Annotated in this window: 108 protein-coding genes and 1 tRNA gene (1 of these 109 cut by a window edge); 61 read left to right on the forward strand and 48 right to left on the reverse strand. The window is 57.3% G+C overall.

From position 1 onward, the window contains the following. Positions 1-720: 720 nt before the first annotated feature. Positions 721-1,467 (reverse strand): dienelactone hydrolase family protein, encoded by a 747-nt coding sequence (locus tag RUM8411_RS15895; protein ID WP_085823708.1) that lies wholly within the window; start codon positions 1,465-1,467, stop codon positions 721-723. 465 nt (positions 1,468-1,932) lie between these two features. On the opposite strand from RUM8411_RS15895, the gene RUM8411_RS15900 reads away from it, so the two are divergent. Continuing rightward, complete coding sequence (locus RUM8411_RS15900; RefSeq protein WP_159453911.1) at positions 1,933-2,409, forward strand: hypothetical protein; 477 nt, start codon at positions 1,933-1,935, stop codon at positions 2,407-2,409. 266 nt (positions 2,410-2,675) lie between these two features. Here RUM8411_RS15900 and RUM8411_RS15905 read toward each other — a convergent pair whose 3' ends face one another. Beyond that, the gene (locus RUM8411_RS15905) at positions 2,676-2,990 is read right to left on the reverse strand and encodes a hypothetical protein (protein ID WP_234995267.1); all 315 of its coding nucleotides are present in this window, start codon (positions 2,988-2,990) and stop codon (positions 2,676-2,678) included. Positions 2,991-3,132: 142 nt separating this feature from the next. Here RUM8411_RS15905 and RUM8411_RS15910 point away from each other — a divergent pair, with 142 nt between their 5' ends. The 3 genes from RUM8411_RS15910 (at position 3,133) to RUM8411_RS15915 (ending at position 5,334) form a co-directional block, all read left to right on the forward strand. Further along, the gene (locus tag RUM8411_RS15910) at positions 3,133-4,197 is read left to right on the forward strand and encodes a hypothetical protein (RefSeq protein WP_085823710.1); all 1,065 of its coding nucleotides are present in this window, start codon (positions 3,133-3,135) and stop codon (positions 4,195-4,197) included. 479 nt (positions 4,198-4,676) lie between these two features. Further along, positions 4,677-4,802 carry a hypothetical protein gene (locus RUM8411_RS23165; protein ID WP_268808361.1) on the forward strand — a complete coding sequence of 42 codons (126 nt, stop codon included), beginning with the start codon at positions 4,677-4,679 and terminating at the stop codon, positions 4,800-4,802. A gap of 124 nt (positions 4,803-4,926) precedes the next feature. Beyond that, entirely contained in the window at positions 4,927-5,334 is a 408-nt protein-coding gene (locus tag RUM8411_RS15915) for a hypothetical protein (protein ID WP_085823711.1), read from the forward strand. A 280-nt stretch (positions 5,335-5,614) separates the two neighbouring features. Here the strand turns inward: RUM8411_RS15915 and RUM8411_RS15920 are convergent, their stop codons facing one another. Genes RUM8411_RS15920 through RUM8411_RS15940 form a run of 5 tightly spaced genes read right to left on the reverse strand, consistent with a single transcriptional unit; the run spans position 5,615 to position 10,911 of the window. Further along, positions 5,615-7,579 (reverse strand): hypothetical protein, encoded by a 1,965-nt coding sequence (locus RUM8411_RS15920; protein WP_085823712.1) that lies wholly within the window; start codon positions 7,577-7,579, stop codon positions 5,615-5,617. After that, positions 7,576-9,402 (reverse strand): D-alanyl-D-alanine carboxypeptidase family protein, encoded by a 1,827-nt coding sequence (locus RUM8411_RS15925; RefSeq protein WP_085823713.1) that lies wholly within the window; start codon positions 9,400-9,402, stop codon positions 7,576-7,578. The genes RUM8411_RS15920 and RUM8411_RS15925 overlap by 4 nt, the downstream gene beginning before the upstream one ends. Continuing rightward, positions 9,399-9,632 (reverse strand): HGGxSTG domain-containing protein, encoded by a 234-nt coding sequence (locus RUM8411_RS15930; RefSeq protein WP_085823714.1) that lies wholly within the window; start codon positions 9,630-9,632, stop codon positions 9,399-9,401. Before RUM8411_RS15930 ends, RUM8411_RS15925 begins: the two co-directional genes overlap by 4 nt. Further along, complete coding sequence (locus RUM8411_RS15935; protein WP_085823715.1) at positions 9,620-10,432, reverse strand: hypothetical protein; 813 nt, start codon at positions 10,430-10,432, stop codon at positions 9,620-9,622. Before RUM8411_RS15935 ends, RUM8411_RS15930 begins: the two co-directional genes overlap by 13 nt. A 53-nt stretch (positions 10,433-10,485) precedes the next feature. Continuing rightward, positions 10,486-10,911, reverse strand: coding sequence for a hypothetical protein (locus tag RUM8411_RS15940; RefSeq protein WP_085823716.1), 426 nt, complete (start codon positions 10,909-10,911; stop codon positions 10,486-10,488). A gap of 302 nt (positions 10,912-11,213) precedes the next feature. Here RUM8411_RS15940 and RUM8411_RS15950 point away from each other — a divergent pair, with 302 nt between their 5' ends. Then, on the forward strand, positions 11,214-12,245 hold the full coding sequence (locus RUM8411_RS15950) for an adenylate/guanylate cyclase domain-containing protein (RefSeq protein ID WP_085823718.1): 1,032 nt from the start codon (positions 11,214-11,216) through the stop codon (positions 12,243-12,245). Between the two features lie 97 nt (positions 12,246-12,342). Here the strand turns inward: RUM8411_RS15950 and RUM8411_RS15955 are convergent, their stop codons facing one another. Next, positions 12,343-13,134, reverse strand: a complete 792-nt coding sequence (locus tag RUM8411_RS15955; protein WP_085823719.1) for a heparin lyase I family protein — start codon at positions 13,132-13,134, stop codon at positions 12,343-12,345. Between the two features lie 257 nt (positions 13,135-13,391). Between RUM8411_RS15955 and RUM8411_RS15960 the strand changes: the two genes are divergently transcribed. Continuing rightward, a complete protein-coding gene (locus RUM8411_RS15960) occupies positions 13,392-14,468 on the forward strand; it encodes a PLP-dependent cysteine synthase family protein (RefSeq protein ID WP_085823720.1) in 1,077 nt (358 codons plus the stop codon). 8 nt (positions 14,469-14,476) lie between these two features. Here RUM8411_RS15960 and RUM8411_RS15965 read toward each other — a convergent pair whose 3' ends face one another. Continuing rightward, on the reverse strand, positions 14,477-14,728 hold the full coding sequence (locus tag RUM8411_RS15965) for an SOS response-associated peptidase family protein (protein WP_085823721.1): 252 nt from the start codon (positions 14,726-14,728) through the stop codon (positions 14,477-14,479). Positions 14,729-14,737: 9 nt separating this feature from the next. Here RUM8411_RS15965 and RUM8411_RS15970 point away from each other — a divergent pair, with 9 nt between their 5' ends. The 11 genes from RUM8411_RS15970 to RUM8411_RS16030 all read left to right on the forward strand — a co-directional run bounded on the left by RUM8411_RS15970 (position 14,738) and on the right by RUM8411_RS16030 (position 25,683). Continuing rightward, entirely contained in the window at positions 14,738-15,208 is a 471-nt protein-coding gene (locus RUM8411_RS15970; RefSeq protein ID WP_085823722.1) for a DUF6714 family protein, read from the forward strand. A gap of 1,605 nt (positions 15,209-16,813) precedes the next feature. Continuing rightward, positions 16,814-17,158 (forward strand): hypothetical protein, encoded by a 345-nt coding sequence (locus tag RUM8411_RS15980; protein WP_085823724.1) that lies wholly within the window; start codon positions 16,814-16,816, stop codon positions 17,156-17,158. 552 nt (positions 17,159-17,710) lie between these two features. Continuing rightward, entirely contained in the window at positions 17,711-18,880 is a 1,170-nt protein-coding gene (pobA, locus tag RUM8411_RS15990) for a 4-hydroxybenzoate 3-monooxygenase (protein WP_085823726.1), read from the forward strand. A gap of 23 nt (positions 18,881-18,903) precedes the next feature. After that, positions 18,904-19,287 carry a 4-carboxymuconolactone decarboxylase gene (gene pcaC / locus RUM8411_RS15995; protein ID WP_085823868.1) on the forward strand — a complete coding sequence of 128 codons (384 nt, stop codon included), beginning with the start codon at positions 18,904-18,906 and terminating at the stop codon, positions 19,285-19,287. After that, positions 19,284-20,009 (forward strand): protocatechuate 3,4-dioxygenase subunit beta, encoded by a 726-nt coding sequence (gene pcaH, locus RUM8411_RS16000; protein WP_085823727.1) that lies wholly within the window; start codon positions 19,284-19,286, stop codon positions 20,007-20,009. Before pcaC ends, pcaH begins: the two co-directional genes overlap by 4 nt. A gap of 2 nt (positions 20,010-20,011) precedes the next feature. After that, a complete protein-coding gene (gene pcaG / locus RUM8411_RS16005; protein WP_085823728.1) occupies positions 20,012-20,611 on the forward strand; it encodes a protocatechuate 3,4-dioxygenase subunit alpha in 600 nt (199 codons plus the stop codon). Continuing rightward, positions 20,604-21,455 (forward strand): 3-oxoadipate:acetyl-CoA acetyltransferase, encoded by an 852-nt coding sequence (locus tag RUM8411_RS16010; RefSeq protein WP_085823729.1) that lies wholly within the window; start codon positions 20,604-20,606, stop codon positions 21,453-21,455. The genes pcaG and RUM8411_RS16010 overlap by 8 nt, the downstream gene beginning before the upstream one ends. A gap of 115 nt (positions 21,456-21,570) precedes the next feature. Then, positions 21,571-22,632: a 3-carboxy-cis,cis-muconate cycloisomerase gene (locus tag RUM8411_RS16015; RefSeq protein WP_085823869.1), complete on the forward strand. Its 1,062-nt coding sequence runs from the start codon at positions 21,571-21,573 to the stop codon at positions 22,630-22,632. 74 nt (positions 22,633-22,706) lie between these two features. Continuing rightward, the gene (locus RUM8411_RS16020; RefSeq protein WP_085823730.1) at positions 22,707-23,741 is read left to right on the forward strand and encodes a TRAP transporter substrate-binding protein; all 1,035 of its coding nucleotides are present in this window, start codon (positions 22,707-22,709) and stop codon (positions 23,739-23,741) included. Between the two features lie 60 nt (positions 23,742-23,801). After that, positions 23,802-24,299: a TRAP transporter small permease gene (locus RUM8411_RS16025; RefSeq protein ID WP_085823731.1), complete on the forward strand. Its 498-nt coding sequence runs from the start codon at positions 23,802-23,804 to the stop codon at positions 24,297-24,299. Next, positions 24,292-25,683: a TRAP transporter large permease gene (locus tag RUM8411_RS16030; protein WP_085823732.1), complete on the forward strand. Its 1,392-nt coding sequence runs from the start codon at positions 24,292-24,294 to the stop codon at positions 25,681-25,683. The genes RUM8411_RS16025 and RUM8411_RS16030 overlap by 8 nt, the downstream gene beginning before the upstream one ends. A 61-nt stretch (positions 25,684-25,744) precedes the next feature. Here the strand turns inward: RUM8411_RS16030 and RUM8411_RS16035 are convergent, their stop codons facing one another. After that, positions 25,745-26,269 carry a ZrgA family zinc uptake protein gene (locus RUM8411_RS16035; protein WP_085823733.1) on the reverse strand — a complete coding sequence of 175 codons (525 nt, stop codon included), beginning with the start codon at positions 26,267-26,269 and terminating at the stop codon, positions 25,745-25,747. A 245-nt stretch (positions 26,270-26,514) separates the two neighbouring features. Between RUM8411_RS16035 and RUM8411_RS16040 the strand changes: the two genes are divergently transcribed. From RUM8411_RS16040 to speB, 10 genes are all read left to right on the forward strand, one after another. Beyond that, positions 26,515-27,786 carry an imelysin family protein gene (locus RUM8411_RS16040; RefSeq protein WP_085823734.1) on the forward strand — a complete coding sequence of 424 codons (1,272 nt, stop codon included), beginning with the start codon at positions 26,515-26,517 and terminating at the stop codon, positions 27,784-27,786. 132 nt (positions 27,787-27,918) lie between these two features. Continuing rightward, the gene (locus RUM8411_RS16045; RefSeq protein ID WP_085823735.1) at positions 27,919-28,212 is read left to right on the forward strand and encodes a (2Fe-2S)-binding protein; all 294 of its coding nucleotides are present in this window, start codon (positions 27,919-27,921) and stop codon (positions 28,210-28,212) included. Next, positions 28,160-28,645, forward strand: a complete 486-nt coding sequence (gene bfr, locus RUM8411_RS16050) for a bacterioferritin (protein ID WP_085823736.1) — start codon at positions 28,160-28,162, stop codon at positions 28,643-28,645. Before RUM8411_RS16045 ends, bfr begins: the two co-directional genes overlap by 53 nt. Further along, the gene (locus RUM8411_RS16055; protein WP_200818594.1) at positions 28,617-30,152 is read left to right on the forward strand and encodes a di-heme oxidoreductase family protein; all 1,536 of its coding nucleotides are present in this window, start codon (positions 28,617-28,619) and stop codon (positions 30,150-30,152) included. Before bfr ends, RUM8411_RS16055 begins: the two co-directional genes overlap by 29 nt. Positions 30,153-30,155: 3 nt before the next feature. After that, positions 30,156-31,166: an imelysin family protein gene (locus RUM8411_RS16060; RefSeq protein ID WP_085823738.1), complete on the forward strand. Its 1,011-nt coding sequence runs from the start codon at positions 30,156-30,158 to the stop codon at positions 31,164-31,166. Between the two features lie 3 nt (positions 31,167-31,169). After that, positions 31,170-32,255, forward strand: a complete 1,086-nt coding sequence (locus tag RUM8411_RS16065) for a DUF1513 domain-containing protein (RefSeq protein ID WP_085823739.1) — start codon at positions 31,170-31,172, stop codon at positions 32,253-32,255. A gap of 101 nt (positions 32,256-32,356) precedes the next feature. Beyond that, positions 32,357-34,246 carry a biosynthetic arginine decarboxylase gene (gene speA, locus RUM8411_RS16070; RefSeq protein ID WP_085823740.1) on the forward strand — a complete coding sequence of 630 codons (1,890 nt, stop codon included), beginning with the start codon at positions 32,357-32,359 and terminating at the stop codon, positions 34,244-34,246. Between the two features lie 22 nt (positions 34,247-34,268). After that, complete coding sequence (locus RUM8411_RS16075; RefSeq protein WP_085823741.1) at positions 34,269-35,492, forward strand: saccharopine dehydrogenase family protein; 1,224 nt, start codon at positions 34,269-34,271, stop codon at positions 35,490-35,492. A 106-nt stretch (positions 35,493-35,598) separates the two neighbouring features. After that, complete coding sequence (gene nspC, locus RUM8411_RS16080; RefSeq protein WP_085823870.1) at positions 35,599-36,768, forward strand: carboxynorspermidine decarboxylase; 1,170 nt, start codon at positions 35,599-35,601, stop codon at positions 36,766-36,768. After that, the gene (speB, locus tag RUM8411_RS16085; protein WP_085823742.1) at positions 36,765-37,607 is read left to right on the forward strand and encodes an agmatinase; all 843 of its coding nucleotides are present in this window, start codon (positions 36,765-36,767) and stop codon (positions 37,605-37,607) included. The genes nspC and speB overlap by 4 nt, the downstream gene beginning before the upstream one ends. On the opposite strand, the gene RUM8411_RS16090 is transcribed toward speB, so the two are convergent. Then, positions 37,604-38,194 carry an HD domain-containing protein gene (locus RUM8411_RS16090; protein WP_085823871.1) on the reverse strand — a complete coding sequence of 197 codons (591 nt, stop codon included), beginning with the start codon at positions 38,192-38,194 and terminating at the stop codon, positions 37,604-37,606. The genes speB and RUM8411_RS16090 overlap by 4 nt on opposite strands. 101 nt (positions 38,195-38,295) lie before the next feature. Here RUM8411_RS16090 and RUM8411_RS16095 point away from each other — a divergent pair, with 101 nt between their 5' ends. Then, positions 38,296-39,129, forward strand: a complete 834-nt coding sequence (locus RUM8411_RS16095; RefSeq protein WP_085823743.1) for a LysR family transcriptional regulator — start codon at positions 38,296-38,298, stop codon at positions 39,127-39,129. Here the strand turns inward: RUM8411_RS16095 and lptF are convergent. Continuing rightward, entirely contained in the window at positions 39,120-40,259 is a 1,140-nt protein-coding gene (gene lptF / locus RUM8411_RS16100) for an LPS export ABC transporter permease LptF (RefSeq protein WP_085823744.1), read from the reverse strand. The two genes, RUM8411_RS16095 and lptF, sit on opposite strands and share 10 nt — an antisense overlap. A 129-nt stretch (positions 40,260-40,388) precedes the next feature. Next, a tRNA-Trp gene (locus RUM8411_RS16105) sits at positions 40,389-40,464 on the reverse strand. A 143-nt stretch (positions 40,465-40,607) separates the two neighbouring features. Between RUM8411_RS16105 and RUM8411_RS16110 the strand changes: the two genes are divergently transcribed. After that, positions 40,608-41,312: a lysophospholipid acyltransferase family protein gene (locus RUM8411_RS16110; RefSeq protein WP_085823745.1), complete on the forward strand. Its 705-nt coding sequence runs from the start codon at positions 40,608-40,610 to the stop codon at positions 41,310-41,312. Here RUM8411_RS16110 and RUM8411_RS16115 read toward each other — a convergent pair. From RUM8411_RS16115 to RUM8411_RS16135, 5 genes are all read right to left on the reverse strand, one after another. Then, complete coding sequence (locus tag RUM8411_RS16115) at positions 41,309-41,554, reverse strand: MoaD/ThiS family protein (protein WP_085823746.1); 246 nt, start codon at positions 41,552-41,554, stop codon at positions 41,309-41,311. The two genes, RUM8411_RS16110 and RUM8411_RS16115, sit on opposite strands and share 4 nt — an antisense overlap. Further along, positions 41,547-43,802: a xanthine dehydrogenase family protein molybdopterin-binding subunit gene (locus RUM8411_RS16120; RefSeq protein WP_085823747.1), complete on the reverse strand. Its 2,256-nt coding sequence runs from the start codon at positions 43,800-43,802 to the stop codon at positions 41,547-41,549. Before RUM8411_RS16120 ends, RUM8411_RS16115 begins: the two co-directional genes overlap by 8 nt. Next, the gene (locus RUM8411_RS16125) at positions 43,802-44,281 is read right to left on the reverse strand and encodes a (2Fe-2S)-binding protein (RefSeq protein ID WP_085823748.1); all 480 of its coding nucleotides are present in this window, start codon (positions 44,279-44,281) and stop codon (positions 43,802-43,804) included. The genes RUM8411_RS16120 and RUM8411_RS16125 overlap by 1 nt, the downstream gene beginning before the upstream one ends. Continuing rightward, complete coding sequence (locus RUM8411_RS16130; protein ID WP_085823872.1) at positions 44,278-45,144, reverse strand: FAD binding domain-containing protein; 867 nt, start codon at positions 45,142-45,144, stop codon at positions 44,278-44,280. Before RUM8411_RS16130 ends, RUM8411_RS16125 begins: the two co-directional genes overlap by 4 nt. Positions 45,145-45,273: 129 nt before the next feature. Continuing rightward, positions 45,274-48,486, reverse strand: coding sequence for a reductive dehalogenase (locus tag RUM8411_RS16135; RefSeq protein WP_085823749.1), 3,213 nt, complete (start codon positions 48,484-48,486; stop codon positions 45,274-45,276). A 75-nt stretch (positions 48,487-48,561) separates the two neighbouring features. Here RUM8411_RS16135 and RUM8411_RS16140 point away from each other — a divergent pair, with 75 nt between their 5' ends. Continuing rightward, positions 48,562-49,464 carry a LysR family transcriptional regulator gene (locus RUM8411_RS16140; RefSeq protein WP_085823750.1) on the forward strand — a complete coding sequence of 301 codons (903 nt, stop codon included), beginning with the start codon at positions 48,562-48,564 and terminating at the stop codon, positions 49,462-49,464. Here the strand turns inward: RUM8411_RS16140 and RUM8411_RS16145 are convergent. Further along, positions 49,455-50,306 (reverse strand): LysR substrate-binding domain-containing protein, encoded by an 852-nt coding sequence (locus tag RUM8411_RS16145; protein ID WP_085823873.1) that lies wholly within the window; start codon positions 50,304-50,306, stop codon positions 49,455-49,457. The two genes, RUM8411_RS16140 and RUM8411_RS16145, sit on opposite strands and share 10 nt — an antisense overlap. A 104-nt stretch (positions 50,307-50,410) precedes the next feature. On the opposite strand from RUM8411_RS16145, the gene RUM8411_RS16150 reads away from it, so the two are divergent. Further along, a complete protein-coding gene (locus tag RUM8411_RS16150; RefSeq protein WP_085823751.1) occupies positions 50,411-51,112 on the forward strand; it encodes an SDR family oxidoreductase in 702 nt (233 codons plus the stop codon). A 2-nt stretch (positions 51,113-51,114) separates the two neighbouring features. Here RUM8411_RS16150 and RUM8411_RS16155 read toward each other — a convergent pair whose 3' ends face one another. From RUM8411_RS16155 to RUM8411_RS16165, 3 genes are read right to left on the reverse strand one after another with little or no spacing between them, the layout of a single operon-like run. Further along, positions 51,115-52,386 (reverse strand): NAD(P)/FAD-dependent oxidoreductase, encoded by a 1,272-nt coding sequence (locus RUM8411_RS16155; protein ID WP_085823752.1) that lies wholly within the window; start codon positions 52,384-52,386, stop codon positions 51,115-51,117. A gap of 39 nt (positions 52,387-52,425) precedes the next feature. Beyond that, positions 52,426-53,460 (reverse strand): ACP S-malonyltransferase, encoded by a 1,035-nt coding sequence (locus RUM8411_RS16160; RefSeq protein ID WP_085823753.1) that lies wholly within the window; start codon positions 53,458-53,460, stop codon positions 52,426-52,428. Beyond that, positions 53,457-55,649: a dehydrogenase E1 component subunit alpha/beta gene (locus RUM8411_RS16165; protein WP_085823754.1), complete on the reverse strand. Its 2,193-nt coding sequence runs from the start codon at positions 55,647-55,649 to the stop codon at positions 53,457-53,459. The genes RUM8411_RS16160 and RUM8411_RS16165 overlap by 4 nt, the downstream gene beginning before the upstream one ends. A gap of 161 nt (positions 55,650-55,810) precedes the next feature. On the opposite strand from RUM8411_RS16165, the gene RUM8411_RS16170 reads away from it, so the two are divergent. Continuing rightward, positions 55,811-56,716, forward strand: coding sequence for a LysR substrate-binding domain-containing protein (locus RUM8411_RS16170; protein ID WP_085823755.1), 906 nt, complete (start codon positions 55,811-55,813; stop codon positions 56,714-56,716). A 181-nt stretch (positions 56,717-56,897) separates the two neighbouring features. On the opposite strand, the gene RUM8411_RS16175 is transcribed toward RUM8411_RS16170, so the two are convergent. Together RUM8411_RS16175 and RUM8411_RS16180 are read right to left on the reverse strand one after the other, a co-directional pair. Continuing rightward, complete coding sequence (locus tag RUM8411_RS16175; RefSeq protein ID WP_085823756.1) at positions 56,898-58,055, reverse strand: acyl-CoA dehydrogenase family protein; 1,158 nt, start codon at positions 58,053-58,055, stop codon at positions 56,898-56,900. A 106-nt stretch (positions 58,056-58,161) separates the two neighbouring features. Beyond that, positions 58,162-58,725, reverse strand: a complete 564-nt coding sequence (locus RUM8411_RS16180; protein ID WP_085823757.1) for a TetR/AcrR family transcriptional regulator — start codon at positions 58,723-58,725, stop codon at positions 58,162-58,164. Between the two features lie 301 nt (positions 58,726-59,026). Here RUM8411_RS16180 and RUM8411_RS16185 point away from each other — a divergent pair, with 301 nt between their 5' ends. The 7 genes from RUM8411_RS16185 to RUM8411_RS16210 all read left to right on the forward strand — a co-directional run bounded on the left by RUM8411_RS16185 (position 59,027) and on the right by RUM8411_RS16210 (position 67,218). Next, a complete protein-coding gene (locus RUM8411_RS16185) occupies positions 59,027-59,491 on the forward strand; it encodes a nuclear transport factor 2 family protein (RefSeq protein WP_085823758.1) in 465 nt (154 codons plus the stop codon). A 12-nt stretch (positions 59,492-59,503) separates the two neighbouring features. Next, positions 59,504-60,076 carry a pyridoxamine 5'-phosphate oxidase family protein gene (locus RUM8411_RS16190; RefSeq protein ID WP_085823759.1) on the forward strand — a complete coding sequence of 191 codons (573 nt, stop codon included), beginning with the start codon at positions 59,504-59,506 and terminating at the stop codon, positions 60,074-60,076. 79 nt (positions 60,077-60,155) lie between these two features. Continuing rightward, complete coding sequence (locus RUM8411_RS22745) at positions 60,156-60,326, forward strand: hypothetical protein (protein ID WP_159453912.1); 171 nt, start codon at positions 60,156-60,158, stop codon at positions 60,324-60,326. Between the two features lie 98 nt (positions 60,327-60,424). Beyond that, positions 60,425-62,689, forward strand: coding sequence for a heavy metal translocating P-type ATPase (locus RUM8411_RS16195; protein ID WP_085823760.1), 2,265 nt, complete (start codon positions 60,425-60,427; stop codon positions 62,687-62,689). Continuing rightward, on the forward strand, positions 62,686-63,075 hold the full coding sequence (cueR, locus tag RUM8411_RS16200; protein WP_085823761.1) for a Cu(I)-responsive transcriptional regulator: 390 nt from the start codon (positions 62,686-62,688) through the stop codon (positions 63,073-63,075). Before RUM8411_RS16195 ends, cueR begins: the two co-directional genes overlap by 4 nt. A 97-nt stretch (positions 63,076-63,172) precedes the next feature. After that, positions 63,173-64,045 (forward strand): NAD(P)-dependent oxidoreductase, encoded by an 873-nt coding sequence (locus RUM8411_RS16205; RefSeq protein WP_085823762.1) that lies wholly within the window; start codon positions 63,173-63,175, stop codon positions 64,043-64,045. Positions 64,046-64,152: 107 nt separating this feature from the next. Further along, a complete protein-coding gene (locus RUM8411_RS16210; protein ID WP_085823763.1) occupies positions 64,153-67,218 on the forward strand; it encodes an aminotransferase class III-fold pyridoxal phosphate-dependent enzyme in 3,066 nt (1,021 codons plus the stop codon). 51 nt (positions 67,219-67,269) lie between these two features. Here the strand turns inward: RUM8411_RS16210 and RUM8411_RS16215 are convergent, their stop codons facing one another. Both RUM8411_RS16215 and hemP read right to left on the reverse strand, forming a co-directional pair. Further along, positions 67,270-67,746: a hypothetical protein gene (locus RUM8411_RS16215; RefSeq protein WP_085823764.1), complete on the reverse strand. Its 477-nt coding sequence runs from the start codon at positions 67,744-67,746 to the stop codon at positions 67,270-67,272. Beyond that, complete coding sequence (hemP, locus tag RUM8411_RS16220) at positions 67,743-67,910, reverse strand: hemin uptake protein HemP (protein ID WP_085823765.1); 168 nt, start codon at positions 67,908-67,910, stop codon at positions 67,743-67,745. The genes RUM8411_RS16215 and hemP overlap by 4 nt, the downstream gene beginning before the upstream one ends. 226 nt (positions 67,911-68,136) lie before the next feature. Between hemP and gph the strand changes: the two genes are divergently transcribed. After that, a complete protein-coding gene (gene gph / locus RUM8411_RS16225) occupies positions 68,137-68,811 on the forward strand; it encodes a phosphoglycolate phosphatase (protein WP_085823766.1) in 675 nt (224 codons plus the stop codon). 359 nt (positions 68,812-69,170) lie between these two features. Here gph and urtE read toward each other — a convergent pair whose 3' ends face one another. The 5 genes from urtE to urtA form a co-directional block, all read right to left on the reverse strand. Beyond that, on the reverse strand, positions 69,171-69,866 hold the full coding sequence (gene urtE, locus RUM8411_RS16230) for an urea ABC transporter ATP-binding subunit UrtE (RefSeq protein ID WP_085823767.1): 696 nt from the start codon (positions 69,864-69,866) through the stop codon (positions 69,171-69,173). A gap of 3 nt (positions 69,867-69,869) precedes the next feature. Further along, entirely contained in the window at positions 69,870-70,610 is a 741-nt protein-coding gene (gene urtD, locus RUM8411_RS16235; protein WP_085823768.1) for an urea ABC transporter ATP-binding protein UrtD, read from the reverse strand. Continuing rightward, complete coding sequence (gene urtC / locus RUM8411_RS16240) at positions 70,607-71,836, reverse strand: urea ABC transporter permease subunit UrtC (protein WP_085823769.1); 1,230 nt, start codon at positions 71,834-71,836, stop codon at positions 70,607-70,609. The genes urtD and urtC overlap by 4 nt, the downstream gene beginning before the upstream one ends. Positions 71,837-71,839: 3 nt before the next feature. Next, positions 71,840-73,792 carry an urea ABC transporter permease subunit UrtB gene (gene urtB, locus RUM8411_RS16245; RefSeq protein ID WP_085823874.1) on the reverse strand — a complete coding sequence of 651 codons (1,953 nt, stop codon included), beginning with the start codon at positions 73,790-73,792 and terminating at the stop codon, positions 71,840-71,842. A 64-nt stretch (positions 73,793-73,856) separates the two neighbouring features. After that, on the reverse strand, positions 73,857-75,137 hold the full coding sequence (gene urtA, locus RUM8411_RS16250) for an urea ABC transporter substrate-binding protein (protein ID WP_085823770.1): 1,281 nt from the start codon (positions 75,135-75,137) through the stop codon (positions 73,857-73,859). Between the two features lie 355 nt (positions 75,138-75,492). On the opposite strand from urtA, the gene RUM8411_RS16255 reads away from it, so the two are divergent. The 9 genes from RUM8411_RS16255 (at position 75,493) to ureG (ending at position 80,962) form a co-directional block, all read left to right on the forward strand. Continuing rightward, positions 75,493-76,353, forward strand: a complete 861-nt coding sequence (locus tag RUM8411_RS16255) for an urease accessory protein UreD (RefSeq protein WP_085823771.1) — start codon at positions 75,493-75,495, stop codon at positions 76,351-76,353. 1 nt (position 76,354) lies between these two features. After that, positions 76,355-76,657, forward strand: coding sequence for an urease subunit gamma (locus RUM8411_RS16260; protein WP_085823772.1), 303 nt, complete (start codon positions 76,355-76,357; stop codon positions 76,655-76,657). A gap of 18 nt (positions 76,658-76,675) precedes the next feature. Beyond that, complete coding sequence (locus RUM8411_RS22750) at positions 76,676-76,837, forward strand: hypothetical protein (RefSeq protein ID WP_159453913.1); 162 nt, start codon at positions 76,676-76,678, stop codon at positions 76,835-76,837. Then, entirely contained in the window at positions 76,834-77,139 is a 306-nt protein-coding gene (locus RUM8411_RS16265) for an urease subunit beta (RefSeq protein ID WP_085823773.1), read from the forward strand. Before RUM8411_RS22750 ends, RUM8411_RS16265 begins: the two co-directional genes overlap by 4 nt. Then, the gene (gene ureC / locus RUM8411_RS16270) at positions 77,139-78,848 is read left to right on the forward strand and encodes an urease subunit alpha (RefSeq protein ID WP_085823774.1); all 1,710 of its coding nucleotides are present in this window, start codon (positions 77,139-77,141) and stop codon (positions 78,846-78,848) included. Before RUM8411_RS16265 ends, ureC begins: the two co-directional genes overlap by 1 nt. A 130-nt stretch (positions 78,849-78,978) precedes the next feature. Further along, positions 78,979-79,203: a hypothetical protein gene (locus RUM8411_RS16275; RefSeq protein WP_085823775.1), complete on the forward strand. Its 225-nt coding sequence runs from the start codon at positions 78,979-78,981 to the stop codon at positions 79,201-79,203. A 28-nt stretch (positions 79,204-79,231) separates the two neighbouring features. Then, positions 79,232-79,684, forward strand: coding sequence for an urease accessory protein UreE (locus RUM8411_RS16280; protein ID WP_085823776.1), 453 nt, complete (start codon positions 79,232-79,234; stop codon positions 79,682-79,684). Beyond that, a complete protein-coding gene (locus tag RUM8411_RS16285; protein ID WP_085823777.1) occupies positions 79,674-80,321 on the forward strand; it encodes an urease accessory protein UreF in 648 nt (215 codons plus the stop codon). The genes RUM8411_RS16280 and RUM8411_RS16285 overlap by 11 nt, the downstream gene beginning before the upstream one ends. Next, positions 80,318-80,962 carry an urease accessory protein UreG gene (gene ureG, locus RUM8411_RS16290; protein ID WP_085823778.1) on the forward strand — a complete coding sequence of 215 codons (645 nt, stop codon included), beginning with the start codon at positions 80,318-80,320 and terminating at the stop codon, positions 80,960-80,962. Before RUM8411_RS16285 ends, ureG begins: the two co-directional genes overlap by 4 nt. Positions 80,963-80,978: 16 nt before the next feature. On the opposite strand, the gene RUM8411_RS16295 is transcribed toward ureG, so the two are convergent. The 4 genes from RUM8411_RS16295 to RUM8411_RS16310 all read right to left on the reverse strand — a co-directional run bounded on the left by RUM8411_RS16295 (position 80,979) and on the right by RUM8411_RS16310 (position 84,038). Then, positions 80,979-82,472: a TIGR01777 family oxidoreductase gene (locus RUM8411_RS16295; RefSeq protein ID WP_085823779.1), complete on the reverse strand. Its 1,494-nt coding sequence runs from the start codon at positions 82,470-82,472 to the stop codon at positions 80,979-80,981. Between the two features lie 8 nt (positions 82,473-82,480). Then, positions 82,481-83,122 carry a DUF4166 domain-containing protein gene (locus RUM8411_RS16300; protein WP_085823780.1) on the reverse strand — a complete coding sequence of 214 codons (642 nt, stop codon included), beginning with the start codon at positions 83,120-83,122 and terminating at the stop codon, positions 82,481-82,483. A gap of 64 nt (positions 83,123-83,186) precedes the next feature. Beyond that, positions 83,187-83,738 carry a GbsR/MarR family transcriptional regulator gene (locus RUM8411_RS16305; RefSeq protein WP_085823781.1) on the reverse strand — a complete coding sequence of 184 codons (552 nt, stop codon included), beginning with the start codon at positions 83,736-83,738 and terminating at the stop codon, positions 83,187-83,189. Positions 83,739-83,831: 93 nt separating this feature from the next. Then, positions 83,832-84,038 (reverse strand): hypothetical protein, encoded by a 207-nt coding sequence (locus RUM8411_RS16310; RefSeq protein ID WP_159453914.1) that lies wholly within the window; start codon positions 84,036-84,038, stop codon positions 83,832-83,834. 332 nt (positions 84,039-84,370) lie between these two features. Between RUM8411_RS16310 and RUM8411_RS16315 the strand changes: the two genes are divergently transcribed. Then, complete coding sequence (locus tag RUM8411_RS16315; RefSeq protein ID WP_085823783.1) at positions 84,371-85,135, forward strand: DUF3299 domain-containing protein; 765 nt, start codon at positions 84,371-84,373, stop codon at positions 85,133-85,135. A gap of 14 nt (positions 85,136-85,149) precedes the next feature. Here the strand turns inward: RUM8411_RS16315 and RUM8411_RS16320 are convergent, their stop codons facing one another. Beyond that, a complete protein-coding gene (locus RUM8411_RS16320) occupies positions 85,150-86,568 on the reverse strand; it encodes an RtcB family protein (RefSeq protein WP_085823784.1) in 1,419 nt (472 codons plus the stop codon). A 630-nt stretch (positions 86,569-87,198) separates the two neighbouring features. Then, positions 87,199-88,755 carry a vWA domain-containing protein gene (locus tag RUM8411_RS16325; RefSeq protein ID WP_085823785.1) on the reverse strand — a complete coding sequence of 519 codons (1,557 nt, stop codon included), beginning with the start codon at positions 88,753-88,755 and terminating at the stop codon, positions 87,199-87,201. A 172-nt stretch (positions 88,756-88,927) separates the two neighbouring features. On the opposite strand from RUM8411_RS16325, the gene rtcR reads away from it, so the two are divergent. Then, entirely contained in the window at positions 88,928-90,505 is a 1,578-nt protein-coding gene (gene rtcR / locus RUM8411_RS16330) for an RNA repair transcriptional activator RtcR (RefSeq protein ID WP_085823786.1), read from the forward strand. Positions 90,506-90,785: 280 nt separating this feature from the next. Here the strand turns inward: rtcR and RUM8411_RS16335 are convergent, their stop codons facing one another. Further along, the gene (locus RUM8411_RS16335; protein ID WP_085823787.1) at positions 90,786-92,015 is read right to left on the reverse strand and encodes a M24 family metallopeptidase; all 1,230 of its coding nucleotides are present in this window, start codon (positions 92,013-92,015) and stop codon (positions 90,786-90,788) included. Between the two features lie 380 nt (positions 92,016-92,395). On the opposite strand from RUM8411_RS16335, the gene speD reads away from it, so the two are divergent. From speD to RUM8411_RS16360, 4 genes are all read left to right on the forward strand, one after another. Continuing rightward, a complete protein-coding gene (gene speD, locus RUM8411_RS16345; protein ID WP_085823789.1) occupies positions 92,396-92,785 on the forward strand; it encodes an adenosylmethionine decarboxylase in 390 nt (129 codons plus the stop codon). Positions 92,786-92,792: 7 nt separating this feature from the next. Then, positions 92,793-94,085, forward strand: coding sequence for a rhomboid family intramembrane serine protease (locus tag RUM8411_RS16350; protein ID WP_085823790.1), 1,293 nt, complete (start codon positions 92,793-92,795; stop codon positions 94,083-94,085). A 28-nt stretch (positions 94,086-94,113) separates the two neighbouring features. Then, on the forward strand, positions 94,114-94,701 hold the full coding sequence (locus RUM8411_RS16355; RefSeq protein WP_085823791.1) for a hypothetical protein: 588 nt from the start codon (positions 94,114-94,116) through the stop codon (positions 94,699-94,701). A gap of 75 nt (positions 94,702-94,776) precedes the next feature. Then, the gene (locus RUM8411_RS16360) at positions 94,777-96,327 is read left to right on the forward strand and encodes a polyamine aminopropyltransferase (protein ID WP_085823792.1); all 1,551 of its coding nucleotides are present in this window, start codon (positions 94,777-94,779) and stop codon (positions 96,325-96,327) included. 50 nt (positions 96,328-96,377) lie between these two features. On the opposite strand, the gene RUM8411_RS16365 is transcribed toward RUM8411_RS16360, so the two are convergent. Genes RUM8411_RS16365 through RUM8411_RS16395 form a run of 7 tightly spaced genes read right to left on the reverse strand, consistent with a single transcriptional unit; the run spans position 96,378 to position 105,681 of the window. Then, positions 96,378-97,799: an AMP-binding protein gene (locus RUM8411_RS16365; RefSeq protein WP_085823793.1), complete on the reverse strand. Its 1,422-nt coding sequence runs from the start codon at positions 97,797-97,799 to the stop codon at positions 96,378-96,380. Next, entirely contained in the window at positions 97,792-98,637 is an 846-nt protein-coding gene (locus RUM8411_RS16370; RefSeq protein WP_085823794.1) for a hypothetical protein, read from the reverse strand. Before RUM8411_RS16370 ends, RUM8411_RS16365 begins: the two co-directional genes overlap by 8 nt. Beyond that, on the reverse strand, positions 98,634-99,965 hold the full coding sequence (locus RUM8411_RS16375) for a hypothetical protein (RefSeq protein ID WP_085823795.1): 1,332 nt from the start codon (positions 99,963-99,965) through the stop codon (positions 98,634-98,636). Before RUM8411_RS16375 ends, RUM8411_RS16370 begins: the two co-directional genes overlap by 4 nt. Beyond that, positions 99,962-101,062 carry a BtaA family protein gene (locus RUM8411_RS16380; RefSeq protein ID WP_085823796.1) on the reverse strand — a complete coding sequence of 367 codons (1,101 nt, stop codon included), beginning with the start codon at positions 101,060-101,062 and terminating at the stop codon, positions 99,962-99,964. Before RUM8411_RS16380 ends, RUM8411_RS16375 begins: the two co-directional genes overlap by 4 nt. Further along, positions 101,052-103,511, reverse strand: coding sequence for a PEP/pyruvate-binding domain-containing protein (locus tag RUM8411_RS16385; protein WP_085823797.1), 2,460 nt, complete (start codon positions 103,509-103,511; stop codon positions 101,052-101,054). Before RUM8411_RS16385 ends, RUM8411_RS16380 begins: the two co-directional genes overlap by 11 nt. Next, positions 103,508-104,419: a UbiA family prenyltransferase gene (locus RUM8411_RS16390; protein WP_085823798.1), complete on the reverse strand. Its 912-nt coding sequence runs from the start codon at positions 104,417-104,419 to the stop codon at positions 103,508-103,510. The genes RUM8411_RS16385 and RUM8411_RS16390 overlap by 4 nt, the downstream gene beginning before the upstream one ends. Next, positions 104,416-105,681: a hydroxymethylglutaryl-CoA reductase gene (locus RUM8411_RS16395; RefSeq protein ID WP_085823875.1), complete on the reverse strand. Its 1,266-nt coding sequence runs from the start codon at positions 105,679-105,681 to the stop codon at positions 104,416-104,418. Before RUM8411_RS16395 ends, RUM8411_RS16390 begins: the two co-directional genes overlap by 4 nt. 578 nt (positions 105,682-106,259) lie before the next feature. Between RUM8411_RS16395 and RUM8411_RS16400 the strand changes: the two genes are divergently transcribed. Continuing rightward, entirely contained in the window at positions 106,260-106,628 is a 369-nt protein-coding gene (locus RUM8411_RS16400) for a MarR family winged helix-turn-helix transcriptional regulator (RefSeq protein WP_159453916.1), read from the forward strand. A 146-nt stretch (positions 106,629-106,774) separates the two neighbouring features. Then, positions 106,775-107,392, forward strand: coding sequence for a class I SAM-dependent methyltransferase (locus RUM8411_RS16405; protein ID WP_085823800.1), 618 nt, complete (start codon positions 106,775-106,777; stop codon positions 107,390-107,392). 523 nt (positions 107,393-107,915) lie between these two features. On the opposite strand, the gene RUM8411_RS16410 is transcribed toward RUM8411_RS16405, so the two are convergent. Then, on the reverse strand, positions 107,916-108,980 hold the full coding sequence (locus RUM8411_RS16410) for a bifunctional GNAT family N-acetyltransferase/class I SAM-dependent methyltransferase (protein ID WP_085823801.1): 1,065 nt from the start codon (positions 108,978-108,980) through the stop codon (positions 107,916-107,918). A gap of 100 nt (positions 108,981-109,080) precedes the next feature. Here RUM8411_RS16410 and RUM8411_RS16415 point away from each other — a divergent pair, with 100 nt between their 5' ends. The 4 genes from RUM8411_RS16415 (at position 109,081) to RUM8411_RS16430 (ending at position 112,581) form a co-directional block, all read left to right on the forward strand. Further along, the gene (locus RUM8411_RS16415; protein ID WP_085823802.1) at positions 109,081-109,512 is read left to right on the forward strand and encodes a MarR family winged helix-turn-helix transcriptional regulator; all 432 of its coding nucleotides are present in this window, start codon (positions 109,081-109,083) and stop codon (positions 109,510-109,512) included. Positions 109,513-109,570: 58 nt separating this feature from the next. After that, positions 109,571-109,969: a hypothetical protein gene (locus RUM8411_RS16420; protein WP_085823803.1), complete on the forward strand. Its 399-nt coding sequence runs from the start codon at positions 109,571-109,573 to the stop codon at positions 109,967-109,969. Between the two features lie 437 nt (positions 109,970-110,406). Further along, positions 110,407-110,745, forward strand: a complete 339-nt coding sequence (locus tag RUM8411_RS16425; RefSeq protein WP_234995269.1) for a carboxymuconolactone decarboxylase family protein — start codon at positions 110,407-110,409, stop codon at positions 110,743-110,745. Positions 110,746-110,961: 216 nt separating this feature from the next. After that, positions 110,962-112,581: a sigma-54-dependent Fis family transcriptional regulator gene (locus RUM8411_RS16430; protein ID WP_159453918.1), complete on the forward strand. Its 1,620-nt coding sequence runs from the start codon at positions 110,962-110,964 to the stop codon at positions 112,579-112,581. Between the two features lie 66 nt (positions 112,582-112,647). Here the strand turns inward: RUM8411_RS16430 and RUM8411_RS16435 are convergent, their stop codons facing one another. Further along, a complete protein-coding gene (locus RUM8411_RS16435) occupies positions 112,648-114,225 on the reverse strand; it encodes a GMC family oxidoreductase (RefSeq protein WP_085823805.1) in 1,578 nt (525 codons plus the stop codon). Between the two features lie 12 nt (positions 114,226-114,237). Next, positions 114,238-114,244, reverse strand: the 3' end of a protein-coding gene (locus tag RUM8411_RS16440; protein WP_085823806.1) for a hypothetical protein. 587 nt of this gene lie beyond the right edge of the window; only the last 7 of its 594 coding nucleotides appear in the window; its start codon lies beyond the right edge, outside the window; its stop codon occupies positions 114,238-114,240.

The following is a 114,244-nucleotide window of genomic DNA, read 5'->3' on the forward strand; positions in this document are numbered from 1 at the left end:
CATCCTTGGGGAAATGACAGCCCTTTAACGAGATCATGCTCAAATAACCTGTTCGGAATTTTTCGACCTGTACAAACCTCAGATCACGCAGGCTCGTCAACTAGACCCCAGAGTTTGCGACACATCCAGTTGGCGCTTCTTTTTTTTCGAGCGTCTGGTTTTCATAGTCCTCCCTGTTCACTAGGGCGCGTCAGAAATAGGCGCGCCCTTTTAGTTGCCTCCTGATGGCGTTTCTGGCTTCCTGTGTGACACCCTTGGCGCGGGAAATGGCCTGCTGTACCCTACGTTTAGGGATAGCAATTGCGTCGCTAGTTGCCCCGACAAACCCCTTATTGCCCCGGCCCTCTAAACTACGCGAACTTTGCGCAGTTTCTCGCGCCTTCCACAATTCTTTACGCATGGCGAGGTGCTCGGCCATCTGTGTCGGGGTTAACTCCGACCGCATCAGCGCACTTGAATTAACTGTTAGAGCCTACCAATTTAAAAGCATGGTATATCTTGTTGCTATTTCCATCATCTGCGGGCTCATCTGTAGGTACGTCGCTCAGCGCCGATCCATGCGTGTCGGACTCCATACGGTTTTAGGAGTTGTGTTTGGTCCCGTTGGGCTTGTTGTTACCTTGTTGTGCGCCACGCAGTCGCCTACGCGGGTTTGATCCAAGGGCCATTTTCAGGTGGGCCAAGTTGACCCACCAGTAACCCTTTGAACCCTAATAGTTTTCAGAAATCCAAATTCTCATCTAAGAAATTAAGCACGTCCCGCTGAGCCCGTTCGAATTCCAGCAGTCCGTGTTTGCCAGCTAAATCACCATCGCTGTACACAATGGATCTACTGCCATTTTGGGAATTCAAAAACTTTGAGCAGTCCCCTTCAGTCCACTTGTTTTGATACCAAGGGTCTTGCGCGCCGACGAGGGTTAGAACAGGTTCACTTTGTGGTGCATTAACCCCTCGGGCTTCCGAAAATGGTGTATGACACGTCCAGCCTTCCGCGACCCTGGCCTTCACTCGCTGCTGTTCGTTTTGGGCCTCAAAGCTAACGGTTGCCACGGCACCTTCGCTAAATCCCATCAGGACAATGTTGTTTCCATCGACAATGGGGAGCTTACGTGCCATTTCAATTGCGTATCCTGCATCATTTCGACGTAGCACCAAAGTGCCACGGAACAGGTCGCCCTCGCGTGTTTCCACATTGCAGGACCGGGGGTACGTTTCTCGCGCTAGACTGGCTGGTGCAATTACAAGGTAACCGTTTTCGGAGAGAAACTTAATTCGTCTATGAGTACCCGGCCAAATGCCGCTACAACCGTGCAAGTAGACAATTGTTGGTAGCTTTCGTTCGACGCCGGATTTCTGCTCCCGCAGGTCATCGGTTGTCACCTGTTTGGATTGGCCGTTTTCGACAGGAACTCGAACGATGGCGGCTCGCCATGTTCGTTCCAATTCGTCCGGATCATCCCAATCCATCCAAGAGAGATCCGCAGGGGCTGAGAATACTTTCGTACTGTTGTGTAGGCCTTGATCCTGCGAAAAGACAGGTGATGACGGCAGCAATGCCACAAGAAACGCAACCAGACTTCCAATGATTTTGATCCTGTTGCAGTGAACTGACGGCAATTGCGCATCCTCCTTTGGAGACTTGCAGGCGATTATATCAGGTCAGGGGCAATGCTCCCAGATTTCCCTTCCCATCTGAGTCATCAGGTCCGGAGTCCGTTGTGCAGAATTGCATATCGGCCCCGACCCCCTGCTACATCAGCTACTTTTGCTACATGGGTTATGCGCTGTGGTGGTGCAAACCATGCATATCAGCACAGATTGAGCGCTATCTATTGTTGACCTTCGGATGTCTGCTGTGAGCCCAAATTGACCAAATCGTGTGACTGCACCATCATGCCGCTCATAGCTGCAGAAATAAGGAGTCGCCGGAATTTGTTGAATTCAAACTCTATCAAGAAATGGCTCACGCAAGCATTCGAGGTTATCTATTATTTATCCGGTGAAGGCAGCTGGAAACTCCTTGCTCATGAAAAGCTAATATTGATGGCGGCAATTGAGAACCTTGTTCCGGATGAACGAGAATTGTTGCGTCAGCAGCTTCACCAGGACTTTTTTGTCGAGAGAACTAACAATAGGATCAGCGTTTTGCGGTTCTACGAAGCACATGAAGACCTGCGGGTTCAAGGAATCGATTTCGAAGACAGATGGATTCGGGTTCATATGCTGGTCAACGGTAAGAAACAGATTTGCAACGTCAACGTCTATCGCGGGCTAGTGTTCAGCGTGGAAACACGTTCACCAAGAAAGACCTACAAAGGCACAGAGATCCGTGTCGTCAAAGTTGTCGATGGCAATGGAGCAGACTCGTTTACAAGAGCGATTGACCGGCAAGAACACGGAACTGGCTGAACCTATTGTTGCATATACCTTTGGTAACAAAGTCCGCACTGCCAACCTCTGGTTCGCCGGGAGGTCTTTGATGGCTGACAGAAGTTGTCAGATGACCGCTTTGAGCCCTCACCGGCCTTTAGTCGTGCATCGGGATTTTGCACGTGCGGCAAGCCGCGAACCGTGAGAACCGGACATTCAGCGCCGGTAAACAACTAGCGGCGGTCCAGACAAAGCGGGTCTTCATTCGCCTAGGGGTCTAGAAGTGCGTATACGACTAATTCAGTTCAGGTCTGCGGTGCTTCATGCCATTCTCTGACCTTTCGGGTGATTTCGGACAATGCAAGCCCACGTCGCAGCCCTGAATCAAGAACCCCAATCTCTTCCGCGAACTTGACGTCTGATTGTCCGTCCAAGATAAATTCGTACCTTCCACCAGGGTTGTCTTCCTCAAGGTCATAATCGACGACGCGCCACTTCCCCAGGAATTCTCCGTCACGTGAAATGACGTCGCCACCGGCAAGCTCATGCGTGTATCCACTCGCAACCCACTCGTCGTAACCCACAAAATTTATTGGATATCTCAGGTCCATGACAGCCATGTAGGAAGTGGCATGGTCTACTACAAGGCCGATGCGAGCAGCCCAAAGCCGACCTTCGTTTTAAGCAGGGGCGACAGCCTCGAAGAAAAAATGTTGTCTTGGCGTCATTGATTTTGAGGTGGGGGTCTGTGACGGTTCTACAATGGAAAATCCCAAAGAAACTGCTGAAAAACTCTTCCGAAAAGCAGATAGTATTGTCGGACCTGAACATGCAAAGAAAAAGCTAAATATTCTTTCTGCGGCTTTGTTATATGATCCAAACCATAGCGCAGCCTTGGAGGCTACTGCATGGGGGTTTCATGAGGTTGGTCTTCCAGAGGCCTCGCTAGGTTACTTAAACCTTGCTTTGGTTCATGGCCCTCACAGCAACATGGCTTGGACGCTCGCTGAAACTATTGTTCGTCAAATTCATGAACGTCTTCCTACCCCACAAGCAAAAAACAACTTAGTCCTGCGAATGAGAGAGTTCTTGGAGCAAGACTATGTTGGTGAACGCTTAAAACACTACCCGCTCTCTGGTGATGCGGTTCTGATAAGGAAAGTAAATAAAGAATGCTATGCGAAAAACATGATTGAACGGGGTCAGCTCATGTTTGCACAAACTGAATTCCATCGGCAAAGTGAAGGCAAAGATGGTCATGATCCAAACGAGAATAAGCCCAAAACGGTTGACTTGTTGCCAAACGGGCCGCTTCACATCGGTAGTGATGACGCACCATTTCACAAAAAACTTGGATATGGAGCCAGCATTTCTGGTGATGGTGATGTAACAATCGCCTCGTCAACACTCCAAATAGGAGGTCAGTACTCAATCAGCTGCTTTTCTGCGCTTTGCAAAGAGAACCGAGACTCGTTTTTTGAAAAATATGAATGGAGTAAGTTCGGTCAGTACGCTGTTGTGATCCGTCGGCCGCATGAATTTATCGAACAAGTCAGAAAGGCAATGATCCAACAACAAAAACCATATCTTTCGTCAGGTTTAGTCACATACTTGCCGAAAGCGGCTTTAGCTGCCTTTTTTCCGGCAATCTATCAACCATTCTTAAAGAGCGTCGAGCGATTTGAGAGCGAATTTGAGTATCGTTTTGCACTAAACAATCGCGAGATTGGGCTTGTTGAAGTGGGGAGCATTAGTGAGATAGCTGAAATCGTTCCTACGGAAAATTTGAAAGTCCGGTTGTCGGAGCTCTTCCCAGCAGAGGATTAGGCCACAAGGAAATGTACAAAGTTTGCCCAGCGAGACTTTGCAAAGTCCGCTTTCTGCGCATCGCGGTCATTGGCCAGATTGGACGCCGCACGACGGCGAAAGGCAACAAAGTCCCGCTTACCGGAAATTGCCTGCCTTGAAGTAGAGGTTATCACCACATTCAGCCAACCGGCGTAAAATTGCGCCGGTCGCCGTCCAGTTGAGGATCACCTACCAGAATCGCAAAAACTCAGGTATGGAGTCTCACATTGATTTCTGCATTGAGGCTTTGCCATGACCACTGTTTGCACCCCGACCGAATACCGTGCTGCACTCCGGGAAATTGAATATCTGTGGGGATCTGAACCGGATTCAGATGAGGGTAAACGGCTGGAAGAATACCTGTCAGCGGTCGATCAATACGAGCAAGTTTCCAACGCGGCACCTGACAGCAGGCCATCGCCTAAGTCAGTTACCCAGTCTGTTCAAGGAGAACGGATATGAACCGAAACTATATCGTTATCGCTGCGGTGCTGGTTGTTCTGGCATTTGGCCTCACTATGATGAGGTCAGTTGAAGAGGACGCCGTAAGTGAAGAGGAAGCGCCAGCCGCAACTACGGAATAGCAGTGGTGAAACGTCCGATGGTTTCGTACGGCAAGTAATCACCCTTAGGGTAGCCCCAGGGCTGCTGCTAAAGAAGAGACAGCTATTAAAATCAAGACTGATACAAAACCAGAGGCCCGTTCGAATGAAGCATAGAGTATTGGCGGCAATCAGCCTTGGTGTTTTCACGTTGGCAGGCTCTGCATGGGCGGATGAAGACGATTGGTCGGGGTTGTACAAGGGACTCGACATATTAGACGGTTCAATCGACTATTTATCAATTTCTCGCACTGATGCTGAGACTTATGAACTACGAATAATCCCGTCTGTAATTTCGTTGTGCCAAACCGGGCGCGGCTGGATTGTCGCAGATGGAGTTTTGAACGACGAAGGCAATATGCTTCGCCAAAACGGTCGGGTTTTCTGTGAAGGCGAGCAACCAAATGATGTGCCGGACAGGGTCCTCAGCCGGGAGAAGGAAACCGGGATAATTAGATATGGGGCTACTGATGACAAACGACCATTGGTCTATCATAAAGTATCCTCGGATTGAGCGCCTATTTCTCCGAATGACAAGTGCGTGCTGCCTTTCACGGTCTTTACAGTTGGCCTGTCGGTGTCCATCTTATCTGTATGACCGTCGCCGACCTTTCCATTCTCCAACTCTATTGCGTGATTGCTGCGTCTGGGTCGCTGTTTGCCTTCATAGGATTTTCGCTTTGGAGTGTGGCAACTGATCCTGAGCATCACTTCTCTTGGCTAGGGTACGCGTTCCTAGGATTTGTTGCCCTTGGAGGCGTGGTAGGCCCCGCCGGATACGGGGCCTGGATACTTTATTCGGCGTTTAACTGAGGCCCTACGCCGTTCAGCATCAACGCCCGTGCAATCATTTCTCTGGCCTTGCTTGGGGCTTTGGTCGCGGCCTGTTGCAGATAAGTAGACAACCCAGCATCGGTCAGCATCTTGGCAATCTCCGGGGCAACCCGCGCCTCTCGGCCTGCCGTCATATGCCTTAGAGCCGCTGCACCACCGCGCCTCGCCAGAAGCGCAGCAGCCACACCACCGCCCGCACCTGCCATATCTCCGGTTGCTGCGAGACCTGCGCCACCACCTACACCACCAATCAAGCCCTGTTCTATAAGTTGTCGGGTTGTCGAGGAATTGCCGGTCAACGCTCTGTGCGTTTCGCCAAAGGTGCGTTCGTTCGCAATCTGACTGCGCACGGTGTTTGCACCCTCTGAACCCAGAGCGGCGCTCATAGCGTCCTGCTGACGGCGTGGACCGAATAGGCCGTCCACAGCGCCGGGTGTATCCCTGCGGTTCTGTAGCGCGTCTATCTTGCCGCTGGCATAACCTTGTGCAACTTCGTCGGGGTGCGCCACCGCAGCTTTCTCTGCGCGGCGGGCGTAGTCTGCTGAGACACGAGGCCTCGCGCCCTCTGCGCCAAGGTTTACGGCATTCACTCGGTTATGAGCGCTTGCGGCCAGCTCTCTTGCCCCGCCATATTCCGGCATCAGGTTATCGATACGTTGGCGGACCTGCTTAGATAACATACCCGCGATTGCCTGCTCATTGTTCGGACCCTGGCCCAAAGCAGGCCGCGCCATGTCGTCTAGGGCCTTCTTGGCTTCATCAAGAATTGCTAACGCAGATGGTTCATCTGAATCACCCTCTGCAATCATCCGGTCACGGGCCAAACGTTGGCCCTGCTGTAAAGCCTTCTGCCCCATTCCTGTTTGAAACAGGTCATCGAATGCCGACATATCGATATCATGGCCCAAAGAGCGCGCCTCATCATAGGCAGCGTTGATGCTTGGGCGGGTGCGCTTGCGAATGGCGCTCACCAAATCGTCAACCGATTGTGGTGTGTCCTGCCGTGAAGCTTTCAGCAAGCTATCGGTCAATCTATCGCTCTGACCCGCCATACGGGCCTGTGAGGCGCTTTCCAGCATTTCGCGGGCCTCTGGGCTGGCATTGGACGCAGCGCGCCCCAGAGCCCGCCCACGTTCGCCCATGGCGTCGATCAACATGCCGTCCGGGCCGAGGTCATCCAGCTTAGCCGCTGTGTCTGGTGACAAGGCCTGTACAATCCGCGCCTGCGCCTGAGAGGCGGGCTGCCCAACTCGACGCTTAATGTAGTTCGTGATTGCAGGTGCGCCAGTCAGGATGCCAGAGGCGAGGCCACCGACCGCAGCGCCCGTGCCCATACCTTGCGCGGTTCCAATCGCACGGTCTTCAATCCCACCATCAGTATGACCAAGTCCAGCGAGCCCTCCGTAGCCAGCTCCATCAATAGTCGATCCACGTACCGCCTTACCCGGTGTCTTTGCCTTCGCGGCCAGACTGAGCCCCGCTTTGCTGATCCCGGCAACACCAGTCGCAAGACCTGCCACGTCGCCGACAGTTGACGCCGTTGGGTTTTGAACCCGTGCCGATTTGGAACGTGCCTGTTCTTCGGCAAGATTTTCGCTGAAACTGTCTGTCTCGTGCGGGAATAAGCCTGGGGGCATTCCGTAGGCCACCGGACCCAAGGTTTCGGACAGTGCGCGGGCCTCGTCCCCGAACCCGAACAAGCTTGTATCTACAGCACTCCGAACACCGGCCCCGATGCTCTCGAAATCCCGGATATTGGCGCGGGGCACAAGCCCGCTCTGACGCAGGCCAGTCATTGCCCGTTCGAAGAAAGACGGGTCATAGGGGGCGACTGTTGAGCCGTCACCTTGTGGGCCGCCCTTTGCCGCTGCCTGTCGCGCTTTCAGTTGGCGCAGTCTGAGGTCTGAAATCGGATCGTTACTCAATATCCCAACTCCTGAAAGCGACGCGACAAGGCCTCTTGCTGGGCAGGCGTCAGGGTGTCTAGGTCAAGGTTGATGAGGTCGTTAAGACCCATCGTGGAATAGTCAGTGGCACCACCTTGGGAATCGGATGCACCGGGCGTCAGGCCACCAACCTCAATTTGGCGGTACATCTCTCGCGCTTCTTCTTCCGGAATGCCCTCGTGAATGATGCGGGTGTAGAGTTGTTCCAGTCGGTCAAGATTATAAAGGATATCCTCTTCACTCTGGGCCTGTTCCAAGCTACCGAATACCGACTGTAGCAAACGATTTTCGAACTCGGACACCTGACCCAGCGCCCCACCAGTGGGGGAGGCATCACGCATGCTTTGAAGTTTATCAAAGCCGATGTTGGCCTTGATGGTTGTCAGCCTGTTTTTTAATGCGCCTGCGCGGGTGCTATCGATGGTAGATGCAATACTGCCCGTCAGCCCCGTTGCTGGGGAAAAGGTTGATTGCCCTGCAATCAGTTCCTTGGCTATACCGATTTCATCCATGACGATGTTGGCCGATGTGGTCTTTGCTTCCGCCGCTTTGGCGTCCGCCGCACTGGTGTCCTCAGGCCCACCCGGAACCGGCTCATATGACAATAATCTGCCCTGTTCGTCCCTGATTGCACGGAAGCCCTTTGGGATTGCGGCTTCGGTCGAAACACTGACATTCGTCCCGCCGCCGCCAATTTGAGAAACCTTGCCATTCGGTCCAATCTGATAGTTGCCTGCCGGATCTAAGCCCATCTGGGTTTCCTGCTCATCGGTCAGAACTGAGAACCCCGGCTGAGGGTTGCGCATATTTGCGACCTCTAGCTGCGCCTTCTCTAACGCCAGTTGACGCATGGGGTCGTTTTGCTGCTGTGCCTGTTGAAGCATTCCCATCAGCATGGAACGCTGCCCTTGATCCAGCCAAGGATTTGCCAGAGCCTCATAAACGGCGCTGTAGTCGGGGCTTTGGGGCGCGGCTGAGTGACCTGAGTTTTTGTTTCCCCGTGCACCTGCCAATTCCACCTGCCACGGCTCCCAACCCATCGGGACAGCAAGCCCGTACTTGGCTGCATTCGCCTTGATCCACTGGGCCTCTCGGCTGTTTGCATCACGAAGCAACCCACCGTCCGCACCGGCGAAGTCAATTGCCGTGCCTGAATTGTGTTGCGACTTACCCGGAGGTGCGACCCATTTGCGCGCTGCCTCTGGTGATCCGTATTTCTTTAGAGCGGCATCCCAAAGCTGGGCCTGTAATTCCGGTGACCGATACGCAGAGGTGACTTTCAAAGCACCGGGTCCAAGCTCTTTATCTGCGGCTTGCAGGAAGGGGATCATAGCCGTTTGCATTTCAGGCTTGAGGCCGGTGAAGCTATCGGCACGAGCCGCCGCCCCGCCAACGGCGTAGGGGGTAAAATCAAATCCTTTCACCACCATGTCGGGCCGATCCAACGCAATCATAGCCTCATCACCGATTTCTTGCTCCGGTGTGGTGGGCTTCATGCCAAGGATGCTCATCGGCCCGGCGGATGACGCGTAGGGCTTGGGTTTTCCCCCAGCCATGGCCGCTCGAATGGCCTCAACAGCTTTGTCGCTGCTGCCTTGCGCACTGGCGCGGCCTGTTGCTTCTGCCTTGTCGGCACGGTCCATCATACGACGTGCGGCCCAGGCATTCCCTAAATGCGTGAGGCCTTCTCCAAAGTTGCGGGGTGCCCGCATTTGTGTCGCGAACTGAGCGGCTAAATCGCGCTTTCGCTGTGCGCCGTCAGGCGTAAGTGTAGGGGTCTGCCCCCAGAAAAAAGAACTCATATCCTTGCCCCGTTATTGTCCTGACCCATGGATCGCGCCATCGCCAGTGCCTGTTTGATTTCCACCCAGCGGGCCTTTGCGCCTTCTGATTGTCTCTTGCGGCCCTCGGCAGTTTTCGCGCCTGTGGAGGCTCCGCCGTGCTTGTAACAACGCAACTTGCCCACCATGGGCTTTGCCGTGCACGGGGTGCCGTCTGGCGTTTTGGCTCCGCAATACATCAGGGTTTCCATGGCTTTGCCATTATCCCTGCGCCCGCCAGTCCGAACAATCCGCCAACCGTCGAGGCAGCGTTCTGTTGCTCTTGCTGCCAGATTCCGAGCCGCTGGTTGTAATTGGAGTTAATGTTCCCGGCCACGTCAGTTGTTGGGATCTGCGCCGAGTTCGCGTTTACAAAGTTCGGGTGTGATACCTGAGACCCGCTCAGCAACGCCGTAATCTCGTTAATCGGCTGGTTGCGCTCTGCCATTGCCATGTTCATGCCGGTGTTGTGGGAATCCAGCATAAAGCGGCTGCGGTCATGCATCTGACTTTCGCGCAGGTTGGCAATCTCGCGGTCATAGGCTTCCGAACCTGAGACAATGCCCCGGTTTGCAAGTTGTGACGTCAGCCCATCAAGGGCTTGGGAATTGCCGTCGTTGTTCAGGGTGTCATACAGGCCACCGGCCCATTCTTCATGCTCGCCAACTCCGTATTGGAATGGTTCGGCCATGTAGTCGTTCAGGAACCCGGATTGATTGTTTGCCAGCTTCGCAAGGTTAAATTGCGCCGCATCGCCCTGGTTCTTGATTTTCTGCTGACCCTCAGAAAGCGTCTGCGTAGCCGTGTAGGTCGGGACATCATAAGTCTTGCCCGTAAAAGGGTCGCGGAAGGTGTGACTGCCGGTTTGGTCATAGGTCAGAGTGCCGTCAGGAGTGACCTGATTGACGTTGCCAATCGCGTTGTTTGCAATGGCCGTCGCAACACTGGTCCCCGTCTGCGCGGCAGATGTTTCCTTTGGATCTGGTGGCTCTGGTGCGTCTGGCTTTCCCATGCCTTAAATCCTCCGTCTTTGTACATTGTCGCCCAGTACGGGCTTGCTTTGGTTCAGTGACATTGCCGCCACCCCCAGACGATTACCGGGACAACTGTGAGTGGGAGATACCCAATTTTGTGAAACCCGAGTGATTGCATCAGGTCGGCATGGGCCTGTTGAGGGATGGTGTGTGTTGTCACATACGCAGGCTTTTGCGCGCCCCAGAAACCATTCAGGATTGCGCCCATATCTTTCGCAAGGATATCCCAATCCAACTCGGTGATGTGCATGTCCAGGTGCCAGACGTTTTGCGGCGCACTCGCAGTAAACTGACCTACGGTGTCGCCTACGCGCCAGAATTGCACGTGCCCGCTGTGGATCAGGGGCGCGTCTTCTCCGGCCAATCCTTCAAACTCGTCTTGCCCCATTTCTTCGGTGGGCAAAATGCGTTCCGCCTTTACCTTTAAGCCTTGCCCTTTGTCTTCTGTCGCCTGCATTTTTTACCCTTACCTGCTCAAACTGACGGTATCATAATACCCCAAGTGCGGCAAGGATTTGTGAGAACAAAAGTGAACACGTGTTGCGTTGGGGGGACATGCTGTTGGCGTACTGGGACGAGCTTGTTAGACAGAAGAAGAAGCTGAGCAAAAACCCAGAGTTTGGACGCTGGGTTCACAATAGCGACTATGCGCAAGTCCTGTGCAATCGGGTTGCTCGCCAGAGTTCAGCGGACTACTCAAAAGACAAATCGAACCAAGCAATCTATCACTCGGTTTTTTAGTCAGGAGTTGTACCACTTATGAGTAGGTGGAAAATCGGAAAGGCTCAATCCTCGCTCATCTCCGTGAAAATCGCACTTCTTTCTACTTTTATTGGGGCAATCGTTGGGGCAGCGAGGTCTTCTGGTGATGCTTTCGTTGCGGATTCAGTGTTCGGTGCACTCATTGGACTGGTTGTCTCAACCTGCTGCTTGGTGGCTGAATTTCAGTTGTTTTCGAATCCGAGACGCCGTTTTGCACGTCGCCTAAAGCCTTATTACCTGATGGCTTTGCGCGGCGCAGCTTATAGTTTCTTTATCGTTTTCGGACTGGCTCTTCCTGGCTGGCTTTCGGACGCACCTCCGCTGTGGCAGGACCCTGCATTCTTCGAGGTATTCGTAATATCCGCACTTATTGCCTACTCGTTTTCGATAGGCGTTGAAATCACCAGACTGCTTGGTCCCGAGGCAACCGTAGCCCTGGTTTCGGGGAGGTACAGTCAGGCGCGATTGGAAAACCGGGTCATTCTAATAGCTGATGTTATCGGGTCCACGGCTTTGGCAGAAAAAATCGGACAATTGCGGTTTCATGACTTTTTGCGCGACGTAGCGCTAGACCTAGCAGGCCCGGTCGAAGCGTTACGTGGCAGTATCCACAGATATATCGGCGATGCTGTCATCGTTACGTGGCCGCTTACCTCAGGTATCGCAAACGACGCCTGCTTGGTCTGCGCGCAAGAAATGCATCGTGCTTTGAACAAACGCGCCCAGTTTTATTATTATACCTACGGTACCGAAGCTCGAATCCGGATCGGCATTCATTGCGGAGAAGTTGCTGCTGGGGAGATAGGTGATTGGAAGAAAGAGATTGCACTCTTGGGTGACCCGATGAACACGGCTGCGCGGATTGAGGGAGCGGCCAAGTCTTTCGACTCGGGAATTGTGATTTCAAACAGTGTGGCACCACTGCTTAGTCCCGCCGCTAGAGCGGGACTGTCGCGGCTTCCAGACTTTTCCGCTTCTGGCAAACGGGAGAGCTTGGTGTTGTGGTCTGCGCCCACAAACAGCATCTAAGTCAGCAACGTGGACAAAGCCGACATTCATACTGCATTCGATCAGTTGCTTGCAAAAAAGTTGCATGCGACTGAAGAACATTAGTGAGCGGTGCGAATTACTTTTCAACTAAACCAGCAAAATAAGCCACGACTGGCGGTGCCTTCGAGTTCAGTTTTATTCGATACATGCCCAACTTTATCTTGCCCGGCTTCGGCTCAGACAAAGTCGCTCCTTTCCAATCGTAGACAAGTTTTCCGTCAACCCTAACTTGGAAAATTCCGTCAGGCTTTAATGACCATTTTGCGTCGACCTCAATTCTGTGCCAACGCCCTCGAAGATGTGAGTTTGGAACTATGGTTTTAACCAAGCTTTCATAGTTCCAGTCTGCGCTCTCAACCCTTTTGCGAACCATCAAGCCCCCATTTTTGACGTAGAACTGAAAGGGGTGATACTTACCACCCATCATGGAGAATTGAGTCACAACAATTTGTTCGGACCCCGCCGTCGAAAACGACTTTGGGAAGTACATGGACCAAGCATACTTCTTTGTCTGACCAGCTTTGAAAGCGTTTTCCTTAGTTAGTTCGACTCGTTGGTTTCTTTGTTTGCAGTCGTCCCAGTCTTTTACCTGACCGCAGTCGCCGTACCGTAATTCCATACGAACTGCCTTGTTATACCCACCCCCGGGAGGGTCTTTAACAATTTGCATCCCGTAGGTTTTTTCGTTCGTCCATTTTTCTCGTTCCAGTCCTCGAAAACCGCTGACAATAACATCTCTGGGCGACTGTTTTCCTTTGACGGATTTGACGACTGTTTCTGAAGCAACCGGCAGTGCAAGCAAGGACACAATGGCAATCGTGGTTGACGCGGCTATCAACCTAGGCAACACCGACATTTTCGCAACCATTTTCCAACTCTCAATAGCTCTGACTTTAGCCTACGGCCAATACAATTTTGAATTGGGTCGTTCTGAAATGCAAACACAGAAATATTGGGCACCAGAGCAAACTGGCGTTTCTTGAGTGCATTACTGACAGCAAGGGTCGTTTTGGGCTCGAACCGGTCATAGCCTTTTGAGTGCGACAGCGCTGCTTTACGCAATGCAATGTTGTGCAAATGCACGGAATGGGTGACGGTAAAGGAAAGTCATCAAGGGGCGAAAAAATGGGAATTCGAACAACAGAAGGTCAAGGGAAATTATACTCTTCTATCCTTGATACAATTGGGAATACGCCAACTGTGCGTGTTAACAACATCGCGCCAGACCATGTCGATGTTTATGTGAAATTCGAAGCTTTCAACCCTGGTGGGTCGGTAAAAGACCGCTTGGCTGTCAACATTATTGAATCTGCTGAACGCGATGGAAGGCTAAAACCCGGGCAAACGGTCGTAGAGGCAACATCCGGAAACACCGGAATTGGTCTCGCAATGGTTTGTGCGGCCAAGGGATATCCACTGGTTGTGACCATGGCGGACAGTTTTTCCGTTGAGCGGCGTCGGTTGATGCGTTTCTTGGGTGCAAAGGTCGTTCTTACACCACGTGCCCTAAAAGGCTTTGGAATGTATGTTAAAGCCAAGGAGCTAGCCGCGACAAACGGTTGGTTCCTTGCAAGTCAGTTTGAAACGCCAGACAACGCGGACATCCATCAGAACACCACTGCGAACGAGATACTTGCAGACTTTGAGGGCGAACGGCTGGATTACTTGGTGACTGGCTATGGTACTGGCGGCACCGTTTCCGGGATCGGTCGCGTTTTAAGAACAAGCAGGCCGGAAACTAAAATCATCCTCACGGAACCCGCCAATTCGGCCATTGTAGCGTCAGGTTACGTCAATACGAGAAACGAGGAAAACCAACCAACAGAAAGCCATCCATCGTTCGAACCTCACCCGATCCAAGGCTGGACACCGGATTTTATCCCATACGTGCTTCAAGAGGCTCTGGACGGCTCCTACTATGACGAGCTCTTACCGGTCGCCGGACCCGATGGTATTTCATGGTCTAGGCGATTGGCAGCAGAGGAAGGTATCTTCACTGGCATTTCAGGAGGATCAACTTTTGCGATTGCAATGCAAATTGCTGAAACCGCGCCAGAGGGATCGGCAATTCTTGTTATGTTGCCGGATACCGGAGAACGGTATCTTTCCACTCCCCTGTTTGAAGGTATCGCGGAAGATATGACGGATGAGGAAGCAACAATTTCGCTGTCGACGCCGAGTGCTCAGATGGGTAGCGAATAGGCTACCGGCTACCCAACAGCGTCGGACTTCTCGCCCTCACCGGATAGCACGATTTGCATTTTGTCGGCGTCGAAAGGCTGCAGTAGTTCAAACGCTTCCTCAGCGCTGCCGTTCATCCACTGCTCATAGTCTTCCGGCTCCAGGATCACGGGCATTCTCTGCGGATGTATCGGTTTCACGATTTCATTGGCTGAGGTGGTGATGACAGTATAGGTCTCAGTCTCTTCCGGCCCTTTGTGCGAGTTGTTTGGTGCGGGCACAGACTAACGATGGGAACAAAAACCCTAATCACGCAGATCAAGTCTGCATTTCAAGGCCTCGATCCGCCTGCGGATGATGAACTTCTACATCCCGATTGCATGGATGATGTGGATATTCTTGAGTTCTACGGAGGCGTCAGATGGCAAGACTTAACCGACCAGATTATTGAAAGTGGATATGCTGCCCCCAACGCTTTTAGCGCGAAGGCATTCCAATACTATTTGCCCGCTTATTTGATATGGACTCTGCGCAATCCGGACAGCCCTTTGTATGTTGGTGAGAGCGTTCTTCTAGCGCTCAACCCCGGAACATCAAAGGAAATGCTCCGCCACTTCAGGAAGTCCAAGTTCAGCCTACTAACGTTTGGACAACAGGAAACCGTTCAGAAGTTCTTGTACCATCTTGCCGACAATCCAAATCACAGTGAGCTGGCGGAAGCAGCACTGTTGACTTACTGGATGGATTTTCCTCAAGACTGAAGGTTAGGATTTCTGGAGTTCACCTAGCTAGTGCACCGACCTTGTCGTCTAGGCCAAGATTGTGCCAACCAACAATCCAATGACGACCCACGTTGAAACTGCGGAAAGAGACAGCACGTAGTTTGACATCTGAACTTCCAATCTCACTACTTGGGAGGTTGTCGACTTTTCATCGCTAATAACGACTGATGGCCAATATGCAAGAAGGCCAATGAACCCGTCAGAAACGCATTGTTAATGTCTCGTTAACAATCACCTCGCCAACATCCCCAGAAATAGCGAGTAGCCTAAAGAGAAAGGATGCGTCGAACTGAAGATCCTGCCCGACCCAAATACCAATACGTGCACCATCAGGAGTATATTGGTTGAAGGAAGGGTGGTTGAGGGGCTGGACGAGGGGGTAAGCGCCAGCCCCTCACTCAAGGGGGTATACGGAGTGGTAGTCTTTATCCGTTAACCAATACGTACCTGTAGACTCATCTGACCGATATTGGGGAAACCCCGTAGCCCGCTTTTTTCTGCCTTAAGCTTTTTCTTTCCTCGGACAGGACTGACTGCCGCCTTTGGCATTTCTGGGCATGTGAGAGCAAAGCTCGTCCAGCCAACCGGCATCTGCTGCAACATTGTACGCTGTTTTGTCGCCTCGTGCGAAATCGGACCTCGTATTATAACCGAGAGCAACTGAATGGCAGCGCTCTTTGTTCCAGTATCCTTTGGGCCTTTTTTGTCTGGGCATAGGCAATCCTCCTGCACGACACGTAATGGGGCAGTGTGGCTGCGAATTGTGAATTTTGGCCAAATATTTTGTTATTTTGTAAATCAATGTCTGCTTTGTCAAAATCGATGAAATTGCACTGAAAGCCGCTCCTTCAATTCGTCAATCAAGCGCTCAAGCTGACAAGCCGCGCGTACATGGTCATTGATGGCTTTTCTCGTCAGTTGTGCCTCACGACTTCGCATTCCTAGCTTCCAAGAAGGATTGGCTGTGCCTGGGCCGTGGCAGCCACGTGCACCATGCATACCGTCTAACAGGCTAGCACTTAATGATGGTAGCTTCACAAGGCTGCAGGGTGGCGTCGTTCGAAAAAGTTGCCGTGATTGTTTTGTCGTTCGCGCAGGACGATGTGATGGCGAAGCACTGTTGTGCGTTTTGTGCGTGTGTAGCCACGAAGTACCGGCCACTGACTACCGCTAGGCACCTCGTCAAGAAACCACACTGAGCCGATTGGTTATCATTTGGTGTGTTGGTTTTTGGATTTCCGTCCGCAAAGACCAAGGAAGCGGACAGCAAGAAAATACTTGCGCCGATGAGTTTCATCTTAAAGTTCCTCAAAAAATATCAGAATCGAAATAATGGGAAACTGTAGCACGAAAACCCCAAAAACACGAATTGGTGACAGGTAGGTGGCCCTTGAAAAGTGGGGTCTTGTTACCTTTCGGGCAGGGTGCGCCATTCTGGCAGGACATTTGCTTAATAAATGAGGAGAAACGCACCGTGGGGATCCCCTTTAGTGTGGTTCAAGTTCTTCCCTCTACAGCCTTAATCTTGACCAAGTTCTATTTGATTGAAGTTTTTGCCTGAATTTCGAAATCGAAGGATTCAAAATGAAGTGGTTTCTGATGTCCGTTGCAGCATTTACACTGATTGCTTGCGCCCCTCCACCTGCATCGTCTCCGGCAGAGAGAGCTGCAAGAAGCGCGGCAGCGTTCGAAGTCACCGCGACGAGGTGCGCGCAACACGCGGGTGGCTACGGCGATGCCATTGCGATGCAAAAAGAAGCTCAATCAAGATATGCGACTGCTAGGAAACTGGGCGCAACAGAGCAGCAGATAGCAGAACAAAAGAAAATCGTTCTCAATGCGGTAACTAGTGCAGAATTTTTGGCCGGATCGAATGACGCATGCAAGTCGTTGGTGTCTCACGCAGCAAAGGCTGCGTCACAAACATAATTGGGACACCGCGCGGGGTGCCGTTTTGAACGCCCCGCGCATCCGTGAGAAGAACCCCTTCCTAAGAATCGAACTCCTCCAACAGGTGGGGATCAGCTTCTGAAATCATGAGTTTCAAAGCTGCCAAACATTGCTCAAGCGTTTCCGCCGTCAACATTCGATAGACTTGCTCGGAGTCTCCTTTGACGTACTGAATTGTCTCAAGGTGAACGCGCGTTCGGAACTCTTCCGCCGTTTCCGTGCTCAATCTAGCTGTTTTAGCCAACCCAATCTCAGGGAACTCTGCCGAAATGGGATCCCCTGAGGCGTCAGTCTCGAATGAGGGCGACCAAGTGCCCCCAACGCCAACAGCCGCCTTTTCCAGCTTTCCTAGGGGTGATCACATGTGGCACCACAACTGCAGTGTGACGCACTGATCTTCATAGGCTCAACTCCAAACCGCGTGGTATCATGCTTTACCTGCCATATCTGGCAACTATTTCGAAAAAATCATCATTTTACATGACGGATTAACCAATGCGATCATGCCTCCTGTCGGATGGGGAGGATCAGATGCGCACACAGGTCGTAGTGATCGGCGGCGGGCCGTCAGGATTGCTGTTGTCGCAGCTGCTGCATGTCCACGGAATCGACAGCATCGTCCTGGAACGGAAGACCAAAGACTATGTTCTGGGGCGCATTCGTGCAGGTGTTCTGGAACAGGGGTTTGTCAACCTGATGGAAAAAGCAGGCGTTGCTGATCGCCTGCACGCCGAAGGGTTTGAACATGACGGGACCCTGATTGCCTTTGACGATGATTGCTTTCGGATCGATTTCAACGCTCAGACTGGTACACCAGTAGTCATTTACGGTCAGACAGAAGTGACCCGCGATCTGTACGAGGCGCGGGAGGCCGCAGGCGGCACGCTGATTTTCAACACCGAAGATGTCACAATTCATGATGCGGATACCGACCACCCCTTTGTCACCTACAGCGTGGACGGGCGGGAACAGCGCATTGATGCTGATTTTGTTGCTGGCTGCGACGGGTTTCACGGGGTCAGTCGACAGGCCATCCCGCTCAGCGTTCGGCGTGAGTACGAGAAAGTGTATCCGTTTGGCTGGCTTGGGATTCTGTCCGAAACCCCGCCGGTGCATGACGAACTGATCTATTCCTCATCCCGTCGCGGCTTTGCCTTGTGTTCCATGCGCAATGAGAACCTCAGCCGCTATTACATTCAGTGTTCCCTGTCGGACAGCCCCGATGACTGGACCGACAGCGCGTTTTGGGCCGAGCTTAAACGCCGCATCCCAAAGACTTTCGCCGACCACCTTGTGACCGGGCCCTCGATCGAAAAATCGATTGCTCCGCTCAGGTCTTTTGTGACCGAGCCGATGCAATGGGGACGGTTGTTTCTATGCGGCGACGCAGCCCATATCGTGCCGCCCACTGGTGCAAAGGGACTGAACACGGCGTCCTCGGATGTGTATTACCTGCACAATGCGCTGCGCGATTACTACGATCACGGATCGCGCGATGGCATTGACGCCTATTCCCAAAATGCGCTGGCCCGGATCTGGAAAGCCGAGCGGTTCAGTTGGTGGTTTTCATCCCTGATGCATCGCTTTCCGGATCAGTCGGAATTTGACCTCAAGATACAGCGCGCAGAGATTGATTTTCTACGCACCAACACGGCCGCGCAAAAGGCGATGGCTGAAAACTATGTCGGATTGCCGTATTGATGGGCGCACAAAAGGAGATTTCGATGATGGATCGTCATGCCACAGGAATGTCTGTTCGGCGCCGGGTTCTGGGGGACGCGCATGTTAATCGCGCCGAAGCTGGGAAATCCGCGTTTGATGCCCCGTTTCAGAACATGATTACAGAAACAGCCTGGGGCACGGTGTGGGCCGACGACACGATCTCGCCCCGTGAAAGGTCCATGATCACTTTGGCCTTGCTGGCGGCTACCCGGAACTTTGACGAGATTCCAATGCATGTCAGGGCTTGCGCCAACACGGGAACATCCCAAGAGGATGTGATGCAAGCGTTCATGCACGCGGCCGTTTATGCGGGTGTGCCCTGCGCGAACCAGGCAGTGAAGCTGGCCAAACAAACATTTTCCGAAATGGAAAGCGAGGCCGAATGACCCAGTTCCCGGATCTGTACCAGAGGGATCGCGAGTGGCATCCGCCAGCCTATGCACAAAACTACAAGACCAGCGTGACCCGTTCCCCGCGTAAAGCCCTGCTGTCGCTCGAAACCACCCCAAGCGAGGCGGCAGGACCGACGTTCGGGCATAATGACATAGATCCATTGGATAAGGATCTGTTGCGGAACTACGCAAAGACCGGTGATCCGATTGGCGAGCGCATAATCCTGCATGGCCGGGTTTTGGATGAAAACACGCGGCCCGTTCCGAACACTCTGGTGGAAATCTGGCAAGCCAATGCTGGTGGACGTTACCGGCACAAGAAAGACACCTATCTGGCAGCTATAGACCCAAATTTTGGCGGCTGCGGGCGCACGCTTACGGATGAAAACGGCTGTTATTCGTTCAGAACAGTCAAGCCGGGGGCCTATCCTTGGCGCAATTGGGTGAACAGCTGGCGTCCGGCGCATATTCACGTCTCGGTCTTTGGCACCAGCTTTGCGCAAAGGCTGATCACGCAGCTTTATTTCGAAGGCGATCCGTTGATCGCCAAATGCCCCATCGTGAACACCATCCCGGATCAGCGCGCGATCAATCAACTGGTGGCGGCGCTGGATCTGAATGCAACCGTGCCGCTGGACAGTCTGGCGTACAAGTTCGACATTGTGCTGCGCGGGTATCGCTCGACCTACTTCGAAAACCGACCCGAGGGGAACTGATCATGGCTCAGAAGCTCGATTATCTGAAAGAGACCCCTTCGCAAACATCCGGGCCGTACGTCCATATCGGTTTGGCCCCCGGGGATGCAGGGTTTGACATCTACCGCCAGGAATTGGGTCGGGATATCGCGGGCGCGCAGGCCAAAGGCGACCGGATCAGCGTGCGGGGCAAGGTGTTGGATGGCACAGGCACGCCAGTCAAAGACGTGTTGATTGAGGCCTGGCAGGCTGATGCGGCGGGCACCTATCCCGGTTGCGGCGAAGTCGCACCCGACTTTCGCGGTTGGGGGCGCGTCATTCCGGATTTCGAGACCGGAGAATGGTCCTTCGACACGGTAAAACCCGGGCCGGTCGCCGGGCGGTCGGGCATCATGATGGCGCCTCACATCACCCTCTGGCTGGTTGCGCGTGGGATCAATGTCGGGCTGACTACCCGGCTTTACTTTGCCGATGAACAGGCCACCAACCTAAACGATCCGGTGCTGAACCTGATTGAGCAGGACAGCCGGCGAAAAACCCTTATCGCCCAGAAGAATGGTGACAGTTACAGATTCGACATTCACCTTCAGGGCGATAACGAGACAGTGTTCTTCGATGTCTGACACAGTCGTAAAAACCCCCTGCATCATCTGCGTGGCCATCACCGGGTCCGTGCCCACCAAGGCGGATAATCCTGCCGTTCCGGTCAGTCTGTCCGAGCAGGTCGAAAGCACGCATGAGGCCTTTGAGGCCGGTGCCACAATCGCGCACTGCCATGTGCGGGACGACGCAGGCAATCCAACCTCTGACCCGACTCGTTTCGCTAACCTCAAACAGGGGATTGAGACGCATTGTCCGGGCATGATCGTACAGTTGTCGACCGGCGGACGGTCGGGTGCGGGGCACGCACGCGGCGGCATGCTGCCGTTGGCCCCGGACATGGCGTCTCTCTCTGTTGGGTCAAACAACTTCCCGACCCGTGTTTACGAAAACCCGCCCGACCTGATCGACTGGCTGGCCAGCGAAATGGCCAAGCACGATGTTAAACCCGAGATCGAGGCTTTTGATCTGTCCCATATCTTCCGCGCCGCGGTGATGTACCAAAACGGGCAAATCAAGGATGTGCCTTACGTTCAGTTCGTGATGGGGGTGAAAAACGCTATGCCGGTGGATCGTGAGGTGTTCGATTTCTACGTGCACACGGTCCGCAGGCTGTTGGGGGATGCCCCCTGGTGCGCCGCCGGAATAGGCGCGAACCAGATCGTTGTGAACGAATGGTCCATTGCCGCAGGAGGGCATGTACGCACTGGTCTGGAAGATAACGTGCGCCTGAACCGCGATACCCTGGCCCCGTCGAATGCGGCTTTGGTCGCACGAGCCGTCGAGCTTTGCGACGCTTATAAGCGCCCCATCGCTACTACGGCTGAGGCACGGTCAATCCTCGGATTGCGAAAGGGAGTTGCCTGATGTCACGGACGCATTGCCTCACCCTCCTATCCGAAGCTGTTGGCAAATCTCCTATCCTGCACCAATGCACGGACGCTCAGGACCCAAACATCCGATCCTGGCAGGGATCCATGTCATGAGCGATCTATTCGAACACCCCTGGTTCTCGGGCCTGTTCGGTGATGCCGATGCCGACGCGATCTGGTCGCCGGACCGGTCGCTAACCCATATGCTCGCGTTTGAAGCCGCCTATTCGCGTGGGCTGGGGGCCGTTGGCCTTGTGCCCCCAGATCAGGCGCAGGCCGCAGCGGAGTGGATCGAAGAGGCCACTCTCGATCCGGTCGTTTTGCATGCGGGCACGGTGCAGGACGGGCTGCCAATCCCGGCGCTGGTTCGCAGCCTCAAAGCTGAGGCGGGATTCCTCGCCGGCGCGATCCATACCGGGACAACTTCGCAAGATGTCATGGATACCGCGCTGGCCATAACATTGCGCGAAACTTCTGACCTGCTGTCAGATCGGTTGACTCGATTGGTAGATCAACTAGAGCAGCTCAAGGCGATACATGGATCGAACACGATCATGGGACGAACGCGTATGCAGGCCGCTCTGCCAATCACTGTCGACCACCGGTTAGAGACCTGGATCGCGCCACTGTCAGACCACCTGACCCGACTGACCCAGATACGCCCCCGCGTGGAATGCGTGCAGATGGGCGGCCCCGTTGGCGACGGCCAGACCCTTGGAGCACAGAACCGCGAAATGGCGGCTTTTCTGGCAAAGTCTTTGAATCTGCCTCTGCCGGATCGATGCTGGCATGTCACCCGAGACGGGCTTGCAGACTACGCGGGGCTTCTATCCCTGATCTCAAGTTCCATTGGGAAAATCGGTCAGGATATCAGCCTGATGGCGCAACAGGGTGTGGACGAGATTAAGCTGAAAGCCGGTGGCGGATCATCGGCAATGCCCCACAAACAGAACCCCATTTTGGCAGAGCTTCTGGTCACACTCGCCCGCTACAACGCAACGCAGCTGCCGGGGATGCACCATGCCCTTTTGCATGAACAGGAAAGGTCGGGCAGCGCTTGGGCTTTGGAATGGATGATCCTGCCCAATATGGCAAAGACGACAGCACGGTCGTTATCCGCAGCCGTCACAGTTTGCACGCAGATAACCTCAATTGGCGAGGGGCGGAAATGATCGCGCCGCTCTTGCTGGACCTATACGCTGAAACCTGAACAGCGACTTTGCGATACACTGGAGGAGGAAAACCAATGTCTATGAAGAGATCCCTGCTGAGTTCGCTGGCCGCGCTGGCCCTTTCAGCGACCGCTGGCCTGGCACAGGAAGTGACGCTGACGATGCATCATTTCCTGCCCCCTGTCGCCGCGGCGCATAAAGGTATGCTGCAGCCATGGGCGGACAAAGTTATCGAAGACAGCGATGGCCGAATTGCCATCGAAATCTTCCCGTCCATGTCGATGGGGGGCAAACCGCCCGAGCTGTATAGCCAGGTGCGTGACGGCTCAGCCGATATTGTCTGGACGGTTTTGGGATATACGCCGGGTGTGTTCCCGCGCTCTGAGGTGTTTGAACTGCCTCTGGTTCATGCCGGGTCGGCCACTGACACGACAGTCGCGATGAACGCCTCGATGGATATGCTAGCCGAGGATTTCGACGATGTGCATGTCATCTTTTTGCACACCCACGATGGCAATGTGATCCATTCCGCGTCAGACCCGATCACCAGCCTTGAGGACGCAAAAGGTGTCAAGCTGCGCACCCCCAGCCGCACGGGTGCCTGGATCATCGAAGGTATTGGGGCAGAGCCTGTCGGAATGCCGGTTCCTGCCCTGCCCGAAGCGATGTCCAAAGGCGTGGTTGACGGGGCCCTGATCCCGCTGGAAATCGTTCCGCCGCTCAAACTGCAGGAACTGGACAAGTCCATAACCGAGCTTCCGAACGGCGACCGCTTTGGCACCGCCACGTTCATGGTCGCCATGAACAAGGACGCCTATGATGCCCTGCCCGACGATCTGAAGGCCGTCATCGACGCCAATTCCGGTGCCAATGTCGCAGGCAATGTCGGTGCCATGTGGGAAGGCTTTGAGGCTGGAGGTGAAAAAGCGCTTGAGGCCGCCGGGGTCGAGCGGATCGTATTGTCCGACGAAGAGGCCGCCAAATTCAACGCTGTCAGCGAACAGATCGTCCAGCGCTGGATTGATGAGGTGGGCGAAAAGGGCATTGATGGCGCGGCTCTGGTTGAAAACGCGCGCGCCGCAATTGCCGCCGCCAATTCCGGCAAGTGATCTGACAAAGCCGGGGGGTTCCGATCCCCCGGCATTCAAAAGACTTTCAGGGAAAACAGCATGAGCGTGGTTCTCAGACGTCTGGCAGATGCGTTTGCACTGCTCGGGGGCGGTATCCTTCTTGCGATTGTGGCCGTCACGACAACAAATGCCTTTGCCTTTATCCTCGATCGGATCGCGGGGCTGTTCGGTACCGACGTGGCCGGGTTGCCCGGTTATGAGGATTTCGTTCAGCTGGCAATCAGCTGCGCTGCTTTGATGTTTTTCCCCTATTGTCAGGCCAATCGCGGGCATGTTTCGGTCGAGCTGTTGACCAACCGGATGCCGCAAGCCCTGCAGCGGGCAATCGACCTGCTGTGGCTAGGCGTCACCATAGCTGTTGCGCTGTTTCTGGCCTATTGGATGATCTTTGGCATGCGCGAGGTGCGTTCGGATCAGGTGGTGACCAGCGTTCTGGGCTGGCCGAGCTGGCCGTTTTACATCCCCGGTCTGTTGTCCATGATCCTGTGGGCGCTGATCGCGGCGGATCAGGTTTTTGGGGATGCGGCCAATGCTTGACCCAATTTCCATCGGCGTGATCGGACTGGTTGTTCTGTTTGTCTTGCTGCTGCTTCGGATGCCCGTCGGCATTGCGATGATCGCAGTGGGCATTGGTGGGACATGGGTTCTTAGCCAATCGGTCAGCTACATCCGGTTTGTTCCCTACCTGAAACAGTTCAAAACCCTGCTTTGGGAGAACGTCGCCAACTATGATCTGTCCGTAGTGCCGTTGTTTGTTCTAATGGGCTATGTCGCGGCCGAAGCGCGGCTGTCCACAGACTTGTTCAAAGGGCTCGAGGCGCTGATGTCCCGGTTGCGCGGCGGCGTTGCCATGGCTGCGGTCGCTGCCTGCGGCGGGTTTGGGGCGGTGTGCGGATCATCATTAGCCACAGCCGCCACCATGGGGCGCGTTTCCCTGCCCGAACTGAAAAAGCTGGGATATGCGCCCAGCCTCGCGTCAGGGTCACTGGCGGCGGGGGGAACGCTGGGTATTCTTATTCCACCATCGGTTGCTCTGGTGATCTATGCAATCATCGTCGAAGGCTCGATCCTGAGGATGTTTCAGGCCGCAATCGTGCCGGGCATTCTGGCCGTCTTTGGCTTTATCGCTGTCATCGCCATTCAGGTGCGTATCAACCCATCTTTGGCACCAGAACCCACGCAGATGGACCAGGATGAAAAACGCAGAGCGATCCGCCGCTTGTGGCCGGTTGTCGCGATTTTTGGCGCCATCATCCTGGGGTTGGGATTTGGCCTTTTCACACCCACGCCCGCCGCAAGCATCGGTGTGTTCACAATCACAGCCTACGGGTTTGTACTGCGGGCCGTGACGGGCGAAGGTCTGGCATTCTCGGGCCTGTTAACAGCAATTCGCGCAACGGCGATCACCAGCGGTATGATCTATCTGATCCTGTTCGGGGCCGAAGTTCTGAAAGGGTTTTTTGCCCGAACCCAGCTGCCGCAGGCCCTGTCTGAATGGGCCGCAACCAGTGGCATGGAACCGATGATGATCCTTGTCATCATGCTGTGTATTTTTGTGGTCCTGGGGTGCTTCATGGAAAGCCTGGCAATGATCCTTGTGGTCGTTCCGTTTTTCTGGCCAACCCTGATTGCCCTGAACGGAGGTGAATACGTCACCGCCGAAACAGCGGCTTTCGGCATGGATCCCGACAGCCTGAAAATCTGGTTTGGGATATTGGCGCTGATTGTTGTGGAACTGGGGCTTATCACACCTCCTGTTGGCCTGAACGTGTTCATCATCTCATCCCTCGCCCGGGATACGTCGATGGGTACTGTTTTTAAGGGCGTCGTCCCGTTTCTAGGCGCCGAGGTCGTTCGCGTTGGTCTGATCTTGCTGATCCCAGCCTTGACACTGGCCGTGCCCAGGTTGATTGGCGGATAGTGCTGAACCTGCACTTTAACCGACCCGCTTAAGCCCTGCTCAATCCTTTGCGCGCAAAAGCCTAGAACGCCAAATTGCGCTGGTCGGACGTGACTTCCTGCGACCGGGCATCTCCGGACCGGGATACCTGTATCTTCAACCGTTTGGCCTTTGGAAAGCGGTCGAAATAGGCAAACTCAATACCGTCCAGCGCGTCGATATCCTGGCACTGTATCTGATAGTCAGCCTGAAACTCGGTATGGTTGACTTCCTGCGCTGCGTCGACGTCCTGGCCCAGCGTTTCGCCGGACAGGGTGACGTTGGCAGATGCAGCAAAACAGCCCGCAGCTTCGGGCAAGACAAACAGTTCCAGCGGGTTTGACAGGTCGGAAATCGCCACCGCAACACGGGCGCGGTCATCATCGGTTTCCGCCGGGCCTTCGAACCCGACGATATCAACCCCCGGAACGACGAGCGAAAGCGAGAACTCGGCCCCTGCCATAGCAATGACCACATGCCCGGTTCCGTGCTCATGCACCGTCGTGGCTTGTGATTGCGAGAATGCAATCGAAGGGATCAGGGTCAGGGCAAGGACTGAGAGTTTCATAACCGGGCACCACCTAACTGGGAATCACGCCTGTCATTCTAATGTGATTCAACCCCTACGCAATTGCCCCACTTCTTCCAAAACTACAGCAAAATGATGGAAAACAGAGCGAATAGTGCATTTTATCCATTACCTGACAATAAAACTCAGGTTGACATAGTCGACTAATTCACTCAGTTATCGAGCCGTACGCGTCGCTCAGACGACGCCTGAGACTTTGTTTCTGACAAGAAAGTGCCGTCCCCATGACCAGATTATTTGCCGCTACCAGCGTTCTCGCCCTTGGAATTGCCTCTGCTGCCATAGCAGCTGATTCGCCTTCTAAGGCTGATGTTCTGAGTACCTACTCTAATATTGCCGAAGCCAATTACGATGACAGCCTGATTGCGGCCAAGTCGCTGCAAGCGGCCGTAAACGCCCTGATCACCGATCCGTCGGACGCAACCCTGAATGCAGCCCGTGCCGCCTGGATCGCGGCGCGTGTGCCCTATCAGCAGACCGAGGTCTACCGTTTCGGAAACGCTATCGTCGATGATTGGGAAGGCAAAGTGAACGCCTGGCCTTTGGATGAAGGCCTGATCGATTACGTGGACTCTTCTTATAGCGGTCCCACTGATGAGAACGAATTTGCCGCGCTGAACGTCATTGCCAATCCCAGTTTTGAGCTGTCGGGCGAAACCATTGACGCCGCCGAGATCACCCCGGAATTGCTGGGCGAGACCCTGCACGAAGCCGACGGAATCGAAGCCAATGTGGCCACCGGCTATCACGCGATTGAATTTCTGCTGTGGGGTCAGGACCTGAACGGTCACGGCACGGGCGCTGGCAACCGCCCCTGGAGCGATTATGCACAGGGCGACGCCTGCACTGGCGGCAATTGCGACCGCCGCGCGCAGTACTTGAGCGCTGCGACCGATCTGCTGGTCAGCGATCTGGAATGGATGGCCGCTCAGTGGGCCGAGGGTGGCGCGGCTCGCGTCGCATTGACCGCTGATGAAGCTGCTGGTGTCAGCGCTATCCTGACCGGCATGGGGTCGCTGTCCTACGGCGAAACCGCAGGTGAGCGTATGCGCCTGGGCCTGATGCTGAACGACCCCGAAGAAGAGCATTCCTGCTTTGCCGACAACACCCATAACGACCACTACTACAATGGCGTTGGCGTTCAGAATGTGTATCTGGGCACCTATACGCGCATTGACGGCACCCCTGTCGACGGTGCCTCTCTGTCCGATCTGGTGATCGCCAGCGACCCGTCTCTGGATGCCGAGATGAAAGTCAAACTGGCAAACACAATGCAGGCTTTGGGCGTTATGAAATCCACTGCCGAAGCGGGATTTGCCTATGACCAGATGTTGGAGCGGGGCAACGAAGGTGGCGAGCTGCTGATCATGGGCGGCGTTAACGGCTTTATCGATCAGACCAAAACCATCGAGCGGATCGTGACCACGCTGCAGCTGGATCAGATCGATTTCGAAGGCTCTGATAGCCTCGACAATCCCGACGCAGTTTTCCAGTAAACCGCCCCCTTCGAGACGCGGCGCTTTCATGCCGCGTCTCGTCAGCGTGGATGCCCGCCGACAGTTTGTCGCGGGACATCTCCAAAATAACCTACTATTATAGTAGGAATTAAAAACCAAAGCACCTCAGCCATGATCGTATGCCACTGCACCAATATCTCAGACACTGACATTCACGCCGCCATCGACTGGATGCGTGCCTCGGATCCCTATACGGTGATTACACCCGGAAAGATCTATCATGCGCTTGGAAAATCGGCGGATTGCGGCGGGTGTATGCCGCTTTTCCTAGACTCCATGCGCTCCAACGATAGGCTGGAAGTCCCCATGCAGCTTCGTGCGCTTCGCAGCGAAGCAACACAGGAGAGTGAATATGAAGGGCGATCCCAAAGTCATCGAATACCTCAACAAATCCCTGCGGCATGAGCTGACCGCGGTCAGCCAGTACTGGCTGCACTATAGGCTTCAGGAGGACTGGGGCCTGGGTCACATGGCCAAGAAAAGTCGCGAGGAAAGCATCGAAGAGATGGGCCACGCGGACAAGTTGGTCGAACGGATCATCTTTCTGGAAGGCCATCCAAATCTGCAAAAGCTCGACCCGCTCAGGATTGGGCAAACCCCGAAGGAAACGCTGGAATGTGACCTTGCAGCGGAACAGGATGCGCGTGCGCTTTATGTAGAGGCACGGGATTACTGCAGAGAAGCGGCGGACTATGCGTCAATGTCCCTGTTCGAGCAATTGATCCGCGATGAGGAAAGCCATATCGACTTTTTGGAAACGCAGCTCGACTTGTATGAAAGGATTGGCGAAGCCAATTATGCGCACCTCAATGCATCGAAAATGGACGAGGAAGAGTAGCCTTTTCGCCGTTTCGGTGGCCGCTCTGGCGGCCACCCCTTGCCTGTCAGCCGAACTGCAAGACCTTCATCTGAATTTTCAGCCGAGAACCTTGGATGAACAGTCCCGGATAGACCGGGCCATTGCCCCGCCGCAGGACTTCACCACCCTTCAACGGTTCGAAGACCTGCCCGCCGGGGCCGCTACCGTCCGTGCGCGTTCGGATGAAGACGCGTTTTCGCAGCCCTCGGCCAACCTCGCCTTTGAGCAGGAGCTGGATTTCAAAGTCGGCAACGGGCTGTTCAAGAAAATCTGGGTTTCTGCGCCATCATCAACACTGGCCTCTGACGGATTGGGTCCGCTTTACAACGCGCGGTCCTGCCAGCGATGCCACATCAAGGATGGGCGCGGCCATACGCCCAACGGCCCCGACGACAACGCGATTTCAATGTTCCTGCGAATCTCGACCCCCGGCGACGCGAAAGACGGGTTTGCTGAGATCGAGGACTATATCGCCACCAGACCCGAGCCGAATTATGGCAGTCAGATGCAGGACCTGGCCCTGCCCGGCCACCCGGCTGAATACAGGCTGGACATTACATACCAAGAGACCTCCGTAACACTGTCGGACGGTGAGACCGTCAATTTGCGCCACCCAACCTACAGGGCAGCTGATCTGGGATACGGTCCGCTGCATCCCGATGCCATGCTCAGCCCACGAGTAGCGCCTCAGATGATCGGGCTGGGCCTGCTTGAGGCGATCCCGGTCCAAGATCTGCTGGCCAATGTCGACCCGGATGATGCGGATGGGGACGGGATTTCCGGACGGCCCAATATCGTCTGGTCGGTCGAATATAACCAACCGATGTTGGGTCGCTTCGGCCACAAGGCCGGCATGCCAACGATCATGGACCAATCGGCAGCGGCCTTCGCCGGGGATATCGGCATCTCTAGCCCTCTCTATCCGGCCGGGCACGGGGACTGCACCCCGGCACAAGTGGATTGCGTGGAAGCGCCTCATGGCGACGGGGACACGCGTGAGTTTGAGGTCGATCAGATCGGCATGGATCTCGTCGCCTTCTACAGCCGCAATCTGGCGGTACCGGCCCGACGGGGCGCAAATGATCCACAGGTATTGCGCGGCAAGCAGGTTTTTCATGAAACCGGATGTGCCTCGTGCCATGCGCCTGCCTTTGTCACCCATCGCATGCAGGATCGGCCCGAGCATAGTTTCCAGTTGATCTGGCCGTACACCGATCTGCTATTGCACGATATGGGCGAGGGTCTGTCGGACAACCGCCCCGAAGCACGCGCGACGGGCCGCGAATGGCGCACACCTCCGCTGTGGGGGATCGGTCTGACGCAGCAGGTTTCGGGCCATACTCAGTTCCTGCACGATGCGCGCGCGCGATCATTGCTCGAAGCCGTTTTGTGGCACGGGGGTGAAGCACAGGCGGCGCGCGATACCGTCGTTTCGATGCCCAAACCCGACCGCGACGCCCTTATCCGCTTTTTGGAGAGCCTCTGACCCATGCGCACCCTTGCCTTAGCCCTTGCTCTGATATTGCCCTTGCACGCACATGCGCAAAATCACGGGCCGATTTTGACCAGCACGGTCGAAACCCATGTGCTGCCGGGATTTGCCGTGCTTTCACAGGCAACCGAGGCACTGACTCAGGCAGCGCAGACAGATTGCTCGCCGGGCTCAGCGAGATTGCAGGCGGCCTATCACACCGCTTTTGACAGCTGGATTTCGGTCAGTCACTTGCGGTTTGGCCCCACTGAAGTGCAGGACCGTGCCTTTTCACTGGCGTTTTGGCCTGACACCAAGGGCTTTACTCCCAAAGCACTGTCCGGTCTGATTGCATCCGAGGACGCGTCCGTTGAAACCCCGGCAGAGTTTGCCGAAACCTCGGTCGCTGGGCGCGGCTTTTTTGCGTTGGAACAGATGCTGTTTGATCCAAAATTCACGGATCAGGGGGCGGCACCGTACCGTTGTGCGTTGATCCAGGCTATCGCCACGGATATCGACAACAACGCCCATGCGATTGATGCCGATTGGGCTATATACGCGATAACCCTGACCCGACCAGGCGAAAGCGGCCCTTACCGGTCCGAAGACGAGGCCATGCAAGAGCTGTATCGAGCCCTGACGACCGGTCTGGAATTCACCGGTGACACTAGACTTGGTCGCCCCATGGGCACATTCGACCGCCCCCGCCCCAACCGCGCTGAAGCGCGACGGTCGGACCGGTCTCTGCGCCATGTGGAGCTGTCGCTGATCGCTCTGCGTGATCTGGCCGCGCATTTGTCGGCGGACTACCCCGGAATCGCAGCCGATCTGGACGCAGCCTTTGCCAAGGCCATCGCCAGTGCGCAATCGCTGGACGATCCCGCCTTGGCCGGGGTTGCCACCCCACAAGGCCGATTCCGGGTTGAGGCATTGCAGCAATCCATCAACGACATCCGCGCTATTGCCTCGGCCGAGCTTGGGCCGACACTGGGCATTAACGCAGGCTTCAACTCGTTGGACGGGGACTGAGCCTTGACCAACCGCCGCCACTTTCTGGCCGGATTGGCCGCTGCAAGCCTTGCGCCGGTACGCGGCTGGGCGTCGGTCGGCGCACCGGACTATCTGGCGGCTGCGCTGTTTCCGGACGGGTCCTATCGGCTCGCCGGGTTGGATATTAACGGAGAAATCCTGTTCACGTTGCCTCTGCCCGCTCGTGGACACGCGGCTGCGGCCCATCCCTATCGGGCGCAAGCGGTGGCCTTTGCCCGCCGCCCCGGTACATTCGCGGTGGTCATTGATTGCACCACTGGCAGGGAAACCGCCCGGCTGGAGGCGCCCAAAAACCGCCATTTCTACGGCCACGGCGTATTTTCCGCAAACGGGAACAAGTTGTTCACCACCGAGAACAACTTTGAGGCCGGTGAGGGTGTAATCGGCATCTGGGACAGTCAAAGCTACACCCGCTTGGGTGAGTTCCCCTCGGGCGGGGTCGGTCCGCATGACATGCGCCTGATGCCGGACGGCCAGACTTTGGTCGTCGCAAACGGCGGCATTGAAACCCACCCCGACACCGGGCGCAGCAAACTGAACCTACCGGTTATGCGGTCCCGGCTAAGCTATCTGAACCTGTCCGGAAGGGTGCTGGAACAGGTGGAACTGCCTCGTGCGATGCATAAGAACTCGATCCGCCATCTCTGCGTACGGCGGGACGGGCTGGTGGGGTTCGCGATGCAATGGCAGGGGGAGACTTCCCAACATCCACCCTTGCTGGGCCTGCACCGGCAGGGTGACGCACCGCACCTGCTGTCTGCGCCCGTGGCCGATCACTCAACGCTGCAGGGCTATGCCGGCAGTATCGCCTTTGCCGGGGACGGCCAAACCGTCGCGATCACCTGCCCGCGTGGCAATGCCTTGCACCGGTTCACTGTCGACGATGGTCAACTTTCAGGTGTTTTTCCGCTTGAGGATGTCTGCGGTCTCGGACCCGGAACCGGCGGATTTGTCTATACGACCGGCACTGGGCTTGTTGGGCGTCTGCGCAACGGCAAGGCCAAGACCTTTGCCCAGCCGCGATGCCAATGGGACAATCACCTGATACCCATTCGCGGACCCGCTTAATCTCGGTTTTCCCCGCCACATAGTTTAGGCTTGGACGAATCAAATTGCTGCCGTATTGGCGGGCGCGAAGCTGACCCTCTGACCGACAAGGATTGACGTGATTGAAACAGACGCCCGACGCACCGCATTCCATTTACGGAGTTGAGAAATGGGGCAAGGGCCTCATCGAGGTGACGGAGCAGGGCGAGATTGGTCTGCGCAACCCCATGGCACCCAAGGCGGCGGCGATCAGCCTGCCGGGTATCCTGAACGATCTGGATCAGCGCGGCATCAAGGCGCCAATGATCCTGCGCATAAGTTCTTATCTGGAACATGAAATCGCCCATATCAATGATAGTTTTGCCGATGCGATTGCCCGCACCGGATACAAGGGCAGCTATCGCGGTGTGTTCCCGATCAAGGTGAACCAGCAGGCGCAGGTCATCGATCGGATCGTCGAGTTCGGCAAGAAATACAGCTACGGGCTTGAGGCGGGGTCGAAACCCGAGCTGGTGATTGCCCTGGCTCATCGACTGGCACATGAAGCGCTGATCGTCTGCAATGGCGTCAAGGATGCGGAATTCATTCAACTGGCCATCCTCAGCCGCAAGATCGGGTTCAATACGGTTATCGTTTTGGAAAGCCCGAAAGAAGCTGACACAGTCATCGAGGTCTATAACGAGCTGGGCATTGAGCCTTTGATCGGCGTGCGCGTAAAACTGACCAACCAGATCAGCGGCAAGTGGGAAGAAAGCTCGGGCGATCGTTCCGCCTTTGGCATGAATACGGATCAACTGGTTGCCGTGGTGGACAAACTGAAAGCAGCCGGCCTGTTGCATTGCCTGAAATTGCAGCATTCGCACCTTGGATCGCAGGTACAGGACGTCAACGATGTGCGCCGCGCAGTGGGTGAGGCCTGCCGCTATTACACCGAGCTGACACGCGAAGGAGTTCCACTGACCCATCTGGATCTTGGTGGTGGCATGGGCGTTGACTATACCGGAGAGAAAAAGGCGGCAGAAAACTCGATCAACTACACGGTCGAGGAATACTGTGCCAACGTCGTGGAAACCGTGGCTTACGCAATGGATGAGGCCAGCGTGGCCCATCCGACGCTGGTCACTGAAAGCGGCCGCGCGGTGGTGGCGACTTCTTCGATGCTGGTGTTCAACGTGCTCGAAAGCACGCTCTATGACGCGCCAAACGGCCCCGAGGTGGAACCAGAGGACCATCACATGGTGTCGGACCTTGCCGCCGTGCACGGATACCTCAGCAGCGACCGCCTGCAGGAATGTTGGAACGACGCCAGTTTTTATCGCAACGAGCTGCGCGCCCTTTTCCGGCGCGGCTATGTCGACCTGCGTCAGATGGCCCGGGCCGAACGCATCTACCTGTCTCTGATGGCGCGGCTCAAGGCGCTGGCCGCCAGCGATGATCTGGACACGGATGTGGACGAACAGCTTGAGAAAGTAGCGGATATCTATCACTGCAACTTCTCGCTGTTCCAATCGCTGCCCGACGTCTGGGCCATCGACCAACTTCACCCAATCGTACCGCTGCAGGGCTTGAACCAAACCCCGGATCGTCGTGCGGTGCTGTCCGACATCACCTGCGACAGCGACGGCAAGATTGACCGGTTCATTCTGGCTGATGGCGTCTCACCCAGCCTGCCGGTGCACTCCCTGCCTGAAGCGGGCGAGTATTTCATGGGCGTCTTCTTTGTCGGCGCCTATCAGGAAACACTGGGCGATCTGCACAATCTGTTCGGTGACACCAATGTGGTCACCATTGACCTGCGTGCTGATGGTGGCTTTGACTTGCTGCATGAACAAGAGGGCGACACGATCAGTCAGGTTCTGTCTTATGTCGAGTTCGATCCAACCGATTGCGTTGCTGCCTTCCGTAAAATGGTGGACGAGGCGATCTCAACCGGTACCCTGAAGGCCAGTGAACGAAAAACCTTGATGAGCGCCTATCGCGATTCAATCAACGGCTACACCTATTACGAATAACCCCCTGAGAGGAGATGACCCCATGGGCACTTTGAGTGGCAAAACACTGGTTGTCGGTGCGGGCGGCGTTTCACACGCGGCCGTGCACAAGATGGCGATGAATTCGGACATCTTCACCGAGATTACGCTGGCTAGCCGCACCAAGTCGAAATGCGACTCCATTGCCACGGCAGTGAAACAACGTGTCGGTGTTGACATCGCCACCGCGGAGCTGGACGCCTATAAGGTCGCGGACACAGTCAAGCTGATCCGTGAAACCGGCGCTGAACTTCTTGTGAACCTTGCCCTGCCCTATCAGGATCTGGTGCTGATGGACGCTTGCCTTGAGGCCGGCATCCACTATCTGGACACCGCGAACTATGAACCCGAGGATGAGGCCAAGTTCGAATACCACTGGCAATGGGCCTATCAGGAGCGGTTCAAACAGGCTGGTCTGACCGCCATTCTCGGCTCGGGCTTCGATCCGGGCGTCACGTCCGTCTTCGCCACATGGCTGAAGAAACACAAGCTGGACACGATCCGCCAGATCGACGTGCTGGATGCCAATGGCGGCACCAACGATCAGGAATTCGCCACCAACTTCAACCCGGAAATCAACCTACGCGAAGTGCTGGCCGAAGTCCGCCACTGGGAAAACGGCACATGGCACCACAGCCCGGCGATGACCCATAAGGTCGAATATGATTTCCCCGCCATCGGGCCAAAGAACATGTACCTGATGTACCATGAGGAATTGGAAAGCCTCAGCACTCACTTCCCCGAGATCGAGCGCGCCCGGTTCTGGATGACCTTTGGCGACGCCTATATCACCCATGCCAAAGTGCTGGAAAACGTCGGCATGACCCGCATTGATCCGGTGATGCATGACGGCAAAGAAATCATCCCGATCCAGTTCCTGAAAACTCTACTGCCCGATCCCGGCGATCTGGGTCAAGAGACCAAGGGCAAAGCCTGTATCGGCGATATCGCCACGGGCCAGGCCAAGGATGGCTCGGGCGAAAAGACCTACTACATCTACAACATCTGCGACCACGAAGAATGCTTTGCCGAGGTCGGATCACAAGCCGTCAGCTACACCACCGGCGTTCCTGCCATGATCGGGGCGGCGCAGGTGCTGAAAGGCAACTGGACCCAACCCGGTGTGTGGAACATGGAGCAGCTTGATCCGGATGACTTCATGGACATGCTGAACGAACACGGACTTCCCTGGCAGGTCCACGAGCTAGACGGCCCGCTCGACTTCTGATCCCTCGGCGCGGTCAGCGCGACCGCCCTGCTTCATCTGGCTAAAAATATCCCGGGGGTCCGGGGGCAGAGCCCCCCGGCCTCTCCATTCAACGGAGATGCTGGTTATGTCCGACATGATGACCACTCAAGCGGGCGATGCCGGTGCTTTCCGCGATTTCGACCTCAACCGCGTGCCAACACCCTGTTTTGTGGTCGACGAAAAAGCCGTCGAGCGCAACCTGAGCATCCTCGCCGAGATCGGCAAGCAGTCCGGGGCACATGTCCTCAGCGCGCTCAAAGCGTTTTCGATGTTCTCGTTGGCGCCGCTGATCCGCCGGCACCTTGGTGGCACCTGCGCCAGCGGTATTTACGAGGCGCGACTGGGTCGTGAAGAATATGGCGGTGAGGTCGCCACCTTCTGCGCCGGGTACAAAGACGCTGACATCGACGAGATCCTGTCATTGTCCGACCACATCATCTTTAATTCTATAGCTCAAAAGGATCGATTCCTGGCCAAAGCCCAAGCAGCAGGTGTGCAGGTCGGTTTGCGCATCAACCCGGAGCATTCCGAGGGCGAGATTGCAAAATACGACCCCTGCGCGCCCTGCTCTCGATTGGGAACCCCGGTCAGGCAATTGACCGAAGAGGTTCTAACCGGAGTCGATGGCCTGCATATGCATACCTTATGTGAGCAGGGGTTCGAACCGTTGCAACGCACATGGCAGGCCGTCGCGCCCAAACTGGCACCTTTCATGGGGCAGCTCAGATGGTTGAATTTCGGCGGCGGGCATCACATCACCCGCGACGACTATGACCGCGAGGGGCTGATCGCCTTCATCAAGACAATCCGCGAGGAACACGCGGTCGAAGTCTATCTTGAACCCGGTGAGGCCGTCGCTTTGGACGCGGGGATTCTGGTCGGTGAAATCCTCGACCTGCCGACCAATGGAATGAACCTCGCGATCACCGATATCTCGGCCACATGCCACATGCCCGACGTGATCGAAGCCCCCTATCGCCCCGCCCTGATGGATGAGGTCGAACCCGGCCATACCTACCGACTGGGCGGGCCGTCTTGTCTGGCAGGCGATGTCATCGGGGACTACACCTGGGACCAACCGTTGCAGATCGGCCAACGCTTTGCCTTTCTTGATCAGGCGCATTACTCGATGGTGAAAACCAACACATTCAACGGCGTCCCCCTGCCCACCATCGCCCTGTGGAACAGCAAAACCGACGAGCTCAACATCATCAGAACCTTCGGCTATGACGACTTCAAGGACCGACTTTCATGAGCATTTTCCTCGACAGTGAACTGACCGCATCTGAACGCTCAGAAGACGCCCGGTTTCGCGTGATCCCAGTGCCACTGGAACGCACCGTTTCTTATGGGTCCGGTACCGCCAAAGGCCCCGAGGCAATCATTGAAGCCAGCAACGAGTTGGAACGCATCACCGGCCACGCCGAGCCATGCGTCGAAGGGATTTTCACCGAAACGCCCGTGGATTGCGACGCCGCCCTGTCCGAGATCATGGAACGCCTCGCCCAACGCACCGAGGCGGCGGTGCGGGCGGGCAAGGTTCCGGTGACATTGGGTGGAGAGCATTCGCTCAGCTATGGCGCGGTCATGGGCGTAGCCCGCGCATTGGGGCAACCGCTCGGCATCGTCCAGATCGACGCCCACGCAGACCTGCGCAATGCCTATCAGGGTGAGAAACACAGCCATGCCTCGGTCATGCATCTGCTGGCTGGAGAAGGCGTCCGACTGGCCCAGTTCGGCGTGCGTGCCTTTTCAAGCGAAGAGGCACAAAGCCGCGCGAAAAACCACGTCTTCCACGTCGACGCCGAGGACTTGGTCACCGGCAACATCCACGCAGTCGACCTGCCCGAGGATTTCCCCAAGCTGGTCTATGTCAGTTTTGATGTCGATGGGCTGGACCCGGCTCTGATGCCCGCCACCGGCACTCCGGTCCCCGGAGGCTTGGGGTATTATCAGGCGCTGCGCCTTGTCGAACACGCTTTGAAAGACCGCAAATGCGTGGGCTTCGATGTGGTCGAGCTGGCCCCCAACGGCAACGCCGCCTGGGATTTTACCGCCGCGCAGATCGTCTATCGCCTGATGGCCGCCTGCTAACCCTCAGCTTTTTCGTTCAGCTCCATATGCCCGTCGCCCTTGTTCAACACACGGCGCAGCATCGGCTCAAAGAACTCCAACGGTTTGGTCGGGTACTCAGGGTCAAACGCTTTCTGATCGTATTCGTGACAGAAGTATCGGCAATCCTCCCAATAGGGGCTATCGCGATACCTGTCGCGGGCGTTGCGGTCGCCGCCGAGGTGATGATTATAGTAATAACCCTGAAACACGCAGTGATGCTTGAGGATCCAATGGGTTTTTTCGCTGACATAGGGCTTCATCATCGCCGCTGACAACTCACCATGATTGTAGGGGGACAGAATATCACCGGTGTCGTGGATCAGCGCGGCGACCACAAGTTCTTCGTCGGCACCATCCTCATAAGCCCGGGTCGCGGCTTGCAGGCTGTGTTCGTAGCGGTTGATTGGATACGGCGTCCAATCCTCATCCAGAGAGCGGATCGCATCCAAAATGCGATCCGGCAGGGCGGCGTTATACGCCTCTTCATACTCCATCACGGCGTCCCAGTCGGCTTTGGTCGCCTGTTCGAAACTGGTCCAGGTGGGTTTATGGCTTTTGTCCAGCATGGCGCGGTCCTTTGGCTGATCTGCTGGCCCGAACGTATCGCTGTTTCGGTATTGAAAAAAATGAATTGATTTTATCAACTTGATCAAAAAATACTGTCACAATGCAGATCAAAGCCATCGAGACTTTTCTATGCGTCGCCGATACCGGTGGCTTCCATGCGGCAGCTCGCAAACTGAACGTGACCCAAACCGCGGTCAGCGCCCGCATCCGGCTGATCGAAGAGGAAACCGGAAAACCCCTGTTCACCCGAGGGGCCGGGGGCACCAGTCTGACTGAGTTCGGTCAACAGTTCCGCCCCTATGCCGAGCAGATGATATCGCTTTGGTCCTTTGCATCCCGGGATTTGCCTACACAGACGCAAAACCGCACCGCACTGCGTCTTGGCGCACAGCTTAGCATCTGGGACCCCCTGCTGGTCGATTTGGCTGTGCAGTTCGAGCTACACTTTGGTCAACTGTTGCTGACGCTCAATTACGACCATGATCTGAACATGGTCGAAGCCGTCGCCACCCATGTTCTGGACGCGGCATTGACCCATGAACGCCCGCTGGACCCGAGGGTTCAATCCCATGACCTGGGCCCGGAACGCCTGATACTGGTGACAACGCCTGTCCCGGTCGACCCTGTTTTCGTCAATCTGGAACTGGGCGAGATCTATCAGGATCACGTCCGCTCGGCTGCGCGGCGTGCCACGGGACAGACGGTTTTTCTGGGCAATTGCATGATGGCTCTGCGCTATGTCTTGCGCCGGGGTGGAACTGGGTATTTCCCGGAATATGTCATCCGCGATCAGATATTGGCAGGTGATCTTGCCCCCGTCGCCGGGGCAATGGAACTGTTGCTACCGCATTACCTGGTAACTCGCAAAGGCAGCACTACGGCGGCCGACATTTTGACCTGCCTGACCGATTTGCGCAAAGACGATCAGGCCTGAGGCACCGCCCCGTTTGCCCCTCGCGATCTGGCCGGCACCAGAGGGCGCCCCGCGATCAGCAGAAAAAAGCACGAAATCAGAATGCCCATAATCGCAGGCAAGTATAACAATATCCAGAGCTTTGGGTCATCGATTACCACCGGCGAGACAAAGCCGCGCACACCTTCCAGCAAGATCAGGATCGTGAAAGCGCCCAGTATCTGAGGCCACAGCCCAAAACGGGAAAAACTACCCAGCATCAGCGTTGCATAGCCCGCCATAGCCACCGCGATACAGATGGCAATCCAGGAAAACCGCTGATGTAACTCGTCGATCAGCTCACCCTCGGTAAACCCTTCGGCGGCACTGATGGTGTCGCGGTACTGCAAAAGCTCAAACGTGGGAACTGCCTCGAGACTGCGTTCAGCCGTGCTGCTGGTATTGGTCAGCGCGGAAATATCGTAGGACGCATCCTCGAACAGGGTCGAGGACAATACCCTGCCCTGCTGGTCCAGGCGCAGGGCGATGCCATCCACCATTACCAGGTGAATACCGGCACCGTTGTTGACCAGATAGGCCGTTTTGCTGGAGTAGCTGACCGGATTTTGCCCGACACGACGGTCGGAAACGAACACCTCATGCAACGTGCCGTCAAGGTCAATCCTACCGATATAGACGGTCACACCTTGTGTCGGGTGCAGAAATTCGCCCTCATTCAGCAGCTGAGCTGTCACGTCGCCGGCAACTTCGGCTTGGCGCTGTTCCAGCTGTTCAACAGAAGCTGGGCGCAGAAACACACTGATGACAGCCATCATCAACCCCGCCACAAGGCCGAACAGAAACACCGCGCGCGCCAAGCGCCACGGGCTGGAACCGGTGGCCAGCATCACAGTCAGCTCGCTTTCGCGGCTCAACCGGTTGGTGGCATAGACCGCAGCAGCAAACACCGCCATGGGCATGACAGTCCGGATCAGTGTCGGCAGGGTCAGCGCGGTGAACTCCAGAAACACCATGGCCGATTGGCCGCCGCTGATCACACGATCAAACAGGCTAACGGATCGCGTGATCCAAAACACGCCCACCAGAACCAGGGTGAAAAAGCCGAACAGAATCAGCAGTTGCCGCAGGAAATAACCATCAAAGCGCGACATGTAACTCCATCCGTCTGTTCACGTTCCAGCGGACAGTATTCCATTCGCAGGATCGAGGAAACCGCCATTGAAAGGCACGCGAGAATTTGCGTTGCGAAAGCGCCTGCTTGTTTTGTGATTTCCGGGATATGGCAGGGGCAGCAGGGTTCGAACCCGCGACCTACGGTTTTGGAGACCGTCGCTCTACCAACTGAGCTATACCCCTATGGTGCGCATCAGATATGCCAGCCGTGCGGCGGACTCAAGAGGCTTTTTCATTTTCCACCACCCTTGTGCAATCGACAAACAAGTTGCGCGCGGCGATGAGTTCTATAAGACACGTTTTGGCCAGACCAGGGGACACCATCCGTGAGTATCCGCAAAAAGATCGCCGACAGCGAAGCCGTTCTGAACTGGGCGGCGCGGCGTATTGCGGGTTATATCCGGATGGTCAATCGCAACACAAACTGGCAACGCATCGGGTACGAGGAGCTGGATCAGCTTGCCGAACAGGGCGAGCCAGTCATCGTGGTGCTGTGGCATCAACGGCTGGCGCAATCGCCTTATTTCTTTCCGTTGGACAAGGGGCGCATTTGCTCGATCACCTCAGCCGCGCGGGCGGGCAGCATGGTGGGTCGGGTGCAGCAGCTTTTCGGCATGGATACGATTGCCATGTCCAGCCACAAACGCCATGTCGCCCTGTCGCGCGAAGTGCTGGGCAAGATAAAACAAGGCGTCTCGATTGGGATCGCCGCCGACGGACCACGCGGCCCGGAACGCATATCGTCAACCGTGCCGCTGATCTGGGCACGAACATCTGGCAAGCGGATATTTGGCATCACCTATTCGGCCAAACACGGGCGTGAGGCCGGGACATGGGATCGCCTGTTGATGCCGCGACCCTGGCGGAATGAGGGCGTCTTTATATGTCGTGAATGGACTGATCCGGTGCCGCGCAAGGCTGACGAGGAACAGATCGAGGTTTTGCGCCAAAGCCTGGAGCAGCATATGAACGACATCACCGCCGAAGCTGACCGCATGGTCGGGCGCGAACCCTGGGCGCCGGAAGTCTAGCCGCCTCTTAATCGTTGCATCAGGTAGACTTCGCTGCCTTCGGGGATCGGTTCAGTCAATCCTGTGGCAATGACGCGCCCATCGATGGCGATGGACACGCCTGCATCAATCGGCCCCTGCAGCTGTGGATGCGCACGAACCAGTTCCTTCAGCAGATCACCGGTGGTCTTGGCCTGAACTTCAATCACCTGCTGACCCCCGGTCAAAGACCGGAGGCCGGACCATAGGTGGACCTCAACCATTGTCCTTCAACGCCGCCAGAATACGCGGCGGTGACATCGGCAGCTGCCGCATGCGCACACCGGCCGCATGCGACACCGCATTGGCGATGGCCGCCAGTGGCGGTACGATGCCGGTTTCGCCGACACCGCGTACACCAAACGGGTGGCCGGGGTTGGGCACTTCGACAATCACCGTGTCGATCATTGGCAAGTCGCTGGCAACTGGGATGCGGTAATCGAGGAAGATCGAGTTCTGCAAGCGGCCATCGTCACCATATATATATTCCTCGTTCAGCGCCCAGCCGATGCCTTGTGCGGCGCCGCCCTGATACTGACCTTCGACATAGGTCGGGTGGATGGCCTTGCCGGCGTCCTGAATGACCGTGTAACGCGTGACCGAAGTTTTACCGGTCTCCGGGTCGACCTCTGCATCGACGATATGGGTGCCAAAGGACACGCCTGCGCCTTCGGGCGTGGCCTCGAAATGGCCTGATATCGGACCGCCGGTCGATCCCATGTCCGCTGTGATATCGGCCAGCGGCATCGGATCGAAATCGCCTGCATTGGGCCCAGAGGGCACCGCGCAGCCATCTTCCCATTTCACCGCATCCACCGGGATACCCCATTTGGCCGCAGCCCGTTCACTGAGCTTTTCAACCGCATGTTTCGCAGCCTTGATGGTTGCCAGGCCGCTGGCATAGGTCACGCGTGAGCCGTGGCTGACGTCATTGTATCCCAGCGTCGCCGTGTCCGCGATGGTGACCCGGATATTCTCGTAGGGAATGCCCAGAACCTCAGCCGCCATCAGTGCCATCGAGGCGCGCGACCCGCCAATATCGGGCGTGCCGACCATCAGTTGGGCCGAGCCGTCCTCGGACAAGGCCAGAGACACCGATGTCTCGCCACCGTGGTTGAACCAGAAGCCACAGGAAATCCCCCGCCCCTGCCCCGGCTTCAGCGGGGCCGAGTAGTGCGGATGCGCCTTGGCGGCCACAAGCGTTTCGACCAGACCGATGCGTTCGTAGCGCGGGCCATAGCTGGCCTTGGTGCCCTCATGCGCTGCGTTTTTCAGGCGCACGTCGACCGGATCGAGATCCAGTTTCTTGCACAGCTCGTCAATCACCGACTCGACCGCGAAGGCTCCCATTGGCGCACCCGGCGCGCGGTAGGCTGCCTGTTTCGGGCGGTTGGCCATCACATCATAACCGATCTGCTTGACGTTGGTCAGGTTATAGGGCGCGAATGCGCACATGGCAGTCATGTCCCCCGGCGCACCCGGGAAGGCGCCGCCCTGCAGGCGGAACACGCCTTGCGCGGCCGTGATCGTCCCATCCTTCTTCATCCCGATCTTGATATCCATCGACGCAGAGGAGGTCGGACCAGTCGCCCGGAACACTTCGGAACGCGTCATCACCAGTTTAACCGGGCGGTTGGCCTTGCGGCTCAGCGCCAGAGCGACAGGTTCGATGAACACGGTGGTCTTGCCACCAAAACCACCGCCAATCTCGGACGCGGTCACGCGCAGTTGCGAGGTCTCGATGCCCAACAACGCGGCACAGGTCTTTTGCGCAATCCAGTGACCTTGGGTGGTGCACCAAAGCTCGCCTTTGCCGTCATTGCCCAGCATGGCCAGACAGGCGTGCGGCTCAATATAACCTTGATGAGTCGCCTCGGTGACAAAGCTGTCTTCGATCACCAGATCGGCTTCGGCAAACCCTGCCTCGACATCGCCGTGGCCGCTATCGTGATAGCGTACGACGTTCGGGTGCATCCCTTCAGGTACGGAATAGTCCGCAGCGCCTTCGCGAATGACCGGTGCATCAGTGGCCATCGCCTTGTCCACGTCGGTGACGTGGGGCAGCACCTCATACTCAACCTCGATCAGCTTAAGTGCATCGCGTGCCGCCAGCGCCGAGGTTGCAGCGATAGCCGCCACAGCATGCCCATCATAAAGGGCCTTTTCACCCGCCATGACGTTTTCCAGCACGTTCCAGAACTCGCCTTCCAGACCGGGTTTGAACAGTACATCGGCAAAGTCCGCGCGTGTGACGACAGCTTTGACGTCCTTATGCGCCTCAGCCTTCGACGCGTCGATCTTCACGATCCGCGCGTGAGCATGGGGTGAGCGCAAAACCGCACCAAACAGCATGCCCGGCGCTGAGATATCCGCCCCGAACTTGGCGCGGCCAGTGACCTTGTCCAAACCATCCGGACGGTTCGGGCGGGTGCCCACAAATGTGAAACCTGATTTACGATCGTCGAGTGCCATTACGAAGCCTCCCGCAGCTCTGCCGCCGTTTCCATCACGGCACGAATGATCTTGTCATATCCGGTGCAGCGGCAGAGGTTGCCTGCCAGCCAATACCGGGTTTCTTCCTCGGTCGGGTTGGGGTTTTTCTCCAACAGCGACTTGGCCGCGACCAGAATGCCCGGCGTGCAGATGCCGCATTGAAGGGCTGCATGTTCGATGAACTTCTGCTGTAGCGGGTGCAGGACGTCGCCCTCGGCGATGCCTTCGACGGTTTCGATCTGCTTGCCGTCAGCCTCGACCCCCAGCATCAGGCAGGAACAGACCAGACGGCCATCGACCGTGACCGAACACGCGCCGCAATCGCCGGTGCCGCAGCCTTCTTTGGCGCCGGTCAGGTTCAGCTTGTCGCGCAGACAGTCCAGCAGAGTTTCGCGCGGGTCGCAGAGATACTCAACCGTGTCCCCGTTCACGGTGGTGGATACGTGGAATTTGCTCATGCTTGTTCTCCCTTGGCACGGGCATAGGCGATTTTCGCAGCGCGTGTTGCCAGAACACCGGATACCTCAGTGCGGAATGCGATGGTTCCGCGCTTGTCATCGATTGGGTTGCAGGCAGCAGACGCAGCCGCGGCCAAGGCATCCAGCGCAGCCTCATCCAGCGTGCTGCCGATGATGGCCTTGGCACAGTCTTCAACCAGCAAAACGGTCGGGGCCACGGCCCCCAGCGAGACGCGCGCCTCGGTGATTGTGTCACCCTCCAGACGCAGGTTCACGCCGACGCCAACCACGGCGATGTCCATCTCAGTCCGTGGGATAAAACGCAGATAGGCGTCACCGCCGTTTGCCCCGCGTGCGGGGATGTTCACAGCCGATATCAGCTCACCCTTGTTCAGCGCGGTTCTACCGGGGCCGGTGGGGATGTCTTCAACGGCAACCTCGCGACTACCATCCGGGCCGGTCACCGTGACGGTCACGCCGGCGGCAACCATTGCCGGTACGGAATCTGCGGCAGGCGATCCGTTGCACAGGTTGCCGGTCAGCGTCGCGCGGCCCTGCACCTGGGTGGACCCGATCAGGTCCATCGCCTCAACCACGCCGGGCCAGTCGCGGACCAGTTCGGCGTGTTCGCTCATCTCGGCACCGGTGGCGGCGACGCCAATTGTCCAACTGCCGTCGGCATTGCGGGTGATGTCTTGCACGCCGTTGATTTTCTTGATGTCGATCAGCGTATTAGGCGTCACCAAGTCTGAGCGCAGCTGCACCAAAACATCGGTGCCGCCTGCCAAAAACCGTGTGGTGCCCGTCGCGTTCGCGGCAAGTGCCGACGCCTCGGCAAAGCTGGCGGGGCTGTGATAGTCCATGAAAATACCTCGCACCTGTTGATCAGGATTCACTGGGGTTCGCAGGGGACGTTAGTGCAGCAACCCAACGGCGTCCATGGCTGGAACGACCAAATTTTGCGTTTCAGAATGTCGTTTCCTGACCTCAGGTCACAGATCGATCTCGATCACTCCGCCTGGTTGGGCCGCGCGGCTCTGGCACAGGATGATCGCACCCTCGCGTTGCTTGTTGGACAGGACAAAATCGCGGTGCTCGATCTCACCTGAAATCACGCCGCATTTGCAGACCCCGCAAATCCCGTCCGAGCATTTCACATCGACGTGAATACCCGCCTCATTCAACACCTGCGCGGCGTCCTTGGTTTCTGGCACAGTCAGTTCCTGACCGGATTGCCGCAGTTTCAGGGTGAACGGGTGGTTCTCATACTCCGGCTGTTCGGGAACCGAGAAATACTCAAGATGACGTGCCTCGTCCGGGAAACCCTCACGCTGTGCCGCTTGGATGACCCCGTCCATATAGCGGTCGGGCCCGCAGGTATAAACGTGCCAACCGTCCTGATAGCCCGACAGGATCGCATCCAGATTGGCGCGGGTGCCTTCATCCGAGAAATGGAAATGCACATGATCCGCCCAGGGCATCGCCGCCAGATCGTCCAGATACCCGGCCACTGCCCGTGTGCTGGCGGAATAGTGCAGAGCGAAAGGTTTGCCCAGGGCATGCAAACGCTGAGCGAAAGCGATCATCGGGGTGATCCCGATACCGCCCCCCATCAGGAATGATTTGGTCGCTGTTTCGTCCAGTTCGAAATGGTTGATGGGTTTTGAGATAAAGACCTTGCGCCCCTCGTTAAAGATACGGTGCAACAAGGCTGACCCGCCACGTCCCTCATCCTCACGCAAGACGCCGATCTGATAAGTAGACCGATCAGAAGGGTCGCCAGACATCGAATACTGACGCAGGAATTCCGGCGCGACCAGCACATCCAAATGCGCCCCGGCGGTCCAGCCGGGCAGGTCTGTGCCATCAAGGGTTGCGAACTCGTATTTCGTCACATCCGCCGTCATCCGGTCAACCTTGGACAATTCAACCCGCATCACCGGCGCGTCACCGGCAATGGTATAGCGGTGGACAACAGATTGATCTCCGGCAGTTTTGCGGGCCTTGTAATCGTCGGCGGTCACCAGTGCCTCATAGGCGGCAATCCCTGCCTCGCGGTCCATCGCAAAGGGATAGGGCCAGGGATGAGGGGCCAGATAGGCGGGATAGACGGCCAGGGTCTGATCTTCGTATTTCAGGTCCAGATCGGTTTGCAGCCCCCGCCGGTTCAGCGGGTGTGCCGTCGGGCGGTAAGACCCGTCAGCCTGCAGTTCGATATCCCACCACCATTTCTTGGTGTCGTTCAACCCGCCATTGCCCACCATATCGTCCAGTTTCGCCAATGCAGGCGCGGCGGACGGGAGGTTCATCGCGGCCCATCGGAACGGGCGTTCCTTGAAAATCCCTTCAAGGTTCCACGGGCAGGTCTTCATACACCGCCCGCACATCGCGCCACCTGGGGTGGTGATCCGGTAGGTGGCGCATTTCTGGCTGTCGGATTTCCAGATCTCATAGCCGTTGAACATCAGCTTTGGACCCGCAGTGATGGCCCCGGACGGACATTCCCGCGCGCATTTGTTGCACGATTCGCAAAAGCTCTGCAGGCCGAAATCAATCGGCTTGTCATGCGCCATTGGCATGTCCGTGGTCACCGCCCCTGATTTCAGACGCGGTCCCAGATAGGGGTTCAGAATGACCTCCCCAATGCGGCTGACCTCACCCAGGCCCGATAACAGCAGCAGCGGCGGTTGCAGCACCTCGCCATCCATTACCGTATGCGCCCTGGCCTTGTAACCGAGGTTGCGGATCTGTTGCGCAATCACCCCGCCCAGCAAAGAAAAACGCAGATAGGCGCGCATGGATTGGGCAACGCTGATCCAATCGTCGCCGCTGGCCCCCTCCATCGTTTCATAGCCCTGATCGATGATCATGCTGATGGCTTGATCATGGGGCGGCGTGATTTCCTCGCCGGTTGCGTCGTGGGAATACCAAGCCCAGTCTGGGCATCGGCTTAGCCCCACCGCATCCACACCCAGGAAATAGGTTGCGGCCTTGATATTGGCCGCATTGCGCTGGGCATCGGTTGGCGGAGCAACATCCGCTGTTTCTCCATCCTGCAGCAGCACAAAGGCGCCCAGAGCCCGCCGTTGGGCAAAACTGGGGGCGGCCTTGCGTACGTAATGCCCGCCCTTTGCTGCGTCCTGCAGCGCCTTGCCCATATCCCCGAATTGCGCCCGCGCGAACATGTCCGCCCGTTTGGGGACACGGGCGACGTTTTCCTCGTCGATATAGGTGGTTGGAGTATCCACGCGTTTCAGTTTTTCGAACGGATGTGCCCCGTCCATGTAACGCCGCTTGGCATAAGGATCGCGGTTCAGCGCGTTCTTGGCAAATCCTGTCCCCAGCCACCACGCAGGCCCCTGCGTGCGAAACCACGGCTGCTGGTCCATCGGCACCAAGGGCTGATCATGGGTAATCTCTATCTCGGTTGTTACGGCGGCCAAACCGAACCGTTTGCCCAGCCACGGCACCACGACCTCTCCGTCTTCAACCGAGGCCAAGCCTGCGGCAACGGCCAGCTTGCCCAGGTCAACCTCGGACGACATCGCCGTGTGCAGACGCGCGTCAAACCCCAGCAGACGGATGTAATTGGCAAGAACCACCGCATTCTCGGTCGCCAGCAAACAGGCACGATGATCCTGCGCATCGGCGATCCAGTCTGCCCCCGGCTCATCCGGATCAGGGTCGCGGTTATGTTCGTACAGAAACACGATGGCGTGGCGGTGTGTGGCCATCGGTTTGGGTGCGGCCTCCATGCTCTCCTTGAGATCCGCCATGATCAGATCGATCCCCGAGGCCAGCGTCTTGGTCTGCCGCGTCTTCAACGCGTGGGCTAGACGGTCGATATCAGGGTTGCGGCGGGGCTCATTCAACATCGCTTCGGGCGGTAGGGGGCCGCAGCCCATCATCGAGGCATCGTTGAAATACCCAAACGCCTTTAGGTGGTTGGCGCGTTCGGTCGGGTCAGACGGCACATCCGACGGCACCGGGTTCACGAACCCGTCGCGGATGGTATCCATCATCGCCTGGAACTCCCCCATCGCATTGACGATATTGTCCGGCTGATCGGGGCGATGAAAGCTTAGCACCGGCATTGGCTGCACCAAACTCAGATCCGGCATCTGACCTTGCCGTTCCAGCCGTTCCAGCGGATAGGAGCCCATATGGACCGGCCGGTTCTTGTCTGAGAAAAAGCGGGTCCCCATCGCGTGCCTCCAGTTGCTGACTGTCTCCTATCCTGCGGTGGACAGCAAATCTATTCATGAATAGTCATAGACGGTATGAGCAAAACTGATTTCACCGATCTGGACGGCAAGGTGCTGCGCGTCTTCCTCACCATACTCGAGGAAAGCTCGGTTTCGAAAGCGGCGGACCGGCTAGGGGTCACGCAATCGGCCATTAGCCACACGTTGGGCAAACTGCGACAGGTCCTGGGTGACCCGCTTTTCGTTCGATCCGGTCAGGGGCTGACACCCACCGAGCGCGCCTTGTCGTTGAAGGACCCGGTCCAGCGTGTCCTGGACGGCATGCGCGCCCTGACCGAGGATCGCCCGTTTGACCCATTGTCAGAAGAGATCAGCCTGCAGATCGCCACCAATGATATGCCGCGAGAACTGATTTTTCCCCCGCTGGTGCGCGCGGCCCGGGCCGAAGGCGTGCGGCTGCAACTTGGCTTTATCCCCTCGGGTGTGCCGGATCCTGATCTGCTGCGCAGTGACCGCTGCCAGCTGATGCTGACCCCGCTGCCACCGGATGGACCGGATATCTTTCAGAAACGCCTATTAAGCAGCCCGTTGATGATCTTCTATGACGCGGAGCGGCGCACGCCCCCAAAAAGTTGGCAAGCCTATTGCGACACAGATCACGTCGCGGTCCGGTTTGCGGACGGGCGCAGCTCTCGTGTGGTGATGCGGGGCGTGGATCAGACCCGGATCAAACCAGCCACTGTCACCCTGCCGCATTTCAACGCCATTCCACCGTTCGTGAAAGGCAGTGACCTGATATCAACTGACACGGCGCTAATGAAACGCGGTCCGCTTGCAGCACTTGACTGCGCGCCGCTGCCCTTTGCCTGTGACCCGGTTTCAATCTACATGGTCTGGCACCAACGGTCAGCCAACGACCCAGCGCACCGTTGGCTGCGCCATCGGATCGAAGCGCTTGCCGCGGCGCTTCAGGACTGAGTCAGCAGCCAGTCCTTCATCGCCGTGACAAGCGCAGGCTGGCGCGGATGTTTCGGCGTGACCACGTAAAAGCCGAGGTCTTCGATCAGCACTTCGGGTAGAGGTTGAACCAACTGACCGGATACAAGCTCTGCCGATACAAGGGCTTCATTGGCCAGCGCGACACCCTGGCCCGACAAAGCGGCATCGATTGCCAGACTGGTTTGGCTAAAGTTCATGACACGGGCTTTGCCCTCAACGGCGGCGCGTTCCAAAAACAAAGGCCACAAACCATGCGTGTCATTCAGCAAAACGTGGCGCAACAGATCCTTGGGTTGCTTGATCTCACGCGCCAGCACCTGGCTGCAGACTGGAATGAAATTGGTGGAAAACAATGGCTCGGCCGTCAGGCCCTGGCCAAATGGCGCGCGGCCCTGCCTGACAGCAAGGTCCACGCCATCGCCCCGGAAATCGGCCAATTGTTCGCGCGCATCGATCCGAACTTCGATCTCGGGGTGTTGTGCGGTGAAGTCCGGCAAACGTGGGACCAGCCATTTCGACGCAAAGCTAGGCGTGACGGACAATGTGATCTGACGGTCCCCCGACAGCTCGTGTACCGCGTCTTCAATCAGGCGAAAGGCTCGGCGAAGTGGTGCATGAAACCGTCGCCCCGCATCGGTCAGCGCAAGACCCCGTGGCAAACGGTCGAACAGGGTTTCCGCCAAACGCGCCTCAAGACCGCGCACCTGCTGGGCGACCGCACCCTGCGTCACACCCAGTTCTTCAGCCGCAAGGCGAAAGTTCAGGTGCCGAGCCGAGGCTTCAAAAGCCCGCAGTGCATTTAAGGGGGGCAGTGCTGTCATCAATTCATCCAGTAGATTTCCTACAGCATAGAGACAGAAGAACTGATTGGTCAAACCCGGTTTCAGCGCCCATCTTGAAGGCAACCACAAAACGGAGACATCACATGACAAAAGTGGCGCTAATTACGGCAGGAGGCAGCGGCATGGGCGCAGATTCCGCCCGTCGGCTGGCCGCAGACGGGTTCAAGGTCGGCATCCTGTCCTCGTCCGGCAAGGGCGAAGCACTTGCCCATGAACTGGGTGGGGTAGGCATCACCGGTTCGAACCAATCGCCCGACGATCTGCAAAAACTGGTAGATTCTGCGATGACCCATTGGGGGCGTATCGATGTGTTGGTCAACTCGGCCGGGCACGGACCCCGCGCACCGGTGCTGGAACTGACGGACGAAGATTGGCACACTGGGATGGATGTCTATTTCCTGAACGCGGTCCGCCCAACCCGCCTGGTCACTCCGATCATGCAGGAACAAGGCGGCGGATCGATCATCAACATTTCGACCTTTGCTGCGTTTGAACCGGACCCTGTGTTTCCGACCTCTGGCGTGTTCCGCGCCGGGTTGGCGGCGTTTACCAAACTGTTTTCGGACAAATACGCCGCTGAGAATATCAGAATGAATAATGTCCTGCCCGGTTTCATCGACAGCCTGCCCGAAAAGGAAGAGTTCCGCGCCCGCATCCCAATGGGCCGCTATGGACGCAGTTATGATGAAATCGCCTCGGTCGTGGCCATGCTGGCCTCTGAGGGTGGCGGGTACATCACCGGCCAGAACATCCGCGTTGACGGTGGCATTACACGAGCCGTTTAAGGTCAGAACCGCGCCTTGATCAAATGCGTCAGCGCTGCGCCGGTTTCGAAATAGGCGCGGCGCAGGCCTGCCCAGCTTTCGCGATGACTGGAAACGATCGGAACTGGCAACAAAGCAGGATCATTGGCCAGCAAGCTTTCCGCCATCATCCGCCCAAAAACCGTTCCCGGACCGATACCGCGCCCGGAAAATCCGTGAACAGACAGGGCATTGGGACCGATCCGTGTGATCTTGGGAAGATGATCAGAGGTCATCGCAATGCGTCCGTGCCACCCCTCAACCAACGCCTGATCGGCCAGTTGCGGGTAAAGCGCGGTCATCATTCGCCTGATCCATGCACTGTGTGACCCGCTGCCGACATGGCCAAGGTCTCCCATCGCGCCGATGATCAGGCGGCCCTGAGAATCCATCCGGAACGAGGTCATGATCAGCCCGGTATCCCAAGCACCTTCGCCACCGGGCAGTAGGCTGGCACGCAGATTGTCGGACAAAGGCCCAGTGGAATACTGGAAATAATAGACCGGAACATAGGCCGGGGCCGAGGCCTGCAGATGCTGGTGATAGGCATTTGTCGCCTGCATCACCGATTTCGCCCGTATAGTGCCGCTGCTGGTCTTCAGCTCCCAGACACCTGCCGTGTGCTTTAGGGATTGGACCGGGCTGTTGGTAAACACCTGTGCCCCAACTTCGGTGGCGCAACGGGCCAGGCCCCGGACATAAGCCAGCGGCTGGATCGTACCCGCGCGCGGATCAAAAAGAGCCTCGTGAAACGCAGCACTACCAGTGCGCTGGCGGGCCTGCTCAGCAGACAGCAACTTAACCGGTGCGCCGCTGGCAGTCAGTTGCGCATATCGGGTCTGCAAGTTCCGGGACCCTGCCGTCGAATGTGCGCAGTGCAGGGTTCCTTTGCGCACCGGATCGCACGCGATACCATGCTGGTTGATCAGATCAAACACCGCAGACGGGGCAGCGGCCAGAAGGTCGATCAAACGATCACCGGCATTCGCACCCAGATATCCACGGATGTCCTCTGGTGGCAGCCACAGCCCTGCATTTACCAGCCCGACGTTTCGACCCGACCCTCCGTGGCCAATCTCCTGCGCCTCAAGCAGGCACACGGACGCCCCTGCACGCGCCGCTGTCAGTGCGGCAGCACAACCGGTATAGCCACCGCCAATTACAGCTAGGTCAACGGTCAGATCCGCGCTTAACGATGTGCTTTCGACGTGCTCCTGGCAGGTTTTCCGCCAGAGGGACTGGTCGTGATCACTCATGTAAGGCTCCTGAAATGTGCGCGGATCATCTGGGGAGTTTCAACCGGTTGCAAGCGCCCTTTGGTCCGCACGGCCCATTGCGATCAGGGCAGGCTGTGTATCCTGTTGGACCTGGAACGCTGCCTTGTCCGACATGCCGCGCCAATCCGCCAGCACCAGCGATTGCGCGACCGCGCCGCCAAAGGTTGCTCCGGGGCCGGTGACGATGAACAGATCGGGGGCAAACTCTTGGGCTGCGGTCTGGATCGCGCGGGTGAAGTCATAGGGTTCAGTCACCTGGTGCCCCAGCGTGTAATCCCACAGCGCCTGCGTATCCGTCGCACCCGGCCACCAGATCTTGCCACGCCCATCGATCAGCGGATGGTTTGGTTGACCAAACAGATCCGCGCTCAGCCGCGCTCGGCCTTCGGCCGCAACGGGAGCCTGCAAATGGGTGTGAAAGGCTGCATGGTTAGCCAGCCGCATCGGAAACCGATCCTGCGCCATGGGCTGAGAGGCCTCGAACGCGGTCAGGCCTGCCTTATTCCCTGCCAGAACCAGCATCCCACCCAGATCAATGGACAATCCCAGATAATGACCCTCTTGCCCGTTGATCCGCGCGACATCCAACAACAGTTCGGCCTTGCGCGCTGGGTCATTTACCCAGTTGTCACCGGTGAAGGGATAGACCAGTTGTCCGCCGATCAGATGGTCCTGCATCAACGTGCCCATCGTGTTGACGATGGTGAATCCTGCCTCGGCCGACACTGCACCGCCTGCAGCCAACGCGATGTACCAGCCCATGGAATTGCCGGTAACCGCGACAACCTCGATATCCTCGGCCAAGTCCTGCGCATCCGCCAGCGACGCCGCATAAATCAAAGGCGAGGCCACGTCGCCGCGCGAATAAGTGCTGACCGTGTATCGGTCGGCGGCGTCCAATGCGGTTACGGTCTTCTGCCCGGCCTGGGACCGGACGGCGTCAAAACCCTGAAACATTGCCATCTTGTCCGGGTGGTGACGGTGCAGATATCCTAGCTCGGGCTTGTTATAGGTGCCGCGACCGGGGCAGATGACAACGGCTGTGCGGGTCATGATTGGACTCCCGTAAGGGTCAAGGCGGCGGCGATGATTCCGTCTTTGGACGGCAAGGGCGCGGCATAGGCCGGGCCGGTTGCGATAAAACTGTCTTCAGCCACAACGCGCGCGGTTGGAATGTTGGTGTTTTCTTCTGCAAAGAAGGTCATCAGCGCCTCGGACTGGCTGCCGGTGCGGCGGCATTCGTCGACAATCAGGATGTGTTTGCACCCTTCTGTGGCCTCGCACAGTGCTTCAGTTGGCAAGGGCGCCAACCAGCGCATATCGATAACGCGGGTCCGCAGCCCGGCAGCTTCCAGCGCGGGCAGTGCCTGTTTCGAAAGGTAATGCCCGTTGCCATAGGTAACGATGGCCAGATCTGTACCGCCTCCATACACGCCGACATCACCCAGCGCGATACGTTTGTCCGGCGCAGGATAAGTGTCCATCCATCCCGCATCCTGCGGCTCGTGAAGATCGCGCATCGGATACAGCGCGATAGGCTCAAGGAAGACGACCACCCGCTGTTCCTCACGGGCAAGGCGAACGCATTCGCGCAACATCTGCACCGCGTCCGCCCCGGCTGAAGGGCAGGCAATGATGATCCCGGGGATGTCCCGCAGCACCGCCAGCGAGTTGTCGTTGTGGAAATGGCCGCCGAACCCTTTCTGGTACCCCAACCCGGCAATCCGCAGCACCATCGGATTGGTAAACTGCCCGTTCGAGAAGAAGGGTAACGTCGCCGCCTCGCCGCGGATCTGGTCTTCGGCATTGTGGAGATAGGCAAGGAACTGGATTTCCGGGATCGGAATGAACCCGTTATGCCCCATGCCAATGGCCAGCCCCAGAATGGATTGTTCATCCAGCAACGTGTCGATGACCCGGTCGGGGCCAAAGCGCTGCTGCAACTTTTGCGTCACGCCATAAACGCCGCCCTTGCGGCCCACATCTTCGCCCATGCAGACGATCTCGGAATGGTCCAGCATCAGATCGGTCAGTGCCCAGTTGATCAGGCGGCTCATGGGCTGAGGATCAGCCATCGCGCGCATATCGCCGCCAAAGGCCTTGGCGCGGGCCTCGACACTTGGGCCGTTGGTGGGCTTGCAGGCACGTTTGGGAGGGATCAGGCTGGCCATGACTTCGGCCGCGCTGGACAGATGCGAGCGCGTAGCGACTTCGGCTGCTATCCGGTCAGTGCGGGCGCAGGTGTCGGTGTAAATTGCCAACGCCCGATCCGGCGGTAAGGCCCCGGCCTGATCCAGCAGCCGCACCGAATGCAATAGGGGATCCTGGGCCTCGTCCGCCTCAACCTCGGATTTCGACAGATAGGTGGTTGGCACATCCGCCCCTGCATGGCCATAGAGGCGCACAGTTTTCAGGTGCAGGAAGGCAGGTTTGCGGCGGGTCCGCACATAGGTGGCGGCCTCTTGTGCCACTGCGTAGGTTTCATAGATGTCCAACCCGTTGGCCTCAAAATACCTGATCCCGGGCCGATGTTCCATTGAGGTTTGAATCCACCCTTTCGGTGTTTTGACCGAAATGCCGATCCCGTTATCCTCACACACGAACAGCAGGGGTAAAGGTGTTGACTGCACGCTGGTCCAGCCCGCCGTGTTGATAGCGCCCTGCGCCGTGGAATGGTTGGCTGAGGCATCCCCAAAAGAACACATGGCAATCCCATCCAGCGGCAATTCCCGATGTTCAGGCGGGTACCGCCGCGCTGCGCCCAGCGCGTAAGCCGCGCCAACGGCTTTGGGCAGGTGGCTGGCAATGGTCGAAGTCTGCGGCGGGATCGTCAGCGCCTTGGACCCCAGCACCTTATGACGCCCGCCCGAGATCGGGTCCTCGCTCGAACAAGCAAAGCTTAGCAACATGTCCCACGCGATCTGCTGGCCTGGCACTTGCTCAGCCCGTGCGATTTGAAAAGCCGCATCGCGATAGTGCAGAAATGCGATATCCGTTGGGCGCAAAGCATGGGCCACGGCAGCCATGCCTTCGTGGCCAGAGGACCCGATTGTATAGAACCCCTGCCCCGCCTTCTGCATCGCGCGGCTGGTCCGGTCCAGTGCTCGGCTGAGGACCTGCGACCGGAACAGCGACACGGCGTCGGTATCGCCCAGCTCATCGCGCGGAGCCGCGCCCTTAGGATAGTCGCGTTTGGCGACCCGTTTCAGGAAATTCTCATGAACGATCTGCGCGCGATCCATTGCGTGTTCCCCGGTCTTCTCTCATTACAGTCTGGCATATTCTTCGGTGGCACTATGCGGGCTTACAGACGGCCACACAAAAGAAATACCTAAATTTGTATCGTTCTGGCGCATCGCAATTGCCAGTGATATTCCTTCCGAAAGGTATGAGGATTAGTCATATGATCGCCCCCCGCCGCTTTCTGCCCTCGATCCCCTCTTTATTGGCGCTTGAAGCCGTAGACCGCCTCGGCAGTGCCTCGGCCGCAGCCGAAGAGCTGTCGCTGACGCAAAGCGCGATCAGCCGGCAGCTAAAATCGATGGAGCAGCAGCTGGGCGTCGACCTGATCCAGCGCAGTCAAATGCGGCTGCACCTGACCCCTGCGGCACAGGAATACGTCCAGGTTGCCCGTGCGGCGCTGACCCAGCTGGCGCAGGCCTCACTGAAGCTCAAGGCCAATCCAACGGGTGGGTCGCTGAATCTGTCGATCCTGCCCGCGTTCGGGATGCACTGGCTGGCCCCGCGCCTTCAGGATTTTGCCCGGCGCCACCCGGAAGTGACGGTCAACCTGAACACGCGCCTGCGGCCCTTCGATTTCGAGACCCAGCATTTCGACGCCGCCATCCATTTTGGTCAACGTGACTGGGCCGGGGTGAACTACCTGCCGATCATGCGTGAAACTGTCCTGCCCGTATGCGCACCGGACATATTGCCAGACAATCCCGATGACATCGAATGGCTGGCAGAGGCGCCGCTGCTGCACCTGGAAACCCGACCCGATGCCTGGGAAAGGTGGTTTGCGGGTCAGGGCCGAGATGTTACGGGCGTACGCGGAATGCTGTTCGATCAGTTTTCGACAATGGGCCAGGCCACGGTTCACGGGCTGGGCGTGGCTCTTCTGCCCAGCTATCTGGTCGAAGAGGACTTGCGGACCGGGCGACTGGTCCGGGCCTGGCAGGGGCCGGGGGTTAGCTTGGGTGATTTTTATCTGGTGTGGCCGCAATCGCGTGCAGAATCCGAACCTCTGAAGTCTTTTCGACTGTGGCTGGAGGGCCAGATAAACCCAGCTGGCAAGAGCAGGAAATAGCCCAACCGCTGACCACGCCTTTCGCCTGATGGCACTTCAATACCTGCGCGGCCATCGGCCTTGCGTCCTGCGGACGGCAAGAGGCCAGGCAGGCGCGGGCTGCGCCCGCGCCTGCCTGGCTCAACGGGAGGAGATGTTTCGACAGAAACCTCGACGACGGGCGGGAGGTCCCGCAGCGTCCTTATTTGTCCAGTGAGCGAGCGATAAGCTCTTTCATGATCTCGTTCGTACCGCCGTAAATCATCTGCACCCGCGCGTCGGCATACAGCCGGGCTATCGGGTATTCCATCATGAACCCGTATCCGCCGAACAACTGCAGGCATTCGTGCATGATTTCGTTCTGCACTTCGGATCCCCAGTATTTTGCCATAGACGCGGTCGCCGCATCCAAAGTACCCGCTTCAAGCCGCGCGATGCAGTCGCTGAGGAAGCTGCGCAGAACTTCTGCCTTGGTCTTGCATTCGGCCAGCTTGAACCGCGTGTTCTGGAAATCCATCACCCGCTGGCCAAAGGCTTTGCGTTCCTGTGTGTATTTGATCGTCTCGGCAATTGCGAAATCAATCGCGCCCAGCGCACCGATGCCAATCGTCATTCGCTCCCAGGGCAATTGCTTCATCATCTGATAAAAGCCTTGCCCTTCTTCCGACCCGATCAGGTTGGTCATGGGCACTTTGACATCCTCAAAAAACAGCTCGGCCGTGTCGTTGGCCTTCATGCCCAGCTTCTTGAGGTTACGCCCCTTGCGGAATCCTTCGGCGCCTTCGGTCTCAACAGCGATCAGCGACACGCCCTTTGAGCCCATTGTCTTGTCAGTTTTGCCCGCCACCAGGATCAGGTCTGCCGAGGCCCCGTTGGTGATAAAGATCTTGGACCCGTTCAGACGGTAGGAGTTTCCATCCTTTTCGGCCGTCGTACGAATGGCCTGCACGTCCGAGCCGGTTCCGGGTTCGGTCATTGCCAGCGCACCGACCATCTCACCCGAGGCAAGCTTGGGCAGCCATTTGCGCTTTTGATCTTCGGTGCCGTAGGCGGTGATATAATGAATAACAATCGACTGGATGGCATACCCCCAGCCCGAATCCCCATGCGAGGTCTGCGCGTACATCGTGACGGCATCAAAACCGAGCCCGCCGCCGACGCCCTCGTATTCTTCGGGGATCGCCCCGGCCATCAGCCCCATATCGCCAGCTTTGCGCCAGAAATCGCGGTCTACGACGCCGTTGTCGTTCCACTTTTCGATATTGGGCTCCAACTCATCGGCCATGAAACGGTCTGCCATTTCGGCAAACATCTGGTGTTCTTCAGTGGCCCAGCTGGAAGTGGCGGTAAAAAGCGACATGGGTGTCCTCCGTTGCAGATTTTCGTCAAGGTATCTTCGGACTTATCGCAATCCAATCCATCGACAGCGCCGCTACGCAACGTCTTTTCGCCGTTTGCGCCTTGGTTCAGGCCAACGCGGCGTCCAGCAGGACCCGCGCCGCGGCTTTCGCATCGCGCGCCGGATCGCAGGACTTCAGAAGAACCGCCGTCACAATCGCTCCTTCTTTCAGCAACAGGATCTGGCAACCCAGCGCCTCTGGATTTCGGGCACCGGCCTTGCGCGCCAGATCTGTGAAATACTCCAGTAGTGCACGCTTGTGTTCGGCGGCTTGAACGTGAATCGGGTGTTCTTTTTCCTGAAACTCGGCCCCGGCTTTGATGAACATACAACCGCGAAAGCCGTCTTCATTGAACCATTCGCCCAGCGCATCAAAACTCGCAAGCAATTGCTCTGCCGGGGTATCCGCCAACTCTTGGACACGACGCAGAAACCAGTTCCGGAAATTCTCGTCCCGCAATCGCAATGCGGCCAGGATCAGTTCTTCCTTGGTGCGGAAGTGCTTGTACATCGAGGTCTTGGAAACACCCGTTTCCACCACCAGCTTGTCCATGCCCGTGGCGTGAAAACCGCTTTTGTAAAAGACCTGCAAGGCCTTTCGGACCAGCTCGTCACGTTTGTTTGGGCGCATGATTCGGCTCCATAGTGTACAGATCAGTACATAATGCGCATCTTCCCGGGCGACAACCCGGATGGTCCAAGCCGTTGATTTACATCGAAATCACCAGGTGAGCGATCGAGATCCCGCAGTCGTAAGGAAATCTCGCTTGCAAAACTTTACCGATCAGTACACATTAACTCAAAGATGTACCGATCTGTAAACTCTGGAGCGATCAGATGCGCCGCCGACCCAACCCTTTCTCAGCCCAGTACGTCCCGCTTCTTTTGGCCATCGCACTGATTGCCGTCTCTCTGACCTGAAAGATACCGACATGAGCCGCCCCCATTTGCCCCCTTTCACCCTGGACACCGCCACGCAGAAGGTGCGTATGGCGGAAAACGCATGGAACAGCCGCGATGCTGATGTCGTGACCCCCGCCTATACAGACGACAGCCAATGGCGGAACCGGGCCGAGTTCCTGAGCGGGCACAAAGACATCCATGCTTTTCTGACCCGCAAATGGCGCAAAGAACTGGAGTATCGCCTGATCAAAGAGCTATGGGCTTATTCGGGCAACCGCATCGCCGTACGCTATGCCTATGAATGGTGCGACGGCGACGGCCAGTGGTTTCGGTCTTATGGCAACGAGAATTGGGAGTTTGCCGAAGATGGCCGGATGGCCAACCGTCACGCCTCGCTCAACGATCTACCGATAACCGAGGCCGACCGCCTGTTCCATTGGCCACTGGGGCCCCGCCCTGATGACCATGCAGGCCTGTCCGACCTCGGCCTTTAAGAAGGACACAGCATGCCCCGCGCCTTTTCGGAACTGACCTTCACACCCGCAGTTCGCGCCCATCAAGAACGCAACGGATCAGCAAAGACCTATGCCAAATTCCTTGAGGGCGGACCACAACAAGGGCATGAGATCGGCCCCGAAGAAAAGGCGTTTATCGAAGCGCGGGACGGATTTTACCAATCCACTGTTTCGGAAACCGGCTGGCCGTATGTCCAGTATCGTGGCGGCCCGGCAGGGTTTTTGAGGGTTCTTGGCCCGCGCACAATCGGATACGCCGATTTCTCGGGGAACAAACAATATATCTCGCGCGGGAACTTGGACGGGAATGACCGGATTGCAATTATCCTTATGGATTACGTCAATCAGCGGCGGCTCAAGATCCTGGGCCGCGTGGGCTTCACCGAAGGTGAGGTCGCTGCCGCCAGCCTGTATCCCGAAGGCGCTGACGCGCTGGCCGAGCGTGCCGTCATTATTAGCGTCGAAGCGCTGGACTGGAATTGCCCCCGCCATATCACGCCACGCTTTACCGAGGCCGAGCTGCAACCTCACCTAAGCTCTTTCGGGCAGCAGCTGGGACAATAGCAGGCGGAAAATGAGAGATTGAAACAGGAATTGGCAAAACGGTCCTGATCCTGGTCAGCCAAACAAGGAGCGTTCACCGATGTTAAGACTAAGGCTGGATTTTGCCCTCACCTGCCTGATTGGCGTGATTTTATGTGTCGCAGCTCTGGCCCTGGCGTTCTTCGCTTCACCTGAGGCGGTCCGCAGCGCGCCGCCGGCCTCCTACAACGTGTTGCTGCTGGAGCGGCTGTTGGACAGGTCGTCCGATTGATTCCCCGAGAATTTCTTTCAAATCCTGTTTATACCCCTTGACCTTCCCGTGACTGGAACCCCCATCTGGAAGGAGAAAGACAGTACAGGATGAGTCGGATGGCCGCGCCACAGACAACGCAGTTGAAAATCACCGGCATGGGGTGTGCGTCCTGTGTCGGGCGTGTCGAGGCCGCATTGCGAAATGTGCCGGGCGTAACCAATGCTGCCGTCAATTTCGCAACCGAAACCGCGCAGGTCACCCATGACACGCCCCTGCGTGCGCTGACTCAGGCCCTGACGGATGCCGGATATCCTGCCCAAGCGGCGAACAATCAGACTGATATGGCCAAGTCTGAAGAGGCCCACGCCCTGACCCGCGCAACACTGTTTGCCGCACTTCTGGCGCTGCCCGTGTTTGTTCTGGAAATGGGCGGGCATATGATCCCGGCTTTTCATCACTGGGTGCACGGGACAATTGGCGCGCAAACCAGCCACCTGATCCAATTCGCGCTGACCTCTGTTCTGCTGATCGGCCCCGGGCGGGTGTTCTATGCCAAAGGCATCCCGTCATTGCTGCGTGGATCGCCTGACATGAATGCACTGGTCGCGTTGGGCACTGGGGCAGCTTATCTGTTTTCGGTCACAGCCACCTTTGCTCCGCAGATCCTGCCGCGGGGCAGCGCTAATGTGTATTTCGAGGCCGCCTCGGTCATCGTTGTCCTGATCCTGTTGGGCCGCATGATGGAGACCCGTGCCAAGGGTCGGACCGGGGCCGCGATCCGCAAGCTGGTGGGCCTGCAACCCAAGACCGCACGGGTTGAGGTAGACGGCATCTTTATCGACCGTCCCATCGCCGACATCACGGTCGGCGATATCCTGCAAATCCGCCCAGGAGAGCGCGTGCCGGTCGATGCGGAGGTATTGGAAGGCACCTCTTACGTTGATGAAAGTATGATCACAGGGGAGCCTGTTCCGGTCGGAAAATCACCAAGCGATCAAGTCGTAGGCGGCACTGTCAACGGCACCGGTGCGTTGCGGGTACGCGCCACGCGGGTCGGGGCCGATACCGTGCTGGCACAGGTCATTCAGATGGTGGAACAGGCGCAAGGGGCCAAGCTGCCAATTCAGGGGCTGGTCGACCGGATTACCGCCTGGTTCGTGCCTGCGGTGATCGGTGCCGCACTGCTGACGATTGTGGTCTGGCTAATTTTTGGCCCCGTACCTGCGCTGCCGATGGCGTTGGTCACAGGGGTGTCGGTTCTGATCATCGCCTGCCCCTGTGCGATGGGGCTGGCCACGCCGACCTCGATCATAGTGGGCACCGGACGGGCGGCGGAACTGGGTATTCTGTTTCGCAAGGGCGATGCGCTGCAACAATTGCAGCAGGCCAAGGTAGTGGCGCTGGACAAGACCGGCACCTTGACCCTGGGCCGGCCCGAGCTGGAGCATGTGACCACGATCAATGGCTTTGAACGCGCTGACCTCCTGCGACTTGCCGCAGCGGTCGAGGCGCACTCGGAACATCCAATCGCCACAGCGATTACGCGGGCCGGGCCGGCGGAACTGCCACCTGTGACCCAGTTTGCCTCGCTGACCGGGCTGGGCGTGCAGGCTGTGGCTGACAGCCACGACATTCTGATCGGCTCACCCCGCCTGATGCTGCAGAACGGGATCGACCTGACAGACCTGAAGCCCGAGGCCGATCAATTTGCCAGCGAAGGGGCAACCCCCTTGTATGTGGCCATTGACGGCCAAGCGGCTGCTCTGCTTGCCGTGTCAGACCCGATCAAACCCGGCACTGTGCAGGCGCTGGACCGTTTACATGCAATGGGCCTGACCCTGGCAATGGTGACCGGAGATAACGCCCGCACCGCGCAGGCCCTGGCCGACACGCTGGGTATCGACCATGTCACGGCCGAGGTTCTGCCCGATGGCAAACTTGCCGCAATTACGGCTCTGCGCGACCAGTTCGGCGCGCTTGCTTTTGTCGGCGACGGCATCAACGACGCCCCTGCCCTGGCCGCAGCGGATATCGGCGTGGCCATCGGCACGGGCACCGATGTGGCGATTGAGACGGCAGATGTGGTGCTGATGTCCGGTGACCTGCGCGGTGTGGCCAACGCGGTCGAGATCAGCCGCCGCACCATGCGCAACATCCGACAGAATCTGGGCTGGGCATTTGGTTACAACATCGTGCTGATCCCTGTGGCCGCCGGGGCGTTGTATCCGTTCAGCGGGCATCTTCTGTCCCCCGCCCTTGCGGCCGGGGCCATGGCATTGTCGAGCGTCTTTGTCGTCGCAAACGCGCTGCGTCTACGTCGGGTGCGGGCCAGCCTGCCAGAACCAAAACAAGATCACACAACCCAAACGGTGACAACATGAATATCGGCGACGTGGCAACCCGAACCGGGCTGCCCGCTAAGACAATCCGGTATTACGAGGATATCGGTCTGATCAAACCCCTACGCGATGACAACGGCTATCGTCGGTTCCGAGACCAGGACCTGCACAAGCTGAACTTTCTGGGTCGCGCTCGCGCGCTGGGATTCACGATCGAGGATTGCCGAACCCTGATGGCGCTGTATGAGGATGAAACACGGGCCAGCGCCGATGTCAAAAAAGTCGCACGCTCGCATATGGGACAGATTGAGGCAAAGATTGCCGATCTGAACGCGATGCGCGACACGCTGAGCCATCTGATCGATGCCTGCGCGGGCGATGACCGGCCCGATTGCCCGATCCTGCAAGATTTGGGCGGCAAGCCCTGACGCGGGGTTGCCCTTTGGGCGCAGCTTTGCTTTGTCTCTGCTAGACATTCCGGCCTTCTGATCGAGATGGCTACCGAACAGCTGAGAGGATCACAAAATGGCAAAAGTCGCGTTTCTGGGCCTGGGCGTTATGGGCTATCCCATGGCTGGTCACCTGCAGGCCGCAGGTCACGACGTGACCGTTTACAACCGCACCACTGCCAAGGCCGAAGCCTGGGTTGCACAGCATGGCGGCGCGATGGCGACCACGCCGAAAGACGCGGCTGAGGGCGCTGAGTTTGTCATGGCTTGCGTCGGCAACGACAACGATTTGCGCGCGGTCTGTACCGGCGATAACGGAGCGTTTGACGGCATGGCCGCGGGATCGGTTTTTGTCGATCACACCACCGTCTCAGCCAAGGTAACGCGCGAACTTTATGAGGCAGGCCTGGGCCAGGAGATCGCGTTTGTGGACGCCCCGATTTCGGGCGGGCAGGCAGGTGCAGAAAACGCTGTCTTGTCGATCATGTGTGGCGGGGATCAGGTGGCCTATGATGCGGCTGAGCCGGTCATGCAGGTCTACTCAAAAATCTGCCGGCGTATTGGCGACAGCGGCGCAGGGCAGATGACCAAGATGTGCAACCAGATCGCCATCGCAGGCCTAGTGCAAGGCCTCAGCGAAGCGCTGCATTTCGCCGAAAAGGCCGGTCTGGACGGCCGCGCGGTGGTTGAGGTAATCAGCCAGGGTGCTGCAGGCAGTTGGCAGATGGCCAACCGCTATGAAACCATGCTGGACGATCATTTCGAGCATGGGTTTGCGGTAGACTGGATGCGCAAGGATCTGGGCATTTGCCTGAACACCGCCAATGAAACCGGCGCATCGCTTCCGGTGACTGCGCTTGTCGATCAGTTTTATAAGGATGTGCAGAAACTGGGCGGTGGACGGTGGGATACGTCGTCTCTGATCAAACGCCTGCGCGCGCTGGACTGAGGGTAAGGGGGCTGTCTGCCCCCTCTTGACCCTGAGGGCCAATTCACCCCCGAGGATATTTGTGGCCAGATGAAGAGGATCATCGTGACGTTTTCGCAGGAGGTCGCATGAGCGACATGAGTGCATTCTGGACAGAAGCTATGCGCCGAAACTGGGGATTGGAAGCCCGGTTGGAGCGGTTGGATGGCGAGTATGATCTGAACTTTCGGGCCTGCGCCACAAATGGCCAGGATTACGTTCTGAAAGTCATGCGCGCGGGATGCGAGGCCGAGCTTGTGGACCTGCAAGTTCAGGCACTGGCGCACCTTGCGGCTGAGGCTCCGGGGCTGCCTTTTCCCAAAGTGTTCCCTGATCTGAGCGGTGTTTTGTTACCCGAAATCGCGGACGCGGACGGGCAAATGAGGTTGGTTTGGCTCCTCGAGTGTCTGCCGGGGGAATGCTATGCGCGGGTAGCGCCGAAATCGGAGGATTTGATCCTGAAACTGGGACGCGTTTTGGGTGCAACGGACCGCGCGTTAGAGCGGTTCTCACATGCCGGATTACAGCGCGCCGGGTTCAAGTGGGACCTGATGCAAGCGGGCTGGGTTGCGGATCAGTTGGGCGCGATTGCGGATCCCTCACGCCAAGCCTTGTTAGCCGAAATCTGCGACGGGTTCGCGGCAATTTCAGGCCAATTGGTGGGATTGCCCAAACAGGCCCTCCACAATGATGCCAATGATTACAACATACTGGTGGAAGGCGCGCTGGATAAACGCCCGAGTGTTTCCGGCCTGATCGATCTGGGCGACATGTGTGCTGCGCCGCGCATCTGTGATCTGGCGATTGCGGGGGCCTATGTGGTGTTGGATCACCCTAAACCCGAGCATGCGCTGGCGGCCTTGGTGCGTGGCTATCACGCCGCTAACCGGTTGCGTCCGGATGAGGTCGACCTGATCTGGCCGTTGCTGTGCATGCGGCTGGCGGTCTCGGTTGTGAATTCCACCTTGATGGCAGGTGAGAACCCCGATGATCCGTACGTGACCATCAGTCAAGCCCCGGCCTGGCGGTTCCTTGAAAACACAGAGATCAATGGCGGCTTGATGCCCGCCCGATTGCGGGCAGCTTGCAGTTTGCCGGTGACCGAAGGTGCAGAGCGTATCCACGCCTATCTGTCTGAGCATCGCGGCCAGTTCGCGCAGCTGTTCGAACAGGACCTGAGCGATGTGCCGATGGGCTCGCTTTCGGTCGAAAACTGCACATGGCCGCAGAACCCGTTCCAAATGCCACTGGCCGAGGCCGCGCGGGTGGGTGAGGAATACGGCGAAGGCGTGTGGCTGGGCTATTACAATGAACCCCGCCTGATTTACGCGGAACCGGGATTCCGCAAGGGGCCGTGGAAAGCCTCGGACCGGCGCACCGTGCACCTGGCTGTGGATGTGTTTGCCCCCGCCGGCACCGTTCTACATGCGCCGATGAGCGGCCGGGTCGAAGCGGTAGAGAACAGGAACGCACATCTGGATTACGGCGGTGTTGTGATCTTGCATCACGAAACACCCGAGGGGGATGCTTTCTATACCCTTTATGGCCATCTGGACCCCGAGGTTTGCGACCGGCTGAAACCTGGCGATCCGGTGGCGCAGGGGGCTGCTTTTGCGCAGTTGGGGGATGCGGCGCAGAACGGAGGTTGGGCTCCTCATGTGCACTTCCAACTGGCCCTGGCTACGGATGGAATGCAGACAAACTGGCCCGGTGTCGGTGATCCTGATGAGATGGAGCTGTGGCATGCGCTCTGCCCCAACCCCGCTGCTCTGCTGAACCTGCCAGACGACAAAGTGTTCTATCGCCCAACCGACAAACAGGCGATCCTGAAGGGGCGGCACGATCATTTTGGCGGCAACCTCAGTCTGACCTACGACGATCCGGTTATGCTGGTGCGTGGCTGGAAACATCACATGTTCGACGAATGGGGTCGCCCGTATCTGGACGCCTATAACAATGTGCCACATGTGGGGCATGCCCATCCACGCATTCAGGCGGTGGCGGCGGATCAACTGAGGCGGATGAACTCGAACACCAGGTACCTGCATCCGGCGCAGACGGCCTTTGCCGACAAACTGCTGTCCAAACTGCCAGATCACCTCAGCGTGTGTTTCTTCGTCAACTCGGGCACCGAAGCAAATGAACTGGCCCTGCGGCTGGCCCGCGCCCATACCAGCGCCAAGGGCATTGTGACACCGGATCATGGCTATCATGGCAACACCAACGCTGCTGTGGCGATCTCGGCCTATAAGTTCAACAAATCAGGCGGGATTGGCCAGGCCGATTGGGTTGAACTGGTTGAGGTCGCGGACGAGTACCGTGGGTCGTTCAGACGTAACGATCCTGACCGCGCCCGCAAATATGCCGATCTGGTCGACCCGGCGATTGCAGCGCTGCAGGACAGGGGACAGGGCGTGGCCGGTTTTATCGCCGAGACCTTCCCTTCGGTCGGGGGGCAGATCATCCCTCCCATAGGCTATCTGCCTGCCGTGTACGAGAAAATCCGAGCCGCCGGAGGTGTCTGCATCGCCGATGAAGTCCAAACCGGCCTGGGGCGTCTGGGCGCGTATTATTTTGGCTTTGAACATCAGGGCGCGCTGCCGGATATCGTTGTGATGGGAAAGCCCATCGGCAACGGCCACCCGCTGGGCGTTTTGGTCACCACCAAAGAGATCGCTCAAAACTTTGACAACGGAATCGAATTCTTCTCGACCTTTGGCGGATCAACCCTGTCCTGCCGGATCGGAAAAGAGGTGCTGGACATCGTTGATGACGAAGGGCTGCAGGACAACGCACACGCAATGGGCGTGCGGTTGATGGACGGGCTGCGTCAGATCGAAGGTGATTTCGCCTGTGTCGGCGATGTACGCGGCATGGGGCTGTTTCTCGGTGTTGAACTGATCAATCCTGATGGCTCGGAAGGCACGGAGATTTGCAAATACGTCAAGAACCGGATGCGCGATCATCGCATTCTGATCGGCAGCGAAGGGCCAAAGGACAATATCCTGAAAATCCGCCCGCCTCTGACGATTGAGGCTGATGATGTCGACATGATATTGTGGGCCTTGCGGGATGTTCTGGCCGAAGTCGGCGACTATGCCCCTGCCCCAGCCTGTGATCATGATCATCACCACGCAGGTTGCGGTTGCTGCTGAAACGACAAAACCCCGGCGCAACAAGCCGGGGTTTTGACGGAGGCCTGGTGCTTAATGCAGCACGGCCTCAGGGGGTTTATGCCCGGTTGTTGGCAACGGCACCGAAGCGGTCATCCGGCGCAGCAGCATACCCATTTCTTCGGACAATGCGGCCAGAGCGGGCGCGAAATCCGGACGTACGATCAACGACGCCATCATCATAGCGTCTTCGCGCGCGCCTTCCGAGGCGGACGCGATCATCTGGGCAAAACAGTTTTCGTCCGCGCCAAGGCAGGAACATCCCAGCCCGTGCCGAATTAGCGGACGCCGCCCGTAATTGGCGCAAAGGGAACAGAGCCGGTCCAAAGTCAGCATTGCAGCCCGCCCACAATCGGCACCCAGGACTATTTCGAAATCGCTTGCGGCATCGGCACGACCATTTGTGCCATCCCCCCACAACCGCAGATACGTAACGGCGCCTGCCTCTAGCGGGCTCAGGTCGGACAGGCGGCCCACGGCCGCCCCGCCTCGCGTCGAAGAGTTGCTCATTTCGTCAGGATCAGTTTGCCAGCACGGGTGATGCGCAACGTGTACAGTTGGTCGCCCAGCTCGATATGGGCGAGGTTCCCGCCCTTGGTCAGTTCTTCCGCCTTATGGGCCGGAAGCATGGACACCGCATAGGACTGGCTGGGATTCGGGTTCTGCATATTCATCAGGACAACTCCAGAGGTTCTCGGGCGAAAGGCCGTGTTTCTGTTCGCTTTTCAGTTAACGTGGCTGACCCGAACAAGGGTTGGCTGATTGACTTCACCTTAATCTGATTAATTTACTCAGGTATGTCAATCCCCGTTCTGGTTGAATATGTAACAGCAGCGTCGTTGCACTGTTTTACCCAGCAAGCTACCTGTTATGCGGACACTCAAACAGGCAGGAAACACAATGAGCGCGACCATCATGTTCGATCTGGACGGGACATTGGTAGACAGCCTTCCAGACATTGCGGCGGCTGCCAACAGGATGCTGCAGGATGTCAGAGTTGCCGCCCTGCCGCAGGATATTATCAAGACGTTTGTCGGCAACGGCCTGCCAAAACTGGTCGAGCGTGTGATCCATCATTGTGATTTACCGATGTCGGATCATGCAGACCTGACCGCAAGAACGCTGGCCCACTACAACGCCGCCTCATGCGATCAGACCGTTGTCTATCCCGGCGTGCCACAGGCACTAGGTCGATTGCGTGGGATGGGGTGCGTTCTGGGCGTCTGCACCAACAAGCCCGAAACTCCGGCACGCCACGTTCTTGAGGCGCTGAATCTAGCGCATTACTTCGATTGCGTCCTCGGCGGAGACAGCCTGAACACCCGCAAACCGGATCCGGGCCATCTTGAGGCAAGTTTTGCGGCCGTTTCCCCTGCCGGTCCGCGTCTGTTTGTCGGCGACAGCGAAGTTGACGCCGAAACCGCCCGGCGCGCGCAGGTTCCGTTCCTGCTGTTTACCAGGGGCTACCGAAAAACGCCGATCGACCAGATACCGCACACAACCCGCTATGACGACTGGGATAGCTTGCCCACCCTGGTCACTGAGCTGTTGCACCTAAAGGGCGAAGCCGTCTGATACTGACGCTAATGGGCGACGGATTCGGGCCTGGGAAGATCGCGGGATTTCGGTGACTGAGGGGCCGGCCGAGGGGGTAAGTAGCCAGCCCCTCACAGGGGAAAAGTGGTATGGTCCGAAATGACCCTTTCGATGGATTATGATTAACGAATCAGCTCGCGCGACGGTATTGGGGGATTCCCGTAGACCCCGAGAAAGCCTTGAGATTACTGCACCTTTTTTTCAAATTTATGTGAATAAATGCACACAGAGCACAAAAGAACGTAAACGAGCGCAATGCAATGAACGCAGAACACGCGCCCTGAAGGGGTGCGTTTACAACTTTTGGCATCCCGTCGCAGGGCACGGTGTGCAGGTGCTTAGACGGTGACACCTTGCAAGACCTGATCCCGCGACAGCTCTGATTTGGTGCCGGACATCAAAATCTCGCCCCGTCTAAGAACTACGAACTGGTCCGCCAGGTCGTAGGCAAAATCGAAATACTGTTCAACCAACACAATCGCCATCTCACCTTTGGTTCTGAGGTGGCGAATGACCTCGCCGATTTGCTGGATGATATTGGGCTGAATGCCTTCGGTCGGCTCATCCAATAGCAACAGCTTGGGTTTCGTGATCAGTGCCCTTGCAATGGCCAGTTGTTGTTGCTGGCCACCCGACAGATCTCCCCCGCGGCGGTTTTGCATCTGTTTGAGCACCGGAAACAGATCGAAAACCTCATCTGGAATGAAATGCTCACTGGTGGGCAAACAGGCAAAACCGGTTTCTAAATTCTCACGCACAGTGAGCAGGGGAAAAATTTCGCGGCCCTGTGCAACATAGCCCACACCTTTCCACGCCATGCGATGTGCGGGCAAAATGCCCAACGCTTCGCCGTTCAACTCCATCGCACCGCCCGAGCGCGGATGCGTGCCCGAGATTGCCTTGATCAGGCTGGTTTTACCAACACCATTGGTACCCATGACGCAGGTTACTTCGCCAAGTGCGGCCTCCATCGAGACGCCGTTCAGGATTTGCGAGTGCCCGTAATGCAGGGTCAGATCGTTCAGCTTCAGCATCGCTCAGCGCCCCAGATAGACGTCGATGACGTCCTGATTTGATGTGACGTGGTCCAGACTGCCCTCAGCCAGAACAGACCCCTCGTGCAAGACTGTGACCTTGCAGTTTAGGCGGCGGACAAATTCCATGTCGTGTTCCACCACCACAACTGCGCGGGTTTTGGCGGCTTGTACCAAAATTTCGGTAGTATGTTCGCGTTCCTGCGGGGTCATGCCCGCGGCAGGCTCGTCGACCAACAGCAGACGCGGTTCCTGCGCCAGCAGCATCCCAATCTCCAGCCATTGCTTCTGGCCGTGGCTCAGCTCGCCTGATTTGCGGCCCAGCTCATACTTCAGGCCGATTTCAGCAGCCAGATCCTCGACCTTTCGGAAATCGTCACCGGAGGGGCGGTAGAACAGAACACGAAGCCAACCGCGCATGTTCTTCAGCGCCATCAGCAGGTTTTCCTGTACGGTCTGATCTTCGAACACCGTGGGTTTCTGGAACTTCCGGCCAATGCCAGCTTGCGCGATCTTGGCCTCGCTCATCTTCAGCAGGGATACAGACTTTTCACCCCAGATTACGCGACCCTCGTCTGGCCGAGTTTTGCCGGTGACGATGTCCATGAATGTGGTCTTGCCCGCGCCGTTCGGACCAATGACGGCGCGCAATTCGGCATTGCCGATCTGGAACGACAGGTTGTTGATGGCGCGAAACCCGTCAAAGGTGACCGAGACGCCGCTGACCTCTAACAAAGCGCTCATTCCGTGGCCTCCTTTTCGCGAAGGGCCCCGTCATCCGGGCCAAGGTTAGCGCCATGACGATCCAACGGGCGACGATTGGCCCACAGATCGAACAACCCGCCGATACCTTGCGGGGCGAAAAGCGTGACCAGAACGAAGGACACTCCCAGCAGAACCTGCCACCAATCGACCCATTTGATCGCGTAGAAACCCAAGGGAATATCCGGAGCCTGCCCGCCGGTGAACCACGAGCTGAGCAAGCTGACAAACGCCGCGCCGATCACAGCACCGTACAATCGACCACGCCCGCCAATGGCAACCCAAACGGCTAGATAGATCGAGGCGATGGGGGCCATCTCTTCGGGGTTGATGATGCCCGCCTGCGGGTAATAGAGCGCACCGGCGATGGCGGCGATGCAGGCGGTCAGTGAAAAGACGGCCAGCTTGTATACTTCGACCGAGTATCCAAGGAACCGCACCCGCGCCTCGTTATCCCGGATGCCGCGGATGACTGACCCGAACTTGCCCGACACGATCCACGCGGCAAGCAAATATCCCAGACCCAGCGCCAGTGCTGACGCCCAGAGGAACCAGATCGACACCATGTCTTGCCCTGCGGTAACACCGGGTAGGTTCTGCAATCCTGACAAGCCATTATTGCCCCGCAACCCGCTGTCATTCTGGAACAGATACAGCGCCAGCGCCAAGGTCATCGCCTGCGTCAGAATCGATAGGTAGACGCCTGTTACCCGGCTGCGGAAGGCGAGCCAGCCAAATATCAGCGCCAGCAGTCCGGGGACCAGAACGACCAATGCCAGTTGCAGAAAAAGACTGTCCGAGAACGCCCAGATCAGCGGAAAATCCGATGACCCCACCACGCCGAAGATCTGGTTGCCGATGGCATCCACGACTTCAGCCGGGGTGGGAGGGATTTCGGCCTGCGCCAGTGACTCGACCACGATCAGGCGCGTGCGCTCATACATCAGCCACATGCCGATCATGTAGCCGCCCAGCCCGAAAAAGGCGAAGTGACCCAGTGAGAGGATGCCCGTGAAACCCCAGACCAGATCCATTGCAACCGCGATCAGGCACAGACACAGGGTTTTGCCCAGCGTCTTGACGAAACTGGTCGAGATCACGCCGATCCCGAACCCTTCGGACAAGACCGTGACCATCAGAGTGAACAGCGACAGGATGGTCAGAAAGACCAGAACCGACGGATTTTTGGCTATAAAGCTGTGGTCCATGGCTCAATCCCCTGCCGCGCGACCTTTGAGGGCGATGATGCCCCTTGGTCGGAACTGGATGAAGATGATGATGAAGATAATCATATAGGTTTGGGCTGCGAGGGTGTTTGAGGGGTTCATCCACTCGATCCCCTTTTGCAGGAAACCGATCATCCCCGCCCCGGCCAGTGCTCCCCAGATATTGCCGACCCCACCGACAACCACAGTCATAAAGCTCTGGACGATGTAATCATTGCCCAGGTCCGACGTGACCTTGGCAAACAGACCAATGGCGACACCTGCGATCCCGGCAATGCCCGAGCCCAGTCCAAAGGTCAGCATGTTCACACGCCCTGGATTGATCCCCATCGAGCCCGCCATGCGCGGGTTTTGGGTCACGGCACGCATCTCAAGCCCCAACCTTGTGCGGTTCGTGATGTTGAGGAACAGCAACAGAAAGATCAGTGCCAGCACAAAAATCGCAATCCGAATGTAACTGATCGAAACCACATCATTCAGGACCCAGGCCCCGTCCAGCCATCCTGGCGCGGTCAGCGGACGGGCCTGCGTACCAAAGATATTCTTGGCCAGTTGTTGCAGCGCAATCGAGATGCCAAACGTGGCCAGCAACGTTTCAAGCGGGCGGGCATAAAGCCAGCGGATCACCAACCGTTCCATCGCAACCCCCATCGCAAAGGTGACGGCAAAGGCCATTGGGACAGCGATGATGATCGACAGCGTGTGATCAGGGATGAACTGCTGCACCACATAACCGGTATAGGCGCCCATCATGATAAACTCGCCATGGGCCATGTTGATCACGCCCATCACGCCAAAGGTGATGGCAAGCCCGATGGCGGCCAGAAAATAGATCGACGCCAGCGAGATCGCGTCCAGCGTCAGGTCGAGCGTCTGGTTCAGGCCGACCTTCAGTTCAATCCGCTCAAGCGCCTGTTGCGCGGCAGTTGTCACTTCGGGTGAGGGCTCGGCATAGGTTTCAAAGAACACGTGCGGATCCAGTGCGGCGTCAATGTCGGCTTGCGTGATCAACGCGGGAACCGTTCCGGCCTCTGCCAGAGCGGCATACGCCCGAGTACGGGCAGCGGCGTTGTCAAGTTGCGCAACCGGAACGCCACCGACGCGGCCCCCGTTGATGTTTCCAGCCAGAGCGTTGCGGATGTCGTTGGATGTTACGCGGGGCGTGGCGAGGTTGTTTGCGACCAGCAGATCGTATGCGTCGTCCCGCGAGAGCGCAGTTGAACCGGGTATCAGCATTTTGGCGACATTCAGATCCACGGGCTGTTCCACTGCCGCTTGCCGTTTGGTTACAACAAGGGGGTTCAGCGCCGCGCGGACATCAACACCCAGGTCGTCGGTCATTTCCTCAATCGCGGCAACGCGCGCTGCGCTGTCTTCGTCATACCCAATGGTCAGCAACCGCTCGAGCCGGTGTTTCTGCACTTTCAGATCAGCGTCAGGCTCGCCATCGATCGAAGCGCGCAAAGGTTCTAACAACGCACCCTCGGGGTCGCGTTGAATGGATTGCAGCGCAGCCAGACGTTTTGCGCGGTCCGGGTCCGATAACTGGAACTGTACAAGCGCCGTGGCAATCATCGCGCGGACACCACTGTTGGGTTTCAACTGCTTGAGATTTGATTTCTCGTACGCTCCGACCGATTCACCGGTATCGAAATCGGTCAGGATGTACGACCGCCCCTCGGCCTTTTCCGCGGCAAAGAACTGACCATCCGTCTTGCGCATCCACATGTTCTTGGCGGCCCATGTCTCAAGCATTGCTTGCGCCTGAGGCAAGCCGCTGGTCGCAATCGCATCAATCGCCGGTTTGATCGTCTTGCGAGAGCTTTTGGCAATGATCTCTTGATGATTTTGCAGGATCGGTTGCAGACCGCCCTCTTGTGCGTTGGCGGTCAGGCAGGCGCACAGGATTGCGAAGCCCGCTAGAAATAGTCGTAACATGTAGTTAAAACCCGAGTGTCTTTTTGGGGCAAGGCGGATGATCACACCCGCCTTGCAGAAATGTTCAGTAGTTCGACAGGGTCTGAACGCAGGTCTTGGTCTCGGTGTTGTACATACCGCAGCCCAGATCTTTCCAATCCGATTTCAGCACCGCCGATTCCGGCAGGAAATCAGTCCAGGCATCACCTGCCACAACGTCGGTTTCGCTGATGATGTCGAACTGGCCGTCGTCCTGAATCTCTCCGATCAGAACCGGCTTGGCCAGATGGTGGTTCGGCAACATGACAGCGATGCCGCCGGTCAGGTTCGGGAATTCCTGCCCGTACATGGCGCCGCGCACGGCGTCGACTTCGGTCGAGCCTGCCTGGGTTGCGGCATTCACCCACATGTTGAAGCCGATGTAATGGGCCTCCATCGGGTCGTTGGTCACGCGGTCGTCGCCCATGGTGGCTTTCCATGTCTCAACAAATTCGGCGTTGGCGTCAGTGTCTGCAGACTGAAAGTAGTTCCAGGCCGCCAGATGACCCACAAGGTTGGTGGTATCCAGACCTGAAAGTTCCTCTTCCCCGACCGAGAAAGCCACAACCGGAATATCATCCGCCGAAACGCCAGCCGCGGCCAGTTCCTTGTAGAACCCGATATTGGCATCCCCGTTGATGGTCGAGATCACCCCGACCTTCTTGCCATCCGCGCCCAGCGCCACGACGTCGGACACGATCTTGGACCAGTCGGAATGACCGAAGGGCGTATAGTTCACAAAGATATCGTCATCCGAGATGCCCTTTTGTTTCAGATAGCTTTCCAGAATGTTGTTGGTGGTGCGGGGATAGACATAGTCCGTGCCCAGCAGGGCAAATTTCTCAACGCCCAGCTCGTCCAGGAAATAGTCTGTGGCCGGGATCGCCTGCTGATTGGGTGCGGCACCAGTGTAGAACACGTTCTTCGACGATTCTTCACCCTCGTACTGAACCGGATAGAACAACAGGCCGTCCAGTTCCTCGATCACCGGCAGCACCGATTTGCGGCTGACGGAAGTCCAGTTGCCAAAGATCACATCCACCTCGTGCACCGTCAGCAGCTCACGCGCCTTTTCGGCAAACAGCGGCCAGTCGGATGCGGGATCCACCACCACGGCCTCAAGCTGTTTGCCCAGCAGACCACCTTTGGCGTTTTGCTGGTCGATCAGCATCAGCATCGTGTCTTTCAGTGTGGTTTCCGAGATCGCCATGGTGCCCGACAGCGAATGCAGCACGCCGACCTTGATGGTGTCTTCGGCGGACAATGCTGCCGTCGCCATGGCCGCGAAGACCGCCGATCCGGCGAGCGTGGATTTGAGAAATGTCATGTAGTCCTCCTGGCGGGTTCCGCGGCAGAGGACTTGCGTAACGGCGCAATCTTCTTCTACCTGATCCCCGCAACTGTTGTTGCGTTCCGTGTGGCGGTTGTGTCCGAGGTCCAATTCGCGCAGCCGTCACACACCCCCAAGGTCAAATCCGCGGCGGGCACCCATACGGTTTCTGCATTGCAGAGAACTTGGCAAATTGGTTGACCCATCATTTCCAGAGATCGGTCGCAGTTGATTAAATTTTAATCCTCAGCTTCATCAGGTGGTCAAAAATTAGTCATGTGCTTGGGTAAAAGGCCCGTATCCGCCGCCCAGCAATAGAGTTCCAACACCAGAGCAGTGAAACAAGCGGCACATGTCTTTGATCAGCAGGTGCGCTATTACTCATCATGCCTCCATAACGCTCAGGCCGGACGCATCCCCACCGCGTGCCAAAGGCGCGGTTCGTCTGAATGCAAAGCCATTGGGCAACAAGTCGGTATTAGGTGGGTTTCGCCAATCCGGGTCATTTAGGTGCCTGTTCCCTCGGTCTACAGAACCCGGGTTGGAGGCCGTGCTTTTGAACACGGCAGGCGGGATCACTGGCGGCGACGTCTTCCGGTTCAACGGACACGCTGCCCAGGGTACCACCCTGTCCCTGACCACGCAGGCCTGCGAGCGGGCGTACAAGGCTCAACCCGGCCCCTCTGGCCATGTAACCAACGATCTGAGCGTCGAGACAGGTTCGCGCCTGAACTGGTTGCCGCAGGAGACGATTCTGTTCAATGGCAGCGCTCTGGACCGTCAGCTGCGGATCGATATGGCCCCCGGCGCAACTTTGCTGTTGGTCGAACCGCTGGTTTTTGGGCGCGCAGCCATGGGCGAGACACTGACAAGTATCCGCCTGCGCGACCGGATCGAAATCCGGCGCGAAGGCGCACCGGTCTTTCTGGATGCGACGCAGTATTCCGGCGACCTGCACACGCATTTGGCCAAGCCGCATATTGCGGACGGCGCAGGTGCAATGGCGCTGGTCGTCTTTGTATCACAAACAGCCGAGGCCCATCTGGACCCAATCCGCCTGTTACTGCCCGACACCGCCGGGGCCACTCTGATCCATGACGACATGCTGGCAATCCGGCTGTTGGCCGAAAACAGCTTTGCCCTGCGCAAAACGCTGTTGCCGGTCCTGCGGCGGCTTAACAACGAAACGCTTCCCCGATGCTGGACGATTTAAGATGAACCTGACCCCAAGAGAAAAAGACAAATTGCTGGTCGCCGTCGCCGCCGAAGTCGCCCGCAAGCGGCTGGCCCGTGGCGTGCAGTTGAACCACCCCGAAGTCATCGCGCTGATCACCGATGCGGTGGTCGAAGGTGCGCGCGACGGCCGCTCGGTCGCCGACATGATGCAGGCTGGGGCCGAGGTTATCACCCGCGATCAATGCATGCAGGGCGTGCCCGAAATGATCCACGAGGTTCAGGTCGAAGCCACCTTTCCCGACGGCACCAAGCTTGTCACCGTTCACAACCCCATTCGATAACCCGCAAAGGATAATTCCATGACCCGTATACTGTTCCCTACCCTGATCGTTGCTGGCCCCGCCGCCGCCCATACCGAACCCCATTTCCACGCCCACACCTCTGACTATGCGGCCCTGGGCTTGGGTCTGGCCGTACTTGCTGTGATCGCGACCGTTCTGATTTCAAAGCTGCCGAAATGATCCCCGGCGAACTTTTCGCGGCCGAAGGTGAGATCACCCTGAACGCGGGTGCCAATGCAATTACGTTGATGGTTGCCAATACGGGCGACCGCCCCGTGCAGGTCGGCTCGCATTACCATTTCGCCGAAACCAACCCGGCATTGGCGTTCGACCGCATCACCGCCAGGGGTTTGCGCCTTAACATTGCACCGGGCACCGCCGTGCGCTTTGAACCGGGCCAAAAGCGTGAAGTTTCGCTTATCCCGATCGGTGGCGCGCGCAGTGTCTATGGGTTCAATCAAAAGGTCATGGGGGCGCTCTGATGGCGACGACTATTGCCCGAGCAGAATACGCCGCCATGTTTGGCCCGACCACGGGCGACAAGCTGCGGCTGGCCGATACCGATCTGATTATCGAGGTTGAACGTGACCTGACCACCTATGGCGAAGAGGTCAAATTCGGTGGCGGCAAGGTGATCCGCGACGGGATGGGGCAATCCCAGGTCACCCGCGCAGAGGGTGCTGTAGACACCGTCATCACCAATGCGTTGATCCTCGACCACTCGGGCATCTACAAAGCGGATGTCGGCCTGAAGGATGGGCGTATCGCCAGGATCGGCAAGGCCGGCAACCCTGACACGCAGCCCGGCGTCGACATCATCATCGGCCCGGGCACCGAAGCCATCGCGGGCGAAGGCCGCATCCTGACTGCGGGCGGGTTCGACAGCCATATCCATTTCATCTGCCCGCAACAGATCGAAGACGCATTGCATTCCGGTCTGACCACCATGCTGGGCGGCGGCACTGGCCCGGCCCACGGCACGCTGGCCACCACCTGCACGCCGGGCCCCTGGCATATTGGGCGGATGCTGCAGGCGGCCGACGCGTTCCCGATGAATCTGGCTTTTGCGGGCAAGGGCAATGCGTCACTACCCGCCGCGCTTGAGGAACAGGTCAAAGCCGGGGCCTGCGCCCTGAAACTACACGAGGATTGGGGGACAACCCCTGCTGCAATCGATTGCTGTCTTGGTGTGGCTGATGCGTGGGACGTGCAGGTTATGATCCACACGGACACGTTGAACGAATCCGGGTTTGTAGAGGACACCGTCGGGGCCATGAAAGGCCGCACGATCCACGCCTTCCACACCGAGGGCGCAGGCGGCGGGCACGCGCCGGATATCATCAAAATCTGCGGCGAAAACCATGTTCTTCCCTCGTCAACCAACCCGACGCGTCCCTTCACCGTAAACACGGTTGAAGAACATCTCGACATGCTGATGGTCTGCCATCATCTGGACAAATCCATCCCCGAAGACGTGGCCTTTGCCGAAAGCCGCATCCGGCGTGAAACTATTGCTGCCGAAGACATCCTCCACGATATGGGCGCGTTCAGCATCATCGCGTCCGACAGTCAGGCCATGGGCCGCGTGGGCGAAGTTCTGATCCGCACTTGGCAAACCGCCGACAAGATGAAGAAACAGCGCGGGCGTCTGCCCGAAGAGACCGGTGAGAACGACAATCTGCGCGTCCGCCGCTATGTCGCAAAATACACAATCAACCCGGCCATCGCTCATGGCCTCAGCCATCAAATCGGCAGTATCGAAGAAGGCAAACGCGCTGATCTGGTGCTGTGGAACCCGGCATTTTTTGGTGTGAAGCCCGAGATGGTTCTGCTGGGCGGCACCATCGCCTGTGCCCAGATGGGTGATCCCAATGCCTCGATCCCCACACCGCAGCCGGTATATAGCCGCCCGATGTTCGGGGCCTATGGCCGCTCGGTCGAACATTCGGCGGTTACCTTTGTCTCGGGCGCAGCCCAGTCCGAAAGGATTGGCGACACTCTGGGTTTGGCCAAGCAGACGGTCGCGGTTCAGAACACGCGAAACATCGGCAAACAGGATCTGGTTCTGAACAACGCCACGCCGCAGATTGAGGTCGACCCCGAAACCTATGAAGTCCGCGCCGATGGCGAGTTGTTGATCTGCCAACCCGCCGAAGTTCTGCCAATGGCACAGCGGTACTTTTTGTTTTGACCAGAAATTACGCCGCGTTGCAGCATACGCAAGCCGGCCATGACAAAACGCACACTACTCAGCAGGGTGAAGATGACACATTATGAAACCCAAGGGAGGACCAACGTTTCGTACGTTTACGAGGGTCCAAATGGCACATACCACAACAGGCGCACGCGCAGGTTTTTCGATTTCCGGCCTGTTCCGCGCAATTGGCACATCGCTTTACACAGCACTGATCCGCATGGCCGAGGCACGGTCCCGCACCCAGCGATTTCAGCACCTTCAATCGCTCAGCGACGAAGAATTGCATCAGCGCGGCCTGACGCGCGAGCGCATCGCATATCACGTCTTTGCGGATTCCATCTGGCGCTGACCACTTTTTTGGTTGAGGGGGCGTGCGCATGAACGCCCTGCTTTGCACCGCGCGGCGGTACTCTGACCACACACACAGCGACGCAGACGACCAACTGACGCTGACCTACGAAGACCGGTTCTTGCGTCGCAAGGTTTTGACCTGCGAAAGCGGCGCGCAGATTCTGGTCGATCTGTCTCAGACCACGTCGCTGGATCACGGCGGTGCGCTGATCCTTGAAGACGGGCGCGAGGTTGAAATCCTGGCCGCGCCCGAACCTCTGCTTGAGGTCACCGCCCCAGATTTGACCCGCATCGCTTGGCATATCGGCAATCGCCACACCCCCTGCCAGATCGAGAGCGAACGCCTGTTGATTCAGGTGGATCACGTCATCCGCGACATGCTGATGAAAATTGGTGCCACCCTGCGCGAAGTGCGCGAGCCGTTTACGCCCGAAGGTGGCGCTTATGGCCACGGCAGGACCCACGGCCATGCCCACTGACATCGACATCCTGACCCTGACGCAATGGCTGTCACCCGCTTATCCGGTAGGCGGGTTCGCCTATTCGCACGGGTTAGAATGGGCGGTTGAATGCGGCAGCGTCGCAAATGCGCCCGACACGGGTGACTGGATCACCGAGGTGATCGACCATGGCACGGGCCGCAATGATTGCGTGTTTCTAGCCGCAGCTTTCAGGGCCGACACCCCCATAGATCTGGCACAGGTCGACCACGCAGCCCGCGCCTTTTGCCCATCGTCCGAAAGGTTGCTGGAAACGCGACTGCTGGGAGAGGCTTTTTGCGGCGTGACAGCCAGTGTCTGGGCGCTGAAGATCAAGACGCTGACCTATCCGGTGGCCGTTGGCCACGCGGCCCGACAACAGGTTTTGCCGCTGCATCTGACCGCCCAGATGTTCCTGCAGTCCTTCATGTCCAATCTGGTCGCTTGCGCGACCCGGCTGGTACCCTTGGGCCAGACCGATGCGCAACGGTTGATCCGCGATCTGACGCCACTGTGTCAACGCGTTGCCGCGGACGCGATCAAGGCCAGTCTGGAGGATCTGGGATCAACCGCGTTCCTGTCCGATATCGGGTCGATGAAACATGAAACTCAGTATTCAAGGATGTTCCGAACATGACCAGTATGAATGGCCCTCTGCGCGTTGGCATCGGTGGCCCGGTGGGCGCTGGTAAAACCACCCTGACCGCCGCCTTGTCCGAGGCGTTGCGTGACACGGTTTCACTGGGAGTGATCACCAACGACATCTACACACGAGAAGACGCCGAGGCGCTGATGCGCATGCAAATCCTGCCGCAGGACCGGATTATTGGCGTGGAAACCGGTGGATGCCCGCATACGGCCATCCGCGAGGACGCCTCGATCAACCTTGCCGCTGTGGCTGAAATGCAGGCCCGTCATCCGGATGTCGAAGTCGTGTTTATCGAAAGTGGCGGCGACAACCTGTCGGCAACCTTCAGCCCCGAACTGGCCGACGTTACGCTGTATGTTATTGATGTCGCAGCCGGTGAAGAGATCCCCCGCAAGGGCGGTCCTGCAATCACCAAGTCCGATGTGCTGATTATCAACAAGACCGATCTGGCCCCGCATGTGGGCGCCTCGCTGGAGGTGATGGATCGCGACGCCAGTAGAATGCGCAATGGTCGCCCGTTTGTGTTCTCATCCCTGCGTGAGCGTGAAGGTGTCGCCGAGATCGTGACTCTGCTGGCGCAAATCGGTGGGCTGGACGTTTCGGGCATAGCCAGGGCGGGGGCCGCGTAGCCCCCCGCCCCTGCTGTCATTCCGCAGGGGCCTGTTTGGCTGGGAAAGTAGCCTTTCGCCCCGGCTTAGCCCCGGTAATCACCCACAGCATTGGGGCAAGGTCGGGATGCCGGAACACAAACCCGAGCTGTAACAGCCGCGCTGGCAGAACCCGCTGACCGCCCAGCATCGTCTCGCGCCCCATATCACCCAGCGCACCAGCTAGAAGCCATTCGGGAAACCGCAAGATCGCCGGTCGGTTCAAAGCGCCAGCCAGCGCCCGCGTGAAATCGGTGTTGCGCACCGGGTTGGGTGCTGTCGCGTTCACAGGTCCCTTTAGATCGGGTTGAGCCAGACCAAACGCAATCACGCGGATCAGATCATCCAGTTCAATCCAAGACATCCACTGCCGTCCATCGCCCATAACCCCACCGCCGCCGAATTCAAACGGGGTCAGCAGCTTGGCAAGCATTCCGCCGTCCACACCGAAAACAAGCCCAATGCGCAGCAGGACGACACGCACTCCTTGCAGTTCAATCTTGCGGGCCGACTGCTCCCACGCGTCGCAAATATCATGGGTAAACGCAGGTGCGGGCGCATCGGCTTCGGTCAGAGGGTCGTCACCGCGCAGACCGTACCAACCGATAGCTGAGCCGTTGATCAGGCAGTCCGGCTTGTGCGTCAGCCTTTTGACCAACCCCTCTAGCGCGCGCGTCGTCTGAACGCGGGATTGTACGATATTGGCGCGCCGCTTTGTGGTCCAAAGCCCCCCTGCCACGGGCTCACCCGCCAGATTGATAAGGGCATCAAACCGGTCTTCGCTGTGCACCTGATCAAGACTGCTGAGAACGCGGACAGGCTTGCACAGTGTATCGGCTTTCCGGGGATCACGCGTCACAACTGTGACAGAGTGGCCCGCCGACACCAGTGCCTGCACCAGTCGCTGCCCGATGAACCCTGTTCCGCCCGTGATTAGGATGCTCTGCCGTGTCTTCAGTGCATCAACCAGTGCCGCCGGATTTCCCCGGGTCAGGCGATCGCTGCGGGCGGCGGCCAGCAGGTCACGAAGGCTGAACAGACCAACGCCGATGGCCGAAAGTGTCGCCATGACGCTCCACCAGCCATAGCTGACTGGGACCATCGCTGCAGGCTGAAACGACCACGTCCAAAGGTATGATCCCGCCATGGCAAGGATCGCCCCATAATTCACCGCCAGCAAGGTGTGGTTGATCCGTTCACTGCCGGGCAGTTTGCGGGTCAGGTCCTCTTCGACGAAATCCCACAGGGTGATGACCACTTCGATCAGAAGAACCGCACCAAGCGCCATGGCAAAGACACCATGGGGCTCAAACCAGGCGATGCACAGAAAGATCGCCGCATATATCGCGTTGCGTACGCCGTGCAGGCGCAGCTCGGTCTTTTGGGATGGGCGCCAGGCAAGCCGCTCGGTCCCTTCGTGATGAAACAGCGTGTCGAATGCGCCCATGAAAACTTGCAGGGCAATCAGGCTCCAAAGGAATGAACTGTCCATAAGACTTCCTATCTGTCTTGGAAAATGGCGTCCTGACGGATCAACTCTCCGAACAGGCGACTGTGCAGGGTAAGCGAGAACAAAAACCGCGCGCGCCCCAGATCTTTATGCGCAATGGTCAGCGCACCGGGGCGCAGCCAGGGCGGAAGTCGCAGCTTCCAACGCCCAAGCTGCAAAAAATAGTGATCGCTGTGAAAATAGAGGCCCGAGACATCCGCGCTGACGCGCAGAGCCATGCCGATGCCGGATCCAACATATTCCTCAATCCCTGTGGGGCCCGCAAACCGTTTTGAGCTGTGAATGACCTGCGGAAACCCGCAGGCCCGCCCATATTGCCGCACCCAGAACTGACCACGCCCGACGCAGTCTTCGGTCACGGCCACCACTGCAGGCTGGTTCAGGCAGGTTCCGTCATAAGGCAACGGTCCGCCAACCAAACGCGCCAGTTGCGCCAGGGCCCACCCAACCCGGCTGAAGCGCATTTCCACTACCTTGCCCTGGTAAACCACGCTTGCCCCGTCGGACAGCCGGTGCCCAAACCTTTGTCGAACGGCCATGGGCAAAGCAGCCCAGGATTTTGGTCCCAAGAGCGACGAAAACCTGCTGTCTGCAAGGGCTGTTTGGTGGTCCGTCGTTGGAAGCTGTCTCATGCGGCACTCTTACTGTTACAACGGTTATTTCTGTATGAAGAGAATTAGTGGGGCAAAAAAAGCTCTACTTGCTGCCAATTTTGAGCAATGACAGCACCTTGTCCCCCATTTTCATCAACATTGAGAGTTTCGATTTTGGCACGTTGAGCATCTGATCAGACCAGCGATCAGCCGTTGTCAGAAACTCGTGCATGTTTTTCATCCGGGTCAGGACCACCGGGCTGAGGTCGGATTCGGTGCTCGCCTGTCGCACACAGATGTCGATGGCCCGGATCGCCGGGTCAATCTCGCGCTCTTTGCGCCCTTTTGCGATCAGCAAGGCCATTTCCCACACGTCTGTTTCAGCGACGAAATGCTCCCGACGATCCCCCGGCACAGGAACGCGCTGAATCAACCGCCAACCCGCCAGTTCCTTTAGGGAATTCGAGACATTCGACCGTGCGATCCCAAGCTCTTCGGATATCTGTTCGGCATTCATCGGTGCGGCGCTGAGGTACAACAACGCATGGATCTGCGCGACCGAGCGATTTACACCCCACTGGCTGCCCATATCTCCCCAATACAAGATAAACTGAGATTTAGAGGACGAATCCGAAATATCTGATATTTCTGTCATGACAGAAATATCAGATAATCATTCATCAAAGTCAAGTCGCTTAACTGCCAAAGCCTTTCGGCACCAAGCCCTCACCCCGATGCAAATCTTCTGCTATCCGGAAAAACTGGCCACTGCTGCGGTCTGCCGCATGGCTGCCAAACATGTCAGAAAGTGTCCTGCGACAAGGTTTTTATCCTTCACAGGCACAAAGCGAATTCCGGGCTCGCGCGCGCATTCCTGTTCAAAGGCCACGCCTATGCCAACATCGGAATTGACCAGCGTGCAGATTGGCCCCCACGACCCAAGACCCAAGATCATTGTCAGCCTCACCCGCCACAGCTGGGCCGCAGAATCGAACATCTGCCGGGTTGCAGAGGTCGGCTCTTGTTGATTCAGCTTGAGGTTTTCCAAGACCTGCCAAGTGGCGGTGCTTGCACCGGCAACAGGTCATGGGTGGCCAAGGTACGCGCGGTCACATCAACGGCGGGAAAGGCGCGGACAAATTCCGAGATCAGAGGGATCACGATCCATTTCAATTTGCTGTCTTGTCCTGCCTGGTTCGACGAAAATCCTTAACCTGAATGCGGCGGCAGAGGGTTAACTTATCGACGGGCTAAACTATAGTCAGGGAATTAGGAAAGGGCATCGCCTTGCGTAACCGGTTTCGAATTCTAAGCTTGGCCACCGTGGTTCTTGCATTCTGCGGCACTCCACTTGCTGCTGGGATTGTGGTGGAATGGGCAGAGCTTCCCGATCCCTCAGTTCAAGTCTTCGAGGATCCCTATCGCGACCTCAGCCCTGAACAATTCGACGACGTTGTCTTTGCCCTGCGCCTGCGAAGCCGCCTGCAAGGCACAGGTGGCACGGCACAAGAACGGCAGAAATGGCAGGTGCTTCTGGTCGAAACCGAAGACGCGCTGGCCACTGACGACATAGATGTCGACTGGCTGCTGTCACAGCGAGAAGCCGTCACCGAACGGCGAAAATTGGCGGGCGCGTCGGGCAATCCACTGTTTGACGGCCGCGTTGTCACCCTTGTGGGCTTCGCGATCCCGGCGCCACCTGACCCAGATGGGCATGCCGTTGCCTATCTGGTGCCAAAGCTGGGGATGTGCAGTCACATGCCACCTCCACCGCCAAACCAAATGATCCGGGTGCGGTTGAACGACGACTGGACCCCGTCCTATTTGCACGAACAGGTTCAGCTAACCGGAACACTGACAATTGCCCCGTCGAGCCGCCACATGGTTGTTGTTGATGGCCTTATGCCAATGCGTGCGACCTTTCTGCTTGATGCAGACAGCATCAAAACCCAGGATACGGTGCAAGGGCAAACGTACAATAACAAAAGCCTAGTCGACAGATTGCGTGCCGCAGCCCACCGGAAGACCGGCGGGCTGACGGCGTCTGACTAACCGGGCAGAGGCAATTATCTGCGCCCCTTCTTCTTGTTCATCCAAAATGGCGGCACATCACCGGCCATGATACAGCCATAGGGATCGATGTAATCCTCGATCTCGGCCAGATCGTAGGACTTGATCTGCGCCACAACGCTGTCAGCGCTTTTATAGCTGGACGGCAGCTCGGATGCGTCAACACCACCAGCGTGGAACCGGATATCCAGCCCCTCTGTCTCGGCCTGCAGCATCTGGTCAGGCGTCACCGATCCCATGCGGCGCTTGTGTTCCGAGCGTGAATAGTTCCGCCCCGCCCCGTGCGGGCTGAAGCCCAGACCATGATCGGCATCCTTGCCGCGCACCACCAGAACCGGTTCGGACATGTTCAGCGGAATCAGCGTCAGACCCGTGGCATCCGCTGCGTAATCACTCCAGGCAGGGGTCGCCCCCTTGCCGTGGTAATACAGATCATCCCGTTTGAAGACGAAGTTATGCTCGTTCCAGAACCGCGCGCCCACGTCGCCCACGCGCGCGGCTTCGACCGTCGCCTGATGGATCGCATTGTGGTTGGCCTTGGTCCATTTGCGGATCAGTTGCAGAGCATCCCAATAGTCGCGGCCTTCCTCGGTATCGGTCGGAATCCACGCGTTCTGTTTGGCGGTCTCAGGCGACAGCTCTTTGCGGAACTTTTCCGCCACCTGCATCCCGTGTTTATACAGAACAGCCCCCGGACCGCGCGATCCATGATGGGTCACAATCGCCGTGCGCCCGGACTTGCGCGAGCGGCCCACAAACAGGAAGTGATTGCCGTCACCCTGCGTGCCCATATGTTCCTGTGCCATGCGAATGGACTTGGGGGTGTTCAGAAACGAGTTCTCGCGGAACGCATCCAGCAGTTTCAGCGACGTGGTAAACCGCTTGCCCTGCGGGCGCCCGCCCGGACCGAAATGCGTCACCGACTGCGCCGCGTCCAGCACCGCCTTGGGGTCGGCATCGCCCAGATCGGTGATCATCACCGAGCAACAGATATCGGCCGAGTGCATACCGGGGTGAATCGCGTTGCGCGCGGCAGCGATACCGCCAACCGGGATCGTGCCGACAGGCCCTGCCGGGCAGGCATCCGGCATGATGGCCCCGGCCTCAAGAGTCGGAGTTTGCATCAGCGCAGTCATCGTCTCGCGCACTTTTGCGACGTTGTCTTCTTCATCGGGATGCACGGCGTCGATGTTTTCGTGAAACGTGATCTCACCGGGTGTGTGCGGTGCCATCATGACCGGGGCCAGAGGGATTTCGCCCTCAAGCTCCTGCCGGATGCGCACCAAACCAAACCCTTCGGCCCGCATCTCATTCGCGCGCGCCAACAGGGCCGGGAAGTGTTGCCCCGGGCGATGCCCCCAATCCTTCAGGTGGCCGCCGGTTACCGCGTCATATGTGTTGTCTTCCGTCATCATCTTTTACTCATTCAAATTCAGGCCCCGGCGACAAGGGGAGAAGAAACAGGTGGGAGGCCCGCCCCGCATCTGAATGGGCAGATGCGTTTGCCATCCGGGCGCCGGCAGGGAGGGGAGTTGAACCCGCTCGACCTGTCCCCGTGGTGCCAATGTAGTTCCTTCAGCATTCGCCGGGGTGTTCCTTACTGTTCCGGTCAGAAGGACAACGAGTTACGAGACAGTTTCCGCCACCAGAGCAAGACCCTGGGCTGGACTTGAACCAACACGGAGGTTTTGCACCTCCAACCCCGAAGGGTCGCGTCTACATGTAGTCCCGCAGGCATTCCTTCTGCTGTTGTTCATAGGCCTCGACGACAAGAATTGGTGAAACGCCTGCTCTACCTGACTGAGCTACCATCCCTCCCCCAAGGGGCTGGGACGAGCGGGATTCGAACCCGCGACACGGAGATTAACATTCTGTAGTTCCACCGGCATTCGCCGAGACAGCTCCTTTTTATTCGGGTCAGGCAGACAAGTGGGGGTGAGACCTACGGCCCTTATAGGGCGCGTATCGGTTCAAGCGATGTAGTCCCAACGGCATTCTGCCTGATGTTGTGTTGTGGACCGGGCGAAACATCGCCCGGAACCTGTTCATACGTCGATCTTGTCGATCTCACCGACCCAGTGATCCGGGCCGGTCTGACCGGCGGCAAAGCGCGCGATCTGGTCAAAGACCGCATCCGAGAAGCCACCGACATTCAGCACGTCTGCACGTGTCTGGGCCTGCGTGGTCCCGTAAGGCGCGATGTCGATGCAGACCAGTTTGGCCTTGGGATTGCGACGTTTGATCACCTCCCATTCCTTCAACATCGCGGTGCCCTGCCCGCCGCCCCCGGCATCGACCCAGGATTGGTTATCGGACACGAACACCACCAGATCAGGCGCGCGACCTCGTTGGTTCAGCCAGGCCAGAGGGGCGGAACAGCTTGTCCCACCTCCCGCCAACGCGGCCAGACGCTCGGCGTTGGTCAGGATCGGGTCGCGCGGCTGCAGACGCACTTTGCGCACGTCAAAATCAAACGGCAGCACCTGACACCCGCGATTCACGCGCTGGAAAGACGCCGCCACCAGCGCCGCCACATCCACATGACGCACGACCGAGGTTGCCCCCGGGCGATACCCGGTCACGGACCCGGCCATCGAGCCGGAAACATCCGGGCACACAACCACCTGCCCCGCAACCTTCGGCACGTTCTGCACCGCGATTTCCATCGCATCATGCAGGGCGTCCACGATCGGGTGCGGGATATCCCCTCTCACGTGCTGCGCGGCCACCACCAGTTGGTAGGGAAACGCACGTGCCTTGGCGATCGCCTGCGGGTCCCGCAGCAGGGCTGCCACGTGATCCACATTCCGGGCCACGTTGAAAACGCCGTGGCGCTGAAACGTGTTCAGGTTCTGCCGCACCATTTGCCACGAGCCTTTGCGCGCAATCTGGGCCCATTGCACGGGAGACAGCTCCAGTTGCGTCAGCATCTGGAACGGCACATCCGGCACCGGACCCTTGCCGGTTTCGCGAAACGCAATCCAGTCCTGCAGGGCCTGTGGCAGCCGTGCCAGATTGCACGGCCGCCCGACGATCCAGGCAAACAGCGCCTCCCGCTCGGCCGTGGCCGGTTTCGGGTGCACCATCTTGATCATATCCGCCAAAGACGGGTCATTGCCGATATTGGCGTTCAACAGCGCCCGGTCGGACGCGGTGTTCAACCAACTCTGGACCATCGCTTTTGGCGCCGAACCCAGAGATTTACGCCCCGTCTGACCCGACCGGATGACCTGCACGAAGGTGCGCAGCATCTTGCCGTTATCAACCACACGGCCAAAGGCCGCGCGAAACAGAACCGGGTCGCGCCGGGCCAGAATGGCCAGCAGCACAGCAGGCATATCCTTCATGTATCCCGACTGACGGGCATAGATCGCCGTCTGTGCCAGACACTTGGGCGTGACCGCCTCGGCGACGTCCAGAACGTATTCCAGCTCATCCTGCGGCGATTGATAGATCATGCCCCCGAAGGTGCCGGTCACGGCGACCTGTGCCAGAGCATGGGCATCGGAATACACGTAGGCCGGCGCCCCGTGGGCGTTCTGTGCGGTTGCTTTTGGCAGCAACCGGCCTTTGATCGATGCAAACACGGATTTGTTCGCCATGTCCTTTTCCTCATTTGTTGTGAGGATGTTTTTGCATGGCGGATCCAATAGGCGGAGGGAAATCGTATCCTCACTTAATGTATTGTTTTTAATTGATAAAAATCACCGTTGAAAATCAGAGTGATTGAACTTACGATAGATTTGTATCGCTAATTATACAAATGTATACATCATGAAGAATGTGGTCATCGGATTCCTCGGAACGCAGCTGGATATGGGCAAGAAGCGACGCTGGAAGCCGACGCCCAGCCTGTTTCTGCACGACCATTTCGACGTCGATCGCCTTGAACTGCTGCACGACCATAAGTTCAATCGCCTCGCCCATCAGCTCAAACGCGAGATCGAAGAGCTTTCGCCTGGAACCGAAGTACTGTTGCAGCGCATGGATCTGACCGATCCGTGGGACTTTCAGGAGGTCTACGGCAAGCTGTTCGACTTTGCCCGCGGCTATGGCTTTGACGAAGACCGCGAACAATATCATGTCCACCTGACCACCGGGACCCATGTGGCACAGATCTGCTGGTTCTTGTTGACCGAAAGCCGCCATGTCCCGGCGCGTTTGATTCAAACCGGCCCGCCCGGACCAGAGGAAAAGACACCGAAATTTGACATCATTGATCTGGACCTCAGCCGGTATAACGCGCTGCAACAGCGCTTTGATCAGCTGTCGCGCGAATACAGTGATCAGTTGAAAGGCGGGATCGAAACCCGCAATCCGCAATACAACGCCCTGATCGACCGGATTGAACTGATCGCTGGCAACTCTGACGAACCGATCCTTCTGCTGGGCGAAACAGGCACTGGCAAGACAGAGCTGGCGGAACGGATATACAACCTCAAACTGGACCGGCGTCGCATCAAAGGACGGCTGGTACACGTCAATTGCGCCACATTGAATGGACCAGACGCAATGGCCACCCTGTTCGGCCAACGGCGCAGCTATTTGGGTCAGGCAGGAACGGAACGCGGCGGGCTGCTGCGCGAGGCTGATGGTGGCGTGCTGTTCCTTGATGAGGTCGACGAATTGGGTTGGAACGAGCAATCCATCCTGCTGCATGCGATCGAGACCGGGCGGTTCTATCCGTTAGGCTCGGATCACGAGGTCTCAAGCCGGTTCCACATCATTGCAGGCGCCAACCGCGACCTGCGAGTTTTAGCCGCCGAAGGCCAGTTTCGTCAGGACCTGCTGGCCCGCCTGAACATGTGGCACTTTCACCTGCCAGCCCTGCGGGAACGTCGCGAGGATATCGAAGCCAACCTGACGTTCGAGCTGACGCGCTCTGAACGCAAACTGGGCACACAGGTCGGGTTCAATGCGGACGCGCGCGAGGCTTATCTGCGCTTTGCAACCAACCCGGCAACGTTTTGGCCCGGAAATTTTCGGGATTTTAGCGGATCGGTCAAACGGCTCTGTACCCTGGCCCCGCGCGGACGGATCACGCGCGCCATGGTAGAAGACGAGGTTCAAAGCCTGCAAACGGGCTGGCGGACGTCCACGTCTGATACGGATTTCACCCTGGTCAAAGACGTGCTGGGTAGCGCTGCCAGTGATGTTGACCCGTTCGATATGGTGCAATTGGCCAAAGTCATCCACACTTGCCAACACGCACCCAGTATCAGCGCGGCGGGGCGCATGCTGTTTGCCGTTTCAAGACAAAAACGGAAGACACAGAATGATGCGGACAGATTGCGGAAATACCTGCAGAAATTTGGACTGGACTGGGACGCGGTGTCAGCCAGGCATCGGTGAGTGCACATCGCGCTTTCAGAGGATCGCGATCTGCGCGCAGGGCTTCAGCCGTACGGTCCGCAATAACCCGGCAGTTAAGGTCGGCCCATCGAACGGTAAGATCATGGCCCTGTAGATACGCCTGTGAAGAATAGAGTTTGGTGATGGTGCCGCCGCCAATATCAGCGCGCAGACCATCGCCCAAGACAGATTTGCCCATGGAACAGATTCCAATTGGTTAGTGCGAATATTCGACAGAGCTGCCGGAACACATGATCAGGCCTGGCCGGGAATTGCACCGTTAGTTCAGCAGCTCTTCTTCAAACGGGAAATCCGCGATGATCTCGCAGCCCTTGTCAGTGACACGCACCATTTGCTCGAGCTTCACACCGTGGGATCGCCCGACCTCACCGATATAGCTTTCGATAGACAGGGTCATGTTCTCTTCAAACACACCGTTATAACCGGTGCGCTCCCAGAAGGCGAGCGGCGGGACTTGCGGGTATTCGTTACACATCCCTGTCCCGTGCACCAAAACACGGCAGTCAAGATCCTGATACCTTTCCGGCATCTTCCAGGCCTTTTCGGCAAATTCACGCAGTGAGACGCCCGCCTTGATCAGTCCCATATTGGTGTGAACCTGATCATAAGATGTCTGGTACAGCGTCTTTTGCTCGGGCGTTGGTTGTGCGGGTTGGCACAGCCAGGTGCGCGAGATGTCGGTGTTATAGCCGAACGGGCCGATCATGTCGGTGTCGATGGCCAGAAACTCTCCGGGTTGCAGGACTTTGTTGCTGGCCTCGGTGTACCAGGGGTTGGTGTTGCTGCCGGCGACAACCAGTTTTGTTTCGATATAGTCGCCCCCCAGGGTCGAGTTCATCGAGGCCAGGACCGCCCAAAGGTCATTCTCGGTCGCGCCGGGGACGGTCATGTCGCGCATCGCGCGCAGCGCCGTCATGCACACCAGCGCTGAATGCTGCTGAGCCTTCAGCTCTTCGAGGGTTTTGATGCAACGGGCCCGTTCGATGATGTCCTGACCAAAGACAGTAGTGATCTGCCGCTCGGTCAGTGCCGAGCGTCCACCTGGTTCAAGTTTGTCGATGGCGATGCGCGTGTTGCCGCAACGCTCGGCAATGACGTCAGCCAGCTCATCGGCCCAGGCGTCGATCAAACCCGGGCGTTTATCACCTGACGTGTGGTGATACCACAAGGTCCCGGGGCGTGATTCCGCGATCGTATCCAGACCTTTCGACAGATGGCCGCAATTGACAAAGTCAAACATGATGGCTTTGCCCTCGGTCGGAACAAGACAATACCGGGCGGCGTTGTGCATCGTCCAGATTTGCATGTTCCGGCAATCGGTCGCATAGCGGATGTTGATCGGATCATAGAGCAGGATGCCACCCAGGTCATTCTCTGCCAGTTGGCTCTGCAACCGGTTCAGCCGCTCAATGCGCATCTTGGCTTCATCCACCTGCGGCAACTCAATCAAGCCACGGCGTGCATCGTTGATGTAACTTTTCAGATCCATGAGGTTTCCTTTGATGGCCCATTGCGATCAACGGGATGAGCGGTTCAGGCCTTGCAAAATAAGGAAACCCCCAGGCTGAAAACACGGTGAAAATTGTCTGGAAAACTCATAACTACAGGTAATGATACCGCGCTTGCTGTTGCCGTCCTTTTAGGGAGGCAAATCGCAGTGAGCGAACGCTTTTTCGATCTGAAAACTCCGCCGCTTCACCGTCAAATCTGGGCCAGGCAAGCCCGTCACCAACCCCAAGACCAAGGGGTTCGGGTTTTTTTGCCACACAAGGGGTTGAGGATAAGCCAAAGGTTGAATGCCCTGGTTGACCCGACCTATCAACTCGATATTTCTGACCTCGATTTAGTGCTCTAGGACGTTGATTTTACATGGACGACTTTTCAAGTTCACTGGGCTCACACCTGTTGGCTGATTTGTTTGATGCAAACGCTTTGTTTGATCCGATACCCGCAAAAGATGTGCTGAGACGCGCGGCACTGGCCGCCGGCGCCCATGTTCTTGAGGTCAAAACACACGATTTTGGCGCGCGTGACGGGTTCACCGGCGTGGCGCTTTTGGCCGAATCCCATATCTCGATTCACACGTGGCCAGAACATGGCTATGCCGCGGTAGATATCTTCATGTGTGGCGACGCCAATCCACGCGTCAGTCTGAACGTTCTGAAAGCCTATTTCACACCTGCACGGGCCGAAGTGCAGATGATATCGCGCGGGTTTATCGGCAAAACGCAGCGCGGGCTTGCCGCGGCAAGTTTCTGAAGGGCGGATGAAGGAACTTTCCAGATGTCCTGTCACCATATCACTCATCCTACTTGGGGCAGCGGGTTACGCGATCTGGGGGCCCGTTCGGTATTCAGGCAATCTGATATCCTTTCCCGACCACCTGATCGGGGCCTTTCGACATGGCGATCTAAGTCATCTGGCGCTCAATTTCTTGCTGATCCTGATCGGCGGCACTTTGACGGAACCGCGTGTCGGGTCGTGGCAGACAGCCGCGATTGCGATGATGTGTCTTTTGTTCGGAACCGGCGCAGAGCTGGCCGTCGCTGGGCCGGGCTTTGTCGGGCTGTCTGCGGCTGCCTATGGTCTGGTCGCGCATGGTGTGCTGATCACGGCCCCGCCGGAACGGCGCATCGTCACGATTGCCCTGATCGCTTTGGCACTGAGCGCCGAATACCTCTTTCTTCGGCCTCAGATTGCCGTGTTCACCCATATTACAGCCGCTGTTATCGGCGCAGGATTTGCCATGTTTAATTCTCTGTTTGGCTCCAAGGGTCCCGTGCTCAAACCCATGGAATTACACCACGTCTCGCCTGTGATTGCGATCATTGCGCAGACCGATGAAGACGACGCGCATGAGGCCGAAAGCACATTTCTGGATGATGGCGTCGAAAACATGTTTGTCCTGCAGGACCGAGGCAGAGTTTTGGGAGTGATTGGCTTTGACCTGGATGAACAGGTGCCGGATCTTGCCTGGCTGTCCTGGACCTATCTGGATCAGGCGCAGACCGGCAAGGGTTTGGGCAGCCAAATGCTCAACGATCTGTTGGGTAAGCTGGCGCAACAGGGTGTCAGAAAGATCTTTGTCGAAACCAGTGACTACGAAGAGTTTGGCAAAAAGATATACGCTTCGGCCCATCGACTGTACGAAGAATTTGGCGCGGCGGTCGAACTGACCGTTCCTGCCTATCACAGCCCGACCGAGGCCAAGATCATCTATGGGCTGGAAAACCCCGAAGCGCCAGAAATGGCCACACCCGAGCCCACTGCATCAACTGGCCTTGCCATCGCCGAAATCCACAAGGCCGCTGAAACCGATGACGTGGCTGGGCTGCGTTGGACCGAAACCGCTGAGGGTCTCAGCGGTCTGGACCAGCAACTGGCTCTGGCGCAGCAACAACACTACCGCATGGCGGTTCTGGCCATACCCTCGGATTTATCGGACGCCAATACCGCAGCCCTGAAAGATCACGGCCTGCATCTGTGCGGTGCGCTCAAGGACTTTTACGGCGCAGGTCTTCACCAATGTTGGTGGACCCGCGACCTGACAGAAGCATGACATCAAGCCAAAGAAATAGGAGTAAAAGATGTTTGGAAAACTAAAGGGGATCGTCATTATCGGCGTGTTGGGATTTGTGGCCTACTCGGTCTTTCTGTCCCCTAAATCAGAGCAGACGGCCGATCTGGGTCAGGTTTTGGATCGGACAGAGTTCACGATTGCCAAATATCAGGAATACCTGGATGCAAACAGCATCACCGAAGCCTCGAACGAGCAAGTAGACGAGTTTGCCGGATACCTAGCGCAAGTGATGAATTCCGACCCGAAATTCTATGACAAGCCGCTGGGGATCGAAATCGAAAGCGACGCCAAGTTCCTGGGCTTTGCAGATGCCAATGCCAACAACGTCCGGGACACGGATGAAGGCGAAGTTTTCACGATCGAGATTGATGAGGCCAACAACCGCCTGATCGCAACCGACACAACCGGCGAATCTGCGGGCCTGCGTTTTTCCGGTGCTGGTTTTTTGGCGGGTGCCTTGTTGGGCAATTTGCTTAGCCGTCAACGCTCAGCCGGTATCAAGGCTTCCAGCTTTAACAACCGCTCGGTCACGCCGCGCACCAGCTATGCAGCCCCGCGCAGCTCACGTTCCGGCGGTCTGCGTGCAGGCAAGTAACCAGCAACCCTGTCAAATCCAATCAAAACCCGGTGCGCTGGCCGTGCCGGGTTTTCCTGTCATTCGGACCTTAGAATGAGCGACACAACTACACTTCGTTACACCGACTTGCCGCGCCGCCAGGCGATGGTCCTGCTGGGCGCTATCCTTGTGGTCGCCCTGTGCGGCATCGTTTACGAGCTGATCATCGGCACAGTATCCAGCTATTTGTTGGGAAATTCTGTCTATCAGTTTTCACTGACCATCGGCTTTTTCATGTTCGCCATGGGCGTCGGATCTTATGTTTCGCGCTTTTTCCACGGGAACCTGATCCAGATCTTTGTCTGGGTTGAGCTGATCCTGGCACTGGTCGGCGGCCTGTGCAGTGTGTCGCTGTTCATGCTGTTTCCCTTTGCCCCCTGGTTCTACACCGTCGGCATGTTCTCTTTTATCTCGGCCATCGGATTTCTGGTCGGGTTGGAGATTCCCCTGTTGATGCGGGTGTTGTCCGAGCGCAGCACCACTCGGGAATCCATCGCTGATGTGTTGTCTCTGGACTACATCGGCGCGCTTGTTGGCTCGGTCATGTTTCCGATCCTGCTGCTGCCATCGCTGGGTTTGATTTCATCGTCCTTTGCCATAGGGCTGACCAACGCCGCCGTCGCCTTCCTGAGCGTTCTGTACCTGCGCGACTACCTGGATGCACCTAAGCGGATGCTGGCCTGTTCCATTGCCACGATCGTGCTGCTGTTTGCCCTGACCTTGCTGGCAGGTCGCATTACCGCTTTTGCACAGGATCACCTGTATTTCGACCGGATCGTCTGGCGCAAACAATCGCAATATCAGTCGCTGGTCGTCACCAATACCTGGCAGAAAAACGAGGTGCGCCTGTTTATCGACGGCCACCTTCAATTCGCCGAGGCAGATGAATACCGCTATCACGAAGCACTGGTTCACCCAGCCCTGTCCTGGGGCGATGCCGCACCGGAATCTGTGCTGGTTCTGGGCGGGGGTGATGGGTTGGCAGTGCGCGAAATCCTCAGACACCCAAGCGTTACGCAGATCGATCTGGTGGACCTCGACCCCGAGATGACAAAGCTGGGGCGCGATTTTGCCCCTGTGGTTCGCCTCAACGGCAACAGTATGGCGGCGTCGGCGCTGACGGTGCACAACACCGACGCGTTCAACTTTGTCAAATCGGCAGATCAATCTTATGACCGGATTATCGTCGATTTTCCCGATCCGCATAACGAGGCGCTGTCCAAACTTTACGCGATTGAATTCTACGCCATGCTTCAGGCCATTCTGGCTGAGGATGGAGTGATCGTGACGCAAAGCAGCTCACCCTTTTTTACGCCGCACACCTATTGGACGATATCGGACACGATGTCCGAGATTTTTCCGCAAGTGGTGAACTATCAGATGTCGATCCCGTCCTTCGGCGTCTGGGGGTTCAACCTGGCCAGCAATCAACCAGACGCCCGGTTGGGTGACTTGCCGGCCGATCTGAGGTTTCTGACACCAGATGTGTTCACCGCAGGGCGGGTTTTTCCAGCCGATCTTTTGCCCAGCCGGGAGTTGGCGACGAACTCGATCTTTGATCCCAACATCTACCATCAATATTCGCGCGACATCTCTGGGTATTGAGGGGTTGGCACCTAGAGGCGCCGAAAACCGAAGGGTTGGATTATATGGGTTTAGGAACCAACAAGGCGTATCAGTTCCCCGCGATCCACTTTGGACCGATGGCGTTGATCCATCGGAATGGTGTTTACGTGGACTACGTCTGAGACGCCGAACCCATGCGTATGTATGCGCCACGTCGACAAGTGACCGACGTCCCCCTGAACACAAAGCACAGCGCGTCCACCAATGCTCACCAGAGCGCTGCACGTCACGCCGGGCCATTGCCGAGCAGCGACTTCGATGGCAAACGGGAATATGCGCCCCATTGGAGTTTTCACGTCACTGCCTAATCGGCCCCACAGCCACAGGCGCCCCTGCTCATCCAACCTGCCCGCATCACCTGTGCGGTGCCAGATGATCGCGCCCTCGTGGATCTTGTTTTCTTTCGAGTGCGCCGGATCAAGGTATCCCTCATTCACATGGGCACCCGCGACCTGAATCTCGTCATCGCGAACACGCAGTTTGATCCGTTCGACCGGATACCCGACAAGAAGCCCCTGGCCTTCAGTCATCAGCTGCTGGTCGCTGTCAGAGATGTCCCTTGCATCAAGATGTGCGATCGGCTCGGCCTCGGTTGATCCATAAACGCAGGTTACGTTCAGATTAGCAGTATCGCGCAGCCGTTGGATCAGGTCTGGAAACACAGGGCCACCGCCTGTGAACACCGTGTGCAACGCCCCGACCTCTGTGCACTGCGCGAGTTTTTCGCACAAAGACGGAGGAAGCAGAGCCCGCGTGACCTGTTGATCACATATCCAGACTGACAATTGCTTTGGGTCCAGGCGATCCAGCTTGCTCATTTTCCAGTTGGGCAAAACAGTCGTGCGCCCGGCCGCAAGGTTGATCAATGTGAACACAGGAAACGCCACCAGATCCCGCTCGACTGCGTCGCTGTCCAGAAGCGGTGCGATGGCATCATGCTGAGCCATCAGAAACGCATGGCTGCGCGGGATTGCCTTAGGTTGGCCCGTCGTCCCGGACGTAAAGGAAATGAGGGCCACGTCACTGTCTTGAACAGCCGCTGCTGGCAGATCGCCCCGCCCGTCGCCCGGCACCAAAAGACGTAGCCCCCAAAGCTCTGGCACCATGACGCTGAGCAAGGCGAAGTAACCCGATGCGCAAAAGGCTTTGGGCCGCGTCGACCGGGCAGCATGACGCAACCCGGCTAGACCCATGGCAGGTTCTGGCAAGACCACAGTTGCGCCTAACGACCACAGGGCAGCAAGGCTGGCATAAAGATCAGCATTGACCGGCATCGCAAGCAGGACACGGTCCCCTTGACCAATTCCCTTGTGGTGCCATTTCCGGGCCAGCTGGTGGGCACGGGTTTGCAGCTGCTGAAAGGTGATCGTGCGATCGGTGCCTTCGATGATGGCCATCCTGTCAGGGTGTCGGTCGACCGCCGCTGCAAAGTGATCCAGCAGGTTAGCCATCCAACCGCAGCCCCATCAAGCTGTAGCGCCGGAAGACAGTGGCCCCTTCAGCGACGCTGCGATCGGCGGATTGGTTGTCATCGTGGATCAGCGCGTGGATAGCCGTGTCACATCCAAGTTTCAGGGCCGATTTGTGGAAACGACTGGCCAAATGCCGCCCCGCACCACGTTCCAGGCTTGCATAGGTCTTTAGGATAGCAGCCTTTGGGTTGGAGCCTTCAGCATAGTTCGGAATACCAAACAGAAAACCCGCCAACGAGCCATCGGGACGGCGGGCAAAAAAGATCAACTCGGGTTTCAGCATCGGAACCACGGGCATGTACATGGCAAGAAAATCAGGTTCGGAAATGGGTTTGTAAAAGGCATTCTGGGAAAAGGCTTCAACCGACAGTTCATACACTTTTCGGAAAAACTCTTCCGGGTTGGTTCCATCCCAAGGTACGACCTCAAACGCATCGGTTGCAGTTGGCGACGATGTGGCCGCATGGGCCAGCGGCACGCGCGCCGAGAAATACTTGCTGATCGTGGCAAACCCCGCCGACCGGAACACGTCGGGGTCATGTGATTTATTTGTCGGCTCCATCAAAAATGGTGCAGAGCCGTCACTTTCGGACACAAACCGATAGCTGTGCCAGGTATCACCGGACATCGGCCCAACGACCCGGTTGATCCCGGCCTTTTGGATCAACGCAATACCTGCGCGCAGGGCCTGCAATCCGGAATCAGGCGTCTTGCACGAGAAATCGCCGATAGCCGCGGTTGGGGCGCCATCCCAATCAGGCCCCTGCAGATAAACAGACAGCTTGGCGCCATCAGTTTGAATGGTTTCTTTCATCATGATGACACTCCGACAGAAATTCCTTCACCCAAAGGCCCGACGATGGACCAGATGAAATACAAGAGCGGTGGCAACAGCGCCAATACAGCCAATCTGGACACACGGTTCTTTTGAGGAAAAAGTGGCAACACAAAGGGCATAACCGCCGTAACGGTTAGGGACAAAAGCGATAACCAGGTCAGTGGTTCCGCCCAGTTCGACTGGTCCGAATTCTGTGAAACAGACCAGATCCGGGTCAAGAACAGGAACGCGGCAACAAAGGGTATCGCTATTGGAATAGTCCGCAGAGCCACAGCGCTGAGCCCCATCACCAAGCCCATTGCGGTCAGCCCGAAAAAGGAAATCGCATCCCATCCCGTTGCGGTTCCCAATGCAAGCCATCCAAAACCTACAAGTCCCAGGGCGGCGACGATATCCAGATCGGGATATTTACTGTCGCATGGGCTTACGGTTCGGGCCCAGCCGTGCGCGACAAGAACCAAAATGGGCAGAACAGTATTCTGGAGCTCTGCAGCCGCCAGAATCAAGAAAACCGCGACGACATAGACACGGGTCGCATGTTTGGTCAGGCCCAGCTTTGCACCGACCATGCCGAAACTGACGAGGGCTGCAAAGAACATTGCAGCCAACAGGGCCAGCTCAGCCAAAGAACTGTGATAGTGACCGTTCAGAAAAACCAGCAAGCCCAGCGGCAGGAACAAGTTGTCGAAGCCCCGCCAGCTTTGCGCCTCGACCAGGGTGCCAAAAGCCGCAACCATCACGCACAGCATCAGGATGTTTGAGGGCGGCAATTTCGACAGAAACAAAAAGCAGATGATGGCGACCAGCAGCGTAACAACAAAAAACACCACCGACCCTTCGATGCTTTTTTCGCCGTCTTCGACCACGTAACGCTTTGTTCCATAGGTGGTTCCGGCCAGGGCGGCGGCGGCATCGGCTAATGTCAGAACGGCAATCGGCAGCACGTAGAACAAGGTGTTTTCACGGGCCAGCAAAAAGCAAAATCCAACGGATAGCGCCAACAGGAAATCCCCGTACGAGGTGCGTTCGACACTGTGCAAAGCTGCGCCCAGACCGTTTGAGAACCGTGGCAGGCGCAAGACCAACATGACAATCATCGTCGCCCCGATCAGCAGGTAAACCGGCCAGCGATCCGGGAACAGCCACGGCAAAACCAGTGCAAAAAGTCCGGTCCCGACATGCATCAGTTTCCGTTGCACTTCTGGGTTCAAATCAACCCTTTTCGCCACCCGCCGGACGATCATCATCAACCCTAGCAGGGTCAAAACCGAGGCGATGGCCAGCACGATCTGAAACAGAATGCTCACTCCAGCACCTCTTCCACAACAAAGTCCGAGTAGAAAAAGGCCATGTCGCACGCTTTCAGGTGTTCCTCAGTGGTGTGCCGCGTCTCAACAGCCGTGCGGAACTGTGGGGGCACGCGACGGGGTGCCATCATGTTCCAATACACAAGCCGGGCCTTGGGTGCGGCGGCTGACAGAATCGATCCATAGACCTGGGTAAATACGTCCGGCGACATGTATTCAAAAATATCCGACAGATTGAATCCATTGGCTTTTTCACCGGTCGAGACAAAGGCCTCCAACGATCCCGGGCGGATATCCAGGCGGTCCAGACGGGCGCGGATCGTATCATAATGCTCGGGGCGCCAGGTCATGGGCAGCGAGTCGCCATGCGTGCCTTTTAGTATCCAATGCAAGTAGGGATTTTGCGACGGGTCGGTATCAACACCCGCGTGGCGAATGCGGCGGGCTACATGCTGGGCAGGGCTGCCCTCGACGTGATCAAAGAACGCTTTGTCGCGGCCCATACGCCCCATGACAAAGCGGGAAAAGAACACATTCAGCAACAGCCGCCATCGGAAAGTATCAAAACGCGCGTCAAAGAATGCCTTGCGCGCGTCGGGGGTTCGGGGGGTAAAGACGTCATCAATCGTGCGCCGGGAATGCACAAACGGCAAAAGCCGGGTGCGAAAGATACGGAAATACCGCTCGAACTTTCCGACCCCACCGATCCCGTAACGATCCACGTCAGGCGCAAGCGCGGTCCAGAAGGCGTGTGTTTCAGGGTCGGTGTTCTGTAATGCCCGCGCCAGCAACGCAGACCGCCTTGTGCTGGCACGCGATCCGGTCAGTTCAAGGAATTCGGAATGTGTCAGCGACCGGAAGGCACCGATCCTTAGCTTTAGGCAGGCGATTTGCGCCGGCGACAGATCAACAACCACAACTTTGGCCGGATCGAGTGTCAGCATAGCCAGTGCATTATCCCCGGCAGAGCAGATGGAAACCAGGGTGCCCCCTGCGCAATCGCCCAGCGCGTCGGTCAGAACGTCCGCATCCTCCCACAACTGCGCGTATCGGATGTGATCGAAATCGGCTTTGCCTTCGATTTCACTATGCCCCATCGCATCGTTCCACTTTGCCGCTTGCCCCGTCGACGGACAGTGTTTCACCATCTTTAATCCATTGCGTGGCCCCTTTCAGGCCCACGACACATGGAATACCCAACTCGCGCGCCACGATCGCGGAATGCGACAGTAGAGACCCCCGTTCCACAACAATGGCTGCAGCATTCGAAAACACCGCGATCCAACCGGGATCGGTGTGACGCGCCACAAGGATGTCGCCGGGTTGCAGTGCCTCGGTTCGCGGGTCGCGGATGACGCGGGCCTGTGCGGTCACATGCCCAGCCGAACAGCCGGTGCCGGTTTTTACGCGCTCCGGATCATTGTCGACCTCAGCGTTTTGTGCCCAGATCGGGGCGATGGCAGGCCCTCGGATTTCGATGCGTTCCGGTGGATCGAGGCGCCGGGATGCGGCTTCGTCTTCGCTTTGGCGCTGCGCCACAATGGCTTTCAGGTTCGGCGACAGGCTGAACCCTTCGACTGCGCCCAAGACCTCATGCGTGGTCAGGTGAAACACGTCGCGGGGTTCAGACAGCAGCCCCCGGGCTGAAAACTCTCGACCGATCCCCAGAAAGACACGCCGGGCATGGCCAAAGATCCGCGTGCGTTCAAAGCGCAGGTTTTCGCGGTCGCGCACGCGGGCCTTTGCCCAGCCCACAATCCATTTGGACAACTGCCGTTTCAGGGGATTGGCGGGAAACTGGGTTTTCCAGTCCGGTTCATTTCCGATGTGTCGCTTACCCTCTGGACGGGCGGCACTGGCTGCGACGGCCATCAACAGGCTTGAGGGGTCGTCGCGCAGCGGAATACTCTCCAGCTTTAACTCCTCAGTGCATCGATCCCCGAATTTGTCCAGATAGGATTGAACCTCGGCCGCGATACTTGGAAAGGCAGCAAGGGTTTCGATCCGGCATTCCGCGCCAAGCTGGTCAGCGATCCCGGCGTCGCGAACCAAGCCGCCCATGCGGGCAATACGCTGTGCCGGTTCCGCCGAGACGATATCACCCTGCCCGATCATGACATCGTTATGCAGCAACAAACCATCTTCACCCAACCACTTGTGCAGCAGGTTACGTGATGCACCAAACGCGATCATGCACAGGAAATCGTTGATAAGCGGGGCGTCCCAGCGATCCAGCAATGTGCTTTCTATATGACGATACTCTGCCGCTAGATCGGTCGCATTCGCGGCGTTGATATCCAGGTTCCGGCCCAGCACATCGTTCAGCCGTGCATAGAAATTCCGCCGGGTACGTGGCAGACGCACGGCTTGCCAGACAAGCCCACCCGCAACTGTGGCCAGTTTGGCGTATTCCACCACCTTGCGCGCACCTTTGGCCGGGGCAGGACCAATCGCATCCGTGATCTCGCGCGGCATGGGTTCGGAAACACCCATCATCGTTTCCATGTAATCGCGGTTCAGCGAGAACCCCGGCAGCAGGGCCAACGCATTGTACCAGTTGACCAGGTTGTAATAGACGCGCCCATCAATGCGCCCAAGCAGGTTATCGAATATGGTCGCGTTCTGCGCGACGGCGCTGTCAGACACTCCCAAAAGCTGCACAAAGGCGCGGTAAACGCGAGAATAGACATGCAGGGCAAAGGAATAGGTCAATGGGCTGACCATGCCCGGATAGCTTTCGACGATGTTTGAGTTGTCAAAGATGGTCAGCCTGTCATCCTTCAGCGCCGCTGGCCGCAATTCGGTTGTGATCGGCCGCGCCTGCAGAATGTGCAACCCATCCGCATCAAACGCCCATTCGATGTCCTGCGGGACGCCAAAGGCCTGTTCCGCTTTGCGCGCCAGTGCTGCGATCTTGTGGGCCTGATCGGGTGTCAAAACCTCGGGCGATGCTTGCGCGCACTCCGCCTGCCCGGCCGGATCAATGGTCCAATCCTCGCCATCCACCTCGCCTGACACCAGCGCATCGCCCAAGCCTTTGACGGCAGACACAACAACCGTGTTTCGTTGCCCGGTGACGGGATCGGCCGAGAATGCAACACCAGCAGCTGTCGCATCAATCATGCGCTGTACGATGATCGAGGGGGCCTCGGCCCCGCCCCCGGACTTAACAGCGCGATAGGTGGCAACCGTTTCCGAAAACCCCGATTGCCAAACCTGTTTTGCGGCCTGCAGCACCCTGCCGCCACTGACATTCAAGACCGTATCGAACTGACCTGCGTGGCTGTGTTCGGCACCATCTTCGGCCCGACCGGAACTGCGCACCGCATATGGCCCAGGACCCAGCGCATCCAATGCAGCGCCCAGCGAAACGTTCAGCCCGCGCACCGCGACGGGCCCGGTTTTGCCCGGGCGAAATGCGCTCTCGGTGATGACAAAGAACGCCGGTGGATTGAAACCGAAACGGGCAAGATTTGACAGCGCAGCCGCCTTACCACCAACCACTGTCGGATCAGTTGCATCGGATTGATGGACGATAAGGGTCATGTGAGGCCTCCGATCAGGAACGGCAGAAAGCCCGCTGTGGCATAGCAGAAAAACACCCACAGCCCAGCGATAGTGTCCATTCTGTCCTGTGCCTTTGGTGTTGGCGCGTGCACATAGCTGCGCACCGCAAAGCCACAAGGCACAAACGCGGCTGCCCCGACCAGAACGGTGACCCAACCGACGCCTGTTGCAAATCCCGTGCCCACCAGAAACCCAAAGGACAGAACAACACAGCACAACCAGACATAGGCGGCGCGGCGATGCCCCCAAAGGGCAGAATAGGTATCTACCCCGTCAATTTCATTCTCTGGTGACCAAAGCTTGCGCCCGATCTCCAGAACGCACCCATTGATGAAGGACAGGGCCAGAAACAACCACAGCTTCGACGCGGCACCGCCGGCTGGAAGCCATTCGATACTGGTCAGCAGCAGGTCGATCAGCGGCATGATCGCCATGTGGCTGACCAGATAAAACACCGGTCGCGCCTTTAGCCATGTCGGCACCCCAAACTCGGCAGTCATTGCCGCGAGCCACACCCAGACCGCAAGAAGACCCCACAAAACGGGTGTGTACCAAAGCCATGCAGCGGTGGCCGCCATAGGCAAGGTCAGCAGACCCAGCACCAGAACCTCAGCCGGGGATACCAGCCCGCGTGGAATAGGCCGTTCTGGCCGATAGCGGCGGTCTTCTTCGGCATCCTTGAATTCGTCGCAAACCCGCATCTGGAAGAACAACGCCATGGCCAGCACAAACCCCACTAGAAAGGCAGGCCATTCGGGCAATGGGCGATCCGCAAGTCGGGCCGAGACGCAAATACTTGCAGCCGAAAAAACCAGCAAAAGCGGTATGGTCTTCTTGAGCGGGAAGCGTTCGGACTGATAGGTCCACAATCGGGCGGGCAAAGTCATCTTTGGCGGGCCAGACTTTCATGAGCCCGCGTGAAATGCCCCGCGGCGATTGCAGCGACGATCGAAATCTCTCCGCACAAGCAAATGGCAGCTGCAACTTCTGCCAGGGCGGTGCCATGACCTACGCCCTTCAGCCCCAATATGTTCAGCGCCGCCGTCTGGCTGGGCAATCCGGTGCCGCCTCCCACAGAACCAACCAGGATATTCGGCAACGTCACCGAGCAGAAAAGATCCCCTCCTCTGGGCTCCATCCGCGTCACCCCCATCGCGCTTTCGGCGACACAGGCCGCATCCTGTCCGGTGGCTATATAAAAGGCCGCAAGCCCGTTGGCATAATGGGCCTGCGCCCCCAGCTGGCCCGACAAATGCGAGCCAAGATTGGCGACACGGCCATACTCCAACATGGCATCTACAGTGGTGCCAAGCGTCTTTTCTACGATATCCCCAGGCAAGGTGACCGACGCACTGACTTTGCGCCCGCGACCAGTCACCAAACCCAGCGCCGAAGCCTTTTTGTCGCCCGAAAAATTCCCTTCGATATACCAATTCTCAATAGGAACTGTGCAATCGCTGTTAATGGCGCGACACAAGGCATCCGTGGCAATGGTAACCATGTTCTGACCGGCTGCGTCCCCCGTGGTGTATCGGCAGATTAGAAAGACAATATTCGTGTCGATAAAAGGCTCCAGTGAGACAAGCCTGCCGTGCCGGGTTGTGGCTTCTGCTGCTGCTTTGAGAGCATCGATGTTCTCGACCACCCAGTCGACGAACTGCCCTGCTTGCAACAGGCTTTCGAACACAAACGCAGGCGTGCGCAGAACACCTTCGTACAGAACAGCCGTACTTACGCCGCCAGAACGACCAGCCGCAAAAGCCCCGCGCGCGTATGAAGCGACAAGCGCGGCCTCGGTCGTGGCCAGAGGCACATAGAAATCCCCGTTTGCATTCATGCCATTCAGGCGCAACGGCCCAACAATGCCAACCGGCATCTTAACGGTGCCAATGAAATTCTCGATATTGGCGCCGTAAGTTTCAGAGGCTTCGACCGTTGCGGGATCCGCTATCTGAGCCTGATCCGCGTCGCTGGCCTGGGGCTTCAGCTGATCCCAGAACCGCGCAACCGTCTTTGGATCTGCCTTGCGAGAGGGGCGCAAGGGTGAAAACTCTTCATCGCTTGGGGCCATTTGTTTCGGCGTGCTGTCCACATCATATCGTGCTTTGATACGTCGCAGCATTTCCCGCACATGAAATGGAATGATCAAAAGGCAGCTCCGATACATGCTCTGCATAACGATTGCAGATGGTCCTCAATATGGCTGCACATTAGCAAAAAGATAAGTAGTTTCCAGAGAATACCTCTGCTGCTGGGTCGAGGTCATTCCTGTTGGTGTTGCGTAGCGGCGCTAGGGTTTTGCTTGTGGGCTGCCTTAACATTGCGGAACCGAGACCCACGTCTCCGACATGGTCCATGCAAGCGCCGGTGCTGCAGGCAGACCCAGCGATGACTGAGGCAAAACCCGCGTTAAGTTTGGGCAGCATCAGAACCGATCCCGACGAAAGCACAAGCTGGGACAGGGTACTCCGGTCAGCCCGATTGAACGCCCGCGATGTAGCCAAACAGCAGATCCATGGGTTTGCTTTTCGATGGCAAGCCGGATGTTGCCCTTGAGAATGCGAAGACTATAATCAATAAAGTTGACTATATGAGCATTGCTCCAGTTAGTCAATATAATTGACTTTATTGTTTTGGGAACAAATGACACAAAACACACTCGACCAGCGACGCTCTAACTCCTTTGGGCGTGTTATCACGCGCATTGTTATGGGCCTTGAGGCCGACATGGCAAATCAAACCTCAACAGGCATCAGCACAACACGGGCGCAAAAGGCGGTGCTTGTTCAACTGGAATCGCAGGGCAACCGGATTACGACCTTGGCGCTGCGGCTTGGAATTTCAAAACAGGCAACCAGCAAACTGGTGCAGGACCTTGAGGGAAAGAAGCTTGTTACACGTGTCCCCGACCCTGATGACAGCCGCGCATCCCTTATCCAGTTCACCGACGCGGGCAAAGCTGTGGTCGAGACAACGGTGCTGTATTTTGAGGGCTTGGAACTGAAACTGGGCGCGCAGATTGGCCGCGAAGACCTTAATCTTGTGAAAGCCAAGCTGAAACAGGTGGCAAACATCATGGATCCCCACGGGTTTTAGGTCGAAAGGCGGGGGGCTTTACCTCGCGCGAACCTGCTCAGGTCAATCAACACAGCCTGTAAGTTTTCAGTCAATTTAGTTGACTATTTTTCTGTACACTGATAGTCAACTTAACTGACCATATACAGCGATGAGTGGCCAGTCGAATGTCCTTGATCGAAACACGTAACGCTTATGATGTAACTGCGGACACCTATTCGGTGTCTCATGCGCGGTGGCTTCGCTTCGCCGGGGGCGAGGCCCAATGCGCGTTTGAGGGCGCAGTGAGCGCCCTGCTCCGCCCTGGCATGCGCATGCTGGACGCCGCCTGCGGTACGGGCGCGGTTGCCAGGCGCCTGCTCGCGGGGGTGAACGGCCAGGTCGATCTTGTGCTGTTGGATACCTCGCAAAGGATGCTGAACAGGTGTAGTGGAATCCCTGCCGAGCGTGTGCTGGGCTGTATGAAATGCCTTCCTTTTGACGATGATCAGTTCGATTTGCTCACCTGCGCATGGGGCATTGAGACCCTGGCAGACCCTAGGCCCGCATTGACAGAATTTGTTCGAGTGACGCGGCCGGGCGGCCATGTTTGTCTGGTTTTTTGCGCCGACCGTCCGACGCCATCTTTGGTGGGGCGAGTGTTGCGACACTCAATTATAAACTCAGGGCGTGGCACATTCTTGAACTGTCAGAACCTGCGCCAATTGGCAGAAACGGCGGGCGCAGAGCGTGTTCAAATGCTGCATTGCACCGGCCCGGCCGCGGCAATGATACTTCACATCTAGCCTGGGAATAAGGGCAAGACGCGCTGTAGCCTGCGAACTTTGGTTGCCTCAACAAACCCAAGAACGCCCGACGTTTCGCCACCCGCTAAAGCAATACGGTACCAGATTCCTTGGCTTCGTTGGTATCACCCCAATTCGGTTTAGGCTGCGCCGTTTTTCACCATGATCTGATCCAAGACCGGTCAAAAGCAAAATGAATGCATGAGATCAACAAAAACAGCCCCGTTAGGGGCCGAACAACAACCAGCGCAATCGAAAAAAGTTGGGTGATGGCGGAGACGAAGTCAGTATAACAAATCCTGCAGGTCTATGTTAAATATAAAATAAATTGATCAATGTCGAATATATACCACGATAGATACCACACAACGATCGATTTCAAGCGAAGCACAGCGCAAGGTGTCATATGACAGAACGTTGGAAAAAATAGTTTAGCAGACACTCACACAGATTGCACCAAACGACTGCTTTGAGCCCTTTTTGCAAAGTTTACCGCAGCGTGGCGAAGGTCCGCTTCACCAAGTCAGGCTTCAGTATCTGATCCATGTTCGCGACCAGACTGCCGAACGAACAGTGCTTCTGGTTTGTCCAGCGCCATCTCCCAAGCGTCGGCACTCGAAGTGATGACCTCCTTGAACCCTTGCATGTTCTCAGGCTCGTCCGAGATCAAAACCCAACCACCGTCTGACACGCGACCAATCAATCGCTCCAGCACGATCAATCGATCTTTCTCAGAGAGCATGTGCAACGTACGGTCCAGAAGAAGCACATCGAATTCCCCATCGGGAACGAAAGTCCTGATGTCAGAAACGACGCCCTCAATGCTGAGGTTTTCGCGGTGTGCTGCTTCGTTCAAATCACGAATGCCATTAGGCGAGAGATCGACTCCGACAATTCGGTGCCCAAGTCGCCCGATAAATATTGCGTCGCGACCCTGGCCGCAGCCAATGTCCAATACACGCAGAGGATTCCCTGCATGTTGCTTGAAGAAATCGACAAAGAGTTGTGTTGGCTCCCCAAGTGCCTGAGGTGTCGATCCATAGAGTTTGTCGAAGTCGTAGGGGATATACAGACCAAACATCTCTGTCGTCGCGTCTGACAAGTCTTCCACCAACTCAAATCCGTTTTTTTGCAAAACCCTGGAGGACGCAGTATTGCCGTTTTCCACACCGCCAAATAATTGCACCGATTGGCCTTCGCCCTTGCACCAAGTGACCAGGCCCGCGATCAGCTCGGTCGCGTACCCCTTTCCCCAAGCCCCTTCAGAAAACAGATACCCTAAATGAACCGTTGTAAGGAATTCGGAGTCGACAAACTCGGCCAGGATCAAGAGGCCAAGCAATCTATCGCTGGCGCGATCACGAACCAGCATCACGTTGCTTTCAGCGGCGCGTGATGTGATCCATTCGTCAATCGCTGGATGTGTCTCTGACATCTGCAATGGTTCAGGCAGGTGTCGTAAAACAAGGGGGGTTAAGACGTCCTTGAGCTCCTCAACCAGGGCACTCCGTTGGTCGTTGCTGTTTATGGTCTCAGACCAACTCTCGGCCTGCATCCTTACAGTTTCAAATCTTTTGGCTTGTGTCATAGCATCTGCCCCGGTGTCTTGGATCGCAAAGTCTCGGAAAGTGTCTTGACAATGCGCACGCATATGTTAGTTAGTTTAACTGACTATATAGGGTGCTTCTATGAAACTGGCAAGACTGATCGAACTGGCGCACAGACAAGGCCACAGACAATGGGCAAAAGCGGGCGGGCATCTGGGGATGACCCACAGCGAGTATGAGTATCTTCGCGCCATAAAAGATCAGGAAGCCAGGAAGACCGACAAGGATGATCACGGGCAACATCTTCAGGATGTTGTTGATGAGATGGGTGTCAGAAAAGCATCCGCCAGCGCAATGGTCTTGAAGCTTGAAGAACGCGGGTTGGTCGTGCGGTTCCCGTGTCAGTACGACGCTCGCGCCCAACACATTATGTTGACCGAACAGGGGCAGACGCTGTTGTATTCTGGTGAAGAAATCTACGAGGCCGCAGCGCAGGCACTGCTTGCAGAGTTATCGGAATATGACTTCAAAGCTCTAAAAGTCGCGATTGAACAGCAACGAAACTCGGCCTGACAGCCATTTGACCAGTAACGTAAGTCAGACTTACTAATTAAAATGATGGAAACACAATATGACATTCGAACTCGTACTCATGGCAACCGCTATCCACATTCTGATCTGGGAAAAGCTTCCGGAATGGGGAACATGGTTTAACACTTTCATAGCCGCATTACCGCGCCTTTTGAGTTCTCTCTATGAGCAATGGCACTGCCCATATTGTGCCGGATTCTGGATTGCGCTGGTGCTGCACGGTTTGACTGGGTTTTGGACAATCCCCGACCTCGCCTCACTGCCAGGTTACCTGGGTGTCACTGCAACGCCGGTCGGCTGGATCCTCGATGCACTTGCAACTGCGACCTTGGTATATGCTGCGATCATCGGCTTGAAGGCGATTGGCTTGCCCGCGATGAAAGCCCACATGATGAAAGAGGATTTCATGAAATCCGCCTTCAAGGGAGAGGATGTTTAAACGGACATTGGCGTAACCGCAGCGAATTAGTTCTTTGTCCGCAATTCGGACATCGATCGATTTTCCCCAAATAACCGCTGTGCGGACAAACCGGTATTTTGCTGCGTGTCCACCAATGGCTGGATCGATCGGCTGACGGACATTGCGCGAACTTGCGTTAGCGCGAGCCAAATTTAGGTGGTGCTTTCTTGAAGACGTAGCATGTTGTGTTCCGAGGTTTCAACATCCGCATACAAATGTGGCTTTGTAGAACTGTCTCATTTGGTACCGAATGAGACAGTTTCCAGCGAGCAAATGCAAAAAACACTTCAGAGGTTTCGCGCTTCTCGGCGCCCGGCAATACTTGTTTACAAAGATAGGGACAAGAGCGAGGCGCGATCGTATGCAGCGTTCATTTGCATCGTGCGTCTCCTAAAGTTTGATGGAGAACTCTGAAATTGACGGCGACTTATAAAGACAACGCAACATCAATCGACAAACGTGTGGGAGCTCTTTTCAAGGCCGCTCCGTCAGTCATGACGCCCTACAGCCAGCTCGTTAAGGCTGCTTCCGCTGACAGCGTATTGGACAGCAAAACCAAAGAACTAATGGCGTTTTCAATATCGATTGCAATCAGATGTGAAGACTGCATCGTGTTCCACCTGCGCGCAGCATTGAACCATGGCGCCAGCCAGGATGAGGTGATTGAAGCGATCTCGGTTGCGATTGAGATGGGCGGCGGCCCTTCTGTTGTCTATGGCGGCCGTGCGCTGAAAGCGCTTGAGGATTTGGCGTAGTTCCCCGCCGAAGAAGCGCCAAATTGGACAGGGCGCCCATTTTGAACAACAATTGCCCGTGGAGATGAAGCATTTTGAATGGCTGACAATCGAAAGGGTTTCGCCGTGTCAGGGTATATGGACAGGTCGTCGGTAGACAGTCTGCTCCGATCCTCAAAGGACCGGAGCCGGTCACAACATAACCTGTCTTCAAACGCCAAATCTCCTATCTTGCGATTGCAGGCTGACGAAATTGCCTATCGCAACGAGAAGTTTCTTGATCAAATTGGCGGGGCTGTGTCTGAGGTCGACAATTCCGCCCTGCTGCCAAGTCGTTCGAGATATTGCCTACTGATCACCGACTCCGATGGAATTGTGATCGAATCCTATGCGCCGGAGGGTCTGGAAGCCGAGTTTCAAAGAAGTGGGCTTGTCCGGGGTGGGGTCTGGGATGAGCGTGTCGCCGGAACAAACGGTATCGCGATGTCGTTGCAGAGCGGGCGTGTTCTGACGGTGCTGGGTGATGAACATTTCTACAACTGCTTTCATGATTTCAGCTGCAGTTCGGCACCGCTGACCGATGCGGAAAACAACCTGATCGGCACGATAACCCTGGTCGGGTCCGCGCACCGTCGGCAGGAAGAGCATGCACTTTGCGAACAGGTGGTCAGGCGCGCGTCGCGGCAATTTCAGACGCGGCTTTTCCGAAATTTTCATGCCGACAAGCTAACGGGTCGGGTGTTGTCGCGCGATCTTAAAACACGGAGAAGTTTCGAGACTCTGGTGGCATGTGACGAAGACGGGACCGTGATCTCGCATTTGCCGCTATGGCGCGATAGCGCACGCCCTTCCGAGCATCAGAACCTGGCAGGGCAACACATATCCGATCTTAAAGATCTGGAAATCACGCTCCGAGGGCCCGCCACAGTGCCACCCCGACGCCGGGTAACGCAACCCAATATGCCACGCATCTCAGCCCGGGTGGAAAAAGAAACAACATTGGGTCGTCTGATTTCAGAGGGCGGCGGTCTTGCAATTGTTGCTGATCGCGCCCGCAAACTGCTTGCTCATCGTGTGCCGCTGCTTATCTGTGGTGAGCCGGGTGTTGGTGTGGATGGGTTTGCAAGAGCCTTGCTGGAAGAACAATCCCTGATCTCGCCGATGGGGCTTACACTCGATGCGGCCAATAGTGGTGCGGAGGCTGACTTTAAAGAAGCCTTGAACAGTCTGGATTTTCTCAGTGAATATCCCGTCGACAACGTGGTTCCAACATTAATCTTGCGAAGTATTGAGAGCCTACCGCCGCAAGCGCAGATCACCCTTGAACGCTTCCTTGATGTTGACCCGATGGTGGCACAAACGAAGGCGGAACCTCCTGCGGTGCTATTCACGACAGACAAAACCTGGACTGATCTGGACGGCAAAAGCACGATTCCCAAAAGCCTTCTGTACCTGTTGGGTCAATCGGTGGTGGAACTTCCTCCGATCGCGGCACGGGACCTTGAAACTGTCTTGGAAAACGTTGTCGCAGAGGGTTTTACAGACACGGTTGAGATTGCCGACAACGCCCGGGATGTATTGGTCGGATATCATTGGCCGGGCAACCGGCGCGAAATGCACAGCGTATTACGAGAGGCGGTGATCTGCGGCAATGGAAAGCGGATCAATGTGACAGATTTGCCAGCACGCTTGCTTGCGCGGCGTGAAGAGAACGCCAGAACACTGACCCGGTCCGCACTCAGGGATGCTTTGGACAGCACAAACTGGAACGTCTCAAGGGCCGCGCGTCTGTTGGGCAAGAGCCGAGCAACTGTTAATCGCTGGATCGCGTCCGAAGGGTTGCAACGGCCAGAATAGCCCTCATCAAACAAATACGGCCGGGCACGAAAGCCCGACCGCATTCAGGGAGGTGATCTGCGACGCTCAGATGTTCTGAGCGTTCATCTCCTGCGCGATGTATTCCGCCTGCCGAATGGCCAAAGCCACGATAGTCAGCGTCGGATTGCAGGCCGCCGAGGAAGTGAATTGGCTACCGTCCGAGACAAACAGGTTGTCGATATCATGCGCCTGTCCGTAGGCATTGACCACGCCCTTGGATGGGTCGGCATGCATCCGGTTGGTGCCCATGTTGTGGGTCGCCGGATAGGCGGGCAACTCATACACATCCGTGGCACCAACGGCCTCGTAGATCTGGGCCGAGGTCTCGTACATATGAGCCGTCATCTCGTAGTCGTTGTTATGCGGTGTCTTTGAGATGATCGGCACCGAAAGCCCGTATTGATCCACCTCGCTGTCGTGAAGCGTGATCGCGTTACGCTCCTGCGCAAGATCCTCGCCCAGCACCCAGACGCCCGACATCCGGTCGTAGTTTTCCAGCGCACCTGCCACGCTGCGGCCCCAGCCGGTATTGCCAGGCTCCAGGAAGGCCGCCATGAATGGCAGGCCGAGCGACAGGAATTCGAGATAATATCCGCCACTGAACCCGCGTCCGGCGTCGTGATAGACCTCGTCACCGACGATGCCAGCGACCGAGGTGCCGCGATACATGTGCACCTTTTCGGGCAGCACCGCGTAAACTCCACCGGTGGTGTGGTTCATGTAGTTCTTGCCGACCTGACCTGAGGAATTGGCAAGCCCGTCGGGGAACATGTTCGACGCTGAATTCAGCAGCATCCGTGGGCTTTCGATAGAATTGCCCGCTACGCAGACCACCCGTGCCTTCTGGCGGTGTTGATTGCCGTCCTTGTCAGCATAGACAACCGCGTTGGCCTTGCCCTGATCGTCATGTTCGATCTTCAGCACCATGGCATCGGTGCGAACCTCGCAATTGCCGGTGTCTTCGGCGCGCGGCAGTTCGGTATACATGGTGGACCATTTTGCACCAATGGCGCAGCCCTGCATGCAGAACCCAATCTGCTGGCAGGCGGGGCGGTCATCGCGCTCGACCGAGTTAATCGCCATTGGCCCCGACCGGTAATCGCTGCGTCCGGTCCGGCGGCAGCCTTCGGCTAGCACGCGAAACCCGTTGTTCCAGGGGAGATGTGGCATGCCGGTGGTCTTACCGGTGACGCCCATCTTCAGTTCGGCTTTTTCGTACCAGGGGGTCATTTCCTCCAGATCAACTGGCCAGTCTTCGACATTTGCGCCGTCGATTTCACCGTAGGTGCTGCGGGTCTTGAACTCGAAATCCTTGAACCGCAGGGCCACGCCCGCCCAGTGGATTGTCGAACCGCCATAACCTTTGACCAGCCATGTGGGCAATGTGGGGTGGTTCACCGCGCCGTGCCAGCCGCCGCCGGAATAGCGTTTGTCCAGCCACGAGATCTTCTGGAACATTGCCCATTCGTCGTTTTCGATATCGCCCAGATCAAAGCGTTTGCCCGCTTCCAGAACGACCGACTTGACGCCCTTCTGGGCCAGTTCGTTAGCCAGTGTGCCACCGCCTGCGCCCGAGCCTATAATGACGACAACGCTGTCATCGTTGAGATCAAATTGTGCCATTCTACCTCTCCCTTAGCTC

The organism is Ruegeria meonggei (genome assembly GCF_900172215.1).
In the GTDB taxonomy this organism is placed as follows: domain Bacteria; phylum Pseudomonadota; class Alphaproteobacteria; order Rhodobacterales; family Rhodobacteraceae; genus Ruegeria; species Ruegeria meonggei.

Coding starts and splice junctions, on each gene's coding strand:
- RUM8411_RS15910 (WP_085823710.1), top strand. CDS start 3,133: ATGGAAAATCCCAAAGAAACTGCTGAAAAACTCTTCCGAAAAGCAGAT.
- urtC (WP_085823769.1), bottom strand. CDS start 71,836: ATGGACCACAGCTTTATAGCCAAAAATCCGTCGGTTCTGGTCTTTCTG.
- RUM8411_RS15935 (WP_085823715.1), bottom strand. CDS start 10,432: ATGGGAAAGCCAGACGCACCAGAGCCACCAGATCCAAAGGAAACATCT.
- RUM8411_RS16320 (WP_085823784.1), bottom strand. CDS start 86,568: ATGATGACGGAAGACAACACATATGACGCGGTAACCGGCGGCCACCTG.
- pcaH (WP_085823727.1), top strand. CDS start 19,284: ATGACCCAGTTCCCGGATCTGTACCAGAGGGATCGCGAGTGGCATCCG.
- pcaG (WP_085823728.1), top strand. CDS start 20,012: ATGGCTCAGAAGCTCGATTATCTGAAAGAGACCCCTTCGCAAACATCC.
- RUM8411_RS16335 (WP_085823787.1), bottom strand. CDS start 92,015: ATGGATCTGAAAAGTTACATCAACGATGCACGCCGTGGCTTGATTGAG.
- RUM8411_RS16435 (WP_085823805.1), bottom strand. CDS start 114,225: ATGGCACAATTTGATCTCAACGATGACAGCGTTGTCGTCATTATAGGC.
- RUM8411_RS16380 (WP_085823796.1), bottom strand. CDS start 101,062: ATGGGGCATAGTGAAATCGAAGGCAAAGCCGATTTCGATCACATCCGA.
- RUM8411_RS23165 (WP_268808361.1), top strand. CDS start 4,677: ATGAACCGAAACTATATCGTTATCGCTGCGGTGCTGGTTGTTCTGGCA.
- RUM8411_RS16115 (WP_085823746.1), bottom strand. CDS start 41,554: ATGGTTGAGGTCCACCTATGGTCCGGCCTCCGGTCTTTGACCGGGGGT.
- RUM8411_RS15950 (WP_085823718.1), top strand. CDS start 11,214: ATGAGTAGGTGGAAAATCGGAAAGGCTCAATCCTCGCTCATCTCCGTG.
- RUM8411_RS16180 (WP_085823757.1), bottom strand. CDS start 58,725: ATGCGCCCAAACAAACGTGACGAGCTGGTCCGAAAGGCCTTGCAGGTC.
- RUM8411_RS16150 (WP_085823751.1), top strand. CDS start 50,411: ATGACAAAAGTGGCGCTAATTACGGCAGGAGGCAGCGGCATGGGCGCA.
- RUM8411_RS16420 (WP_085823803.1), top strand. CDS start 109,571: ATGACATTCGAACTCGTACTCATGGCAACCGCTATCCACATTCTGATC.
- urtB (WP_085823874.1), bottom strand. CDS start 73,792: ATGTTACGACTATTTCTAGCGGGCTTCGCAATCCTGTGCGCCTGCCTG.
- RUM8411_RS16390 (WP_085823798.1), bottom strand. CDS start 104,419: ATGACTTTGCCCGCCCGATTGTGGACCTATCAGTCCGAACGCTTCCCG.
- RUM8411_RS15980 (WP_085823724.1), top strand. CDS start 16,814: ATGAAGTGGTTTCTGATGTCCGTTGCAGCATTTACACTGATTGCTTGC.
- bfr (WP_085823736.1), top strand. CDS start 28,160: ATGAAGGGCGATCCCAAAGTCATCGAATACCTCAACAAATCCCTGCGG.
- RUM8411_RS22745 (WP_159453912.1), top strand. CDS start 60,156: ATGTTAAGACTAAGGCTGGATTTTGCCCTCACCTGCCTGATTGGCGTG.
- RUM8411_RS15955 (WP_085823719.1), bottom strand. CDS start 13,134: ATGGTTGCGAAAATGTCGGTGTTGCCTAGGTTGATAGCCGCGTCAACC.
- cueR (WP_085823761.1), top strand. CDS start 62,686: ATGAATATCGGCGACGTGGCAACCCGAACCGGGCTGCCCGCTAAGACA.
- RUM8411_RS16095 (WP_085823743.1), top strand. CDS start 38,296: ATGCAGATCAAAGCCATCGAGACTTTTCTATGCGTCGCCGATACCGGT.
- RUM8411_RS16350 (WP_085823790.1), top strand. CDS start 92,793: ATGAAGGAACTTTCCAGATGTCCTGTCACCATATCACTCATCCTACTT.
- urtD (WP_085823768.1), bottom strand. CDS start 70,610: ATGAGCGCTTTGTTAGAGGTCAGCGGCGTCTCGGTCACCTTTGACGGG.
- RUM8411_RS15925 (WP_085823713.1), bottom strand. CDS start 9,402: ATGAGTTCTTTTTTCTGGGGGCAGACCCCTACACTTACGCCTGACGGC.
- RUM8411_RS16265 (WP_085823773.1), top strand. CDS start 76,834: ATGATCCCCGGCGAACTTTTCGCGGCCGAAGGTGAGATCACCCTGAAC.
- RUM8411_RS16325 (WP_085823785.1), bottom strand. CDS start 88,755: ATGGCGAACAAATCCGTGTTTGCATCGATCAAAGGCCGGTTGCTGCCA.
- pobA (WP_085823726.1), top strand. CDS start 17,711: ATGCGCACACAGGTCGTAGTGATCGGCGGCGGGCCGTCAGGATTGCTG.
- RUM8411_RS15895 (WP_085823708.1), bottom strand. CDS start 1,467: ATGGATTGGGATGATCCGGACGAATTGGAACGAACATGGCGAGCCGCC.
- pcaC (WP_085823868.1), top strand. CDS start 18,904: ATGATGGATCGTCATGCCACAGGAATGTCTGTTCGGCGCCGGGTTCTG.
- RUM8411_RS16355 (WP_085823791.1), top strand. CDS start 94,114: ATGTTTGGAAAACTAAAGGGGATCGTCATTATCGGCGTGTTGGGATTT.
- RUM8411_RS16055 (WP_200818594.1), top strand. CDS start 28,617: ATGCATCGAAAATGGACGAGGAAGAGTAGCCTTTTCGCCGTTTCGGTG.
- RUM8411_RS16255 (WP_085823771.1), top strand. CDS start 75,493: ATGTCTTTGATCAGCAGGTGCGCTATTACTCATCATGCCTCCATAACG.
- RUM8411_RS16185 (WP_085823758.1), top strand. CDS start 59,027: ATGAGCCGCCCCCATTTGCCCCCTTTCACCCTGGACACCGCCACGCAG.
- RUM8411_RS16285 (WP_085823777.1), top strand. CDS start 79,674: ATGCCCACTGACATCGACATCCTGACCCTGACGCAATGGCTGTCACCC.
- speB (WP_085823742.1), top strand. CDS start 36,765: ATGAGCATTTTCCTCGACAGTGAACTGACCGCATCTGAACGCTCAGAA.
- RUM8411_RS16205 (WP_085823762.1), top strand. CDS start 63,173: ATGGCAAAAGTCGCGTTTCTGGGCCTGGGCGTTATGGGCTATCCCATG.
- RUM8411_RS16035 (WP_085823733.1), bottom strand. CDS start 26,269: ATGAAACTCTCAGTCCTTGCCCTGACCCTGATCCCTTCGATTGCATTC.
- RUM8411_RS16295 (WP_085823779.1), bottom strand. CDS start 82,472: ATGGACAGTTCATTCCTTTGGAGCCTGATTGCCCTGCAAGTTTTCATG.
- RUM8411_RS16155 (WP_085823752.1), bottom strand. CDS start 52,386: ATGAGTGATCACGACCAGTCCCTCTGGCGGAAAACCTGCCAGGAGCAC.
- RUM8411_RS16040 (WP_085823734.1), top strand. CDS start 26,515: ATGACCAGATTATTTGCCGCTACCAGCGTTCTCGCCCTTGGAATTGCC.
- RUM8411_RS16165 (WP_085823754.1), bottom strand. CDS start 55,649: ATGGATCGCGCGCAGATCGTTCATGAGAATTTCCTGAAACGGGTCGCC.
- RUM8411_RS16015 (WP_085823869.1), top strand. CDS start 21,571: ATGAGCGATCTATTCGAACACCCCTGGTTCTCGGGCCTGTTCGGTGAT.
- ureG (WP_085823778.1), top strand. CDS start 80,318: ATGACCAGTATGAATGGCCCTCTGCGCGTTGGCATCGGTGGCCCGGTG.
- RUM8411_RS16075 (WP_085823741.1), top strand. CDS start 34,269: ATGGGCACTTTGAGTGGCAAAACACTGGTTGTCGGTGCGGGCGGCGTT.
- speD (WP_085823789.1), top strand. CDS start 92,396: ATGGACGACTTTTCAAGTTCACTGGGCTCACACCTGTTGGCTGATTTG.
- RUM8411_RS16210 (WP_085823763.1), top strand. CDS start 64,153: ATGAGCGACATGAGTGCATTCTGGACAGAAGCTATGCGCCGAAACTGG.
- RUM8411_RS16280 (WP_085823776.1), top strand. CDS start 79,232: ATGAACGCCCTGCTTTGCACCGCGCGGCGGTACTCTGACCACACACAC.
- RUM8411_RS15905 (WP_234995267.1), bottom strand. CDS start 2,990: ATGGCTGTCATGGACCTGAGATATCCAATAAATTTTGTGGGTTACGAC.
- RUM8411_RS16010 (WP_085823729.1), top strand. CDS start 20,604: ATGTCTGACACAGTCGTAAAAACCCCCTGCATCATCTGCGTGGCCATC.
- RUM8411_RS16030 (WP_085823732.1), top strand. CDS start 24,292: ATGCTTGACCCAATTTCCATCGGCGTGATCGGACTGGTTGTTCTGTTT.
- RUM8411_RS16170 (WP_085823755.1), top strand. CDS start 55,811: ATGATCGCCCCCCGCCGCTTTCTGCCCTCGATCCCCTCTTTATTGGCG.
- RUM8411_RS16195 (WP_085823760.1), top strand. CDS start 60,425: ATGGCCGCGCCACAGACAACGCAGTTGAAAATCACCGGCATGGGGTGT.
- RUM8411_RS15960 (WP_085823720.1), top strand. CDS start 13,392: ATGGGAATTCGAACAACAGAAGGTCAAGGGAAATTATACTCTTCTATC.
- RUM8411_RS16215 (WP_085823764.1), bottom strand. CDS start 67,746: ATGAGCAACTCTTCGACGCGAGGCGGGGCGGCCGTGGGCCGCCTGTCC.
- RUM8411_RS16305 (WP_085823781.1), bottom strand. CDS start 83,738: ATGACAGAAATATCAGATATTTCGGATTCGTCCTCTAAATCTCAGTTT.
- RUM8411_RS16090 (WP_085823871.1), bottom strand. CDS start 38,194: ATGCTGGACAAAAGCCATAAACCCACCTGGACCAGTTTCGAACAGGCG.
- RUM8411_RS16020 (WP_085823730.1), top strand. CDS start 22,707: ATGTCTATGAAGAGATCCCTGCTGAGTTCGCTGGCCGCGCTGGCCCTT.
- RUM8411_RS16130 (WP_085823872.1), bottom strand. CDS start 45,144: ATGGACTATCACAGCCCCGCCAGCTTTGCCGAGGCGTCGGCACTTGCC.
- urtE (WP_085823767.1), bottom strand. CDS start 69,866: ATGCTGAAGCTGAACGATCTGACCCTGCATTACGGGCACTCGCAAATC.
- gph (WP_085823766.1), top strand. CDS start 68,137: ATGAGCGCGACCATCATGTTCGATCTGGACGGGACATTGGTAGACAGC.
- urtA (WP_085823770.1), bottom strand. CDS start 75,137: ATGACATTTCTCAAATCCACGCTCGCCGGATCGGCGGTCTTCGCGGCC.
- RUM8411_RS16260 (WP_085823772.1), top strand. CDS start 76,355: ATGAACCTGACCCCAAGAGAAAAAGACAAATTGCTGGTCGCCGTCGCC.
- RUM8411_RS16160 (WP_085823753.1), bottom strand. CDS start 53,460: ATGACCCGCACAGCCGTTGTCATCTGCCCCGGTCGCGGCACCTATAAC.
- RUM8411_RS16135 (WP_085823749.1), bottom strand. CDS start 48,486: ATGGGGACCCGCTTTTTCTCAGACAAGAACCGGCCGGTCCATATGGGC.
- nspC (WP_085823870.1), top strand. CDS start 35,599: ATGTCCGACATGATGACCACTCAAGCGGGCGATGCCGGTGCTTTCCGC.
- RUM8411_RS16060 (WP_085823738.1), top strand. CDS start 30,156: ATGCGCACCCTTGCCTTAGCCCTTGCTCTGATATTGCCCTTGCACGCA.
- lptF (WP_085823744.1), bottom strand. CDS start 40,259: ATGTCGCGCTTTGATGGTTATTTCCTGCGGCAACTGCTGATTCTGTTC.
- RUM8411_RS16140 (WP_085823750.1), top strand. CDS start 48,562: ATGAGCAAAACTGATTTCACCGATCTGGACGGCAAGGTGCTGCGCGTC.
- RUM8411_RS16175 (WP_085823756.1), bottom strand. CDS start 58,055: ATGTCGCTTTTTACCGCCACTTCCAGCTGGGCCACTGAAGAACACCAG.
- RUM8411_RS16190 (WP_085823759.1), top strand. CDS start 59,504: ATGCCCCGCGCCTTTTCGGAACTGACCTTCACACCCGCAGTTCGCGCC.
- RUM8411_RS16410 (WP_085823801.1), bottom strand. CDS start 108,980: ATGACACAAGCCAAAAGATTTGAAACTGTAAGGATGCAGGCCGAGAGT.
- RUM8411_RS16275 (WP_085823775.1), top strand. CDS start 78,979: ATGGCACATACCACAACAGGCGCACGCGCAGGTTTTTCGATTTCCGGC.
- RUM8411_RS15940 (WP_085823716.1), bottom strand. CDS start 10,911: ATGCAGGCGACAGAAGACAAAGGGCAAGGCTTAAAGGTAAAGGCGGAA.
- rtcR (WP_085823786.1), top strand. CDS start 88,928: ATGAAGAATGTGGTCATCGGATTCCTCGGAACGCAGCTGGATATGGGC.
- RUM8411_RS16360 (WP_085823792.1), top strand. CDS start 94,777: ATGAGCGACACAACTACACTTCGTTACACCGACTTGCCGCGCCGCCAG.
- RUM8411_RS15915 (WP_085823711.1), top strand. CDS start 4,927: ATGAAGCATAGAGTATTGGCGGCAATCAGCCTTGGTGTTTTCACGTTG.
- RUM8411_RS16145 (WP_085823873.1), bottom strand. CDS start 50,306: ATGACAGCACTGCCCCCCTTAAATGCACTGCGGGCTTTTGAAGCCTCG.
- RUM8411_RS16400 (WP_159453916.1), top strand. CDS start 106,260: ATGGCAAATCAAACCTCAACAGGCATCAGCACAACACGGGCGCAAAAG.
- RUM8411_RS16385 (WP_085823797.1), bottom strand. CDS start 103,511: ATGACCCTTATCGTCCATCAATCCGATGCAACTGATCCGACAGTGGTT.
- RUM8411_RS16370 (WP_085823794.1), bottom strand. CDS start 98,637: ATGATGAAAGAAACCATTCAAACTGATGGCGCCAAGCTGTCTGTTTAT.
- RUM8411_RS16125 (WP_085823748.1), bottom strand. CDS start 44,281: ATGAGCAAATTCCACGTATCCACCACCGTGAACGGGGACACGGTTGAG.
- RUM8411_RS16300 (WP_085823780.1), bottom strand. CDS start 83,122: ATGAGACAGCTTCCAACGACGGACCACCAAACAGCCCTTGCAGACAGC.
- RUM8411_RS16405 (WP_085823800.1), top strand. CDS start 106,775: ATGTCCTTGATCGAAACACGTAACGCTTATGATGTAACTGCGGACACC.
- RUM8411_RS16365 (WP_085823793.1), bottom strand. CDS start 97,799: ATGGCTAACCTGCTGGATCACTTTGCAGCGGCGGTCGACCGACACCCT.
- RUM8411_RS16415 (WP_085823802.1), top strand. CDS start 109,081: ATGAAACTGGCAAGACTGATCGAACTGGCGCACAGACAAGGCCACAGA.
- RUM8411_RS16045 (WP_085823735.1), top strand. CDS start 27,919: ATGATCGTATGCCACTGCACCAATATCTCAGACACTGACATTCACGCC.
- RUM8411_RS15930 (WP_085823714.1), bottom strand. CDS start 9,632: ATGGAAACCCTGATGTATTGCGGAGCCAAAACGCCAGACGGCACCCCG.
- RUM8411_RS15970 (WP_085823722.1), top strand. CDS start 14,738: ATGGGAACAAAAACCCTAATCACGCAGATCAAGTCTGCATTTCAAGGC.
- RUM8411_RS16310 (WP_159453914.1), bottom strand. CDS start 84,038: ATGATCTTGGGTCTTGGGTCGTGGGGGCCAATCTGCACGCTGGTCAAT.
- RUM8411_RS22750 (WP_159453913.1), top strand. CDS start 76,676: ATGACCCGTATACTGTTCCCTACCCTGATCGTTGCTGGCCCCGCCGCC.
- ureC (WP_085823774.1), top strand. CDS start 77,139: ATGGCGACGACTATTGCCCGAGCAGAATACGCCGCCATGTTTGGCCCG.
- hemP (WP_085823765.1), bottom strand. CDS start 67,910: ATGAATATGCAGAACCCGAATCCCAGCCAGTCCTATGCGGTGTCCATG.
- RUM8411_RS16120 (WP_085823747.1), bottom strand. CDS start 43,802: ATGGCACTCGACGATCGTAAATCAGGTTTCACATTTGTGGGCACCCGC.
- RUM8411_RS16025 (WP_085823731.1), top strand. CDS start 23,802: ATGAGCGTGGTTCTCAGACGTCTGGCAGATGCGTTTGCACTGCTCGGG.